The 113,389-nt window shown below is 67.9% G+C and carries 125 protein-coding genes, 6 tRNA genes, 1 other RNA gene and 1 pseudogene (2 of these 133 only partly in view); 115 read left to right on the top strand and 18 right to left on the bottom strand.

From position 1 onward, the window contains the following. Together QME70_05820 and QME70_05815 are read right to left on the bottom strand one after the other, a co-directional pair. A protein-coding gene (locus QME70_05820; protein MDI6894110.1) for an acetoin utilization protein AcuC crosses the window boundary here: on the bottom strand, nt 1–731 show its 5' portion. It extends 424 nt beyond the left edge of the window; 731 of the gene's 1,155 nt are visible here — the first part of the coding sequence; it begins with the start codon at nt 729–731; its stop codon lies beyond the left edge, outside the window. Next, nucleotides 728–1,366 carry a GNAT family N-acetyltransferase gene (locus QME70_05815; GenBank protein ID MDI6894109.1) on the bottom strand — a complete coding sequence of 213 codons (639 nt, stop codon included), beginning with the start codon at nt 1,364–1,366 and terminating at the stop codon, nt 728–730. Before QME70_05815 ends, QME70_05820 begins: the two co-directional genes overlap by 4 nt. Nucleotides 1,367–1,493: 127 nt before the next feature. Between QME70_05815 and holA the strand changes: the two genes are divergently transcribed. After that, nucleotides 1,494–2,468, top strand: coding sequence for a DNA polymerase III subunit delta (gene holA, locus QME70_05810; GenBank protein MDI6894108.1), 975 nt, complete (start codon nt 1,494–1,496; stop codon nt 2,466–2,468). A 10-nt stretch (nt 2,469–2,478) separates the two neighbouring features. Here the strand turns inward: holA and rpsT are convergent, their stop codons facing one another. Beyond that, entirely contained in the window at nt 2,479–2,766 is a 288-nt protein-coding gene (gene rpsT / locus QME70_05805) for a 30S ribosomal protein S20 (protein ID MDI6894107.1), read from the bottom strand. 161 nt (nt 2,767–2,927) lie between these two features. Between rpsT and QME70_05800 the strand changes: the two genes are divergently transcribed. From QME70_05800 to QME70_05775, 6 genes are all read left to right on the top strand, one after another. Next, on the top strand, nt 2,928–3,263 hold the full coding sequence (locus QME70_05800; GenBank protein MDI6894106.1) for a phage holin family protein: 336 nt from the start codon (nt 2,928–2,930) through the stop codon (nt 3,261–3,263). Between the two features lie 229 nt (nt 3,264–3,492). Beyond that, on the top strand, nt 3,493–4,701 hold the full coding sequence (locus QME70_05795) for a stage II sporulation protein P (GenBank protein ID MDI6894105.1): 1,209 nt from the start codon (nt 3,493–3,495) through the stop codon (nt 4,699–4,701). A gap of 96 nt (nt 4,702–4,797) precedes the next feature. Further along, nucleotides 4,798–5,496 (top strand): GntR family transcriptional regulator, encoded by a 699-nt coding sequence (locus QME70_05790; GenBank protein ID MDI6894104.1) that lies wholly within the window; start codon nt 4,798–4,800, stop codon nt 5,494–5,496. Continuing rightward, nucleotides 5,471–5,701 (top strand): hypothetical protein, encoded by a 231-nt coding sequence (locus QME70_05785; GenBank protein MDI6894103.1) that lies wholly within the window; start codon nt 5,471–5,473, stop codon nt 5,699–5,701. The genes QME70_05790 and QME70_05785 overlap by 26 nt, the downstream gene beginning before the upstream one ends. A gap of 65 nt (nt 5,702–5,766) precedes the next feature. Next, nucleotides 5,767–6,495, top strand: a complete 729-nt coding sequence (locus QME70_05780; GenBank protein MDI6894102.1) for a 4Fe-4S binding protein — start codon at nt 5,767–5,769, stop codon at nt 6,493–6,495. A gap of 18 nt (nt 6,496–6,513) precedes the next feature. Then, complete coding sequence (locus QME70_05775; GenBank protein ID MDI6894101.1) at nt 6,514–7,140, top strand: hypothetical protein; 627 nt, start codon at nt 6,514–6,516, stop codon at nt 7,138–7,140. Here the strand turns inward: QME70_05775 and QME70_05770 are convergent. Then, nucleotides 7,122–7,802 carry a GntR family transcriptional regulator gene (locus QME70_05770; GenBank protein ID MDI6894100.1) on the bottom strand — a complete coding sequence of 227 codons (681 nt, stop codon included), beginning with the start codon at nt 7,800–7,802 and terminating at the stop codon, nt 7,122–7,124. The two genes, QME70_05775 and QME70_05770, sit on opposite strands and share 19 nt — an antisense overlap. Nucleotide 7,803: 1 nt before the next feature. Further along, the gene (locus tag QME70_05765) at nt 7,804–7,971 is read right to left on the bottom strand and encodes a hypothetical protein (GenBank protein MDI6894099.1); all 168 of its coding nucleotides are present in this window, start codon (nt 7,969–7,971) and stop codon (nt 7,804–7,806) included. A gap of 252 nt (nt 7,972–8,223) precedes the next feature. Between QME70_05765 and argC the strand changes: the two genes are divergently transcribed. The 7 genes and pseudogenes from argC to QME70_05730 all read left to right on the top strand — a co-directional run bounded on the left by argC (nt 8,224) and on the right by QME70_05730 (nt 16,951). Next, complete coding sequence (gene argC / locus QME70_05760; GenBank protein MDI6894098.1) at nt 8,224–9,294, top strand: N-acetyl-gamma-glutamyl-phosphate reductase; 1,071 nt, start codon at nt 8,224–8,226, stop codon at nt 9,292–9,294. 67 nt (nt 9,295–9,361) lie between these two features. After that, on the top strand, nt 9,362–10,573 hold the full coding sequence (gene argJ, locus QME70_05755) for a bifunctional glutamate N-acetyltransferase/amino-acid acetyltransferase ArgJ (protein ID MDI6894097.1): 1,212 nt from the start codon (nt 9,362–9,364) through the stop codon (nt 10,571–10,573). 105 nt (nt 10,574–10,678) lie between these two features. After that, nucleotides 10,679–11,401, top strand: a pseudogene (gene argB, locus QME70_05750) (acetylglutamate kinase). Nucleotides 11,402–11,656: 255 nt separating this feature from the next. After that, nucleotides 11,657–12,841 carry an aspartate aminotransferase family protein gene (locus QME70_05745; protein MDI6894096.1) on the top strand — a complete coding sequence of 395 codons (1,185 nt, stop codon included), beginning with the start codon at nt 11,657–11,659 and terminating at the stop codon, nt 12,839–12,841. After that, nucleotides 12,834–14,123 (top strand): argininosuccinate synthase, encoded by a 1,290-nt coding sequence (locus QME70_05740; GenBank protein MDI6894095.1) that lies wholly within the window; start codon nt 12,834–12,836, stop codon nt 14,121–14,123. Before QME70_05745 ends, QME70_05740 begins: the two co-directional genes overlap by 8 nt. After that, nucleotides 14,120–15,511 carry an argininosuccinate lyase gene (gene argH, locus QME70_05735; protein MDI6894094.1) on the top strand — a complete coding sequence of 464 codons (1,392 nt, stop codon included), beginning with the start codon at nt 14,120–14,122 and terminating at the stop codon, nt 15,509–15,511. Before QME70_05740 ends, argH begins: the two co-directional genes overlap by 4 nt. A gap of 21 nt (nt 15,512–15,532) precedes the next feature. After that, on the top strand, nt 15,533–16,951 hold the full coding sequence (locus tag QME70_05730; protein MDI6894093.1) for a tetratricopeptide repeat protein: 1,419 nt from the start codon (nt 15,533–15,535) through the stop codon (nt 16,949–16,951). On the opposite strand, the gene QME70_05725 is transcribed toward QME70_05730, so the two are convergent. The 3 genes from QME70_05725 to speE all read right to left on the bottom strand — a co-directional run bounded on the left by QME70_05725 (nt 16,874) and on the right by speE (nt 19,173). Next, complete coding sequence (locus QME70_05725; GenBank protein ID MDI6894092.1) at nt 16,874–17,689, bottom strand: molybdenum cofactor guanylyltransferase; 816 nt, start codon at nt 17,687–17,689, stop codon at nt 16,874–16,876. The genes QME70_05730 and QME70_05725 overlap by 78 nt on opposite strands. Further along, nucleotides 17,686–18,279, bottom strand: coding sequence for a molybdopterin-guanine dinucleotide biosynthesis protein B (mobB, locus tag QME70_05720; GenBank protein ID MDI6894091.1), 594 nt, complete (start codon nt 18,277–18,279; stop codon nt 17,686–17,688). The genes QME70_05725 and mobB overlap by 4 nt, the downstream gene beginning before the upstream one ends. A 72-nt stretch (nt 18,280–18,351) precedes the next feature. Further along, complete coding sequence (gene speE / locus QME70_05715) at nt 18,352–19,173, bottom strand: polyamine aminopropyltransferase (GenBank protein ID MDI6894090.1); 822 nt, start codon at nt 19,171–19,173, stop codon at nt 18,352–18,354. 163 nt (nt 19,174–19,336) lie between these two features. Between speE and QME70_05710 the strand changes: the two genes are divergently transcribed. The 14 genes from QME70_05710 (at nt 19,337) to ssrA (ending at nt 32,479) form a co-directional block, all read left to right on the top strand. Then, nucleotides 19,337–19,519, top strand: a complete 183-nt coding sequence (locus QME70_05710; protein MDI6894089.1) for a hypothetical protein — start codon at nt 19,337–19,339, stop codon at nt 19,517–19,519. Between the two features lie 228 nt (nt 19,520–19,747). Beyond that, nucleotides 19,748–20,569: a hypothetical protein gene (locus QME70_05705; GenBank protein MDI6894088.1), complete on the top strand. Its 822-nt coding sequence runs from the start codon at nt 19,748–19,750 to the stop codon at nt 20,567–20,569. 41 nt (nt 20,570–20,610) lie between these two features. Then, nucleotides 20,611–21,810: a M20/M25/M40 family metallo-hydrolase gene (locus tag QME70_05700; GenBank protein MDI6894087.1), complete on the top strand. Its 1,200-nt coding sequence runs from the start codon at nt 20,611–20,613 to the stop codon at nt 21,808–21,810. 99 nt (nt 21,811–21,909) lie between these two features. After that, nucleotides 21,910–22,806: a Na/Pi symporter gene (locus QME70_05695; protein ID MDI6894086.1), complete on the top strand. Its 897-nt coding sequence runs from the start codon at nt 21,910–21,912 to the stop codon at nt 22,804–22,806. Nucleotides 22,807–22,901: 95 nt separating this feature from the next. Next, nucleotides 22,902–24,341, top strand: coding sequence for an RNA polymerase factor sigma-54 (gene rpoN / locus QME70_05690; GenBank protein ID MDI6894085.1), 1,440 nt, complete (start codon nt 22,902–22,904; stop codon nt 24,339–24,341). A gap of 16 nt (nt 24,342–24,357) precedes the next feature. Then, nucleotides 24,358–25,359: a type I glyceraldehyde-3-phosphate dehydrogenase gene (gap, locus tag QME70_05685; GenBank protein ID MDI6894084.1), complete on the top strand. Its 1,002-nt coding sequence runs from the start codon at nt 24,358–24,360 to the stop codon at nt 25,357–25,359. Between the two features lie 87 nt (nt 25,360–25,446). After that, entirely contained in the window at nt 25,447–26,691 is a 1,245-nt protein-coding gene (locus QME70_05680) for a phosphoglycerate kinase (protein ID MDI6894083.1), read from the top strand. Between the two features lie 28 nt (nt 26,692–26,719). Beyond that, the gene (gene tpiA / locus QME70_05675; protein MDI6894082.1) at nt 26,720–27,499 is read left to right on the top strand and encodes a triose-phosphate isomerase; all 780 of its coding nucleotides are present in this window, start codon (nt 26,720–26,722) and stop codon (nt 27,497–27,499) included. Continuing rightward, nucleotides 27,500–29,065, top strand: a complete 1,566-nt coding sequence (gpmI, locus tag QME70_05670) for a 2,3-bisphosphoglycerate-independent phosphoglycerate mutase (GenBank protein MDI6894081.1) — start codon at nt 27,500–27,502, stop codon at nt 29,063–29,065. A 31-nt stretch (nt 29,066–29,096) separates the two neighbouring features. Then, nucleotides 29,097–30,371 (top strand): phosphopyruvate hydratase, encoded by a 1,275-nt coding sequence (eno, locus tag QME70_05665; GenBank protein MDI6894080.1) that lies wholly within the window; start codon nt 29,097–29,099, stop codon nt 30,369–30,371. Between the two features lie 141 nt (nt 30,372–30,512). Further along, complete coding sequence (gene secG, locus QME70_05660) at nt 30,513–30,743, top strand: preprotein translocase subunit SecG (protein ID MDI6894079.1); 231 nt, start codon at nt 30,513–30,515, stop codon at nt 30,741–30,743. Between the two features lie 77 nt (nt 30,744–30,820). Continuing rightward, nucleotides 30,821–31,372 (top strand): HDIG domain-containing protein, encoded by a 552-nt coding sequence (locus QME70_05655; protein ID MDI6894078.1) that lies wholly within the window; start codon nt 30,821–30,823, stop codon nt 31,370–31,372. A 179-nt stretch (nt 31,373–31,551) separates the two neighbouring features. After that, entirely contained in the window at nt 31,552–32,034 is a 483-nt protein-coding gene (gene smpB, locus QME70_05650; protein ID MDI6894077.1) for an SsrA-binding protein SmpB, read from the top strand. Nucleotides 32,035–32,130: 96 nt separating this feature from the next. Beyond that, nucleotides 32,131–32,479, top strand: a transfer-messenger RNA (tmRNA) gene (gene ssrA / locus QME70_05645). 104 nt (nt 32,480–32,583) lie between these two features. On the opposite strand, the gene QME70_05640 is transcribed toward ssrA, so the two are convergent. Next, nucleotides 32,584–33,549 (bottom strand): N-acetylmuramoyl-L-alanine amidase, encoded by a 966-nt coding sequence (locus QME70_05640; protein MDI6894076.1) that lies wholly within the window; start codon nt 33,547–33,549, stop codon nt 32,584–32,586. Nucleotides 33,550–33,682: 133 nt separating this feature from the next. Here QME70_05640 and QME70_05635 point away from each other — a divergent pair, with 133 nt between their 5' ends. Next, entirely contained in the window at nt 33,683–34,840 is a 1,158-nt protein-coding gene (locus QME70_05635; protein ID MDI6894075.1) for a Vms1/Ankzf1 family peptidyl-tRNA hydrolase, read from the top strand. Here QME70_05635 and QME70_05630 read toward each other — a convergent pair. After that, nucleotides 34,830–36,491, bottom strand: a complete 1,662-nt coding sequence (locus QME70_05630) for a hypothetical protein (GenBank protein ID MDI6894074.1) — start codon at nt 36,489–36,491, stop codon at nt 34,830–34,832. The genes QME70_05635 and QME70_05630 overlap by 11 nt on opposite strands. Nucleotides 36,492–36,627: 136 nt before the next feature. Here QME70_05630 and fusA (QME70_05625) point away from each other — a divergent pair, with 136 nt between their 5' ends. The 9 genes from fusA (QME70_05625) to disA all read left to right on the top strand — a co-directional run bounded on the left by fusA (QME70_05625) (nt 36,628) and on the right by disA (nt 48,401). Further along, nucleotides 36,628–38,703, top strand: a complete 2,076-nt coding sequence (gene fusA / locus QME70_05625; GenBank protein MDI6894073.1) for an elongation factor G — start codon at nt 36,628–36,630, stop codon at nt 38,701–38,703. 2 nt (nt 38,704–38,705) lie between these two features. Beyond that, entirely contained in the window at nt 38,706–39,887 is a 1,182-nt protein-coding gene (locus tag QME70_05620) for a class I SAM-dependent rRNA methyltransferase (GenBank protein ID MDI6894072.1), read from the top strand. 205 nt (nt 39,888–40,092) lie between these two features. Then, nucleotides 40,093–40,596, top strand: a complete 504-nt coding sequence (locus QME70_05615) for a CtsR family transcriptional regulator (GenBank protein ID MDI6894071.1) — start codon at nt 40,093–40,095, stop codon at nt 40,594–40,596. A 5-nt stretch (nt 40,597–40,601) separates the two neighbouring features. Next, on the top strand, nt 40,602–41,108 hold the full coding sequence (locus QME70_05610) for a UvrB/UvrC motif-containing protein (protein MDI6894070.1): 507 nt from the start codon (nt 40,602–40,604) through the stop codon (nt 41,106–41,108). Nucleotides 41,109–41,130: 22 nt separating this feature from the next. Next, nucleotides 41,131–42,195 (top strand): protein arginine kinase, encoded by a 1,065-nt coding sequence (locus QME70_05605; protein ID MDI6894069.1) that lies wholly within the window; start codon nt 41,131–41,133, stop codon nt 42,193–42,195. Between the two features lie 17 nt (nt 42,196–42,212). Beyond that, nucleotides 42,213–44,693 carry an ATP-dependent Clp protease ATP-binding subunit gene (locus QME70_05600; protein ID MDI6894068.1) on the top strand — a complete coding sequence of 827 codons (2,481 nt, stop codon included), beginning with the start codon at nt 42,213–42,215 and terminating at the stop codon, nt 44,691–44,693. 32 nt (nt 44,694–44,725) lie between these two features. Beyond that, on the top strand, nt 44,726–45,718 hold the full coding sequence (locus QME70_05595; protein MDI6894067.1) for a 50S ribosome-binding GTPase: 993 nt from the start codon (nt 44,726–44,728) through the stop codon (nt 45,716–45,718). Between the two features lie 139 nt (nt 45,719–45,857). Next, nucleotides 45,858–47,225, top strand: coding sequence for a DNA repair protein RadA (radA, locus tag QME70_05590; GenBank protein ID MDI6894066.1), 1,368 nt, complete (start codon nt 45,858–45,860; stop codon nt 47,223–47,225). A 75-nt stretch (nt 47,226–47,300) separates the two neighbouring features. Further along, nucleotides 47,301–48,401 (top strand): DNA integrity scanning diadenylate cyclase DisA, encoded by a 1,101-nt coding sequence (gene disA, locus QME70_05585; protein ID MDI6894065.1) that lies wholly within the window; start codon nt 47,301–47,303, stop codon nt 48,399–48,401. Between the two features lie 9 nt (nt 48,402–48,410). Here disA and QME70_05580 read toward each other — a convergent pair whose 3' ends face one another. After that, nucleotides 48,411–48,809 carry a DUF1573 domain-containing protein gene (locus QME70_05580; protein MDI6894064.1) on the bottom strand — a complete coding sequence of 133 codons (399 nt, stop codon included), beginning with the start codon at nt 48,807–48,809 and terminating at the stop codon, nt 48,411–48,413. Nucleotides 48,810–48,835: 26 nt separating this feature from the next. Further along, nucleotides 48,836–48,910, bottom strand: a tRNA-Ala gene (locus tag QME70_05575). 116 nt (nt 48,911–49,026) lie between these two features. On the opposite strand from QME70_05575, the gene QME70_05570 reads away from it, so the two are divergent. The 13 genes from QME70_05570 to QME70_05510 all read left to right on the top strand — a co-directional run bounded on the left by QME70_05570 (nt 49,027) and on the right by QME70_05510 (nt 57,267). Continuing rightward, nucleotides 49,027–49,503, top strand: a complete 477-nt coding sequence (locus tag QME70_05570) for a CarD family transcriptional regulator (protein MDI6894063.1) — start codon at nt 49,027–49,029, stop codon at nt 49,501–49,503. Between the two features lie 139 nt (nt 49,504–49,642). Beyond that, nucleotides 49,643–50,701 carry a TRAM domain-containing protein gene (locus QME70_05565; protein ID MDI6894062.1) on the top strand — a complete coding sequence of 353 codons (1,059 nt, stop codon included), beginning with the start codon at nt 49,643–49,645 and terminating at the stop codon, nt 50,699–50,701. Then, nucleotides 50,698–51,876 (top strand): 2-C-methyl-D-erythritol 4-phosphate cytidylyltransferase, encoded by a 1,179-nt coding sequence (ispD, locus tag QME70_05560; protein MDI6894061.1) that lies wholly within the window; start codon nt 50,698–50,700, stop codon nt 51,874–51,876. The genes QME70_05565 and ispD overlap by 4 nt, the downstream gene beginning before the upstream one ends. After that, entirely contained in the window at nt 51,876–53,420 is a 1,545-nt protein-coding gene (gene cysS, locus QME70_05555; GenBank protein ID MDI6894060.1) for a cysteine--tRNA ligase, read from the top strand. Before ispD ends, cysS begins: the two co-directional genes overlap by 1 nt. Then, nucleotides 53,417–53,881 carry a ribonuclease III domain-containing protein gene (locus QME70_05550; GenBank protein ID MDI6894059.1) on the top strand — a complete coding sequence of 155 codons (465 nt, stop codon included), beginning with the start codon at nt 53,417–53,419 and terminating at the stop codon, nt 53,879–53,881. Before cysS ends, QME70_05550 begins: the two co-directional genes overlap by 4 nt. Then, nucleotides 53,878–54,552, top strand: a complete 675-nt coding sequence (gene thyX, locus QME70_05545) for an FAD-dependent thymidylate synthase (GenBank protein MDI6894058.1) — start codon at nt 53,878–53,880, stop codon at nt 54,550–54,552. The genes QME70_05550 and thyX overlap by 4 nt, the downstream gene beginning before the upstream one ends. Then, nucleotides 54,510–55,406, top strand: a complete 897-nt coding sequence (gene rlmB / locus QME70_05540; protein MDI6894057.1) for a 23S rRNA (guanosine(2251)-2'-O)-methyltransferase RlmB — start codon at nt 54,510–54,512, stop codon at nt 55,404–55,406. The genes thyX and rlmB overlap by 43 nt, the downstream gene beginning before the upstream one ends. An 81-nt stretch (nt 55,407–55,487) precedes the next feature. Beyond that, a complete protein-coding gene (gene sigH / locus QME70_05535; GenBank protein MDI6894056.1) occupies nt 55,488–56,153 on the top strand; it encodes an RNA polymerase sporulation sigma factor SigH in 666 nt (221 codons plus the stop codon). Nucleotides 56,154–56,302: 149 nt separating this feature from the next. Next, nucleotides 56,303–56,377, top strand: a tRNA-Thr gene (locus QME70_05530). A 6-nt stretch (nt 56,378–56,383) separates the two neighbouring features. Next, a tRNA-Tyr gene (locus QME70_05525) sits at nt 56,384–56,468 on the top strand. 16 nt (nt 56,469–56,484) lie between these two features. Then, nucleotides 56,485–56,561, top strand: a tRNA-Met gene (locus QME70_05520). Between the two features lie 13 nt (nt 56,562–56,574). Next, nucleotides 56,575–56,650 (top strand) — tRNA-Thr (locus QME70_05515). 173 nt (nt 56,651–56,823) lie between these two features. Then, complete coding sequence (locus tag QME70_05510) at nt 56,824–57,267, top strand: Rrf2 family transcriptional regulator (GenBank protein ID MDI6894055.1); 444 nt, start codon at nt 56,824–56,826, stop codon at nt 57,265–57,267. A gap of 25 nt (nt 57,268–57,292) precedes the next feature. Here the strand turns inward: QME70_05510 and cysK are convergent, their stop codons facing one another. After that, nucleotides 57,293–58,231 carry a cysteine synthase A gene (gene cysK, locus QME70_05505; GenBank protein ID MDI6894054.1) on the bottom strand — a complete coding sequence of 313 codons (939 nt, stop codon included), beginning with the start codon at nt 58,229–58,231 and terminating at the stop codon, nt 57,293–57,295. A gap of 197 nt (nt 58,232–58,428) precedes the next feature. Between cysK and moeB the strand changes: the two genes are divergently transcribed. The 9 genes from moeB to QME70_05460 all read left to right on the top strand — a co-directional run bounded on the left by moeB (nt 58,429) and on the right by QME70_05460 (nt 64,434). Continuing rightward, complete coding sequence (gene moeB / locus QME70_05500) at nt 58,429–59,676, top strand: molybdopterin-synthase adenylyltransferase MoeB (GenBank protein ID MDI6894053.1); 1,248 nt, start codon at nt 58,429–58,431, stop codon at nt 59,674–59,676. A 193-nt stretch (nt 59,677–59,869) separates the two neighbouring features. Then, nucleotides 59,870–60,019: a 50S ribosomal protein L33 gene (gene rpmG / locus QME70_05495; protein ID MDI6894052.1), complete on the top strand. Its 150-nt coding sequence runs from the start codon at nt 59,870–59,872 to the stop codon at nt 60,017–60,019. A gap of 22 nt (nt 60,020–60,041) precedes the next feature. After that, a tRNA-Trp gene (locus QME70_05490) sits at nt 60,042–60,118 on the top strand. Between the two features lie 233 nt (nt 60,119–60,351). After that, nucleotides 60,352–60,612, top strand: coding sequence for a preprotein translocase subunit SecE (gene secE / locus QME70_05485; protein MDI6894051.1), 261 nt, complete (start codon nt 60,352–60,354; stop codon nt 60,610–60,612). A 20-nt stretch (nt 60,613–60,632) separates the two neighbouring features. After that, a complete protein-coding gene (gene nusG, locus QME70_05480) occupies nt 60,633–61,160 on the top strand; it encodes a transcription termination/antitermination protein NusG (protein ID MDI6894050.1) in 528 nt (175 codons plus the stop codon). A 13-nt stretch (nt 61,161–61,173) separates the two neighbouring features. Further along, nucleotides 61,174–61,602, top strand: coding sequence for a 50S ribosomal protein L11 (gene rplK / locus QME70_05475; GenBank protein ID MDI6894049.1), 429 nt, complete (start codon nt 61,174–61,176; stop codon nt 61,600–61,602). A gap of 118 nt (nt 61,603–61,720) precedes the next feature. Next, nucleotides 61,721–62,434, top strand: a complete 714-nt coding sequence (gene rplA / locus QME70_05470; GenBank protein MDI6894048.1) for a 50S ribosomal protein L1 — start codon at nt 61,721–61,723, stop codon at nt 62,432–62,434. 47 nt (nt 62,435–62,481) lie between these two features. Continuing rightward, the gene (ggt, locus tag QME70_05465; GenBank protein ID MDI6894047.1) at nt 62,482–64,116 is read left to right on the top strand and encodes a gamma-glutamyltransferase; all 1,635 of its coding nucleotides are present in this window, start codon (nt 62,482–62,484) and stop codon (nt 64,114–64,116) included. 129 nt (nt 64,117–64,245) lie between these two features. Continuing rightward, nucleotides 64,246–64,434: a CooT family nickel-binding protein gene (locus tag QME70_05460; GenBank protein MDI6894046.1), complete on the top strand. Its 189-nt coding sequence runs from the start codon at nt 64,246–64,248 to the stop codon at nt 64,432–64,434. Here QME70_05460 and cysE read toward each other — a convergent pair. The 4 genes from cysE to QME70_05440 form a co-directional block, all read right to left on the bottom strand. After that, complete coding sequence (cysE, locus tag QME70_05455) at nt 64,407–65,075, bottom strand: serine O-acetyltransferase (protein ID MDI6894045.1); 669 nt, start codon at nt 65,073–65,075, stop codon at nt 64,407–64,409. The genes QME70_05460 and cysE overlap by 28 nt on opposite strands. A 396-nt stretch (nt 65,076–65,471) precedes the next feature. Next, nucleotides 65,472–66,146 carry an MFS transporter gene (locus QME70_05450; protein MDI6894044.1) on the bottom strand — a complete coding sequence of 225 codons (675 nt, stop codon included), beginning with the start codon at nt 66,144–66,146 and terminating at the stop codon, nt 65,472–65,474. A gap of 12 nt (nt 66,147–66,158) precedes the next feature. Then, nucleotides 66,159–68,123 carry a heavy metal translocating P-type ATPase gene (locus QME70_05445; GenBank protein ID MDI6894043.1) on the bottom strand — a complete coding sequence of 655 codons (1,965 nt, stop codon included), beginning with the start codon at nt 68,121–68,123 and terminating at the stop codon, nt 66,159–66,161. A 13-nt stretch (nt 68,124–68,136) separates the two neighbouring features. Next, on the bottom strand, nt 68,137–68,502 hold the full coding sequence (locus QME70_05440) for a metalloregulator ArsR/SmtB family transcription factor (protein ID MDI6894042.1): 366 nt from the start codon (nt 68,500–68,502) through the stop codon (nt 68,137–68,139). 476 nt (nt 68,503–68,978) lie between these two features. On the opposite strand from QME70_05440, the gene rplJ reads away from it, so the two are divergent. The 44 genes from rplJ (at nt 68,979) to truA (ending at nt 100,482) form a co-directional block, all read left to right on the top strand. After that, nucleotides 68,979–69,506 (top strand): 50S ribosomal protein L10, encoded by a 528-nt coding sequence (gene rplJ / locus QME70_05435; GenBank protein MDI6894041.1) that lies wholly within the window; start codon nt 68,979–68,981, stop codon nt 69,504–69,506. A 31-nt stretch (nt 69,507–69,537) separates the two neighbouring features. After that, on the top strand, nt 69,538–69,924 hold the full coding sequence (gene rplL / locus QME70_05430; protein MDI6894040.1) for a 50S ribosomal protein L7/L12: 387 nt from the start codon (nt 69,538–69,540) through the stop codon (nt 69,922–69,924). A 303-nt stretch (nt 69,925–70,227) separates the two neighbouring features. Continuing rightward, nucleotides 70,228–73,878, top strand: a complete 3,651-nt coding sequence (gene rpoB, locus QME70_05425) for a DNA-directed RNA polymerase subunit beta (protein ID MDI6894039.1) — start codon at nt 70,228–70,230, stop codon at nt 73,876–73,878. Between the two features lie 19 nt (nt 73,879–73,897). Continuing rightward, nucleotides 73,898–77,440, top strand: coding sequence for a DNA-directed RNA polymerase subunit beta' (rpoC, locus tag QME70_05420; protein MDI6894038.1), 3,543 nt, complete (start codon nt 73,898–73,900; stop codon nt 77,438–77,440). Between the two features lie 108 nt (nt 77,441–77,548). After that, a complete protein-coding gene (locus QME70_05415; protein ID MDI6894037.1) occupies nt 77,549–77,797 on the top strand; it encodes a ribosomal L7Ae/L30e/S12e/Gadd45 family protein in 249 nt (82 codons plus the stop codon). Nucleotides 77,798–77,813: 16 nt separating this feature from the next. Then, on the top strand, nt 77,814–78,188 hold the full coding sequence (gene rpsL / locus QME70_05410; protein ID MDI6894036.1) for a 30S ribosomal protein S12: 375 nt from the start codon (nt 77,814–77,816) through the stop codon (nt 78,186–78,188). 10 nt (nt 78,189–78,198) lie between these two features. Beyond that, entirely contained in the window at nt 78,199–78,669 is a 471-nt protein-coding gene (gene rpsG, locus QME70_05405) for a 30S ribosomal protein S7 (GenBank protein ID MDI6894035.1), read from the top strand. 116 nt (nt 78,670–78,785) lie between these two features. Then, nucleotides 78,786–80,873, top strand: a complete 2,088-nt coding sequence (fusA, locus tag QME70_05400; protein MDI6894034.1) for an elongation factor G — start codon at nt 78,786–78,788, stop codon at nt 80,871–80,873. A 15-nt stretch (nt 80,874–80,888) separates the two neighbouring features. Then, on the top strand, nt 80,889–82,091 hold the full coding sequence (gene tuf / locus QME70_05395) for an elongation factor Tu (GenBank protein MDI6894033.1): 1,203 nt from the start codon (nt 80,889–80,891) through the stop codon (nt 82,089–82,091). Between the two features lie 11 nt (nt 82,092–82,102). Further along, the gene (gene rpsJ, locus QME70_05390; GenBank protein ID MDI6894032.1) at nt 82,103–82,411 is read left to right on the top strand and encodes a 30S ribosomal protein S10; all 309 of its coding nucleotides are present in this window, start codon (nt 82,103–82,105) and stop codon (nt 82,409–82,411) included. Nucleotides 82,412–82,420: 9 nt separating this feature from the next. Further along, on the top strand, nt 82,421–83,065 hold the full coding sequence (gene rplC, locus QME70_05385) for a 50S ribosomal protein L3 (protein MDI6894031.1): 645 nt from the start codon (nt 82,421–82,423) through the stop codon (nt 83,063–83,065). A gap of 6 nt (nt 83,066–83,071) precedes the next feature. Continuing rightward, on the top strand, nt 83,072–83,695 hold the full coding sequence (gene rplD, locus QME70_05380) for a 50S ribosomal protein L4 (GenBank protein MDI6894030.1): 624 nt from the start codon (nt 83,072–83,074) through the stop codon (nt 83,693–83,695). Then, complete coding sequence (gene rplW / locus QME70_05375) at nt 83,692–83,979, top strand: 50S ribosomal protein L23 (protein ID MDI6894029.1); 288 nt, start codon at nt 83,692–83,694, stop codon at nt 83,977–83,979. The genes rplD and rplW overlap by 4 nt, the downstream gene beginning before the upstream one ends. A gap of 18 nt (nt 83,980–83,997) precedes the next feature. Then, the gene (gene rplB, locus QME70_05370) at nt 83,998–84,828 is read left to right on the top strand and encodes a 50S ribosomal protein L2 (protein ID MDI6894028.1); all 831 of its coding nucleotides are present in this window, start codon (nt 83,998–84,000) and stop codon (nt 84,826–84,828) included. Nucleotides 84,829–84,838: 10 nt separating this feature from the next. Then, nucleotides 84,839–85,123 carry a 30S ribosomal protein S19 gene (gene rpsS, locus QME70_05365; protein ID MDI6894027.1) on the top strand — a complete coding sequence of 95 codons (285 nt, stop codon included), beginning with the start codon at nt 84,839–84,841 and terminating at the stop codon, nt 85,121–85,123. A gap of 13 nt (nt 85,124–85,136) precedes the next feature. Then, complete coding sequence (gene rplV / locus QME70_05360) at nt 85,137–85,502, top strand: 50S ribosomal protein L22 (GenBank protein MDI6894026.1); 366 nt, start codon at nt 85,137–85,139, stop codon at nt 85,500–85,502. Continuing rightward, on the top strand, nt 85,502–86,161 hold the full coding sequence (gene rpsC, locus QME70_05355; GenBank protein MDI6894025.1) for a 30S ribosomal protein S3: 660 nt from the start codon (nt 85,502–85,504) through the stop codon (nt 86,159–86,161). The genes rplV and rpsC overlap by 1 nt, the downstream gene beginning before the upstream one ends. A 3-nt stretch (nt 86,162–86,164) precedes the next feature. Next, on the top strand, nt 86,165–86,605 hold the full coding sequence (rplP, locus tag QME70_05350; GenBank protein ID MDI6894024.1) for a 50S ribosomal protein L16: 441 nt from the start codon (nt 86,165–86,167) through the stop codon (nt 86,603–86,605). Then, nucleotides 86,602–86,808 carry a 50S ribosomal protein L29 gene (gene rpmC / locus QME70_05345; GenBank protein ID MDI6894023.1) on the top strand — a complete coding sequence of 69 codons (207 nt, stop codon included), beginning with the start codon at nt 86,602–86,604 and terminating at the stop codon, nt 86,806–86,808. Before rplP ends, rpmC begins: the two co-directional genes overlap by 4 nt. Further along, on the top strand, nt 86,805–87,059 hold the full coding sequence (gene rpsQ / locus QME70_05340; protein MDI6894022.1) for a 30S ribosomal protein S17: 255 nt from the start codon (nt 86,805–86,807) through the stop codon (nt 87,057–87,059). The genes rpmC and rpsQ overlap by 4 nt, the downstream gene beginning before the upstream one ends. A gap of 13 nt (nt 87,060–87,072) precedes the next feature. Beyond that, nucleotides 87,073–87,441, top strand: coding sequence for a 50S ribosomal protein L14 (gene rplN, locus QME70_05335; GenBank protein ID MDI6894021.1), 369 nt, complete (start codon nt 87,073–87,075; stop codon nt 87,439–87,441). 13 nt (nt 87,442–87,454) lie between these two features. After that, nucleotides 87,455–87,775, top strand: coding sequence for a 50S ribosomal protein L24 (gene rplX / locus QME70_05330; protein ID MDI6894020.1), 321 nt, complete (start codon nt 87,455–87,457; stop codon nt 87,773–87,775). Between the two features lie 23 nt (nt 87,776–87,798). Continuing rightward, complete coding sequence (rplE, locus tag QME70_05325; GenBank protein MDI6894019.1) at nt 87,799–88,332, top strand: 50S ribosomal protein L5; 534 nt, start codon at nt 87,799–87,801, stop codon at nt 88,330–88,332. A gap of 33 nt (nt 88,333–88,365) precedes the next feature. Continuing rightward, nucleotides 88,366–88,551 (top strand): type Z 30S ribosomal protein S14, encoded by a 186-nt coding sequence (locus QME70_05320; GenBank protein ID MDI6894018.1) that lies wholly within the window; start codon nt 88,366–88,368, stop codon nt 88,549–88,551. Between the two features lie 16 nt (nt 88,552–88,567). After that, complete coding sequence (rpsH, locus tag QME70_05315) at nt 88,568–88,966, top strand: 30S ribosomal protein S8 (protein ID MDI6894017.1); 399 nt, start codon at nt 88,568–88,570, stop codon at nt 88,964–88,966. Nucleotides 88,967–88,997: 31 nt separating this feature from the next. Continuing rightward, a complete protein-coding gene (rplF, locus tag QME70_05310; protein ID MDI6894016.1) occupies nt 88,998–89,537 on the top strand; it encodes a 50S ribosomal protein L6 in 540 nt (179 codons plus the stop codon). A 15-nt stretch (nt 89,538–89,552) separates the two neighbouring features. After that, nucleotides 89,553–89,918 (top strand): 50S ribosomal protein L18, encoded by a 366-nt coding sequence (gene rplR / locus QME70_05305; protein ID MDI6894015.1) that lies wholly within the window; start codon nt 89,553–89,555, stop codon nt 89,916–89,918. A gap of 31 nt (nt 89,919–89,949) precedes the next feature. Beyond that, nucleotides 89,950–90,468: a 30S ribosomal protein S5 gene (gene rpsE / locus QME70_05300; GenBank protein ID MDI6894014.1), complete on the top strand. Its 519-nt coding sequence runs from the start codon at nt 89,950–89,952 to the stop codon at nt 90,466–90,468. Beyond that, nucleotides 90,455–90,895, top strand: a complete 441-nt coding sequence (gene rplO, locus QME70_05295; GenBank protein MDI6894013.1) for a 50S ribosomal protein L15 — start codon at nt 90,455–90,457, stop codon at nt 90,893–90,895. Before rpsE ends, rplO begins: the two co-directional genes overlap by 14 nt. Then, on the top strand, nt 90,895–92,151 hold the full coding sequence (secY, locus tag QME70_05290; GenBank protein ID MDI6894012.1) for a preprotein translocase subunit SecY: 1,257 nt from the start codon (nt 90,895–90,897) through the stop codon (nt 92,149–92,151). Before rplO ends, secY begins: the two co-directional genes overlap by 1 nt. Before the next feature lie 10 nt (nt 92,152–92,161). Then, a complete protein-coding gene (locus tag QME70_05285; GenBank protein ID MDI6894011.1) occupies nt 92,162–92,830 on the top strand; it encodes an adenylate kinase in 669 nt (222 codons plus the stop codon). Then, nucleotides 92,827–93,606: a type I methionyl aminopeptidase gene (map, locus tag QME70_05280; GenBank protein ID MDI6894010.1), complete on the top strand. Its 780-nt coding sequence runs from the start codon at nt 92,827–92,829 to the stop codon at nt 93,604–93,606. The genes QME70_05285 and map overlap by 4 nt, the downstream gene beginning before the upstream one ends. A 1-nt stretch (nt 93,607) precedes the next feature. Continuing rightward, complete coding sequence (locus tag QME70_05275) at nt 93,608–93,910, top strand: KOW domain-containing RNA-binding protein (GenBank protein MDI6894009.1); 303 nt, start codon at nt 93,608–93,610, stop codon at nt 93,908–93,910. Between the two features lie 23 nt (nt 93,911–93,933). Beyond that, nucleotides 93,934–94,152, top strand: a complete 219-nt coding sequence (gene infA / locus QME70_05270) for a translation initiation factor IF-1 (protein MDI6894008.1) — start codon at nt 93,934–93,936, stop codon at nt 94,150–94,152. Nucleotides 94,153–94,168: 16 nt separating this feature from the next. Beyond that, entirely contained in the window at nt 94,169–94,285 is a 117-nt protein-coding gene (rpmJ, locus tag QME70_05265; GenBank protein ID MDI6894007.1) for a 50S ribosomal protein L36, read from the top strand. A 95-nt stretch (nt 94,286–94,380) separates the two neighbouring features. Further along, nucleotides 94,381–94,752: a 30S ribosomal protein S13 gene (gene rpsM, locus QME70_05260; GenBank protein ID MDI6894006.1), complete on the top strand. Its 372-nt coding sequence runs from the start codon at nt 94,381–94,383 to the stop codon at nt 94,750–94,752. A gap of 12 nt (nt 94,753–94,764) precedes the next feature. Continuing rightward, nucleotides 94,765–95,154, top strand: a complete 390-nt coding sequence (gene rpsK, locus QME70_05255) for a 30S ribosomal protein S11 (GenBank protein MDI6894005.1) — start codon at nt 94,765–94,767, stop codon at nt 95,152–95,154. Nucleotides 95,155–95,166: 12 nt separating this feature from the next. Then, nucleotides 95,167–95,802, top strand: coding sequence for a 30S ribosomal protein S4 (gene rpsD, locus QME70_05250; GenBank protein ID MDI6894004.1), 636 nt, complete (start codon nt 95,167–95,169; stop codon nt 95,800–95,802). Between the two features lie 18 nt (nt 95,803–95,820). Further along, nucleotides 95,821–96,771: a DNA-directed RNA polymerase subunit alpha gene (locus QME70_05245; protein ID MDI6894003.1), complete on the top strand. Its 951-nt coding sequence runs from the start codon at nt 95,821–95,823 to the stop codon at nt 96,769–96,771. A 13-nt stretch (nt 96,772–96,784) separates the two neighbouring features. After that, nucleotides 96,785–97,126, top strand: a complete 342-nt coding sequence (rplQ, locus tag QME70_05240; protein MDI6894002.1) for a 50S ribosomal protein L17 — start codon at nt 96,785–96,787, stop codon at nt 97,124–97,126. A gap of 34 nt (nt 97,127–97,160) precedes the next feature. Then, nucleotides 97,161–97,994 carry an energy-coupling factor transporter ATPase gene (locus QME70_05235; GenBank protein MDI6894001.1) on the top strand — a complete coding sequence of 278 codons (834 nt, stop codon included), beginning with the start codon at nt 97,161–97,163 and terminating at the stop codon, nt 97,992–97,994. A 4-nt stretch (nt 97,995–97,998) separates the two neighbouring features. Further along, nucleotides 97,999–98,883 carry an energy-coupling factor transporter ATPase gene (locus tag QME70_05230; protein MDI6894000.1) on the top strand — a complete coding sequence of 295 codons (885 nt, stop codon included), beginning with the start codon at nt 97,999–98,001 and terminating at the stop codon, nt 98,881–98,883. Then, nucleotides 98,880–99,674: an energy-coupling factor transporter transmembrane component T gene (locus QME70_05225; GenBank protein MDI6893999.1), complete on the top strand. Its 795-nt coding sequence runs from the start codon at nt 98,880–98,882 to the stop codon at nt 99,672–99,674. The genes QME70_05230 and QME70_05225 overlap by 4 nt, the downstream gene beginning before the upstream one ends. Nucleotides 99,675–99,732: 58 nt before the next feature. Continuing rightward, nucleotides 99,733–100,482, top strand: a complete 750-nt coding sequence (gene truA / locus QME70_05220; protein ID MDI6893998.1) for a tRNA pseudouridine(38-40) synthase TruA — start codon at nt 99,733–99,735, stop codon at nt 100,480–100,482. Here the strand turns inward: truA and QME70_05215 are convergent. Then, nucleotides 100,479–100,649 (bottom strand): hypothetical protein, encoded by a 171-nt coding sequence (locus QME70_05215; protein MDI6893997.1) that lies wholly within the window; start codon nt 100,647–100,649, stop codon nt 100,479–100,481. The two genes, truA and QME70_05215, sit on opposite strands and share 4 nt — an antisense overlap. A 28-nt stretch (nt 100,650–100,677) precedes the next feature. On the opposite strand from QME70_05215, the gene QME70_05210 reads away from it, so the two are divergent. From QME70_05210 to QME70_05160, 11 genes are all read left to right on the top strand, one after another. Beyond that, nucleotides 100,678–102,354 (top strand): spore germination protein, encoded by a 1,677-nt coding sequence (locus tag QME70_05210; protein ID MDI6893996.1) that lies wholly within the window; start codon nt 100,678–100,680, stop codon nt 102,352–102,354. After that, nucleotides 102,351–103,463 (top strand): GerAB/ArcD/ProY family transporter, encoded by a 1,113-nt coding sequence (locus QME70_05205; GenBank protein MDI6893995.1) that lies wholly within the window; start codon nt 102,351–102,353, stop codon nt 103,461–103,463. Before QME70_05210 ends, QME70_05205 begins: the two co-directional genes overlap by 4 nt. Nucleotides 103,464–103,513: 50 nt before the next feature. Further along, nucleotides 103,514–104,830 carry a Ger(x)C family spore germination protein gene (locus tag QME70_05200; protein ID MDI6893994.1) on the top strand — a complete coding sequence of 439 codons (1,317 nt, stop codon included), beginning with the start codon at nt 103,514–103,516 and terminating at the stop codon, nt 104,828–104,830. Nucleotides 104,831–104,935: 105 nt separating this feature from the next. Continuing rightward, nucleotides 104,936–105,367 carry a 50S ribosomal protein L13 gene (gene rplM, locus QME70_05195; GenBank protein MDI6893993.1) on the top strand — a complete coding sequence of 144 codons (432 nt, stop codon included), beginning with the start codon at nt 104,936–104,938 and terminating at the stop codon, nt 105,365–105,367. 18 nt (nt 105,368–105,385) lie between these two features. After that, on the top strand, nt 105,386–105,790 hold the full coding sequence (gene rpsI / locus QME70_05190) for a 30S ribosomal protein S9 (protein MDI6893992.1): 405 nt from the start codon (nt 105,386–105,388) through the stop codon (nt 105,788–105,790). Between the two features lie 144 nt (nt 105,791–105,934). Further along, nucleotides 105,935–106,783: an N-acetylmuramoyl-L-alanine amidase gene (locus tag QME70_05185; GenBank protein ID MDI6893991.1), complete on the top strand. Its 849-nt coding sequence runs from the start codon at nt 105,935–105,937 to the stop codon at nt 106,781–106,783. A gap of 137 nt (nt 106,784–106,920) precedes the next feature. Beyond that, nucleotides 106,921–108,252, top strand: a complete 1,332-nt coding sequence (amrA, locus tag QME70_05180; GenBank protein MDI6893990.1) for an AmmeMemoRadiSam system protein A — start codon at nt 106,921–106,923, stop codon at nt 108,250–108,252. 36 nt (nt 108,253–108,288) lie between these two features. After that, complete coding sequence (gene amrS / locus QME70_05175) at nt 108,289–109,329, top strand: AmmeMemoRadiSam system radical SAM enzyme (protein ID MDI6893989.1); 1,041 nt, start codon at nt 108,289–108,291, stop codon at nt 109,327–109,329. A gap of 135 nt (nt 109,330–109,464) precedes the next feature. Then, complete coding sequence (gene argF / locus QME70_05170) at nt 109,465–110,403, top strand: ornithine carbamoyltransferase (GenBank protein MDI6893988.1); 939 nt, start codon at nt 109,465–109,467, stop codon at nt 110,401–110,403. A gap of 91 nt (nt 110,404–110,494) precedes the next feature. Beyond that, on the top strand, nt 110,495–112,450 hold the full coding sequence (locus tag QME70_05165) for a glycosyltransferase (protein ID MDI6893987.1): 1,956 nt from the start codon (nt 110,495–110,497) through the stop codon (nt 112,448–112,450). Nucleotides 112,451–112,546: 96 nt separating this feature from the next. Continuing rightward, a protein-coding gene (locus QME70_05160) for a cyclic 2,3-diphosphoglycerate synthase (protein ID MDI6893986.1) crosses the window boundary here: on the top strand, nt 112,547–113,389 show its 5' portion. The gene runs 528 nt beyond the window's last position; the window shows 843 of its 1,371 coding nt (coding positions 1–843); its start codon is at nt 112,547–112,549; its stop codon lies beyond the right edge, outside the window.

Below are 113,389 nucleotides of genomic sequence, written 5' to 3'. Positions count from 1 at the left end.
CGCACCAGGGGTGGCACCACCGCCAGGAAGGCCTCCTGCCAGGATGGGTCTTCGGTGAAGGGTTCCAGAGGGACGTTGACGGCGTAGCCGTAACCCGGGCCGGCTCCCCGCTCGTTGACGAACCCCGTCCCCGGGAACAGGAAGCGGCCCGTCTCGTGCAGGGATACGGTGAGCACTTCCGGGTCGTAGTAGAAGGCCCACTGGACCCCGTCGCCGTGGTGGGCGTCGATGTCCACGTAGGCCACCCGCCAGCCGTGGCGCCGGCGGAGGTGGGCGATGGCCACGGCCGGATCGTTGTAAACGCAGAATCCGGAGGCGCTGGCGGCCTGGGCGTGATGCAGGCCGCCAGCCAGGTTGAGGGCGTGGTCCAGTTTCCCGGTGGCAATCAGCTCCGCCCCCAGCAGGCTGGCCCCCACCGCCAGGCTGCTCGCCTGGTGCATGTCGGCGAACAGGGGGTTGTCATCGGTGCCCAGCCCGAAGCAGAGCAGGCCAGGGTCGGGGTGATCGGGGTGGGCCGACCGGACTGCGGCCACGTACTCGGGGCTGTGCACCAGGAAGAGGTCTTCGTCACGGGCGGGGGTCGGGGTGAGGACGTCCAGAGCGGACAGCAAGTCCAGGCTGCGGATGAGGTCAAGGGTCAGGTCCAGACGGATGGGGTGGAGGGGGTGTTCGGGCCCAAAGAAGTACTGGCTGTGTTCCGGAGCCCAAACGAAGCCTGCTTTGCCACTCATGGGGGACCAGACCTCTTTTCGAACAGGAGATTCTGGAATCTCTCCCGCAGCTCGGCGCTGGCGCACCTGCCGATGCGCGCCATGAGCACGTTACTGGGGTGGGAGGCGATCTCGGGATCGTCAGTAGGACAGGGCTGCACGCCCGATACTCCCTTGAGTCTCTCCAGCATGCGGCGGTACTCGGCCCGGGTGAGCCCGGTGCGTTCCAGGTCCCAGTGCCAGCAATACTCGGTGGCCACCACTATGTAATGGTCCAGGGCGGGATCCTCCCCGATGAGGCCAAACAGCGCCGTCGCCACTCCCGACCGCCGCCAGGAGGGGGAAACCTCGACGGCGCCCAGCTCCAGGATGCCGGGGACCCGGTCCCTGCCCCACCGCTCGAAGGGGTGGGGCGGGTGGATGACCGCGTATCCCACGATGGTACTGGCGGTACGGGCTACCCACACCCGGCCCTCGTCCATGGCCGCCACTTGCTCCAGGGCCTGCTTCTGCCGCCAGGCGGGCCGGAACCAGTCCAGGCCCCGGTCCATCTCCAGGTGCCCGAGCTCTTCTCGGGAAAGGGGGCCTTCCAGCACGATCTGGCCGGCGGGGGTGGGCAGCACAGACGACAGCCGGGGTGACGGCCTCAGAGGCATACCGTCCCTCTCCTCACCAGCGCTCAGCCCGGAACTGGGGATAGCATTCCTCACGGCCGGTGGCCATCCCTGCCGCCCGCGCCCGTGGTTGACGGATGGGGGAGCGTTCAGCTAGAGTTTGGGCGGGATGACGGCGAAGGAACTGGAGCCGGTGTACCTGCTTGAAGGAGAGGCGGACACGCTGGCCGCCGGGGCGGAACGGGATCTGCGGCGGGCATGCTTCCCCGCTGGGGGCGAGGAGACGGGGTGCGCCCGCTGGGACGGGGACCGCCTGGCAGAAGCGCTGGCGTTCCTGCAGACCATCCCTTTCTCGGGCGGGAAGCGGATGGCCATCGTAACCCTGGCGTCCAGTGGGGAAGGGGATGGCGACCGGCCGGATATCGCCGTCCTGGAGCACTACCTGGATGATCCCCCTCCCTGGGCGGTGCTGGTGATACGGGTCCGTGGCCGGGCAGGAGGTCGCCTGCGCTCCCTGTGCGCAAAACACGGCACGGTGATCGCCTGCCGGGTGGGGAGAGGGGATTTCCCCTCCTGGGTGCGGGAGCGGGCGCGGGCCAGGGGGGTCAACCTGGGGCCTGCCCGGGCCTGGCTCCTGGGAGAGATGTGCGGAGGCGATCCCGACCTGGTGGAAACCGAGCTGGAAAAGCTCAGTCTTGCCCTGGAGCCGGGCCGGCCCGTGCGTGAGGAAGACCTGCGCGAGCATGTTTTCCCCGGCCCGGCGGCGCCGTTCGCTCTGGCGGATGCCTGGGCCAATCGCGATCTGCCCCGGGCGCTGGATTGCCTCTCCCGCCTGCTCGAACAGGGTGCCGATGCCCCCCGGCTGCTGGGCACGCTGGCCTGGCAGGTGAGATCGCTCTTGCTGTATTCGTATCTGCAGCGCGAGGGTATGCGGTCTCCAGCGGAGGCGGCCAAGCTGATGGAAACTAGCAGCGCGGGCGTCAGGGCAACGGCGGCCCGGGCACGGAAATTCACTGTCGCTGAGCTGGAGTCAGCGCTGGAGATGCTGGGAGAAACCGATTACCTGATGAAGACGGGCCGCGTCAGCCCCCGGCAGGCGCTGGAGGAATTCCTGTTTCGTACCGCTTCGGGCAGTTCCCCCTGAAGGGCTGCGCCTAGCCGGCCTGCCCCAGCGCCTGTTGCCGGGCGGCGTTGTAGTGTCTCTGCAGGCGTGCCTTCCGCCGGTCGGCCTGGTTGCGGTGGATGGCCCCCTTGCTGGCGGCTCTGTCGACCATGCTGATGGCCTTCTGCAACTGAACCCCGGCCTCCTCCAGGTCACCCGAGGCGAGGGCCTCCCGGAAGCGGCGGATGGCTGTGCGCATCCTGGTCCTCACGGCCACGTTGCGCAGGCGGCGCTCTTCTGCCTGGCGGGCGCGCTTGGCAGCGGTGTTTCTCTCTGGCAAGGACTTCACCCCCGGCGGGCATTGTACCATCTGAGCGGATGCGCTGCAACACGCGCCGCGTGGCGTCAGGCTGCGGCTGCGCACGCGCGGGCCGCCCAGTGGCGGGAGCAGTATACGAGGCTGTGCCCGGCGGGCAAGCTACGCCAGAGGTGGTGAGTCCTATGCGAGGATGGTTCGGCTTTGTCATCCGGCTGGTGGTCTCGGCGGTAGTCCTGCTCTTGCTCGCCGCCATACTCCCCGGATTCCGCATCGCCGGATTCTGGTTCGCGCTCCTGGCGGCAGTGGTGATTGCCGTGCTCGGGTGGGTGGTGGAAGCTCTCTTCGGGCGCCGGGTGTCCCCCCAGGGGCGTGGGGTGGTCGGCTTCATCGTGGCGGCGGTAGTCATCTACGTGGCACAGTTCCTGGTCCCCGGGATGCAGGTGAGCGTTTGGGGGGCTCTGCTGGCGTCACTCATCATCGGCATAGTGGACGCTTTCGTGCCCACCGAGCTGAGATAGGCCGCCGGAGTTAAGACAGGCTGCCGCAGTCCGGGTCGGCTGGCGGAGGCAGGACCGGCTGCCCGGGGCCCGCGAGTGAAGGGCAGCGGGTGATTGTCGCCGTGGGGGGCGGGGCGCGGGCCGATCGGCAAATGCCTGCGCCCGCCCGACCCACCTCTGATCCCCACCTCTGATCCCCGGGATTTTGTCTTGCCGGGGTGCATAGGCTTCGCTGGAGGGGTGGCTCCTTTTGGCGGGCCATTTGTTTTGGTGGGGTGCAGGTCCCTGGTGGAAGCGGTCGGTAAGGAAATGGGGATGGCTGGGGGCGGGATACCTGCTGCTGGCCGCGGTCCTGGTGACCGTACTCCTGTGGCCGTCCTCTCCCCGGGTGGTTTCCGCCCTCGCCCCGGCCTCCCTTCTGCCCGGGGAGTCTCCCGGCCTGGGCGGCATGCTGCTCACAGTGCTCTCCGGAGGTCGGGCGGGCCTGTTTTCGCTGTGGGAGTCACCGGAAGCTCCCCTGTGGAAGTGGCTGTTGCGGCAGGTTCTGCCCGCCCTGCCGGGGGACCACGTGCCCCACGACGAACCCGGCTGGGGAGAGGTATTGCTGGAGGGGATGGGCGTCCTCACCGGGCTGCGGTGGTACGATCCCCTTTCCTGGCTGGTACTCCCGGCCCCGGCTTCCGCCCGCGCCCAGGAAGCTCCCGTGCCATATCTGGCCGAGACCGGCGGTCCCTCGCAGGGCGCGGCCGGCCCCTCGAGCGGAGAACCCTCCCCCCGGCCGGGCGGGATCTCCGGCCCCGATGTCCCCGCGGCGCTCCGCGGTCGGGTCCTGGTGGGTTTGTATTGCACCCATGCCCGCGAGTCCTATCTGCCCGCCCTGGCAGGGGCCCGTGATCCCGAGGACGCCCATACCCTGGACGGGTCGCGCAACATGCTGCGCGTAGCCGAGGAGCTGGCCCGCACCTTGAGCCAGGAGCACGGCATCGGCGTGGTCATGTCGCGCCGCGTGCACGACCGCCAGGGGAAGCTGGGCGCATACGTCCGTTCCCAGGAAACGGTGCAGACTCTGCTGCGCGAGTACCCCGACGTGCGCTTCCTGTTCGACGTCCACCGGGATTCCCCGGGCAGGGAGGCGACCGTGGCCACGGTAGGCGGGCGCCCGGCCGCCCGTATCATGATCGTGCTGGGATCTCCCTACCAGGTGGGACCAAACTGGGCCCATAACCGGGCCCTGGCCGATCGCGTGTCCGGTCTTATGGAACAGCGGTATCCGGGACTGCTGCGCAAGGTGCTGGTGGCGGACGCTCGCTACAACCAGCACCTTTCCCCGGGAGGATTGCTCTTCGAAATCGGCGGCGTGGAGAACACCCTGGAGGAGGCCCTGTACTCGGCCCACCTCCTGGCCGACGTCCTGGCCACGGTGATCGCTGAAGAGGGGTCCGCGCCCTCTGCCCGGTAAGCGCGGTCCGGGTAGCAGGAGTTTGGTCGCCGATGGCGTAAATGTATCTTGCATACAAAATGCAATCTGTAATGAGTGAAAGGGGGGTATGTTGCGGTGAAGCGGCTGCCCGAGATTCTCGCCCGGCCCCTGAGAGACGTGGTCTACGAGCACCTCAAGGAGGCCATCCTGTTGGGGCGGCTCCTGCCCGGGGAGCGCCTGCTGGAGGTCGAGCTGGCGGAGCAAATGGGGGTGAGCCGCACTCCGGTGCGGGAGGCCATGCGCCGTCTGGACAGGGAGGGCCTGGTGGCCCTGCGTCCCTTCCGGGGGGCGGAAGTGGTCAGGGTGCCGCGGGAACGGGCAGAGCAGCTTTTCCAGGTACGTGACGCCCTGGAGTCGCTGGCGGCCAGGCTGGCCGCCTCCCGCACCGGACCGGCCGACCTTCTCCTGCTGCGGTCCATCGTGGAACAGGCCCAGGTGGCCGCCCAGAACGGCGACTACCCGGGAGTAAATGCCCTCAACCGGCGCTTTCATGCCGAGATGGCCCGGTTGAGCGGAAACGCCCCCCTGGCCACTTTGCTGGAGCAAATCCAGGATCACATCAACCTGTTGCGCGTCACTGCCCTTTCCCGGCCCGGTCGACCGGAAGAGGCCATATGCGAGCACGTGGGCATCGTGGAGGCACTGGCCGCCGGCGACGGCCCCCGGGCCGAGATGCTGGTGAGGGAGCACATCCAGCGCGGCCGGCAGGCGGCCCTGGCGCAGATGGAGGCATCCAAGGAGGGCAGACATGTACATCGATCCCCAGAAGTGTAACGGCTACGGTATTTGCGTTCCCTATTGCCCGGCAGGAGTGGTGGAAACCAGCCTGCGCCAGTCGCTCATCATCTCGGGCGGGAGCATGGCCATCTTCATGGCCAGGCCCATCAGTGCGGTTCTGCTCACCATCGCCGCGGTGGTGATCCTGGCGGTGGTGAGGTTCCTGCGCCAGGCCGCACGCACGCGGGCCACCCATGCGTGAGCGGTGGGCGCCGCGGGGCAGGGTCCCCCAGGCGCGTGCAGAGACGGTCACAGGAGGGTGCGCGATTGGTCATCCTAAATGATCGCTGCAACGGTTGCGGGGTATGCGTGCCGTACTGCCCGGTGGGAGCGCTGAGCCTTGACGCCGCCCGCAGGCGGGTGGTGGTCGACGGCAGCCTTTGTACTGATTGCTATGTGTGCATCCGCCACGCGTGTGCGCGGAAGGCCTTTGAGCCCGGGGCGCTGCCCGGCTTCGGCGATGTGTTTCGCCATGTCCTGTCCGACCCCACGGAGACCATGGCCGAGACCGGAGTCCCCGGCCGGGGCACGGAGGAGTCCAAGACCAACGACGTCACCGGACGGGTGCGTCGGGGCGAGTTCGGACTGTGCGTGGACATGGGGCGGCCGGGCGTGGGGGTCAGGTTGCGGGACGTGGATAGGGTGGCCCGGGCGGTGGTGGCTGCGGGCCTGAAGCTGGAGCGACCGACGGTGAGCCCCCTGGGGATGGTGGTGGAGGACCTGGAGACCGGCAGGCTGCGGGAGGACGTGCTGGACCAGCACCTGCTTTCCATCATCATCGAGGGGAAGGCCCCCCTGGACCGGCTGGGGAGCGTCCTGGAGGCGCTGCGCCGGGTGGAGGCCGAGGTGGAGACGGTGTTCTCGGTGGGCCTGGTGATGCGCGCCGACGAGGGCCTTTCCCCCAGCCTGCGGGAGGAGCTGGACCGCTTGGGGATCGAGTACCCGTTCCGCGCCAAGGTGAACGTCGGACTGGGACGTCCCCTGGCCGAGCCCTGAGGGAAGGGAGAGATGCACTTGACCCACAGCCTGCATCGCATCGGCGACCGCCGCTTCATGGACGGGGATTTCGTGTGGCTGGCGTACCAGGCCAAAGGGATCAACGACGACGATTTCCCGCGCAAGGCCCGGGAGGCGCTGGAGGCGGCTGAGGAGGCAGGCTGCACCAACTGGGGGGACGTAAAGGCCGGGTGCGTCCTGGACCTGGACCCCGCCCTGGTCAAGGCCGGGTTGGGCCAGAGTTCCCGCATCCGGGGTGTGTTCACCTCGCGGCAGCAGGTGGTGAGATTCCTCAGGACGCTGCGCGAGAAGAACCTGGGACTTTCGGTGGTGGTGAGCGGCCTCCTCGACCAGGTGCTGGCCGCACGCGACGAAGCCGGGGTGAAGCCCCACACCATCAACTTCTCGCTGGGCGTCTGGGGCAGGAAGGAACTCCTGCCTTCGCCTCAGGTGCTGGCCATCACCACCATGTGCGGGCATCACATGATTTCGGCTCAACTGGTGAAGAAGACCATTGCCGACGTCAGGCGGGGCAAAGTGAAGCCGGCCACCGCCGCGAGGCGGCTGGCGCGGATGTGCCCCTGCGGCATATTCAACCACGAGCGGGCCGCCCGCCTGCTCGAGGCTTACTCCTCCGAGGATTGACGCTGGGCCCCCAGCAGGTTGGCGCGGGCGTGCCCTATGTGGGTGGAGATGGCCTCGGCCGCGCGGTCCCCATCGCGGGCGGTCAGGGCCCGGCATATGTCCCTGTGTTCCTCCAGGGCGCGCAGCAGGCGTCCCGGAACCCTCAGGGAGGCGGCCCGGGCCTGCTGTACATAGTAGACGGCCCCGCCCAGGGCATGCTTCAGGGGGCGACTGCGGGAACCGTTGACGATCAACTGGTGAAAGCGGGTGTCCAGCCGGGTAACCTGGTCCACGTCCTCGCGGGCCGTGTAGAATTCCATCAGGTCCACTATCTCGCCCAGTTCCGCCAGTTCTTCCTCCGTCATGTTCCGGGCGGCCCAGCGGGCGGCCAGCGCCTCCAGGACCGACCTGATGGTGAAGATGTCCTCGACCTCGGCGGGGGTGATGCCTTCCACCACCACCCCCCGGTTGGGCAGGGAGCGCACCAGCCCCTCCGCTTCCAGGGCCTGCAGGGCTTCCCTGACCGGAGTGCGGCTCACGCCCAACTCCTCAGCCACCCGGGCCGCCACCAGCACTTCGCCGGGACGGTACCGGCCCTGCACGATGGCTTCCCGCAGGCGGCCCAGTACCTGGCTCTTCAGGGAGACGGGCGGAGCCTCGGGGAGATCCAGGGTTTCGCTCACTTCAGTCCTCCAGGGGCAGCGAGGCGAGAAAGTCACGCAGGATGAGGTCCCACATCATGCGGTCCTCCTCGCCCGCCGCTTCCTCATCCGGGAAGTTGCCCGGCCGGTGGGGATACCACTCCCCCGCCCGCAGGTGGTACTTCTCGCCATAAGCCACGTTATCCTCCACCTCATCGCCCCCGGTCTGACAGAATCATTGTATCCACGTATGTAACCCTACGTCAAGCCCCGGCAGGGGTGGCAGGCCAGGGGCGGAGCGTGCGACCGGGGAGCCGGGGGCGGGATGGGCGGGGTAGCGGCAACGGGCGGCCGCGCCGGGACGGCTGGCGGCCAGGGTCAGGGCGCTCAGGGCGGAGCAAGCTTGCATACTTATGCGGCCTGCAGTATAATCTGTGCAATGAGAAGGGGGGCCCGGTTCGTTTTGCTCGATCAGGCTGACGCGGTGCCGGTGAAGGTGGCCGTCCTGGGGGCCACGGGTTACACGGGGGCGGAGCTCCTGCGGCTGCTGGCCGGTCATCCCGGCGTACAGGTAACGGCGGCCACGTCGGATTCTTACGCGGGAAAGAGGCTGGACGGGATCTTCCCCCACCTGTACCCCTCGCCCCTCATCCTGCAGCCCACCTCCGCCCCGGTGGGCGAGGTAGCGGAGGAGGCCGGCGTCGTTTTCCTCTGCCTGCCCCACGGCCTGGCCATGGACATGGTGCCCGGGCTGCTGGAGGCCGGCAGGCGGGTGGTGGACTTCGGGGCCGACTTCCGCCTTCGGGACCCGGAGGCATACCGGCAGTGGTACGGTCATGCCCACCGGTGTCCGGAACTGCTGGGAGAGGCCGTTTACGGCATTCCCGAGGTCAAGCGCCGGGAGATTGCCCGCGCCCGCCTGGTGGCGAATCCGGGCTGTTACCCCACCAGCGTGATCCTGGCCCTGGCACCCCTGGCATCCTGGCCGGGGGTGGACTGGAGGGCGGTGGTGGCTGACTGCAAGTCGGGGGTGACGGGGGCGGGGCGGGGGCCGTCCCTGGGGACCCACTACCCCGAGGTGAACGATTCCCTGCGACCCTACAATGTGGCCGGTGTCCACCGGCACGTCCCCGAAATCGAGCAGGAACTGGCGGGCCTGGCCGGGCGCGAGGTGCGGGTGGCTTTCACGCCGCACCTGGTGCCCATGTCACGGGGGATGCTTTCGGTGATATACCTGCGGGTTGAGCCGGTGCCGTCGCTGGATGACCTGTACCAGGCCTACCGGGAGCATTACCGGGATGAGCCCTTCGTGCACGTCCTCGAGCCCGGGGAGCTACCGGCCACCGTCCACGTACGAGGAACCAACCGGTGCCACCTGGCGGTGGGCGTGGACGGGCGCACCGGCGGAGTGCTGGTGTTCTCGGCCATCGACAACCTGGGCAAGGGTGCGGCCGGCGAGGCCGTGCAGAACCTGAACGTGATGATGGGATGGCCGGAGGAGACGGGGCTGGGGGCCCCGGCCCTCTTCCCATGAAGGTCGGGAGGAACTCATGGACGAGAAGGCATCAGTGTTCCTGGAGACGGGCGGGGAGCGGCTGGCCATGGTCGTGACGGAGCCTGCCGAGGGGCGGGTCAGATGGCCGTCAGGTTTCCTGGCCGCCGGGGCGAATGCCGGGCTCAAGAAGAACGGCAGGCTGGACCTCGCCCTGGTGGCCAGCCTGTGCCCGGCCCGGGCGGCCGGAGTGTTCACTCGTAACCGGGTCCAGGCCGCTCCCGTGGCGGTCACTCGGGAGCACCTGCAGGGCGGTGTACTGCGGGGCCTGGTGTGCAACAGCGGGCGGGCCAATGCCTGCGTGGGGGAGCAGGGCCTTGCCGATGCACGGGCCATGGCCGAAGAGGCGGCGGCTGTGTTGTCGCAGTCGCTGGGCGAGGAAGTACCGGCCCGACAGGTGGCGGTGGCGTCTACCGGGGTGATCGGCGTCCCCCTGCCCATGGACAGGGTGAGGGAGGGTATTCGCCGGGCGGGGACCGGCCTGTCCCGGCAAGGCTTCGCGGAGGCGGCCCGCGCCATCATGACCACCGATACCCGACCCAAGACGGCGGGGGTGACGGTGAACCTTCCCGACGGAGAAGTGACAGTGGCGGGCATGGCCAAGGGGTCGGGCATGATCCACCCCGACATGGCCACCATGCTGGCCTTCATCTTCACCGACGCCCGCGCTGGGGAGGCCGCCCTGGGGGGAATCCTGCGCCGGGCGGTCGACGACACCTTCAATATGCTCACCGTGGATGGGGACACCTCAACCAACGATATGGTGGTGCTCATGGCCAACGGGGCGAGCGGCATCGATCCCGGGGAGGATGTCCTGGAACAGACGGTGACCCGCGTGTGCCTGGACCTGGCCCGGCAGATCGCCCGCGACGGTGAAGGGGCGTCCCGCTATCTGGAGGTGGAGGTGCGGGGGGCGGCCACGCGGGAGGATGCCCGGCGGGCGGCCCGGGCGGTAGCCTCTTCTTCTCTGGTGAAGACGGCGGTGGCGGGAGCCGACCCCAACTGGGGTCGCATCCTGGCTGCCGTGGGCCATTCGGGGGCCTCCTTCGACCCCGGCCGCGTGGCCGTGTCGTTGGGACCGGTCGAAGTGGCCCGGCACGGGGTGGAGGTTCCCTTCGATGAGGCACGGGCGCGGCTGGCCCTGAGCGCACCGGAGGTGCACATCGGCGTTCACCTGGGAGCGGGTCCTCATGGCGCCCGGGCCTTCGGCTGTGACCTTACGGAGGAGTACGTGCGCATCAACGCTAGCTACCGCAGCTAGATCATGCCGGATCGGGTCCCAACCCCGGGGCTGGCGCGCGTCAGGAAGGTGGGCATGAGGGTGGGCATGAGGGCGGAAGAGAAGGCGGCGGTGCTCCTGGAAGCCATGCCCTACGTGCGGGCTTTCTGGGGCAAGACGGTGGTCGTCAAGTATGGAGGACACCTGGACCAGGACCTGAAGTCCTTCGCGGAGGACGTGGTCTTCCTGCATCTGGTGGGCATCCGGCCCGTGGTGGTGCACGGGGGTGGGCGGGAGATATCCGCGCTCATGGAGCGCCTGGGTAAAAAGCCTGTGTTCGTGGAGGGGCTGCGTGTCACCGACCGCGAGACCGTGGAGATCGCGGAGATGGTCCTGTCGGGCAAGGTGAACCAGGAGATCGTGGCCGCCATCGCAGCCCGCGGCGGGCGGGCGGTGGGGGTGAGCGGTAAGGACGGCGCCCTCATGCGGGCCCGCAAGAAGGAGGGCCCCATCGACCTGGGCTTCGTGGGGGAAGTGCAGGAGGTCGATCCCCGCCTGGTGGCCACCCTCCTGGACAGCGGTTACGTACCGGTGTGTGCCCCCATTGCCCTGGGCCCCGACGGGGAGGCATACAACCTCAACGCCGACACCGCGGCGGCCGAACTGGCCGTGGCGCTGGGGGCGGAAAAGCTGGTCCTGCTCACCGACGTGGCGGGCGTGCTCAGAGATCGCCACGATCCTTCTTCCCTGGTCTCCCTGCTGGGACCGGATGAAGCCGAGGCGCTGATCAATGAGGGCGGAGTAGAGGGGGGCATGATCCCCAAGCTCAGGGCCTGCCTGCGGGCGGTGCGGGGAGGGGTGAAATCGGCCCACATCGTCGACGGCCGGCGTCCCCACCTCCTGCTGGTGGAGATATTCACCCGCGCAGGCGCGGGGACCATGGTCCTCTCCAGCCCCGACGCCTCCGCACAAGCGGCGGCAGAGGCGGTGGCACCGGGTGAGGCCGGGGCGGCGACGCCCGCTACGACCGAGGAGGCAGGGGCGGCCACGCCCGACGTCACAGAGGGGGCCGGAGCGGCTTCCGAGGATGCGGCGGTGGAGTCCGGGGAGGCCACGGGGGAGGAGATAGTTGAGCTGGAGAGCCGCCACTTCTGGCCGGTGTTCCGGCGACAGCCCCTGGTGCTGGTGCGCGGGCAGGGATCGCGGGTGTGGGACATCCAGGGCCGCTGCTATCTGGATTTCGTCACCGGGCTGGCCGTCTGCGGGCTCGGCCACTGTCACCCCCGGGTCACGCAGGCCATCGCCGAGCAGGCGGGGCAGTTGGTGCACACTTCGTCGCTGTACTACACCGTGCCTCAGGTGCTCCTGGCGCGGGAACTGGCGCGGCTCAGCGGCCTGGAGAGGGCCTTCTTCGCCAATTCGGGGGCCGAGGCCAACGAAGGGGCCATCAAGCTGGCCCGTAAGTTCGGGTCCGGGGACGGGCGCCACCGCATAGTTACCGCCTACCGCTCTTTCCACGGGCGTACTCTGGCCACCCTGGCCGCCACCGGCCAGGAGAAGTACCAGCGGGGGTTTGCTCCCCTGCCGCCGGGGTTCGGCTACGTTCCCTTTGGCGACGTGCCTGCCCTCGAGCGGGCGGTCACCCCCGAGACGGTGGCGGTTATGGTGGAGCCCGTGCAGGGAGAGGGCGGCATCTATCCGGCCTCGCCGGACTTCATGGCCGCCCTGGCCCGCCTGCAGGAGGACGGGATTCTCCTCATCTGCGACGAGATCCAGTGCGGCCTGGGCCGGACGGGCAGATGGTTTGCCTTCCAGCGCTACGACGTCCGGCCCGATATCGTCACCCTGGCCAAGTCCCTGGGCGGCGGCGTGCCCATCGGGGCGGTGCTGGCGCGGGAGGAGGTGGCATCCTGCCTGGGTCCCGGCGACCACGGTTCCACCTTCGGCGGCAATCCCCTGGCCTGCCGGGCCGCCCTGGCTTACCTGGAGGCATTGCAGGAGGAAGGCGCGGTCGAGAACGCCGCCCGCACGGGCGAGCACCTGGCCACCCGCCTGGCCCGGCTGGCCGGGCGCCACCCTGTGGTGGCCGAAGTACGGGCGCTGGGCCTGATGGCGGGGATGGAGTTGCGGGTTCCGGGCGCACCGGTGGTGGCGGCCTGCCGGGAGCGGGGGCTGCTGGTCAACTGCACGGAGGAGGTGGTCATCCGCCTGCTGCCCCCTCTGAACGTCACCCGGCGGGAAGTGGACGAGGCGGTCGATATTCTGGATCAGGCCCTGGCAGTGGCCGGGGAGGAGGGATACCGTGGATAAGGTGGTGCTGGCCTACTCGGGTGGCCTGGATACGTCGGTGGCCATCCACTGGTTGAAGGAAAAGTACGGCATGGAAGTGGTGGCACTCATCGCCGACCTGGGAGAGGGGCGGGACGTGGAGGCGCTGGCCAGCAAGGCGGTGAACATAGGGGCGGTGTCCTGCCGGGTGGTGGACGCCCGGGAGCAGTTCGCGAGCGAGTACGTGTTCCCGGCCCTGCAGGCCCACGCCCTGTACGAGGGCGTGTATCCCCTCTCGGCCGGATTGTCCCGGCCTCTCATCGCCCGTCTCCTGGTGGAGACGGCCCGGACCGAGGGCGCCAAGGCGGTGGCTCACGGATGCACGGGCAAGGGGAACGATCAGGTCAGGTTCGACGTGTCGGTGGCTGCCCTGGACCCCACCCTCAGGGTGATTGCCCCCGTGCGGGAGTGGAGCTGGTCCCGGGAGGAGGAGATCGACTATGCGCGCGCCCACGGCATTCCCGTCCCCGTGGAGAAGCGGAATCCGTTCTCCATCGACCAGAACCTGTGGGGGCGCAGCATCGAGTGCGGGGTCCTGGAGGACCCCTGGGTAGAGCCACCGTCGGAGGCTTTCGCCTGGACGCGCGACGTTGCCGACACCCCTGCCGAGCCCTGTTACCTCGAGATCGAGTTTGCTCATGGGACACCGGTGGCGGTGGATGGAGAGCCTCTCGGGCCGGTGGAGCTGCTGGGGCGGCTCAACCGCCTGGCGGGCGAGCACGGGGTGGGACGCATCGATCACGTGGAGAACCGGCTGGTCGGTATCAAGTCCCGGGAGGTGTACGAGGCCCCGGCGGCTACCATTCTCCTGGCCGCTCACCGGGCCCTGGAAACCCTCTGCCTGCCCCGGGAGACCGCTCACTTCAAGATGCTGGTGGAGCAGAAGTACGCGGAGCTGGTGTACTGCGGACTCTGGTACTCGCCCCTGAGGGCTGCCCTGGACGCTTTCGTGGCCGCCACCCAGGAGTATGTCACCGGCACGGTGCGGGTGAAGCTGCACCGGGCTACCTGCCAGGTGGCGGGCCGGCGGTCCCCCTATTCCCTCTACGATTACGGCCTGGCCACCTACGCTGCCGCCGACACCTTCCGGCACGATTCCGCGGTGGGATTCATCGACATCTGGGGCCTGCCCACCCGGGTGGCCGCCCGGGTGCAGGCGCTCTCCGGCACCGGGGCCGCCGGCGTGGCCACCGGGAGCGGCGGGGCGCCCGGGCAGGTGCTGGCAGCCGTGCCGGCAGCGGCCAGTGGAGGGTCGCCGTCGTGAGGCTGTGGGGGGGGCGCTTCCAGAGGCAGCCCCGGGAGGAGGTGCTGGAGTACACCTCCTCCCTTCCTTACGACCGCCGTCTGGCCCGCCACGACGTGGAGGGCAGCCGGGCCCACGTGCGTATGCTGGGGGCCCGGGGCATCCTGACCGCCGGCGAGGTCAGGCGCCTGCTGGAGGGGCTGGACACGGTCGCCGGGGAGATCGAGGGGGGTACTTTCCCGTTCCGCCCAGAGCTGGAAGACATCCACACCTGCGTGGAGGCGCGCCTGGCCGAACTGGTGGGAGAAGTGGCCGGGAAGCTGCACACCGCCCGCAGCCGCAACGACCAGGTGGCTCTGGACATGCACCTCTACCTGCGGGAACAGGTGGCGGCCCTGGACGAAGCGGTACGCGGCCTGCAGGAGAGCATCCTTAGCCTGGCCGAGAGCCATCAGGGCCTCATCATGCCGGGGTACACCCACCTGCAGCGGGCCCAGCCCGTGCTCTTTGCCCATCACCTCCTGGCCTATTTCTTCATGCTCCAGCGGGACCGGGAGCGCCTGGCCTTCTGCTCCCGCCAGCTTGACCGCATGCCCCTGGGGGCGGCCGCCCTGGCCGGCACCGGGTTTCCCGTAGACCCGGTGCAGGTTGCCCGGGATCTCGGCTTTTCCCGGCTCTACGAGAACTCCATCGATGCGGTGTCCGACCGCGACTACGTGGTCGAAGTCCTGGCGGTCTGCGCCCTCATCATGGTGCATCTGGGCCGCCTGGCGGAAGAGATCGTCCTCTGGACCAGCCGCGAATTCGGCTTCCTGGAACTGGACGACGCCTATGCCACCGGGTCCAGCATCATGCCCCAGAAGAAGAATCCCGATGTGGCGGAGCTGGCACGGGGCCGGGTGGGCAGGGTGGCGGGGCACCTGGCCGGCTTCCTGACCGTGCTCAAGGGCCTTCCTCTCACCTACTGCCGGGACATGCAGGAGGATAAGGAGGCTGCATTCGACGCCCTGGACACCACCGTCTCTTCGCTGCGGGTGATGGCGGGGATGCTGGCCACTGCCCGTCCGCAGCCGGAGGCCATGGCCCGGGCCTGCCGGAGCGGGTTGCTCACCGCCACCGACCTGGCCGACTACCTGGTCCGCAAGGGGATGCCTTTCCGGCAGGCTCACCGGCTGGTGGGCGAGATCGTCCTCCACAGCCTGGAGCGGGGAAAGGAGCTGTGGGAACTGAGCACCGAAGAGTACCGGGGCTTTTCTTCCCTCTTTGACGACGACGTGCCCGGTGTGGTGACGCCCGAGGCCAGCGTGCACGCCCGCCGGTCCCCCGGCGGCACTGCCCCCGAGAGCGTGACGGCCCAGCTAAAAAAGGCGCGGGCCCTGGCAGGAAGTTCCCATCCCGAGGTGGTATAATGGCCCCGTGGTGATGCTCGCGTGTCTCCCCTCGAACCGACCCAGCCACCTGTGCCGCCCGGGGCCGGCGCGGGCCCTTCCGGATTAGCATCCGACCGGCCGGCGGGGGACCAGGATGCCGCTTCCCGGCAGGCTCTGGAGCAGATTGTGCGGCAGTGCCGCGAGGCCCTGGCCCGGGATCCCCGCAATCTGACGGCCCGCCGCGACCTGGGCTCGGCCCTTTACCAGCTGGGCCAGGTGGACACGGCGGCGGGAGAGTTGCAGCACGTGGTGACCAGGGATGCGCGCGATGCGGGGGCCAGATACCTGCTGGCCCTGTGCCTGGCCGAGCAGGGCAAGCTGGATGAGTCGGCCTCCCATCTGCGCCAGGTGATCAGGGCCCGACCCCGCCATGCCCTGGCCCATTATTTCCTGGGGAGGATCCTGGGAATCCAGGGGAAGTTTCAGGAAGCGGAGCCCGAGGTGCGGCGGGCCGTAGAGATCGAGCCTCATCCCCGCATGATCGCGTATCTGGGGGAAATCTACCTGGCCCTGGGCGACATGGGCCGGGCCAGCGCCTGCTGGCGCAAGGTGGTTGAGCTCGACCCCAGCAATGATTACGCCCGGCGCAACCTGGTGGGGACCTACGTGGACCGGGGCATGCTGGACCTGGCCATTGAGGAGGGCAACCGGGCCCTGCTGGCGGGAGGTTCCCACCCCGCCCTCTTTTACAACCTGGGCCTGGCCTACCTGCGCCGCGGAGACGTCGAGCAGGCCGTCGACCACCTGGAGAAGGCCCATTCCCTCGACCCCGCCCACCTCTCCTCGCTGATCGCCCTGGGGGAGGCGTATGCCGCCGCCGCCCGGCCGGACGAGGCCGAGCAGGCGTGGCAGAAGGCTCTGGACAGGGAACAGGGCAACCCCCTGGCCCTCTACGATCTGGGGGTGGCGGCCCTGCGCAAGGGGCGCGAGGAGGAAGCTGCCTCTTACTGGCGCCGGGCGTTGCAGAGCAGGGAGGGGTTTGTCCCCGCGCGGCGGGCCCTGGCGACCCTGCTGGTGAACCAGGGACGGGCGGCGGAGGCCATCGCCCTGTGGGAAGAAGCCGTCCGGATCGACCCCCGCGACGGGCAGGCGCGCGGCTATCTGGCCCAGGTGCTGCTCCAGGCGGGGGAGTTCGTCCGCGCCCGGCAGGTGTGCAGGGAGGCAGCCGAGATCGATCCTGACGATGCGCGGGTCGTGGTGGTGGAGTTCCTGGCTGCAGCCCGGCAGGGCGACGAACTGGGCGTGGTGCGCTCCCTCCGCCGGGCCACCCGCATCCGGGGGTTCGTGGCCCGGGCCGTTCAGACCTGTCCCGACCTGCTGGACCGGGAGGAGTTGCAGGGGTTAGCCCAACGGCTCCGCGACACCACCGCCAGCCGGGTGCTGTCCCTCCTGGTCGAGGAGCTCTTGGAGACGCCTTGAGCCCCCGGTTTCGACCCACTCCAGGTCCGCGGGACTGTTGACGTTGAAGAATGCCACCCGGGGCGGGGCGAAGCGGCGAATTTCCTCTTCTTCCACGGGACGTACCGTCACCTGCCCGTAGAAGGATGCCACCCGTCTTTCTCCCCGGGCCAGGGTGCTTTCGATGGCGGGTAGGCAGGAACGGGCGTACACCGCCGCCAGCGGCTCCCAGAACCCGTTCCAGCGCGGCACCACCGCCTGCCACTCACCTGCTCCGGTTTCGGGTGCATCAGGGGGGCCGCATTCATTCCTGTCCCCCGCGGATGCCCTGCTGCAGGCGGTCTCAGGAGAGCCGGCGGTGGCCACCGCCAGCATATACGCGCCCAGGCCGGCAGGGAAGAGGGGGAGGTCGCAGGCCAGCACCAGAACCCAGGGGGTGGTGCACTCCCGCAGCCCGGCGGCCAGGGCGGCCAGGGGTCCTATCCCGGGCGTCTCGCTGTCCACCACGCGGTAAGGCAGGCCGCTGCCGGCCGAGCGGTCCCGGCTGACAATCAGCACGGTGCCGGTCAGCTCCTCAAGGAGCCGGGCGGTTCGCTCCACCAGGGTCATTCCCCCCACCGCGGTCAGGGCCTTGTTGACTCCCATGCGGGAGGAAGTGCCTCCGGCGAGCAGCAACCCCGTCACCCCCTGGGCGGGGAGGTCGGCGCGGCTCCGGTGCCGTTCCCCGTCACCCGCCCGCTGAAGGCCACCCCCGCTCACCGGTCCGAAGCCCCCTCCGGTGCCGGCCCGCAGGCACCATCGGGACCGTCTGTCGGGGTCCTGCTGCCGGTGCCGGGCGGATTGTCGGCAAACCTCCTCCTGTTGGGGCTATCGAGACCAAGGGTTTGCTCTATGAGGTCGGCCAGGTGCTCCGCCTCCTCGGGGCCGTGCACCCTGGCCAGGCAACGGGGACCCGGGTCGCGGTGCAGGTCTGGGGTCTGGACGTGGACGCTGGGGATGTCCAGGCCATGGTGGCCTTCCACCAGGATGACGTCGGGGGGAGGGAGCCCGAGGGAGCGGTAGAAGGCGGCCAGGGCTACCCCCAGGCGCGATGGGTCGAGGGGATGACCCGGCTGTCCCAGCAGGGCCCAATTCTGGGGTGAATGCAGCAGCACTGCTTCCGCGCCAGCGCGGGCGAAGCGCCAGCTGTCTTTCCCCGGCCGGTCGAGGGAAAACCCGCCCGGGGTGTGCTTCAAAGCTACCACCCGCCACCCCCGGTCTCGCATGACCCGTATCAGGGCTTCCAGCAGGGTGGTCTTGCCGCTCCCGGAAGTGCCGGTCACGCCGAACATGGGGATGTCGTCAGGCAATGGCCTCACCCCCTACCGTTCCTGTACCCAGGTGCAGTGCTGCCAGGATGGTTGGGAAGCCGGGCGAACAGCTCACAGCTGCTGCCTGATGACGGGGGGAAGGGCGAAGGCGGCCCGGTGGATTTCCGGGCAGTAGTAGCCTGTCCCGGGCGGAGCAGCGGAGCGGGTCTCCGAGGGGTCCAGTCCCCCCTTGCTGCCCACGGTGAAGGTCCAGAACCATACGGAATACACCGGCACCATGCTCAGGTAGAGCCGGGTGAGGGGAAACACGCTGGCCACCGCTCGGTAGGCCTGGCGCATGGCGTCCGTCCTGAAGAAGGGCTCCTCGGTCTGGCAGGCCAGAAAACCCTGGGGGGTGAGAAGGCGGAAGCAGTCGGCGCAGAAAGCCGGCGTAAACAACCCCAGGGATGGCCCCGATGGGTCGGTGGAATCTACCAGGATCACGTCGAACGACCCGGAGCACTGCCGTACGTACCGGACCCCATCCTGGAAGTCGACCCGCACGCGGGGATCCGCCAGCCCCCTGCTCAGGGTGGGGAGATAACGGCGGCACGCCTCCACCACTCCCCGATCTATCTCCACCATGGTTACGTGTTCCACGCCGGGATGCCTCAGCACCTCTCGCACCACGCCCCCATCGCCCCCTCCGATCACCAGCACCCTGCGGGGCGATGGGTGGGCGCACAGGGGAACATGGGCGAGCATCTCGTGGTAGAAGACCTCGTCGCGCTCCGTGGTCTGGAGCACGCCGTCGAGCACCAGCGCCCGGCCGAAATCCTCGGTATCGATGATGGCCAGATCCTGCAGGCCCGTGTGCTCTTGAAAGAGGACCTCGCGCACCTTGAGCCTCAGATAGGTACCGTCCGCGTGCTTTTCGTCGAACCACACGGGCACCGCTCACCACCCCGTTCCATCTGCCTGCAGTTTCCCGGCGCAACAAGAATCGTATTCCACAGCCGCCGTCCCATCCCTCCCGCGCCCATCCCGCGCCATCGCGTGTCGGGCTTGAGGGATGGGGGCTCGGGAGGTGGGAGATGATAGGGGTGGAGGTGGTAATTTGGGTCGCCAGCAGGATAGGTCCGGGAACAGGACCCGCCTCCCTGACCTGGATCAGGAGCGCCTGGAATACGAGGTGGCGGAGGAGATCGGGGTAGATCCCAACCGGGCCCGCCAGCCCCGGGAGCGGGGCCGGAAAGGCCGCCGCGACAACCGGGCAAACCCGCCCGCCAACCCCCCCTGATCGAGCAACCGGTTGGGTTCCGCAGGAAAGGACAGGAGTGGTCCCGCTGGGGCGGGGCCCTCTTTGTTGGCACCGGGTCGGGGTGGGCGGCTCGAGGGAGCAGGAGGCGGCCGCGGTGGCGTCGAACCCGGCAGGTACGAACCGGCCGCCGAGCGCGGCGTCTGTCCGCCGCCGGGTGCGGAGGCGCCGGCGCGGGGGCGGGCGGGTGGCGGAGGGACGGGTTCTGGCGTGGAAGTGCTGGCCTTTGTGGGACCGAGCGGAACGGGCAAGAGCCACCACGCTTCCCTGGTGGCATACGAGACCCGGGCAGACCTGATCGTGGACGACGGTCTGGTCGTCTGCGACGGCCGCATAGTCGCGGGCAGGTCGGCCAAACGGGAGGGTACCCGGGTGGGTGCTCTGCGTGCCGCCTTCTTCGTGGATCCTGCCCATGCCCGCCAGGCCTCCGAGAAGATCCGGGAGCTGGCCCCATCCCGGGTGCTGGTGCTGGCCACCTCGGTGGGGATGGCCGACCGCATTTGCCGCACCCTGGACCTGCCCCTGCCCGCCGAGTACATATCCATCGACCAGGTGGCGTCCGCCGAGGAGATCCGCCTGGCCCTCAGGGCCAGGCGGCAGGAGGGCAAGCATGTGATCCCGGCGCCCACCTTCGAGGTTAAGAAGGGATTCTCCGGGTACCTGGTGGATCCCCTCCGGTTCCTGTTCCGGCCCCGGCAGGCTCCCGAGCCCACCCGGCTGGTGGTGGAGAAGTCCGTGGTGCGCCCCACATACAGTTCCCTGGGCAGGTTTCTCATCTCCCAGGCGGTGGTGGTGGCCATTTCTGCCCGCGCCTGCCGGGAAGTGGAAGGGATAGCGCGGGTGCTGCGGGCCCGCGTGGACCTCAAACCCGACGGGGTGGTGGTTAACCTGGATGTTGCCCTCCGGCGGGTTCCCGGGCTGGCCCACACCATGCCCGGCGTCCAGGACAGGGTGGCCGGGACCCTGGAACACATGACAGCCTTGAACGTTCTGGGGATCAACGTTATTGCCCGCAAGCTCGTCCTGGATTAAGGCGACGGGTCCGCCACCGGCAGGAAGAGGGGGCGGGGGAAGTGCAGGGAGATTACGCGCGCCATGTGGATCAGGATCTGGTCATCGAGGTCCTCTGTGAACTGGTGGCCATCGATTCCCGCAACCCCGACCTGGTGCCGGGTGCTCCGGGTGAGGAGGCCATCGCGCGCTACCTGGGCGATCGCCTGGGGCGGATAGGGCTGGAAGTCCGCTTCCAGGAAGTTGCCCCGGGTCGCCCCAACGTGGTAGGCATCCTGCGGGGCGGTGATCCCCGGGCCCCGGTCCTGATGTGGAACGGCCATCTGGACACGGTGGGAGTGGAGGGTATGGCCGATCCCTTCCGCGCGCGGCGGGAAGGGGGAATGGTGTACGGCCGGGGCGCTTACGACATGAAGGCCGGCCTGGCGGCGGCGGTAGGGGCCCTGGATGCCATCCGGCGGGCCGGGGGCGTGCCCGGCGATGTCATCCTGGCCGGGGTGTGCGACGAGGAGTATGCCAGCCTGGGCACTTCTGCCCTGGTGCGGGAGTATGGCGCGGCCGGGGCGCTGGTACTGGAACCCACTGCCCTGGGGATCGGGCTGGGTCACAAGGGGTTCGTCTGGGTGGAGGTGGAGGCGGCCGGCCGGGCGGCCCACGGCAGTAACTACCGGGAGGGGGTGGACGCCATCCTGCGCGCGGGGCGCTTGCTGGGGGCCCTGGATCGCCACCAGCGCAGTCACCTGATGGCCCGTCTCCACCCCTACCTGGGTGCTCCTTCCCTGCATGCCTCGTGGATAGAGGGGGGTGGCGAACTGAGTACCTATCCCGCCCGGTGCACCCTGCGGCTGGAGCGCCGCACCCTGCCCGGCGAGAGCGAGGAGCATGTGCGGGCAGAGGTGGAGGAGTTGATACGGCAGGTTAGCGAAGAGGAGGCACGCGCAGGGATGGAAACCTCGCCCGCGGACTGGCGGGTGAGGCTTCTCCTGTCGCGGCGCCCCTACGAGGTGGATGTCCGGGAGCGCGTGGTGGGAGCCCTGGTGGAGGGGTACCGGCGCGCCCTGGGGGCAGAGCCTTCGTACACCGGGTCCTACCCCTGGACGGATGCCGTGCTGCTGGGACAGGCCGGGATTCCCTGCGCCATCTTGGGGCCGGGCGGGGGAGGAGCCCACGCCCGGGTGGAATACGTGAGCGAGGAACAGACGGTGGCAGCGGCGCGGGTGCTGGCCGAAACCGCTGCCGCCTTTGCCACGTTCCCCGGATGATCCCCCGGTACCGGCCGGCGTTATGGCCGCCGGGGACTTTGCATACATGGAGGCAGGGGGATAGCCCTGCCTTTTCTGTGGCTGGCAGGCGGGCTGGGCATCTTCTGGTACGGCCTGGAATCGCTCCGCGAGGGCGCCCGAGGTGCGCTGGGCCACCTGCAGGACAGGCTCTGGCGGCAAACCGCCCGTCCCCTGACCGGCTTTCTGGCCGGGGCGCTGTGTGCAGCCCTCCTCAACTCGTCCGGAGCCACGGCCCTGCTCACGGTGGGCCTGGTGGAAGCGCAGCTGGTAGGCCTGCGGGGAGCCATCGCCATGATCCTGGGTGCCAACGTGGGCACCACCGTCGTCCCCCAGATCCTGGCCTCTCCCCTGGGAGACTGGGGTTTGCCCCTTGCGGGTGTGGGAGCCCTGATGAAGCTCGGGTCCCCCTGGCGGCGCGTTCGGGCTGCCGGCCAGGGATTGATGGGGTTCGGCCTCGTCCTGCTGGGCCTGGGCACGGCCGCCTCGTCCCTGCAACCCGTCGCCCGCGGGGTAGACTGGGCGGGGTTGCTGGCGGGGCTGCGGGGACCGGTGCGGGGCCTGGGACTGGGGGTGGTGATGGCCCTGGCCCTGCAATCGGGTAACGCGGCGGTGGCCATCCTGCAGGGGGTGGCCGGAGAGAGCCGCCTTCCCGTGCTCCTGGCAGCGCCGGTGGTGATGGGGATCAACCTGGGTTCCTCCCTGCCCACCCTGCTGGCCGCCCTGGTCTCGGGCGGTGCCGCGGGCAGGCGGGTGGCCGTCTTTCACGTCCTCTGCAACGCGGTGGGGATCGCCGTGTTCTTTCCCGCCTCCGCCGCCCTGGCCCGTCTGGCGGTGGTGTCTGCCGTATATCCGCCTTCCCAGGTGGCCCTGGTGCACACGCTGTTCAACCTGGGTACCAGCCTGGCCGAGCTCCCCTTCGTGGCCGCCTGGGAGAAGCTGTGCCGGTGGCTCGTGCCGGGAAAAGGGGATCGGTGAAGGCGGCATGCGGCAGGCGGTGAAAGGAACCGGGCAGCGTGGGCTAGAATACCATGTGCAGACGGAGCCGCGCTACCCGGGGCGGGGGTGGAGTATTGCACGGCCAGTACCTTAACCTGGAACAGCGGCAGAAGCTGGTCCTGAGTCCTCAGCTCCGCCAGGCGTTGACGGTTCTGCAGTTGCCTCTGGCCGGGCTGGCTCAGATGGTGCAGCAGGAGCTATGCGAGAACCCGGTGCTGGAGGTGCAGGAGGAGCTCGACTGGCGGGCCGAGGACGCGCAAGCCGAGGAGCCCGACTGGCGGGCCGAGGACGCGCAGGCCGAGGAGCCCGACTGGCTTGAGTTTTTTGGCGATTGCAGCGACCTGGGAGTGGTGCCCGGCGAGCAATCGCGCCCGGAACCGCGGGGGTTCGACCTCCTGGCGAATGCGCCCTCCGGATTGACCGGAGGCCTGGGGGACTACCTGCTCTTTCAGCTGCACGTCAGCGGGGCCCCGGCCGACCTGCAGGTGATAGGTGAGTATCTGGTAGGGTGCCTGGATTCCCGGGGATACCTGGCTTTCTCCACTGACGAGGTGGCCGGGGCCCTGGGTTGCGACTGCAGGCTGGCAGAGGAGGCCCTGGCCCTGGTACAGAGCCTGGACCCGCCGGGCGTGGGTGCCCGTTCCCTGCAGGAGTGCCTCTTGCTTCAGCTCCATCGCTCCGTCGTCGCGGCGGAGGACGGCGAAGTCCTGGCCCTGGCTGAGTGCCTGGTGCGCGAGCACCTGGAGGATCTGGCCGCCGGACGTCTTGACCGCCTCGCGCTTCACCTCTGCGCCGATGTGGAAAAGATACGCCTGGCGGCCCGGGTGGTGCGGGGCCTCGATCCCAAGCCGGGTCTTGCCTTCGGAGGGCAGCCGGACGTTCGCTACGTGCAGCCGGATGTGGTGGTCGAGCGGGTGGGTTCCGATTACGTGGTACTGGTGAGCGACTGGGGGATGCCCAGGCTGGGCGTGAGCAGGTACTACCGGCGCCTCCTGCTGGAGGGGATGGCGGATGAGCCCACCCGGCAATTCCTGCAGGAACGGATGCGGCGCGCCGTCTGGTTCCTGCGCAGCATTGAACAGCGCCGCTACACGCTGCACCGGGTGGCGGAAACCATGTTCCGCTACCAGCGGGACTTCCTGGACCGGGGCTGGCCCGGCCTGCGACCGCTCACCTTGCGTCAGGTGGCCGAGGGGGCGGGCTGCCACGAATCCACCGTCTCCAGGGCGGTGGCGGGCAAGTATGCCCAGACCCCGCGGGGGATGTTTCCCCTGCGTTTCTTCTTCCCCGGCGCCCTGGCGGGGCGGGCGGGAGAGGCGGTGGCGAACGCGGCGGTGAAGCGGCTGGTGCAGGAGATGGTGACCGGGGAAGACCCGGCGTCACCGTACAGTGACGAGGTGCTGGTGGCCCTGCTGCGGGAGCGGGGGATTGACATCTCCCGGCGCACGGTGGCCAAATACCGGGCCGAACTGGGCATCGCCTCGTCGGCCCGGCGCCGGCGGTACGGAAGGTAAGCGGAGGAGGTATACGATGAAGATCGGCATCAACGGGTTCGGACGCATCGGGCGCATATTCTTCCGGGCGGCCTGGGAGGAGGGCCTGCAGGTGGTGGCGGTCAACGACCTGGCCGATGCTCCCACCCTGGCCCACCTGTTGAAGTACGACTCCAACTACGGCAGCTTCGGCCCCGACGTGCGGGCCGACGGCGATACCATTGTGGTGGGAGACAGGCGGGTACATATGACCCGGGAGAAGGACCCCGCGGCCCTCCGCTGGGCTGACCTGGGTGTGGATCTGGTGGTGGAGTCCACGGGGCGCTTCACCTCCGGCGAGCAGGCGGTCCTACACATCGACCGGGGCGGGGCGAAGCGGGTGATCATCTCTGCTCCGGCCAGGGGCGAGGACATCACCGTGGTGATGGGGGTGAACCACCAGGCGTATGATCCCGCCGGGCACCGGGTGATTTCCATGGCCTCCTGCACCACTAACTGCCTGGCGCCCGTGGCCAAAGTGCTGGACGAGCGCTTCGGCCTGGTGAAGGGTCTCATGACCACCTGCCATGCCTACACCAACGACCAGGTAATCCTGGACTTCCCCCACCGCGACCTGCGGCGGGCGCGGGCGGGGGCGCTGAGCATCATCCCCACCACCACGGGGGCGGCGCGGGCGGTGGGCCTGGTCATCCCCCACCTGAAAGGCAAGCTCACCGGCCTGGCCTTCCGGGTCCCGGTGGCCACGGTTTCGGTGGTGGACCTGGTGGCGGAGCTGGGCCGGCCGGCCACGGAAGAGGAGATCAACCAGGCCATGCGGGAGGCGGCGGCAGGATCGCTCCACGGCATCCTGGGCGTGAGCGACGTGCCGCTGGTATCCGCGGATTTCAAGGGCATCACCGAGTCGGCCATCGTGGACAGTCCCCTTACCATGGTGGTGGGGGAAAGGCTGGCCAAGGTGGTGGCCTGGTACGACAACGAGTGGGGGTACTGCCGGCGCCTGGTGGACCTGGCCCGCTACCTGGACCGCCTGGGGCTGTGACCGCAGCCCGGGTGCGGGACGAAAGGCCGCCGGGGGCTGCTGCGGCGGACGGGCGGGCAGCAGGGGACGTGAGGAGGAGAAGATCCCTTGCGGTTGACGAAGATGGCCGACCTGGAGGTGGAGGGCCGCCGGGTGCTGGTACGGGTGGACTTCAACGTACCCCTGTCCGGGGGCAGGGTGGCCGACGATACCCGCATCCGGGCAGCCCTGTCCACCATACGGGAGTTGCTGCAGCGGGGCGCGGCAGTGGTCCTTTGCAGTCACCTGGGACGTCCCAAAGGTCGCCGGAACCAGGAGTTCAGCCTGGCCCCGGTGCGGGAGCACCTGGAGCAACTGCTCGGGCAACCAGTGGGGTGGGCACCCGACTGTGTGGGGCCGGAGGCCGAGCGAGCGGCGGAAGAACTCGAGCCGGGGCAGGTCCTCTTGCTGGAGAACCTGCGCTTCCATCCGGGTGAAGAGAAGAACGACCCCGAGTTCGCGCGAGCGCTGGCCCGGCTGGCGGATGCCTACGTGGACGATGCCTTCGGTGCGGCCCACCGTGCCCATGCTTCCGTGACGGGAGTGGCGGAATACCTTCCCTCGGCGGCCGGCCTGCTCATGGAAAAGGAGGTGGCCCACCTGGGTGGCCTGCTGGAGGATCCCCGGCGTCCCTTCCTGTGCGTGCTGGGCGGGGCCAAGGTTTCCGACAAGATAGGGGTGATCAGGAACCTGCTGCCCCGTATCGATGCCCTCGCCCTGGGGGGCGGGATGGCCAACACCTTTCTCCGGGCCCTGGGGTGGGAGATGGGTGATTCCCTGGTGGAAGAGGCTGGCCTGGATCTCGCCCGGGCGCTGGCAGAGGAGGCGGAGAGGGCGGGCGTCCGCCTGCTCCTGCCCCGCGATCTGGTGGTGGCCGAGCGACCCGCTGCGGAGGTTCCTACCCGGGTGCTGGCAGTGCCGGGTGGGGGAGACAGGCAGCCTGCGGGCCCGCTGCGGGCGGAGGCCGGGGCGGGGCGCCGGCCTCTGGTGCCGGCGGGGTGGAAGGCCCTGGACGTGGGACCGGCCACGGTCAGCGTCATCCTGGAAGAGGCGGAACGCGCCGGCACGGTGTTCTGGAACGGACCCCTGGGGGTATTTGAGGTGGAACCCTTCGATCGGGGGACGATGGCACTGGCGCGGGGCATGGCCACGGTACCCGGGACGGTAGTGGTGGGAGGCGGCGATTCCGCCGCCGCCGTGGCCAGGGCCGGGGTGGCCGACCGGCTGGCCCATGTCTCCACCGGAGGCGGGGCGGCGCTGGAACTGCTGGAGGGGCGCCTTCTGCCCGGGGTGGCCGTCCTCCGGGCCGGATAGAGAAGGGGCATCATTGCGGGGGTGTGAGATGAGGTCGCGCAGGCCGCTGGTGGCGGCAAACTGGAAGATGTACAAGACGCGGGCCCAGGCCCGCGCTTTCGTGGAGGAGTTCCTTCCTCAGTTCGAGTCCGAAGGTGTCGATGTGGTTATTTGCCCGCCCTTCACCGCCATCGACGCCGTGGCCGCGATGGTCGTAGGCCGGCCCATGGCGGTGGGGGGACAGGACGTCCACTGGGAGGAGGAAGGGGCGTTCACCGGGGAGGTTTCCCCGGGCATGCTGGTGGAGGCGGGCTGCCGCTACGTCATCGTGGGACATTCCGAGCGCCGGCACCTGTTCGGCGAGACGGACGGGCAGGTGGGGCGCAAGCTGAGGGCGGCTCTCGGCCACGGTCTCGTGCCCATCCTGTGCGTGGGAGAGACCCTCGCCCAGCGGGAGGCCGGCGCCACGGAAGAGGTGGTCGCACGCCAGCTGGTGGGGGCCCTGCGGGCACAGGGGTTTCACCCCGCCCAGGGGATGGAACTGGTGGTGGCGTACGAGCCGGTGTGGGCGATCGGGACCGGGCACAACGCCCGGCCCGAGGATGCGGCCGGGGTGGCCGGCTTCATCCGCGCCCGCCTGGAGGAATACCTGGGGCGGGAACGGGCCGTCCGGGTACGCATCCTTTACGGTGGCAGCGTCAAGCCGGGTAACATCGCCGGGTTCGCGGACCGTCCCGAACTGGACGGCGCCCTGGTGGGAGGGGCCAGCCTGGATGCGACCTCCCTCGCGCAAATCGTGACGGCGTTCGCCCACCCGGGGGGACGCTGAATGCCCCTCGACCGGCGTCCCTGGATGCTGCTGGTGCTGGACGGCTGGGGGTGGAGTCCTCGCCGGGAGGGGAATGCGGTGGCCCTGGCCCGCCTGCCGTATTTCCGCCACCTGGAGGCCCGGTATCCCCACACCCTCCTGCGGGCGGACGGCGAGTGGGTGGGGCTCATGCAGGGGCAGATGGGCAACTCCAACGTGGGCCACCTTAACCTGGGGGCCGGGCGGGTGGTGTATCAGGACCTGGTGCGGGTGTTCCGTTCCATCCGGGACGGTTCCTTCTTCCGTCACCCACTGCTCCTGGAGGTGGTAAGACAGGCGCGCCGGCCGGGTCAGGCCCTCCACCTCATGGGGCTGCTCTCCGATGGGGGTGTACACAGCCACCAGGAGCACCTGTACGCCCTGCTGGAGATGGCCGGCCGGGAAGGGATAGAACGGGTCTTCGTGCACGCCTTCACGGACGGGCGGGACACCCCGCCCACCAGCGGGGCCGGGTACATGGCGGCCCTGGAAGCGAGGATGGCCTCCCTGGGGGTGGGCCGGGTGGCCACCGTGAGCGGTCGCTACTGGGCCATGGATCGGGACCGTCGCTGGGAGCGGACGGAGAGGGCATACCGTGCCCTGGTCGTGGGGGAAGGTGAAGTGGCGTCGTCCGGCCGGGATGCGGTGGCGCGCGCCTATGCCCGCGGCGAGGCAGACGAGTTCATCACGCCCACCGTCGTCCGGGGCTGGCGCGGACCGGGTGACGGGCCGACGGGGGATCCGATAGGGCGGATTTCCCCCGGCGACGGGGTGATATTCTTCAACTTCCGGGCCGACCGTGCCCGCCAGCTTTCCTGGGCCCTGGCGGGGGAGAGCTTCGATGGCTTCGCCCGGCCAGCAGGAAAGCTGCCCCTGGCTTTCTGCACCTTCACGCGCTATGACGAGAGGCTTCCTGTCCCCTGCGTGTTCCCTCCCCAGGACGTGCGCAACACCCTGGGGGAGGTCTGGTCGCGGCACGGGCTGCGGCAGCTGCGCATAGCGGAGACGGAGAAGTACGCCCACGTGACCTACTTCTTCAACGGCGGCCGCGAGGAACCGTTCCCGGGCGAGTCCAGGCGCCTCATCCCCTCGCCCAGAGTGAGCACCTACGACAGGAAGCCGGAGATGAGCGCGCCCGAGGTGACGTCAGCCGTCCTGGAGGAGATCGGCAAGGACGTGTACGACTGCATGGTGCTGAACTACGCCAACCCGGACATGGTGGGCCACACCGGGGTGACGGAGGCTGCCACCCGGGCACTGGAGGTTGTGGACGGGTCCCTGGCCCGGGTGATCCCGGCCGTCCTGGCCCGCGGGGGCGTGGTGATGGTGCTGGGAGACCACGGCAACGTGGAGCAGATGCTGGATGAAGACGGCGGCCCCCATACCGCCCACACTTCCAACCCCGTGCCCTTCATCCTGGTGGACGAGGAGCAGCGGGACGTCCGCCTGCGCGAGGGCGGGCTCGCCGATGTGGCCCCCACCCTGCTCACCATGCAGGGCCTTCCCATCCCCCCCGAGATGGACGGCCACTGCCTGCTGGCCGGCTAACTTAATCCCGTGGAGAGGTGAGGTGAGCGGTTTGTCGCAGATAGTGGAGATACTGGCGCGGGAGATTCTGGACTCCCGGGGTAATCCCACCGTGGAGGCGGATGTGGTCCTGGCCGACGGCACGGTGGGGCGGGCGGCCGTGCCGTCGGGGGCCTCCAAAGGGAAGAACGAGGCTCTGGAGCTGCGGGATGGCGACGCCCGGTACGGCGGCAAGGGGGTCTTGAAGGCGGTGCGGGCCATCCGGGAGGAGATCACGCCCGCCCTGCGGGGGAGCGACGCCCTCGACCAGGCGGCGGTGGATGGCAGGCTCCTGGAACTCGACGGTACCCCCGGCAAGACCCGCCTTGGTGCTAATGCCGTGTTGGCCGTTTCCCTCGCCTGTGCCCGGGCGGCTGCCGAGTACTGCGGCCTTCCCCTCTACCGCTATCTCGGCGGCCCGGCGGCCAGGACGCTGCCCGTTCCTTGCCTGAACGTCATCAACGGCGGTCGCCACGCGGACAACCCCCTGGAGATCCAGGAGTTCATGCTGGTACCGGACGGCCTGCCCTCGTTCCGGGAGGCCGTGCGGGCGGGAGTCGAGGTATACGCGGCCCTGCGCCGTCTGCTGGCGGAGCGCGGCCTGTCCATATCGGTGGGAGACGAGGGCGGGTTCGCGCCCCACCTGAGCACGGCTCGGGAAGCCCTCGACCTGCTCGTGGAGGCCATCGCAAAAGCAGGTTGCCGCCCCGGTGAAGACGTTCATCTGGCCGTGGACGTGGCGGCCAGTGAGCTGGAGACCGAGGGTGGCTACCGCCTGGAGGGCGGCCTGCGTCGCCCCGTCGACATGATCTCCTTCTACCGGGATCTGGCCGGCAGCTATCCCCTGGTGACCATCGAAGACGGGCTGGGCGAAGACGACTGGGAGGGCTGGCGGTCCCTCACCGCCGAGCTGGGCGGCAGCCTGCAGCTGGTGGGCGACGACCTTTTCGTCACCAACCTGGCCCGGCTGGAGCGTGGCATCAGGGAAGGGGTGGCCAACGCCATCCTGATCAAGCCCAACCAGGTGGGCACCCTCACCGAGACCCTGGCCACGGTGGAAAGGGCGCGCCGGGCCGGTTACGGGGTGATGATCTCCCACCGTTCCGGCGAGACGGAGGACACCTTCATCGCCGATCTGGCCGTCGCCACCGGCTGCGGCCAGATCAAGAGCGGTGCCCCCTGCCGGTCAGAGCGCACAGCCAAGTACAACCGCCTGCTCCGCATCGAAGAAGAGCTCGGTGCCACCGCCCTCTTCCCCCGCCTCCTCTATATGTCGCGTCATAATTAGGGTTTAAGTTGCTATCAGGCGGTGCACCTTTAGGGCGACTCCCCCAGGTCCGTGGAGTATTGGGTTTTACTGGTTGTTGGCCGCGACGACTGGTGGGAGGGGACAGCCTGTGGTAGAATTGTGGCATCGGGGGGTGATAGGGTGCTGGCCAGCGTGGTGCTGGGTTTGCACATCGTGTTCTGCGTGGGGCTGATCGCCACGGTGCTGCTGCAGTCGGGGCGCAGCGCCGGCCTGTCGGGAGCCATCGCGGGCGGAGCCGAGCAGCTCTTCGGCAAGAAGAAGGGCCTCGACGATCTGCTGGCCAAGGTCTCGACGTTCTTCGCGGCTGCGTTCATGATCACGTCTCTCATCCTTACCGTGTTCCACGGGTGAGTGCAGGCCCGTTAAGTTTTCCGGCCGGGGGCGGCGGGGCATACGCCGCCTGCGGATTGGTAAGGAGGCGTTCTGGTTTGGAGAGGGCAGAAGCGGTGGCCCTGATGCGGCGGCATCTCACCGACCGCAACATGCGCAAACACAGCCTGGCGGTGGAGGCCGTCATGCGGGGTCTGGCGCGCCGGCTGGGTGAAGACGAGGAGAAGTGGGGCCTGGCCGGTATCCTGCATGACATCGATTACGAGCAGACCAGGGATGATCCCGACCGGCACAGCATGGTGGGGGCCGACATGCTGGCCGGGATGGGCCTGGGTGCCGATGTGGTGGAGGCGGTGCGGGCCCACAACGAGGCCCACGGCCTCCCCCGGGACGGCCTCATGAGCAAGGCCCTGTACTCATGCGACCCCCTCACCGGGTTGATCGTTGCCGCTGCCCTCATCCATCCCGAGAAAAGGCTGGCTGCCATCGATACCGCCTTTGTCCTGCACCGTTTCGGAGAGAAATCCTTCGCCCGCGGTGCCAGGAGGGAGCCCATCAAGGCGTGCTCCGAGCTGGGGCTGGGGCTGGAGGAGTTCGTCTCCATCGGGTTGCAAGCCATGCAGGCCATCGCGCCCGAGCTGGGTCTCTGACCGCTCGTCGGCGTCTGCCTCGGCCGACCGGCAAGGGAGCGACACCAGCAGGTAGCCGACGTCATGCCGGCGTGACCTGCCCGAAGAGGCGGCCGGGCGTCACGCCTGGGGAACCGGCAGCAAGAGGGCAGACCGGGCGGTATGCCCCGGTAACTGGCGGGAGGAGGCGGGTGGGCGGCATGCCGGCTGGGCCGGAAGCCACGAAGACGGTGACCGAGAACAGGCGGGCCCGGCACGACTACCACATCGAAGACACCATCGAGGCCGGGATTTGCCTGCTGGGCTCGGAGGTGAAGTCCCTCCGGGAGGGGGCCGCCAACCTGCAGGACAGCTATGCCGAGATTAGGGACGGTGAGGTCTTCCTCGTCAACGCCCACATTGCTCCCTACCGGGCGGCTTCCCATTTCGGTCACCACGATCCCCGCCGTCCCCGCAAGCTTCTCCTCCACCGGGCCGAGATCCGTCGTCTGGAGGCCCGGGTCAAGCAGCGGGGCTACACCCTGGTCCCCCTGCGCCTCTACTTCCGGGGGGGAAGGGCCAAGGTGGAACTGGCGCTGGCCCGGGGTAAGCGGCTTTACGACCACCGGCGCGACATCGCCGAGCGCGACGCCCGCCGGGAAACGCAGCGCTACGGATGCGGTGGAATTCTACACCGATCGTAAGGTACTGACCGCCCGCTGGTGGTGATGTGCTGTGGTGGTGATGTGCTTGCGGCGCGCGGTCGGGTCATGATAGAATCGTGACAGGCAATGAGATTTGGGGGTGAGCTAGGTTCGACGCGGGTAGTGCGGGTGAGAGCAGCGAGCCGAGGTCCCGTGGCCTCGTTAAACTGCGGGAAAAGCAAAACGCCAACGAGAATCTCGCTCTAGCGGCCTAGACGGCCACTACGCCCGACGGGTTAGGCCTGCGGAACCCGCCGGGTGCCGACCAGCAGGATAGCTCCGCAGCCTTCCTCCTGCAGGCTGCGGGTGCGAAAGCAACCAGGATAGCCGGGACGGATCCCGCCCGCGGGAGCCGACTGCGGCGAAAGCAAAACGCGGGCTACGCTCGTAGAGACTGGCACCTGTTCACCTGCGGACCCGGGTGCGACTCCCGGCACCTCCACCAGGTTTGTCAGTGCTATGAAAACGATGTGGCCGGAAGACCGGCCCCGGGCAACCTCGCGCAGGCGGGACGCGCGGGTCCTGTGCGGAGGTGAAGCGCCGTTGCCTTCACATGCGTGCGGGGGCGGGCGGCCCGGGGGACGTGACCACGGCCGCCGTGCGGGAGGGAGGGTACCACAGTACCGTCTGCCCCATGGCCGCGGCGAGGGGTTGCAGAGGGGCCATGGATGCGTTGTCCTCGACGCGGGCGGGCGGGTCGAGGGGGAGGACGGTATGTTCCACCACCACGCGCACCTGGGGGACCGGGGGCGGGCGCAGGCTGAGCAGGGGCCGTTTCTGCAGGAATACGTACACGGTGCGGCTGTGATCCTCCCACACCACCTGGCGGCCGAGAGAGGTGGCCAGGGGGCGCACGGCGGCCCAGGCGATGCCGTCGTGCCATTTGCCCGGGATGATGCCGGAAGCGGCAGGGGCGACGATGCGCACCTGATCGCCCGGCAGGGGGGAGGCGGGGGCCTCGCCGCTTAGGCCGTGCAGCCACCAGGTGACCTGCCAGCGTAACCAGGGGACGGCGGCGGCCAGGTGCCTGCCCGGGCAGGCCGTGGGATTGAGGTCGGAATGAGGTACGATATGGGCGGGGTCGATGTCCCAGGCGAAGCACAGCCAGGCCAGGAGGGCAGCCAGGCTTGCCAGCTGCTGGGGCGAGGCCTGGTCGACCTCGTAGTTTCCCAGGACGGCCACCCCGATATTGGCCTGGTTGTGGTCGCGGGCATGGGCTCCCAGGCTGAGAGAGCCGTCCGGCTGGGTCTGCCGGCCCCAGTAGGCGTCCTGACCACTTACATGGGAGGGGCGGTCTACCAGGAAATGGTAGCCGATGTCCATGAACCCCCGGCGCAGGTGGTAATCCTGGATGCCATGGATTTCCCGGTAGGGGGAGGCCGGTGCGGACACGGTGTGGTGCAGGGTTATCGTGCGGGGACTTCCCAGAGGAACGAGCTTCCCCGCAGGTGGCCGGGCCGACCAGGATTCCCGGCTCCAGACGTACGGCAGTCGCTGGGGGTAGAAGCGGGCCATGCGGCTCACCTCGACGGTGCGAAGGCCGACAGGGCCTTCCGTCCCATAATATGCCGTTGGGACTGCTTGCGTGGGCGTGTCGACGAATACAGTGGTAGGGGCCCGGGCGGCCTCGTGAGAGGAGGGGTCGATGTTGCTGAGCCGCCGGCAGGTGGAGGTGCTGCGGCAGTTTCAGGCGGGTCCGGACGCGGTGGTGGTGAGTCTTTACCTGGACGTTTCCGCCGAGAAGTATCCCCGCAGGGAGTATCAGGTTACCGCCCGCAAGCTCTTGCGGGAAGCGCGCGAGTCCCTTGACCCTACCCTGCCCCGTGAGGTGCGGCGGGCTGCCGAAGCCGACCTGGAGCGGATGGAGCAATACGTGGGCCTGGGATTTCAGCGGGAAGGCGGCGTGAGAGGGTTGTCCGTGTTCGCCTGCGAACCCAGGGGGCTGTGGCAGGTTTACGGACTGCCGGGGCCGGTCCCCGACCTGGTGGTGCCGGCGGGGGCGCCCTACCTGCGTCCCCTCTGGCTTCAGCTCCACGACTACCCCCGTTTCGGGGTGGTCATGGTGGAACGGGCCGGCTCTCGCTTCCTGACGGCGGGAGGCGGCCAGGCCCGCGAAGTGGAGACCCTTGCTTCGGATGTCCCCTCCCGGGTGCGCAGGTCCGGCTGGGCCGGCCTCAAGGGGCGGCGCATTGAACGGCACATCGACGATCACGTGCAGCGGCACCTCAAGGAGGTGGCCGGGCGCGCTCAGGCCCTGGCGGAGGAACACGATTGCGATTATGTGGTGGTGGGGGGCAACCCGGCCCTCTCCCAGCAGCTCCTGCATGGGCTTGCTTCGCCCTGGCGGGAACGGGTACTGGGAACTCTGCCCCTGGCGGCCGCGGCCCGCCCGGCCCAGGTGCTGGAAGCGGTGACCGGACTCCACGAGGAGGTGTCCCGCAGCCGGGGGAGGAAGGCGCTGGAGGACGTCCTGGCCGAAGTCAGGGCGGGGGGAAACGTGGTGACGGGGCTGCCCGGGGTCCTGCGGGCGGTGCAGGAGGGTGCCGCCACCACGGTGGTGGTCGACAGCGCCTTCAACACGTCCGGATGCCGCTGCCCCTCCTGCGGCTACCTGGATCTGCAGGCAGGAGCGTGCCCCCGCTGCGCGCGTACCCTGGTGGCGGTGGCCGACCTGGTCACGGAACTGATGGAACTGGCCCTGGAACGGGGCTGCCAGGTGGAAAGGGTGGGGGGCGCTCCCCGGCGCGATCAACTGCGGGGTGTGGGTGCTCTCCTTCGCTACCTGCCGACCCCGTTCACGGGGTGATCCAGAGCAACTGGTCGCCCGCCCAGCCCAGAGGGATTCCCTGGGCGGCGGAAGCCAGGTTCCCCTGCTTCCGGTCCCAGAGCAGGAAGCCACCTTCGGTTCGGGCGAAACAGGCCTGCTCGCCCGTCCTGGACCAGAAAACGCGCTGGTAACCTTCCCTGGCCGGCAGCAGGGACGTGCGCGACCCGTCGCCCACACCCACCAGATCCCAGCTGCCGTCGGGGTTGCGCACGACCAGTTCCGCGCCGGAGGGCGGGAAGGCCAGCGCGTCCGCCGGGCCCCCGAGCAGGCGCGTTCCCCCCTTGTCGGGGTCGATGAGAGTCAGTATGGTCTCCGAGGTAGAACGGAGGTCCGGAAAGGCTATCCAGGCCTCGTCCGGGGACCACGCACCCGGTACGGGCATCCAGAAACCCTCGCGGGAATGAAGGTGGGTGACGGCCGGATAGGTGGCGGTGCCCTCCTTCCCCGCTATCACCAGGTCCACGGCGGCGCCTTTTTCCGGGGCAGAGGAGACGAAGCATGCCACCCGGCCCGAGGCAGGGGCCACCGCTATACCCAGGATGACCCGCTCGGCCGGTTCCAGGAGACTCCGGGACTTGCCCCCCGAGGTGTCCAGCTCCACCAGGTTCGAGCCGGCGTTTACCACCAGGTGACGGGAATCGGGCATCCAGCCCATGGCGAACTGGCCCGTGTCCGTGAAGGAAGCCAGTCGTTCCAGGGCGTGGGTGGTGAGGTTCAGCACCCAGACCACGACCTCCTCCGCCTCCTCCACCGGGAACCGCTCCAGGAGGGCTACGCGACGCCCGTCCGGGGCCACCGTGCCCTCGGAGAACTGATCCAGGAGTGTACCCACCGTGGTGGGGCGGTCCGGGCTCGCTCCCGTGACCAGGCGTACGGTGCCCACCCCTTCGAGAACGAACGGCCTGGGCTCCAGGCTGGGGACCCCCCGGTTGTCAGGCCATGCCAGGAAGGAAATGGCGACCCGCGTCCCCTCGAGCAGATCCAGGTCCAGGTAGGCGAGCTGGTCGTTTTCCCACCTCAGGCTGGGCTGGCACCGGGGGTCGATCTGGGGCAGCAGCAGCTTCTCCACGGCGGGACGGTCCATGGGGCGGGTGAAGTCCAGGCGCACGGTCTTCTTGCCCGCCAGGAGCCGGTACATGCCGGGTCCGGTTACGCCGGGTTGCCCCTCCACAGTGGCCACCACCGCCGGTGCTTCGACCCGCACCAGGGAGAACTCCACGGGCAGGGCGGTGGCACCCGAGGCGGCCCGTGCTCCCTCACCCAGGCCGACCCGTACCGGTTGGTCCAGAGGGAGGTCTGCCATCCGTAGCTGCAGGATGTCGTCTGCGGACCAGTGGATTTCGTGGGTGAGGGCGGGCTTCACCAGGATGGCTGCGCCCGTTGCCCCCCTGTCCATGGCCTGCGGGAACTGGAAAGTGATCACCGCGGCCGGTGCGCCGATCAGGTACCGCTTTCCCGGGGTTACCTGAGTCTCTCCAGGCAGCAGGTGGGACTCAGTGACCTGGGCCAGGATGACCTGCACGGTGAACGAGGGTAGCGGGGGCGGGGTGCGGCGGCAGGCAGACAGGGTACCCAACAGGAGTGGGATCAGCACCAGCGGGATTACCATGAATGGGCCGAGCTTTCTCACTTGCCATCTCTCCCCGCCTTATGGACGAAACAGAAGCCCCGATGGTTTCGCACCGGATCTTTGACCGCCCGGCACGGCCTCCAGTATAATACCGGATGGGCTTTTCGCCGGCCAGCAGAAAGTAGGTGGGGAGCAGGTGACGAAACCGGAAGGGATCCGCAATCTGGCCCTGGTATCCCATGGCGGGGCGGGAAAGACCACGCTGTCCGAGGCCATGCTTTATGTGGCGGGCGCCGTTGATCGCCTGGGCCGGGTGGACGAGGGTTCGGCCACCACGGACTACGACCCCGAGGAAGTACGACGGAAGGTTTCCATCAGCACTTCAATTGCTCCCATACGGTGGAGCGACCGCAAGGTGAACGTGATCGACACCCCGGGCTACTTCGACTTCGTGGGCGAGGTCAAGGCGGGCATGCGGGTGGTGGAAGCCGCCTGCGTGCTGTGTGACGCGGTGGCCGGAGTGGAGGTGGGTACGGAACTCGTCTGGGGATACGCTGCCGAGCGGGACCTCCCCTGCCTGGTCTTCGTGAACAAGATGGACCGCGAGAACGCCAGCTTCCGCCGCACCCTGGAGGGTCTGCAGCGGAACATGGGCCGGGGGATCGTCCCCCTGACCGTTCCCATCGGGGCCGAGGCGGCTCTGCGTGGGGTGGTGGACCTGGTAGCCAGGTGCGCCCTGGTTTGGGACGGCGCCGGCCAGCCCCGCGAGATGGAGGTCCCGGGGGATATGGTGGATGAGGTGAACACCTACCGGGCGCAACTGGTGGAGGCGGCGGCCGAGGGCTCCGACGACCTTCTCATGAAGTACCTGGAGGGGGAGGAACTGGCTCCCGATGAGATCTGGCAGGGCCTGGCCGCCGGCGTGCGGCAGCGCAGGGTGTTCCCCGTGCTGGCGGGGTCGGCCTTGCGCACCCTGGGGGTGGGCTCCCTTCTGGACGCGGTGGCGAGGCTGGTCCCCTCGCCGGCCGATGCCCCGGCCCGAGCGGAGACGCCCGCGGGCGAGACCGTGGAGTGCCGACCCGACCCCGACGCTCCCTTCGCCGCCCTGGTGTTCAAGACCACTGCCGACCCGTATGTCGGCCGCATGACCCTGTTCCGGGTGTACGCGGGGAAGGTGCAATCGGATTCTCAGGTGTACAATGCCACCCGGGCCAGGACGGAGCGGGTGGGGCAACTGTTTTTCCTCAAGGGCAAGCACCAGGAACCCACCGAAGCGGTGGGGCCGGGTGACATCGGCACGGTGGCCAAGCTGCAGGAGACGGCCACGGGAGATACCCTCTGCGACCAGGGCCATCCGGTGCGGCTGCCGGGTATCGCCTTCCCTTCGCCCGTGTACGCGGTGGCCGTTTCTCCCAAGGCCCGCGGGGACGAGGAGAAGATCTCGGCCAGCCTGGCCCGCCTGGCCGAGGAAGATCCCACCTTCCGGGTGGAGAAGAGCACGGCTACCGGGCAGATGCTCATCTACGGCATGGGGGAACTGCACCTGGACGTGATCGTGGAACGGTTGCGGCGCAAGTTCGGGGTGGAGGTGAACCTGGAGGCGCCTCGCGTTCCCTACCGGGAAACGGTGCGGCAGTCCGTGAAGTCCGAGTACAAGCACAAGAAACAGACCGGCGGTCGCGGCCAGTACGGCCACGTGTTCCTGGAGATCGAGCCGGGCGAGCCGGACCGGGAGTTTGAGTTCGGCGAACGCATCTTCGGAGGGGCGGTGCCCAGGCAGTACGTTCCCGCGGTGGAGAAGGGCGTGCGGGAGGCCCTGCAGGAGGGGGTCCTGGCCGGCTACCCCGTCACCGCAGTCAAGGTCACTCTCTACGACGGTTCCTACCACACCGTGGACTCCTCGGAGCTGGCCTTCAAGATCGCCGCCTCCATGGCCTTCAAGAAGGGGATGGCGGAGGCTAAGCCTGTGTTGCTGGAGCCCATCGACCGGGTCGAGGTCATGGTGCCGGAAGCCTTCATGGGAGACGTGATGGGCGACCTCAACAAGAAGCGGGGCCGTATCCTGGGCATGGAGCCCCGCGGTTCCTTCCAGGTGATCCGGGCCATGGTGCCCCTGGCGGAGATGTTCCGCTACGCCATCGACCTGCGTTCCATCACCCAGGGGCGGGGCACCTTCACCATGGAGTTCGACCACTACGAGGAAGTGCCGGCCCACCTGGCCCAGGAGATCATCGCCCAGGCCAAGGCGGCCAGAGAGGCCGCGGAGAAGTAAGCATGGCCATCGTCCACCTCACCCGGGGACCGCATCGAGCTCGCGAAGGACACCCCTGGGTGTTCGCCAGCGAAATCGAGAACATCGGAGGCGATTTCGCTCCCGGCGACCTGGTCACCGTGGTGGATCACCGCGGGCGGTTTGTGGGGCGGGGTTTCATCAACCCCGCCTCTCTGATCAGGGTGAGGTTGCTCACCCACCGGGACGAGCAGGTGGACGACGACTTCTGGCTGGCTCGCCTGCGCGCCGCGTGGGAGCAGCGACAGCCGTTCTGGGGGGATGCCGCCTGCCGGGTGGTGTTCGCCGAGTCGGACGGCCTTCCCGGCCTGGTGGCAGACAGGTTTGGCCCCTGGCTGGTGGTGCAGACCCTGGCCCTGGGGGTGGACGTGCGCCGGGACTTCCTGGTGGAGGCCCTGCGCTCCCTTACCGCGTGCCCGGCCGTCTTTCTGCGCAACGACGCCCCCGTGCGGGAGCTGGAGGGCCTGCCCCTGGAAAGCGGCCCCGCGCCCGGTACCCCCGCGGACCTGCCCCCGCGCGTGGAGGTGGCGGAGGGGGACGTCCGCCTGTGGGTGGACGTGGCCGCAGGGCACAAGACCGGTCATTTTCTCGACCAGCGGCTCAACCGGGGGGCGGCGGCCCGCCTGGCCCCGGGTGCCCGTGTGCTGGATGCCTTCTCGTACACGGGCGGCTTTGCCGTCCACGCCGCCCGCGCCGGCGCTCGCGAGGTACTGGCGGTGGAATCTTCCGCCTGGGCGGTGGGGTTGGCGCGGGAAAACGCCGAACTGAACGGGGTGGCCGAGGGGTGCCGCTTCCGGGAGGGGAACGCCTTCGACCTGTTGCGTACCCTGGAACAGGAGCACGAGCGGTTTGATCTGGTCATCCTGGACCCGCCCGCCTTTGCCCGCTCCCGCGACGCCCTCGCGGGCGCCCTGCGCGGCTACAAGGAGATCAACCTGCGCGCACTGCGCCTGCTCAACCCGGGCGGGTACCTGGTCACCAGTTCCTGCTCTTCCCATCTGGACCCGGACACCTTCCTGACGGTGGTGGCAAAGGCCGCTCGCGACGCCGGTCGCCGGGTGCTGGTGCTGGAGATGCGGGGCCAGCCTCCCGATCACCCCGTCCTGCTCGGATACCCGGAGAGCCGCTATCTCAAGTGCTTCATCTGCCGCTCGTTTCCCGCTTAGCACGGCCGCTCCGCCCCGCGCCTCTGCAGCTCCTGCTGACCGGGCCGCGGGCTGGTGGTCCCTGACGGCAGGCCGCTGCACCAGCCCTGGATTTTTCGGGATGGTTCCCGTATAATGGGTAGCGGAAGGTCAAAACAGGTCAGACCCTCGGGTGCAGGAGGTGCCCCCTGGTGGGCGCTCCGGTGACCCGGTTGGGAGGGACGAGATGGCCCGCAATCTGGCCGACCTGATCGAGGAATATCTGGAATCCCTCCTGGTCGACGCCCCGGAAGGATCGGTGGAGGTCCAGAGGGGCGAACTGGCGGAGAGGTTCGGGTGTGCCCCCTCCCAGATCAACTACGTGCTCGACACCCGGTTCACCTATGCCCAGGGCTTCCTGGTGGAGAGCCGGCGGGGGTCGGGCGGCTACCTGCGCATAGTCAAGCTACCCGCCCACGCCCGCGAGGTCATCCGGCGCGCCCTGGAACACGGTCCCGAGACCATGAGTCAGGTTCAGGCAGAACGCTGCATCCTGCGCCTGCATGGAGAGGGGATAATAACCGCGCGGGAGGCCCGTCTCATGGCGGCTGCCCTGAGACGGGAGACCCTTGCCCTCGGTCTCCCGTGGCGGGACGAGGTGCGCGCGCGGGTGTTTCGAGCCATGTTGCTGGAACTGGCCAGGGACACGGCGGAGGCCCTGGCGGGGGAGCGGGCCGAGAGGAAGGAGTGACACCGGTGGTGTGCCAGGAATGTGGTAAGCGGCCGGCCACCGTTCATCTTACCCAGATCATCAACGGGCAAAAGCGGGAGCTTCACCTGTGCGAGCAATGTGCCCGCGCTCGCGGCGAACTGGGCATCATGGGGGAGCCGTTCACCATACCCACCCTGCTTTCCAGCATCATCACCGACGGCGGTCACACCTTCCCGGGGGCCGGTCAGGCCGCAGGGCTCAGGTGTGACCGGTGTGGCCTCACGTACGCCGAGTTTGCCCGCACGGGAATGCTGGGCTGCCGGCACTGCTACCAGGCCTTCGAGAACCAGCTGGACTCGGTGCTGCGGCGACTGCACGGCACCATCGTCCACGGCGGGAAGGTGCCCAGCCGTACCGGTGAGGAGGCCCGGGTCAAGCGCGAGCTCAACCGGTTGCAGGAGGAACTGGCCCAGGTGGTGATCAGGGAAGAGTACGAGAAGGCCGCCCAGATCCGGGACCGGATCCGAGAGCTGGAGAAGAAGCTGCAGTGAGGCGGGCGAGAGGTGGCGGGCAGTGAACCTGGATGAAGTCCTGTACAACTCCCATACCTCGTGGATGGATCCTTCCGGACCGGACAGCGACGTGGTCCTTTCCGCTCGGGTCCGGCTGGCGCGCAACCTGGAGGATGTGGTCTTTCCCTCCCGGATGGAGGAGGAGGGGGCCCAGCGGGTGCTGCGCATGGTGGAACGCGCCGCCGAGGATCTGGACCGCGACCCCGAACTCGGGCCGGTGGGGCTGTTCCGGCTGGACGACCTGAGCAACCTGGATCGCCAGGTGCTGGTGGAGAAGCACCTTATTTCCCCCCACCATGCCCAGCAGCCCCGCGGGCGGGCGGTCATCCTGCGCCAGGACGAGAGCCTGTGCATCATGGTCAACGAGGAAGACCACCTGCGCATCCAGAGTCTCACCCCCGGCATGCAGCTCGACGGGGCCTGGCGGACGGCCCAGGCTGCCGACGATGTGCTGGAAGGCCGGCTCAACTATGCTTTCTGTCAGAGGCGCGGGTACCTGACCACCTGCCCCACCAACGTGGGGACGGGCATGCGCGGTTCGGTGATGATGCACCTCCCCGGCCTGGCCATGGTGGGGCAGGCCCGCCAGGTGTTCTCTGCCCTGGGCAAGCTGGGGCTGGCCGTACGCGGTCTTTACGGTGAGGGCAGCGAAGCCCACGGCAACATCTTTCAGGTATCGAACCAGACCTCTCTGGGACCTTCGGAAGAGGAGATCCTGCGCAACCTGAAGGCGGTTTCCACCCAGGTGATCGCCCACGAGCGCAACGCCCGCCGGGCGTTGCTTTCCCAGACCCGCCTCCAGCTCGAGGACCGGGTCTGGCGGGCGTACGGCATCCTCCTCAACGCCCGCGTCATGTCCTCGGAGGAAGCCATCAAGCTGTGGTCGGACGTGCGTCTGGGAGTGGATCTGGGGATCATAACCGAGGGAGTCCCGGTGGAGGCCCTGAATGAGCTACTGGTGGCCACCCGGCCGGGTTATATCCAGAAGGTGGTGGGTAGGGATCTGGAGCCGGCTCAGCGGGATGCGGAGCGGGCTGCCCTCATCCGTCACCGCCTGCGCCGGTGAGGCGAGGGGGGAAAGCCATGTTCGGACGTTTCACGGAAAGGGCACAGAGGGTGATAGTGCTGGCCCAGGAGGAGGCGCGGCGGCTCAACCACGACTTCGTGGGCACCGAGCACCTCCTGCTCGGTCTCATCCGGGAAGGCCAGGGGATTGCCGCCAAGGCCCTCATCAGCCTGGGGGTCGACCTGGAGCGGGTGCGCCAGGAGGTGGAGAAGATGATCCCGCGGGGCCAGGGTGCTCCCCAGGGTGAGATCGGCTTCACGCCCCGGGCCAAGAAGGTGGTGCTGGAGCTGGCGGCGGAAGAAGCCCGCATGCTGGGCCACAACTACATCGGCACCGAGCACATCCTCTTGGGGCTGCTTCGGGAAGGGGAAGGTGTGGCCGCCCGGGTGCTGGATAACCTGGGCGCGGACCTGGACCGGGTGCGCAGCCAGGTGATCCACCTGCTGGGCGGTCCCATGCCCGCGGCACCGGCGGGAAAGCCGGCCGGACGGCAGCGCAGCACCACCCCCACCCTGGACACCTATGGCCGTGACCTCACTGCGCTGGCCCGGGAGGGCAAGCTCGACCCCGTCATCGGGCGGGAGCAGGAGATCGAGCGGGTGATCCAGATCCTTTCCCGCCGCACCAAGAACAACCCGGTGCTCATCGGGGAGCCCGGGGTGGGCAAGACCGCCATCGTGGAGGGGCTGGCCCAGCGCATCGTGGATGCCAAGGTTCCCGAAATCCTGCGCGACCGCCGGGTGGTGACCCTGGACCTGGCCGCCATGGTGGCCGGCTCCAAGTACCGGGGTGAGTTCGAAGAGCGCCTGAAGAAGGTCATGGAGGAGATCCGCCAGTCGGGCAACATCATCCTCTTCGTAGACGAGATGCACACCATCATCGGGGCGGGGGCAGCCGAAGGGGCGATCGATGCTTCCAATATCCTGAAGCCCGCCCTGGCCCGCGGGGAGCTGCAGTGCGTGGGGGCCACCACTCTGGACGAGTATCGCAAGCACGTGGAGAAGGACCCCGCCCTGGAGAGGCGCTTCCAGCCCATCATGGTGAACGAGCCCACCGCGGACGAGGCCCTGGCCATCTTGCGCGGCCTGCGCGACCGCTACGAGGCCCACCATCGGGTGGAGATCACCGATCAGGCCCTGGAGACGGCGGTGAGGCTGTCCGACCGGTACGTGGCCGACCGCTTCCTGCCCGACAAGGCCATCGACGTGATGGACGAGGCGGCTTCCCGGGTGCGGTTGCGTTCCTTCGTGGCGCCCCCTGACCTGAAGGCCCTGGAGCAGCGGCTGGAGGAGCTCCGTAAGGAGAAGGAAGCCTCCATCCAGTGCCAGGAGTTCGAGAAGGCGGCCCGGCTGCGCGACCAGGAGCAGAAGCTGAAGGCTGACCTGGACCGGCAGCGCGAGGAGTGGGAGAAGCAGAAGTCATCGGCGAAGGCCACCGTCACGGAAGAAGACATCGCCCAGGTGGTATCGGCCTGGACGGGCATCCCGGTCTCCAAGATGAAGGTGGAAGAGCAGGAGCGCCTGCTCCACCTGGAGGCGGAGCTCCACCGCCGCGTCATCGGTCAGGACGAGGCCGTGCAGGCGGTGGCGCGGGCCATCCGCCGGGCCCGGGCCGGGCTGAAGGACCCCAGGCGGCCCATCGGCTCCTTCATTTTCCTCGGCCCCACCGGGGTGGGCAAGACCGAGCTGGCGCGGGCCCTGGCGGAGGCCCTGTTCGGCGATGAAGACGCCATGGTTCACCTGGATATGTCCGAGTACATGGAGCGCCACACCGTGTCCCGGCTGGTGGGTGCCCCGCCCGGCTACGTGGGTTACGAGGAGGGCGGCCAGCTCACCGAGGCCGTGCGTCGGCGCCCCTACTCGGTGATCCTGCTGGACGAGATCGAGAAGGCCCACCAGGAGGTGTTCAACATCCTGCTCCAGGTGCTGGAGGACGGTCGCCTCACCGAGGCCAAGGGGCGCACGGTGGACTTCCGCAACACGGTGGTGATCATGACCTCCAACGCGGGGTCGCACTACCTGCGCGGGCAGACCGCTATGGGATTCCGGGCGGCCCACGACGACCAGCGCACCTATCAGGACCTGAAGGACCGGGTCATGGAGGAGGTAAAGCGCACCTTCCGGCCCGAGTTCCTCAACCGCATCGACGAGATCATTGTCTTCCACCCGCTCACCGAGGAGCACCTCAAGAAGATCGTGGAGCTCATGCTGGGGCGGGTGGTGGCCCGCCTGAAGGAGAACGGGCTGGAGCTGGAGTTCACGGAAGGAGCCAGGGAGGTCCTCATCCGGGAGGGTTCGGACCTCATGTTCGGTGCCCGGCCCCTGCGGCGGACCATCCAGCGCATGGTAGAGGATCGCCTGGCTGACCTTATGCTGGAGGGGCGGTTCGCGTACGGTGACACCCTGGTGGTGGACGCGGGCCCTGACGGCCGGAGCCTGGCCTTCCACAAGAAGGAGGAATTCGCGCAGGCTCAGCCCGAGCGGGCGGGTGTGAAGTAGCGATCAGCACTCTCGTAGCGGGGGGATACGAGGTGCCGGCCAACCTGACTCCCGACTACCTGGCAGCAGAGCAGCGCTTTCGGGAAGCCGTCACGCCGGAGGACAGGCTGGAGGCGCTGGAGGAGATGCTGGCCACCATCCCCAAGCACAAGGGGACGGAGAAGATGCAGGCCGACATCAAGCGCCGCATGGCCCGCATCCGTGCCGAGCTCCAGTCCCGGCCCCAGGCGGCCCGGCGCCGCTCCGTGTACCGGGTGGAGAAACACGGGGCCGGTCAGGTGGTGCTGGCGGGCCCTCCCAACTCGGGAAAGTCCCGGCTCCTGGCGTGCCTGAGCAATGCCAACCCCGAGGTGGCGCCCTATCCCTTCACCACCAGATTGCCGCTGGCGGGCATGATGCCCTTCGAAAACGTGCAGGTGCAGCTGGTCGACCTGCCTCCCCTGGCCCGGGACATGACCCCGGGTGAGGTGCTGGGACTGGTGCGGGCGGCGGATGCCGTCCTGCTGGTGTTCGATCTGGCCGACGATGACCTCCTGGCTCAGACCGAAGAGGTTTTCGTTCTGCTCGGTGAGGCGCGCCTCACCCTCGTGAGCGAGGGGCGGTCGGATCGCTCCCGCAAGCGGACCCTGGTGGCGGGGAACAAGGCAGACCTTCCCGGCGCCCTGGACAATCTGGAACTGCTGGAGGGCATGTGCAGGCGACCGCCTGGAGGACACGATCCCCTGCCGGTGCTGCCCGTCTCGGCCGCCTCCGGGCTGAACCTGGAGGAGCTGCGCGGTCGCGTGTTCTGGCTGCTGGACAGGATCCGGGTGTACCCCAAGGCACCCGGGCGCAAGGTGGAGCATGACTCCCCCCTGGTGCTGCCGCGGGGGTCGACGGTGCGGGAGGGAGCGGAGGGCCTGCACAAGGACATTGCCCGGGGGCTTAAGTACGCGCGCATATGGAGCTCCCGCACCTTCGACGGGCAGATGGTGCCCCGCGACTTCGTGCTGGAAGAAGGGGACGTGGTGGAGTTTCACGCTTAGGCAGGCAGGTGGCTCCGGCGGGAAAGCGACACTCGTGGGCGGGCGGCTCCGGTGGCAGGCGGCTGCGGTCCTCGCGCGCGGCCGGAGGCAGACGGGCCCGGAAGGCCTGGATGACGGCGGGTGGTCAGGAGGGATGGCATTGCCGGAAGCGCGCAGCCGCTATGTGTGCCAGAGTTGTGGGTACGAGGCGCCCCGCTGGCTGGGGCGCTGCCCCCAGTGCGGGCAGTGGAACAGCCTGGTGGAGGAACCCCTTCCCGTGCGCTCCCCTCCAGGGCGGGCCTGGGTGGCGGAGTCTGCGCCTCCTCTGGCCATCACCGCCGTGGAAGCACAGCCCCGGCCCCGCTTCCCCACCGGCAGTGCGGAGATGGACCGCGTATTGGGGGGCGGCGTGGTGCCGGGTTCGGTGGTCCTCATCGGGGGCGATCCGGGCATAGGTAAGTCCACCCTGCTCCTGCAGGTGAGCTGCGCCGTGAGCCGGGAGGCTCCCGCCCTGTACATATCGGGGGAGGAATCGGTACAGCAGATCAGGATGCGGGCGGAGCGCCTGGGAGCCCTTTCCCCCCAGCTCCTGGTGATGGCCGACACCGACCTGGAAGGCATCGTTCGCCGTCTGGGGGAAGTCGAGCCCCGGCTGGCGGTGGTGGATTCCATCCAGACCGTGTACCGGGCCGAACTGGCCTCTGCCCCGGGCTCGGTGAGCCAGGTGCGGGAGTGCACGGCCGAGCTCCTGCGAGTGGCCAAGTCGTCCGGAGTGGCCATCTTCGTGGTGGGCCATGTTACCAAGGGGGGCGAGATTGCCGGACCCCGGGTGCTCGAGCACATGGTCGACACCGTCCTCTACCTCGACGGGGACAGGCACCACGCCTACCGTGTTCTCCGGTCCCAGAAAAACCGGTTCGGCTCCGCCAGCGAGATGGGCGTCTTCGAGATGGTGGAGTCCGGTTTGATGGATGTGCCCAATCCTTCGGGGTTCTTCCTGGCCGAGCGGCCGGAGCGGGTGCCGGGGTCGGTGGTCACCGCCTGCCTGGAAGGGATGCGTCCTCTCCTGGTGGAAGTCCAGGCCCTGGTCAGCCCCACCCCCTTTGCCGTGCCCAGGCGTATGGTGGCAGGGGTGGACGCCGGGCGGGCCGTGCTCATGGCGGCCGTGCTCGAGAAGAGGCTGGGGATGCACCTGGGCAACCAGGATGCCTACGTGAAGGTGGCGGGCGGCGTCAAGATCGAGGAGCCGGCGGTGGACCTGGCGGTGGCGGTGGCCCTGGCCTCCAGCTTCCGCGATCTGCCCGTGCGGCCCGGGGTGGCGGTGGCGGGGGAAGTGGGCCTCGCGGGCGAGGTGCGAGGCATCCCGCGGGTGGGGGAACGCCTGCGGGAGGCGCAGAGGGTGGGCTTCACCGCCTTCGTCCTGCCCGTCTCCAGTGTGAGGAGCCTCGATAGGATGGGATGGCAGGGCAAGATACGGGTGGAGGGTGTGTCCGGCGTGGGCGAGGCCCTCGAGCTGGTACTCGGCTGAGGATATCGCCCGCAGCCGGCGCCCCGGATGGCTGCGGGCGGCGCCCGGGCGCAGACAGGGGCGGAGCGCACCGGGGTGGAACGGGGCAGAGTGCGCGTGGGGGAAGGTGCGGAAGTCTGGAGCAGGACGGTACGGATGGTGGCTCCCGGCACGGTGCTGCGGGAGGCGCTGGACAACATCGTGCGCGCCCGCACCGGGGCCCTGATCGTGGTGGGTGACAGCCCCGAGGTGATGAAGCTGGTCACGGGGGGATTTTCCCTGGACGTTCCTGTGGTGCCCGCCCTGCTGTACGAGCTGGCCAAGATGGATGGTGCCATCGTGCTCAACCGGGACGCCGGTCGGGTGCTGTGGGCCAACACTCAGCTGGTACCTGACCCGACCATCCCCTCGGATGAAGCGGGTATCCGGCACCGCACTGCCGAACGGGTGGCCCGCCAGACGGGCGAGCTGGTCATTGCCGTATCTCAGCGCCGGAATACGATCACGCTTTACCGGGGCAATTTGCGCTACGTGCTGCCGGATACCCCGGTGGTGCTGGCCAAGGCCAACCAGGCCCTGCAGACCCTGGAGAAGTACCGCAGCGTGTTCGAGGATGACCTGCAGCGGCTCACCATGCTGGAGCTGGAGGACAGCGTCAGCCTGGGGGAAGTTCTCACGGTGGTGCACCGGGCGGAGATGGCCAACCGGATCGTGGCCGAAGTGGACGGCTACGTGGGCGAACTGGGCACGGAAGGATGGCTGGTCAGCCTGGAGCTCCGGGAACTGCAGGTGGGCATCGGGGAACAGGAAGGGCTGGTGGTGGCGGACTACGCAGCGGGCGGGCGGGATCCCGATGAGGCTCTGGACGAACTGGCCGCCCTGAGCCGGGAGACGCTGCGGGACACGGCTACCCTGGCCCGCATCCTGGGCTACCCTTCGCCTCCGGGGTTCGCGGACACGCGGGTTTCCCCGCGGGGAGTACGTGTCCTGCGTGCCATCCCCCACCTCCCCTCGGCGGTGGTGGACAACCTGGTGTCCCGGTTCGACCGGCTACCTGCCGTCATGCGCGCCAGTCTGGAAGAACTCGACGAAGTGGAGGGGATCGGGGAGGTGAGGGCCCGGGCCGTTTGCGAAGGCCTCAAGCGCATGCGCGAGGATCTCTCCCGCCGCCTCTCCGGCTCCCCTGCCACCCGCTGACGGCGTTTCTCAGGTCAGGGAATAGGGGCCGAGGGTGGATATGTGTTGATGCTCTTTCACGAAGATATCGTAAAGGTTGAGGTCCAGTAGATTGCAGAGCGCAGCCAGGTAGAAGAGGTGGTTGCCCACTTCCTGCTCCATTACTTCCTGGCAATGCTCGCACAGCTTGCCTTCCAGGTGGGTCTCCATGTAATGCCGTAGCTGCTGCAGCGAGGAGACGTCGGACGGGATCTGTTGCCTGTGAGCGTGCACGTTAAGACACCCGCAGGCGGTGACGGTCTTGCTTACGGCCCGGTTGATCCGTGCGCCGGATTCCTGCAGCTTGGAGAGAACATCCAGGATGCTGCGATGCCTGACCAGGCACTCCTCCACCGCCTGCTGAAACCCGTCACACAGGAGGTCCTTCAACCGGCACCACCTTCCGGAGAAAGCACTGGTGGACGTGGCGGGACTCGAACCCGCGACCTCTCGGATGCGAACCGAACGCTCTCCCACTGAGCTACACGCCCACCGCCGATCTTCTCGCACGGCCATTTTACAACTGCCCTGGCATACCGTCAAGTTGACCCCCCGTGGACGTTGTGCTACCCTAGTGTTAGAGGGGATGTTTCGGGAGGCCGCCGGTATGTTCAAGGTCGGCGATAAGGTCGTTTATCCCATGCACGGGGCGGGAGTGATAGAGGCCGTAGAGGAGCACGAAGTCCTGGGTCAGAAGCAGCAGTATTACATAATGCGGCTGCCTCTGGGAGAGATGAAGGTCATGATCCCCACCAGCAGTGTGGAGCAGGTGGGGTTACGGGCTGTGGAACCGGCCGAGCGCATGGATGCCGTCGTGGCCACCCTCCGACAGACGGCGCCCGCAGTCCCCGGAAACTGGAATCACCGCTACCGCGCCAACCTGGAAAAGATCAAGAGCGGCAACGCCTTTGAGGTGGCGGAGGTCGTGCTGAGCCTCACTCATCGCGATCGGGAAAAGGGGCTCTCTACCGGGGAGCGTCGCATGCTGGAGATAGCCCGGCAGATCCTGGTCTCTGAGCTGGTGCTCTCCAAGGGGCTTCCCCTGCACGAAGCTTCTTCTCTTCTGGATCGAGCTCTGGCCTGACAGGGGCTCGGCGGCGTGAGGAGCGGGGGCGGGAATGTTTCCTTGCCCCTGCGTGCTTCTCTCGCCTATAATTGCTTCCAGAGACAAGAGGTGCGGGGCGGAGAGGGGGTGTAGTACGCTGAATAGCAGGCTGAGAAGAGTGGTGGCGTATGCGGGCCTGGCATCGGGCCTGGCGGGCGGTGGGTGGGGTGCGGATTCCCTGCTCGCGTACCTGGGGAGTTCCCTGCCGCCCATCCAGCGCATCAGCGCGCTGGTGTTGGGAGCGGCGCTGGGCGGCCTTATCGGATTCATCTTACTCCCCCAGGTGGTGAGGGCGATCCTCAGCGGTACCGGAAGGCTGGAGGGGCGCCTGTCCCGGGTTCCCATCCCGGACATGCTGGCGGGGACTCTGGGGTTGATATGCGGCCTGCTCATCGCCAACCTGCTGACCTACCCGTTTTCCCGGCTGCCGAGCATCGGTCCCTTCCTGCCCCCGGTGGCCAGTGTCATCGTGGGGTATCTGGGGGCCAGCCTGGCTGTCCACCGGCGGGACGAGCTGGCGGCACTGATCCCCTTCCTGGGCCGGTGGGGGGGCAGGGAGCGCGCCCCGCGGGATGGTGCGGCCAAGATCCTGGACACCAGCGCCATCATCGACGGGCGCATCGTGGACGTGTGCCAGAGCGGTTTCCTGGAGGGGCCGGTGGTGATCCCGTCCTTCGTGCTGGAGGAGTTGCGTCACATCGCCGACTCCAGCGACGGGGCGCGCAGGACCCGGGGCCGGCGGGGGCTGGAGGTCCTCGCCCAGCTGCAGCAGACGGCCGGGGTACCCGTGCAGGTGTGGGAGAAGGACGTGCCCGGCCGCGACGTGGACACCAAGCTGCTGCGACTGGCCAAACAGATGCGGGGCAAGGTGGTTACCAACGACTTCAATCTGAACCGGGTATGTACCGTTCAGGGGATACCCGTGCTGAACCTCAACGAGCTCGCCAATGCCCTCAAGCCCAGAGTGCTGCCCGGTGAGGAGATGTCCGTCCACATCCTGCGGGATGGCAAGGAAGCGGGGCAGGGAGTCGGTTACCTGGACGACGGCACCATGATCGTGGTCGAAGGTGGCAAGAGACACATCGGCGAGACCATCGAGGTGGCGGTCACCAGCGTGCTGCAGACCGCGGCCGGGCGCATGATCTTCGCCCGGCCCAAGCTGGACAGGGCGGGATGAGCGAGCGGGTGGGAGCGATCCTGGCTGCGGCCGGCCAGGGGGAGAGGCTGGGCCTGGGTCCCAAAGCCCTCGTACCCCTGGCCGGGCTGCCTTTGCTGGCGTGGGCCCTGCAATCCCTCCGGGGCAGCGGCCTGGTGGAAGAGGTGGCGGTGGTGGTCCCTCCCGGGGCCGAGGAGGAAGTCGGGCACCGGGTGCGCGATTTGCCCGGGGAGGCCGGGGCCGTGTGCACGGTGGTACCGGGAGGTGCCCACCGCCAGGAGTCCGTGTCCCGGGGGCTGGCCGCCCTCAGCCCGGCGGTGAGATGGGTGGTGGTCCACGACGTGGCCAGGCCCCTTGCCACCGCCGACCTGGTGGTGCGGGTGGTGGAGGCAGCGCGGGAAGCGGGCGCGGCCCTGGCGGCCGTGCCGGTGGTGGACACCCTCAAGGAGGGCGGTGCCACGGTGAGGCGCACCGTGCCCCGGGAGGGGATGTGGCAGGCTCAGACCCCGCAGGCATTCCGGAGAGACCTGCTCGAGGAAGCCCACCGCCGGGCCCGGGTCGAGGGTTACCTGGGGACGGACGACAGCGTGCTGGTGGAGAGGCTGGGGCACCCGGTGCGGCTGGTGTCCTCCTCCCGCGACAACCTGAAGGTCACGGTAGCCGAGGACCTGGAACTCGCGGAAAGCGTGGTGCGGGGAAGATGGGGAATGCGGGTAGGGATGGGATTTGACATTCATCCTCTGGCGCCGGGCAGGCCCCTGGTGCTGGCCGGGGTGGAGGTCCCTTCGCCGGTGGGACTGGCGGGACACTCGGACGGAGACGTGATTTGCCACGCCCTCATGGATGCCCTTCTGGGGGCCGCAGGAGAACGGGACATCGGCTTCTGGTTTCCCCCTTCCGACCCCCGCTTTCGGGGGGCCCACAGCCGCGATTTGCTCGGGCAGGTGGTGGCCGGGCTGGCCGGGCGGGGCCTGGTGCCTGTGAACGCGGACGTCACCGTGGTGGCGGAGGAGCCTCGGCTGGCTCCCTTCATTCCCGCCATGAAAGCCAGCCTGGCGGCGGCCCTGGGAGTGGACGAAGGAATGGTGGCAGTGAAGGCAACCACGGCCGAGGGCCTGGGTGCCCTGGGGCGCAGGGAAGGGATGGCGGCCTGGGCCGTGTGCGCGATGGTGGCCGCGGGGAGGCGGGGGACTTGATCGCCGTCTACGATACCATGAGCCGCAGCAAGCGGGAGCTGCAGGTGCGGGAACCCGGCACGGTGAGCATCTACGTGTGCGGGGTGACCCCATACGACGAGGCCCACATCGGTCACGCCCGCCCCAGCGTGGTCTGGGACGCCATCCGCCGCTATCTGGAGTACCGCGGGTACCGCGTGCATCTGGTGCAGAACTTCACCGACATAGATGACAAGGTGATCGCCCGTGCCCGCGAGCTGGGCAGGGACCCGCTGGAGCTTTCCGGCCACTATGTGGGCCGCTACCTGGAAGACATGGCCGCCCTGGGTGTGAAGCCGGCGGACCACTACCCCCGGGTATCGCAGCACATGTCCGAGATCCTGGAGATGGTGAAGGCACTGGTGGAAAAGGGGTATGCCTACGAGTCGGCGGGCGACGTGTACTTCCGGGTGATCAGCTTCCCCGGCTACGGCAAGCTCTCCGGCCGGAGCGTGGAGGAGTTGCGGGCGGGCGCCCGGGTGGAGCCGGGGGAAGCAAAGGAAAGCCCCGAGGATTTCGCCCTCTGGAAAGCAGCCCGGCCGGGGGAGCCGGCATGGCCCAGCCCCTGGGGGCCGGGTCGCCCCGGCTGGCACATCGAGTGCTCGGCCATGGCCCTGCGCTATCTGGGCAACGGGTTCGACATGCACGGTGGAGGCAACGAGCTCATCTTCCCCCACCACGAGAACGAGATCGCCCAGAGCGAGGCGTTCACCGGGGAGGCTCCCTTCGTACGTTACTGGCTGCACAACGGCCTGGTGACCATGCGGGAAGAGAAGATGTCCAAGTCCCTCAAGAACTTTGTCACCATCCGCGACCTGCTGCGGGAGTTCCCGGCCGGGGCGATCAGAGTCTACCTCCTCTCGGCCCACTACCGGGCACCCCTGGAGTTTGACCCCGCCCGCCTGCAGGAGGCCCGGCGGGCATGGGAGCGTCTCCAGAACGCGGTGCGGTCCCTGGATGAGGTGCTCACCCACGACGTCGCCACCGATCAGGAAGGCCTGGAAGTAGCCGCCGGCATGGGTGCCGGGTCCGACCGGGTCCGGGACCGTTTCCACGCCGCCATGGACGACGACTTCAACACCCCGCAGGCGCTGGCGGCCCTGTTCGACCTGGCCCGGGCCGGTAACTCGGCGGTATCCCTGCTACTGCGGGGAGGGCCTCTCGGGCTGAGCGGAGAGGCCCGAGAAGGGTTGACCCGCGCCCACAGGACTTTCGAGCAACTGGGCGGGGTACTGGGGGTGGTGGCACCGGTGGTAGCGCCGGCGCCGGCGGAGGTGGGCCCCAGGCCGGCAGCGGTGCGTCCCGGCGACCAGGTTCCGGGTGAGCGGGTCGCGGGTGAGCAGGGAGTGTGGTTTGAGGAGCTCCTGGACATCCTGGTGGAGGTCAGAACGCGGGCGCGGCAAGAGAAGAGCTGGGCCCTGGCCGATCTGATCCGGGAAAGGCTGGGCGCGATGGGGATTGCCCTCGAGGACACCCCCCTGGGTACCAGGTGGCGCCTGCGCAGCAGGGAAGGGGGTCCCGTGTGAAGCAGCGGTCGGGAGAGCAGGATTCCCAATCCCTCCTGGCCCCCCGGTTCCGTCCGGTGGGGTCTGGCAGTGCGGACCTGAGCGCCGGGGTGTCGGAACTCTCCCCCCGGGACCTGGCATATGTGGGGGACGCCGTCTTCGAGCTGGCGGTCAGGCAGCACCTGGTGGGGCGTTGCTCTTCCCCGGGAGAGCGGCACCGCGATGCCGTGCGTCGCGTACGGGCGGGGGCCCAGGCCGCCTTCCTCCGCGGCATCGAACCCTATCTCGCCCCCGCTGAGGAGGACCTGGTGCGGCGGGCGCGCAACTTCAAGGGTGCAGCCGTGCCCCGCGGGTCCACTCCCGCTGAGTACCGGGCTAGCACTGCCTTCGAGGCCCTCCTGGGCTACCTGTACCTGAGGGGAGAGAGCGGGCGCCTGCAGGGAATCCTGGCTATGGTGCTGGAAAGGACAGATGCACCGTGATTGTCAAGCTGCTGCGCCACACCCCCGATCCCGAGAGGACGGTGGCGGCTGCCGCCCGTCTCTGCTACTCGGCTTCCGGGGTGGAGACCCTCCTGGACATGGAGACCGGCGAAGTCCGTCGACTCATCGACCTCCTGCGGGAACGGGGACACGAGTCTCCCTTCGAGCACGCCTCCTTCACCTTCGCCGTGGAGGGCATTTCCCGCGCCTGCAGCCATCAGCTGGTGCGTCACCGGCTGGCCTCATACAGCCAGCAATCCCAGAGGTGGGTGAGGAGCGATGCCGCCTGGCACGTGGTGCCTCCTTCCGTGGCCCGGGTACCCGAGGCGGCCCGCCTCTTCGAGGAATTCCTGGACCGGGCGGGCCAGGTGTACCGGGCCCTGACCGCCATGGGCATCCCCAGGGAAGATGCCCGGTACGTGCTTCCCAATGCCGTTGCCACCCGCCTGGTGGTAACCATGAACGCCAGGGAACTCTTCCACGTCTTCCGCCTGCGGTGCTGCCAGCGGGCCCAGTGGGAGATCCGGGCGGTGGCATACCTCATGCTCAGGGAGTGCCGCAAGGTGGCTCCCCTGCTGTTCGAGAAGGCGGGAGCGCCCTGCCAGGTGGACGGTACCTGTCCGGAGGAATGGACGGAGTGCCCGCGCTACCCGGACCGGAGGCGGTCATGACCGGGCGTTTGCCGGGGGATGCCCGGGGCGATACCGCGGCGGGGACGGGCGGGGACGGGGGGCAGATCATCCCGGGGCGGCAGGCCGTGCTGGCAGCTCTGGAAGCAGGGAGGTCCATCCACCGTATCATGGTAGGGGAGGGGGTGGCGGGCCCGCCGGTGACCCGTATCCTGGTCCTGGCCCGGCAGAGGGGTGTGCCGGTGCAGGTGGTGGGCCGCGAGGTGCTGGACGTGCGTGCCGGGGGATTGCCCCATCAGGGCGTGCTGGCGGTGGCGGCCGTGGAGCAGTACCGCACCCTCGAGGAAGTGCTGGCGGGGATCCCGGCCGGGTGCCCTCCTTTGCTGGTAGCCGTGGCTGGGGTGCAGGATCCCGGTAACCTGGGGGCCGTCTGCCGCTCGGCCGAATGTCTGGGAGCCCACGGTGTGGTGATCCCGGTCCGTCGCAGCGCCGGCCTGACGGGCGGAGCGGCAAGGGCGGCAGCGGGTGCCCTGGAGTGGCTCCCGGTAGCCAGGGTGACTAACCTGGCACGGACCCTGAGCGACGTGAAGGGGCGGGGTTTCTGGGTGGTGGGGGCGGAGGCCGATGGCGACACTTTACCCTGGGAGGCGGATTTCACCGTCCCCCTGGTGGTGGTGCTGGGAGGTGAGGAAAAGGGGCTGGGGCATGCGGTGCGCCAGGCGTGCGACCTGGTGGTGCGCATCCCCATCGCGGGGCATGTGCCATCTCTGAACGTGGCCGCCGCTGCGGCCATCCTCCTTTATGAGGTCCGCAGACAGCGGATGTGCGAGACTCCCAGGGGCAGCCCGGAGGTGGGTGGCAGGAGTACTTGCTATGCTGCAGGGCCACATATATAATGGGTAACGGCGGTTTGTCCAATTTTCTACCGTCGGCGTCGCTTCGTGTCCGAAAGGGTGTAATACCTGGGGGGCGATAAGGTGAGCGTTTCTGCCCACAAGGGGACCTTTAGAGAGTACGAGGTGATGCTGGACGAGGAAGTTGTGGAGTACGCACGGGATGGCTGCAGTGCCGCCCTCGAGTACCTGATCAACAAATACAAGAATTTTGTGCGCAGTAAGGCGCGCTCTTATTTCTTGATCGGTGCGGATCGGGAAGACATCATCCAGGAAGGCATGATTGGCCTTTACAAGGCCATCAGAGACTTCCGGGCCGACAAGCTTTCGTCTTTCCGGGCGTTCGCCGAGCTGTGTGTGACCCGGCAGATCATCACGGCCATCAAGACGGCCACCCGGCAAAAACACCTGCCCCTCAACTCCTATGTTTCCCTCAACAAACCCATCTACGATGAGGACTCGGACCGCACGCTCCTCGACGTGATCTCCGGTTCGCGGGTGAGTGACCCCGAGGAGCTGGTGATCAACCGCGAGGAGTTCGGCGACATCGAGGAGAAGATCGGCGAGATCCTGAGCGACCTGGAATGGAAGGTCTTGATGTCCTACCTGGACGGTAAGTCTTATCAGGAGATAGCCGGGGATCTGAACCGGCACGTGAAGTCCATCGACAACGCCCTGCAGAGGGTCAAGCGCAAGCTGGAGCGGTACCTTGACCGGCGCGCCGAGGAGTCCGAGCAGGTCCGGGTCTGACGGCGCGCCGGCAGCCCGCCGGCGCGCCGGGCGCGGTGGCGGGGCCCGATGTACGCAGGCGCGGCACCGGCGGGCGCCGCGGGGCGCCGCCCGTTGCACTTGACCCGAGCAGGCAAAGAAGCTATAATGAGCGTTGGCTGTCGGGCCGGGCTGGCGTGGCTCAACGGAAGAGCGGCTGATTTGTAATCAGCAGGTTGTCGGTTCGAGTCCGACCGCCAGCTCCAGAGGGCGGAGAGGTACCCAAGCGGCCAAAGGGGGCGGTCTGTAAAACCGCTGGCGCAGCCTTCGCTGGTTCGAATCCAGCCCTCTCCACCATCCAATTGAATCGCGTCGCGGGGTAGAGCAGCCAGGTAGCTCGTCGGGCTCATAACCCGGAGGTCGGAGGTTCAAATCCTCCCCCCGCAACCAAGCACATAAGTGGGCTCACATAGCTCAGTCGGCAGAGCGTCGCCTTGGTAAGGCGGAGGTCCCCGGTTCGATCCCGGGTGTGAGCTCCATAAACTTCGGAGAAGCGGCCCCGCGAACGCCAGGCGTGTGCAGGGCCGCTTCCCTTCAATGACCCACGTTGTCCCGTGTGGCTGAGCGTTGCCGGGCTGCCTATTGGCTAGTTGACCTAATCGATACACTAACTTAATATGTGGACAGTCGGTGCGATAGAAGAGGTGGCAGATTGAGGCTCTCGACCCGCAGTCGCTACGCCTGCCGGGCGCTGGTCAGTATCGCCCGGGCTCATGCCCGCGGTCGCCAGGTGCAACTGAAAGGGGTGGCGGCCGAACAGGAGATCTCTGCCGACTACCTGGCCCAGCTGGTAGGCATGCTGAGGTCGGCGGGGCTGGTGACGACCCACCGCGGTACAGGCGGGGGCATTGCGCTGGCCCGCCCGCCACGAGAGGTTACCCTGGCCGATGTGGTGCGGGCAGCCGAGGGATCACTGGCTCCGGTGGAATGCGTGGACCGGCCTGATGTGTGTCCACGGGCCCCCCGCTGTGCCATGCGAGAGGTGTGGGTCCGGCTCACCGATATTGTAGAGAACACACTACGCCAGTACACCCTGGCCGGCCTGGCCGGGCGGCAGGAGGAACTGTCAGGCGAAGCCCCCATGTACTACATCTAGCAGGTTCTGAGGGGCCTGGCCGTCGCTAGCCCTCCTGGAAGAGGGGTGTGGACAGGTAACGCTCGCCGGTGTCGGGCAGTATCACGACGACGAGTTTCCCCTGGTTCTCGGGACGACGGGCTACCGCGACGGCGGCGTGGGTCGCGGCACCGGAGGAGATGCCGGCAAGCAATCCCTCCTCCCGGGCCAGACGCCGGGCCATGTCGAAGGCCTGCTCGTTGGTCACCTGGACGATTTCGTCGACGATGGCCAGGTTGAGCACTGCCGGGACGAAGCCCGCTCCAATCCCCTGGATCTTGTGGGGGCCAGGGCTGCCCCCGGAGAGCACCGGGGAGCCGGCCGGTTCCACGGCTATGGCCTTGAAGGAAGGTTTGCGGGACTTGATTACTTCGGCCACCCCGGTGATGGTACCCCCCGTGCCCACGCCCGCCACCAGTGTATCCACCCGCCCCCCCGTATCCCGCCAGATCTCTTCGGCCGTGGTGCGCCGGTGGATCTCGGGATTGGCCGGGTTGGCAAACTGGTTGGGCATGAAGTACCCGGGCCGCCCGGCAACCAGTTCCTCGGCCCTACGCACTGCCCCCGCCATCCCCTCCGGGCCGGGGGTGAGGATCAGTTCGGCCCCCAGAGCTTTGAGGAGTGCCCGGCGTTCGAGGCTCATGGTCTCGGGCATGGTCAGGATGAGACGGTAGCCTTTGGCCGCGCACACGAAAGCCAGGGCAATCCCGGTATTGCCGCTCGTGGGTTCCACGATCACGGTATCCTCTCCGATCAGGCCTGCCCGTTCTGCCGCTTCTATCATGTTAACTCCGATGCGGTCTTTGACGCTGCCACATGGGTTATAGAACTCGAGCTTCGCCAGCACCGTGGCCACGCATCCCCGGGTCACCCGGTTCAGGCGCACCAGGGGTGTGTTTCCTACGAGCCTGGTGACGTCCTCGTTAATCCGCGTTCCGTCCGCCATCCCCGTAGCCTCCTGAGTTTGTGGAGCTACCCAATTGGTTCGCTCAACTATATAATGTGATCGTGGCGCTGTCAACGGGGCGGCTGCATCGCGGGGGCATCGCATCGCGGGGCGACTTGCCGGGGTTCAGCGCCCGTGGGCACCGCACCAGCTTGGTTTGATCGCGAGCGAGTCTCTGCCGGGAAGGAGGACATACAATGCAGAGTACGTGGGGTGTCCCCTTCCTCACGCCCGACCAGATGGAGCGTTACTCGCGCCACACCCGCCTGGCCGAAGTAGGTGTGGAAGGCCAGAAGCGTCTCCTGGACGCCAGGGTGCTGATCGTAGGTGCGGGGGGCCTGGGTTCGCCTGCTGCCCTGTACCTGGCCGCAGCGGGTGTGGGCACCATCGGCATCGTGGATGGGGATGTGGTGGACCGCTCGAATCTCCAGCGGCAGGTGATCCACGACGATGCCAGCGTGGGCATGCCCAAGACCGAATCCGCCCGGCGACACATCGAAGCGTTGAACTCCGACGTCCGGGTAATTGCCTACCAAACGGTGCTCGACTCGCAAAACGCATTGGAAATCCTCGCCGACTACGACGTGGTGGTAAACGGGTGCGACAACTTCCCCACCAGGTACCTGCTGAGCGATGCCTGCGTGCTCTTGAGGAAGCCTCTGGTTGACGCTGCTATCCTGCGCTTTGAGGGGCAGGCCACCGTGTATGAGCCTGGTAAGGGATGCTACCGCTGCCTGTTCCCGACGCCGCCTCCTCCCGGCAGTGTGCCCAGTTGCGCCGAGGTGGGGATCATCGGTGCGCTGGCGGGCCAGATGGGGACGCTGCAGGCCATGGAGACCATCAAGCTCATCCTCGGGATCGGCAGGACGCTGTCGAACCGGCTGTACATTTACGACGCCCTCGCCGTTGAGCACCACGTCGTCCGGTGGGAGCGCCGGCCCGACTGTCCGGCCTGCGGTGACAACCCGACCATCACGGCCCTCGTCGACTACAAGGAATTCTGCGGCGTACCCGTACCGCACGCTATCCCTGCTCCACCCGCCCCCGGCGGCGGCCTCCCGCAGGCCGCGTCCGGCGTTGCCGCTCCGCGGACTCCCGCGACCGGGGCCGGGGGAGAGACAGCAGACGTTACCCCCCTGCAGGCCGTCGAGCTCCTGGGGCGAGGTGCCCAGCTCATCGACGTACGGGAAGCTCATGAATACGAGCGCGAGCATATTGACCGTTCGCGTCTGATCCCGCTGGGTGAACTGGCGTGGCGCTCGGAAGAGATCGACCCGGAGAGGCCGGCGATCCTGGTGTGTGAGGTCGGGGAGCGGAGCGGCAGAGCGGTACGTGCACTTCGCGACGCGGGGTTTGAGCACGTCTACAATCTGGCCGGCGGTATCATCGCCTGGGTAAACTGGCGCCTGCCCGTGGTGAGGCGCCAGCGCCAGCACGCAACATAGCAGAGCATTGGTCAGCAAGAGGGGCAACAGTTGACCGGACCCCGTTTCGGGGAACTGGCGATCAGAGGCGGTGCTTTTTTGCCGCTGCCCCGTGGCCTGCCGGGAGTTGGCGTTTGGCAGTGGATTGGCAGCTTGGCTTGACAGTGTGTTCACGGCTGTGCTAGAGTTAGGCTTGCGATCGGAGGTGCAGTGCTTGCGGGTTATCGTTACCATGGCCTGTACGGAGTGCAAGGAACGCAACTACACCAGTACCAAGAACAAGAAGAACGATCCCAACCGGCTGGAGTTCAAGAAGTACTGTCGCACCTGCAGGCGCCACACCCTCCACCGCGAGACCAGGTAGTCCCGCTCCCGTCTAGCAGTGCAGGCCCGTAGCTCTAACAGGCAGAGCAGCGGACTCCAAATCCGCGGGTTGGGGGTTCGAATCCCTCCGGGCCTGCCAGTTCATGATTGCGGCAGATTGCCGCTTTAACTTTGTCCTGGGGGGAAGGTAGAGTGGGGGGTAAGGCGGCGATCAAGGAAAAGGTGGGCACCGGGAAAGGAAGACACGCCTCATCATCCGTCCCGACAGCTGCCCGGCGGTCCGCCGCACCCGGGCCCGGGCGGACGTCCCCTGCCCGGACAGTACACTCCCCGGTCGGTAGGGAAGGCGGCAAGCCCGGTGCTCCGGCTCGGGTGCGGGCCCGGCCGCGGGTGGCCCGGGTACGCCTTCTTTCCCCCGAGCAGAGGCTGGTCGCCGCAATCCGCCGCACTTACCGGAACGCCGTAGCCTATTTCCGCGAAACCAGGTTGGAGATGCGGAAGGTGGTGTGGCCGTCCCGGCGGGAGACCATGGTATATACTCTGGTGGTGGTGGCGTCCACCGCCATCGTGGGCCTGGTGATCTGGGTGTTCGATATCGGGCTGAGCGGCCTGCTGAGGCTGATCATCCGGTGACGGGGGTCGAAGTACCAGTCATGAACGAAAAGCGCTGGTACGTCGTGCACACGTACTCGGGATACGAGAACAAGGTGAAGGCCAACCTGGAGAAGCGGGTCAGGTCCATGGGGATGGAGGATCGCATCTTCCGGGTGGTGGTCCCCACCGAGGACGAGATCGAGATCAAGGACGGCAAGCGCAAGATCACCAAGAAGAAGATCTATCCCGGTTACGTCCTGGTGGAAATGATCATGAGCGATGAATCCTGGTACGTGGTGCGCCACACCCCTGGAGTGACGGGTTTCGTGGGCACAGGCCCGCGTCCGCTGCCCCTTTTGGCCGACGAAGTACGCGAACTGCTCCGCCAGATGGGTGACGAGGAACCCAAGCCCAAGGTTCACTACGAGGTGGGGCAGAGCGTGCGGGTCAAGTCAGGGCCCTTTGCGGGCGTCGTGGGTACGGTGCAGGAACTGGTCCCCGAGAAGGGCAAGCTCAGGGTGCTGGTGTCCATATTCGGCCGGGAGACCCCCCTGGAGCTGGATTACGGTCAGGTACAGGAGCTGTAGGAGGTTCGCGTCGATGGCGAAGAAAGTGGTGGCAGTGGTCAAGCTGCAGCTACCGGCGGGCAGGGCGACACCGGCTCCCCCCGTGGGTCCGGCCCTGGCCCAGCACGGCATCAACATCAAGGCCTTCTGCGACGAGTACAACAAGCGCACGGCCGCCCAGGCCGGCACCATCGTCCCGGTGGAGATCACCATCTACCAGGACCGCAGTTTCACCTTCGTCACCAAGGCTCCTCCGGCCTCGGTGCTGTTGCGGGAGGCGGCCCGGGTGGAAAAGGGGTCCGGTGAGCCCAACCGCAACAAGGTGGGGCGCATCAGCCGGCAGCAGTTGCGGGAAATCGCCCAGCGCAAGCTGGCCGAGCTGAATACCCAGGATGTGGAGGCAGCGGAGCGCATCCTGGCCGGTACCGCGCGCAGCATGGGCATCGAGATCGGGGGAGAATGAGCCGGGGCCCGGTCGGGCACAGGTGTGGTAGCGCCGTGGCGGGCGCCCGGCGGCATGCGGCATTCGGGTAGTGGGAGGTCGCGGCGGCGACCGATCATCACCACAGGAGGTTCAGGAGATGGCAAAGCACGGCAAGAGATTCCTCGAGGCCGACAGACAGGTGAGTCGCGCCACCCTGTACGACCCGGCCGAGGCCATGGATGTGGTCAAGAAGACCGCGACGGCCAGGTTCGACGAAACCGTGGAGGTGGCCGTGCGTTTGGGTGTCGACCCGCGCCACGCCGACCAGATGGTGCGGGGGGCGGTGGTCCTGCCCCACGGTACCGGGAAGACCCGGCGGGTGCTGGTCTTCGCCAAGGGGGATAAGGCCAAGGAGGCCGAGGCGGCGGGGGCCGACCACGTGGGCGCCGAAGAGTTGGTCCAGAAGATCCAGGGTGGCTGGCTCGACTTCGATGCCACGGTGGCCACACCGGACATGATGGGCATGGTGGGCCGGCTGGGCCGCATCCTGGGGCCCAAAGGCCTCATGCCCAACCCCAAGACGGGGACGGTTACCTTCGACGTGGCCGCTGCCGTGCGGGAGATCAAGCAGGGCAAGGTCGAGTTCCGGGTGGATAAGACGGGTATCGTACATGTGCCCATCGGGAAGGTCTCGTTCGAGTCCGACCGGCTGCTGGAAAACTTTCACGCCCTCATGGAGGCCATCCTGCGCGCCCGCCCCGCCGCGGCGAAGGGGACTTACGTGCGCACCGTGACAGTATCTTCCACCATGGGCCCTGGCATCCGCATCAACCCGCTGCGGGCCCAGCGGGCCGCCGAGCGACCCGCCTGATTCGCCAGACGGTGGGGAGGCGGGATTTGTCAGTGGGGGTCAAGTCTATGGTCGATCATGAGCAGGCCGCCTGGACGGGGCGGCCCTGCCGTCCTGTGGTGGGCTCCAGGGGGGTGGTGGCCACGGCGCACCCTCTGGCCACCCTGGCGGGGGTGGAGGTGCTGCGGGCAGGAGGGAATGCGGTCGATGCCGCCATCGCCGCCGCCGGCGTGGCGTGCGTGGTGCTACCCCAGATGTGCGGCCCCGGGGGCGACGCCTTCCTCCTGACCTACGAGGCGGAGCGCGGGCGCGTCACCGCCATCTCTGGTTCCGGTCCCGCCCCGCGGGCTGCCTCCCCCGAGGTCTACCGGCAACGGGGGTACCACACCATGCCCCGGGAAGGCATCCTGTCGGTTTCGGTGCCCGGGGCGGTGGACGCCTGGGTCCGCGCCCTGGCCCTGGCGGGAACCCGACCGCTCGCAGAGTTGCTGGAGCCGGCCATTTCATACGCCGAAGAGGGCTTTGTGGTTACTCCTTCCCTGGCGGCGGACATCTGGTCCCAGCGAGTCAAGCTGCAGGCGGACCCCGTCGCCCGCGAGGTGTTCCTGCCGGGGGGCGAACCACCCCGGGCGGGGGAAGTCCTCCGTCAGCCCGACCTGGGCCAATCGCTCCGCCGACTGGCCCGCGATCCCGCCGACCTCTACCGGGGAGAGCTGGCCCGGCGCCTGCTGGCCTGCTCGCAGGCGGGGGGTGGCCTTTTCGCACCGGAGGACCTGGCCTCCTACGCGAGCGAGGTGGGGGAGCCCCTGGCCACCACCTACCGCGGGATGACGGTTTTCCAGACCACCTTTCCTTCCCAGGGTTTTATCCTGCTCGAGGGACTGAACATCCTGGAAGGTTTCGACCTGGGCGTCCCCGACACGGCGACTGCTGTTCACCTGATGGTGGAGGCGCAGAAGCTGGCCTTCGAGGACCGCCTGCGCTTCGCCGGCGACCCCCGCCGCATTCCCTTTCCCCTGGGGCGGCTGCTGAGCAAGGAGTACGCGGCGCGTAGACGCCGGGAAATCGATCCCGACCGGGCGCGTCCGGGCTGGTATCCCGGGGCGGACCGAAGCGACGGTGACACCACCTACCTGGCTGTGGCGGACGGGCGTGGCAACGCGGTATCGCTCATCCAGAGCCTCTCCCTTGCTTTTGGGTCGGGGGTGATGGTGCCCGGGACCGGCATCCTGCTCAACAATCGGGCCGGGCGCGGCTTCACCCTTATGGAGGGGCACCCTAACTGTCTGGGACCGGGTAAGCGCACCGTACATACCCTCAACTGCTACATGGTCTTCCGGGGTGGGGAACTCTGGCTGGTCGGGGGTACTCCGGGAGGAGACGGCCAGCCCCAGTGGAACCTCCAGATCCTGGTCGGCCTCGTGGACCGGGGGTTCGATCCGGCGACGGCGGTGGAGTTCCCGCGGTGGACTTCTTACCCGGCAACCGACCCGGCCCACTGGGGCGAACCCGAGGAGTTGCGGGTGGAGGCGCGCATGCCAGCGGATGTGGTGGCCGAGCTGGAGCGCCGGGGCCACCCCGTGCGCCTGGTGGGGCCGTGGGCAGGTGGGGGCGCCGTGCAACTCGTCTTGCGCGACCCTACCACCGGGGTCCTTACCGGGGTTTCCGACCCCCGGGCCGAGGGCGTGGCCCTCGCCCTGTAATAGCGCCCGCCCTGGCCGGCAACCGCGGGGCTGTGATGCCGTGCGGCGCCGGTTCGGCAGGCTGTCGTCACGCCCTGCGGTGTGCTATCATATGAATAGTCGTGTTACCTAACGGGGAGGGAAGCAGGGATGTGCCAGTCGCGCGTGGTCACTCTTCGTGAGGGACGGGAAGAAGTGGTGATGGACGACGTGGTGACGGTCCGCCCGCAGGATGACCGTCTCTTGCTGCAGGACCTGTACGGACAGGAGAAGGTGATCCGGGCCCGCATCAAAGAATTGCAGTTGATGGATCACCGCATTGTGATCGAAGAGGACTGAGCCTGCAACTCCGCCACCTGGGCCTCCAGGTGTTCCAGCCGGTGGAGGAGGGCGGCCAGAGCCTCTGCCACTGGATCGGGAAGGTCGCCGTGCTCCAGGTCGGGACGGGGGACGGCCTGGCCCTCCCGTCTGACTACCCGCCCGGGCACCCCCACTACGGTGCACCCGGGCGGCACCGGCCTGATCACCACCGCTCCGGCGCCGATCTTGCTGCCCGTGCCCACCCTGATATTGCCCAGCACCTTTGCGCCCGCCGCAATCATGACCCCGTCCTCCACCGTGGGGTGCCGCTTCCCCTTTTCCTTGCCGGTGCCGCCCAGGGTGACCCCCTGGTACAGGGTGACGTCGTCCCCCACCTCGGCCGTCTCTCCGATTACGGTGCCCATGCCGTGGTCGATGAAGACCCGCCGCCCAAACCGGGCCCCGGGGTGGATTTCGATGCCGGTGGCGAAGCGGCCAAGGTGGGAGATGAGCCGGGCCACCACGTACATGCGGCGGCGGTAGAGCCAGTGGGCGATGCGGTGGAGCCAGATGGCGTGGAGCCCGGGATAACACAGGAGCACCTCCAGCAGGTTCTTGGCAGCGGGGTCGCGCTCGAACACGGTCTTCACGTCTTCGCGCAGCCTTTCCCACGCACCCATGGACGACTCTCTGCCCCCTTCCTTTGCGCTGGCATGAGCCCCCGTCCTGCCGGCCCGGCCTGCGGGCGGGGCGGGGGATGAAGCAGAAACCCTTCCGCCCAGGGGCGGAAGGGTTTCTCCGTGGTCCCACCCTGATTGGATCGCGTCTCACGATCCCGCTCAGGGGTCCGTCCGGGTAATCCCGCCGAAGGACGCCCCGTCCGAACCCATCCCTCTAACGGGGGTGGCCGGCAGCACCTACTCTGGTTCGGTGCCGCAGCTCGCGGGGGCACTTTGCCCGTTCCCTCCCGGGCCGCTCACACCTGGCCGGCCCTCTCTGGGGGCGGGGAAGCGGGCTACTCTTCCCGTTCATGGCTTTGTGCCCATTGTACGCACGTGGAGCCCGCCATGTCAACCTCACCTCGTATCCCGGGCATCGTATTCGCGAAACCGCCGGTAGTAGAGCAGGGAGGCTGCCAGGTAAAGGGCGGCCGTAAACACGTAGGGCAGATCGTACCCCCAGCGGGCCATGATCCAGCCCGCGCACAGACTGCTTGCGGCCCGGGCCAGGCTGTCGGCGATGCGCATCAGGCTGGACGTGGTGCCGCGCAGCTGGGGTTCCATGATCTCCATGGAGAAGCTGGCCGCCACCGGGCTGGACATGTTCATGAGGGCGTTGCGGAAGAACATGGCCGTCCCCACCAGCCACAGCCAGGGCGGCACCGCTATCATGAGCAGGAACGGGATGGATGCCACCTGGGTGAAGACCACGGTACGCACCCGGCCCAGTCGGGGGACCAGGGCGGGGGCGAGCAGCCCGGCCACGGCGGTGGCCCCGTTGCTCAGAGACAGGATCAACCCCACCACGGTGGGTGACGCCCCCAGCTTCTTTCTCCCGTAGCGGTCCGAGATCATGCCGGCGGGCAGGGCGCCCACGGCGCCTGCTACCATGCGTCCGGACAGGATGAGCCCCAGGAGCTCCTCTCCGTAACCCAGGCACATGATGTAAAGTCCCTGGGTGGTCATGAAGGCGCCCATGGCCACACTGGACATGGCCCCGGAGACCAGGAACAGGATCGCGTTCCGCTTCACGGGGCCGGGATTCTACGGCGGGCTAAGGGTTTCCTGCCCCGGGGAAGGCAGCCCGCGCCCGGCGCGGGCGGGGCCGCGCAGCAGGCGCATGCTGTTGAGGGTGACCAGCACGGCGGTGCCGCTGTCGCTCAGCACCGCCATCCACAGGTCCAGCCGGCCCAGGGCAAGCAGGACCAGGGCCAGGAGCTTGACGCCCACCGCCAGGGCAACGTTCTGCCCGATGACGTGGAGGGTGCGGCGGCCCAGGGCGACGGCGTCGGGGAGGGTGCCCAGGTCGTCACCCATGAGGGCGACGTCGGCCGTCTCCAGGGCGGCTTCCGTGCCCGCCGCCCCCATGGCCACCCCGAGGGAGGCGGCCGCCAGGGCGGCGGTGTCGTTCACACCGTCCCCCACCATCCCCACTTCGCCGTACCGGGTGCGCAGGTCCCTCACCGCCTGCACCTTTTGCTCGGGAAGCAACTCGTGGCGGACCGAGTCCAGGTCGAGGTCTCGGGCCACCGCCCGCGCAGGCGCCAGGTGGTCCCCGGTGAGCATGGCCAGGTGGCCGATGCCCATCTTCTTCAGGCGCGCCACCGCTTCCCGTGCCCCGGGGCGCACGGTGTCGGCCACGGCCAGGGCTCCCCACACCTCCCCCGCGCATCCCGCCAGCACTGCCGTGGGGCCCGAGGCCTGCAGGGCGGCCGCCCCGCGTGCCACCCCGTCGGGGACCTGCCAGCCTGCGAAGAGGCGGGCGTTGCCGACCAGGCATTCCCGTCCATCAACTCGGGCCCGTGCTCCCAGCCCCGGGATGGCGCGGAAATCCTTCGCTGGGGAGGGTCTGATGCCCCGTTCTCCTGCCTCTCTCACCAGCGCCCGGGCGATGGGGTGCTCGGACGCCGCCTCCACCGCCGCTGCCAGGGCCAGGATTTCTCCCTCGCTGTGACCCGGGCCGGCGATGACCTCCACCAGGCGGGGCGACCCCAGGGTGAGGGTACCGGTCTTGTCGAAAGCCAGCACCCGCAGCCGTCCCATGGCTTCCAGGTGGGTGCCCCCCTTGATCAGGATGCCGCGTCGGGCGGCGGCGGAGATGGCGGCCACGATGGCGGTGGGGGTGGAGATGACCAGGGCACAGGGGCACGATACCAGCAACAGGGCCAGGGCCCGGTACATCCAGGCGTGCCACGGTGCCCCGGTGAGGAGGGGTACCAGGGCCATGGTGGCGGCAGCCGCGATCACCGCGGGAGTGTAATAGCGGGCGAACCTGTCCACCAGGCGCTGGGAGGGGGCTCTGACCTCCTGCGCCTCCTCTACCAGCCGGATCATGCGGGAGAAAGTGCTCTCCGCGGCCCGGTGGGTGACCTCCACCTCCAGGAACCCCTCCCGGTTGATGCTGCCTGCGTACACGCCGTCACCCACGGCCTTGGGCACGGGGAACGCTTCCCCCGTAATGGCCGCCTCGTCCAGGGCGGAACTGCCCGCCACCACGCGGCCGTCCGCGGGAGCCCGGTCCCCGGGGCGCAACAGGAAGACGTCGCCCGGCACCAGGTGTTCGGCGGGCACCTCCACCTCGTCGGTGCCCCGCCGTACCCGCGCGAAACGGGGTGCGGAATCGAGCAGGGCCTCCAGGGACCGCCGGTTGCGTTCGGACACCAGTTCCTCCAGGCCCTCGCCCACGGCGAAGAGCAGCATTACCAGGGCGGCCTCCACCCACTCACCGATGAAGGGTGCGGCAGCCGCGGCCACGGTGACGAGGCCATCGATGTCGAACGACCCCCGCGCCATCCCCCGTATCCCGCGCCCGATGACGGGCCACCCCGACAGGAGGAGCGAGGCGACCAGGGTAACGCGGCCGGGCAGCGCCAGTCCCCGCGCTTCCAGCAGCCAGCCGGCGAGGAGCAGGGCGGCGGCCAGGCCGATGCGGCCCGGGACAGGTGGTCCCTCCCTTTCCCGGGAGGGCGTGTCTGAGGCGCAATGATGACAGGAGTGGGCGTGTTCCACGGTGGTCCCTCCGTCAGTCGTGCTCCACATGGGCCATGCCCTGACTGACCAGGGCCGCCACGTGCTCGTCATCCAGGGAGTAGAAGACCCTCCTGCCCTGGCGGCGGTACCTGACCAGGCGCAGGGCCCGCAGCAGGCGCAGGTGGTAGGAGACCGCCTGCAGGCTCAACCCCACCAGGGCGGCCAGGTCGCAGACGCACATCTCCTCCTGTGACAGGGCGTAGACGACCTTCACCCGGGTGGGATCACCCAGGGCAGAAAACAGCTCCGCCAGCTCGTCCATGCGCCGCAGCTGTTTGCGCAACCGCCGCACCCGCGCCAGGTCGTAAGTGAATACGTCGCACGTATCCCTCTCCGCGGCGGGTGCCCTCTTCTTCACCGGTATCCCGCTCCCTCCGATGGGCCCCCTGGTTCACGCTACCTGGTAGCACCGGCAGTGATGGCGGCCTCCATACTTCCACAACTGTTTAACTCAACCGCTATGATTATAGGCCCTGCCCGGGCCCCCGTCAACCGCTCGTTCTGGGCGCAGGATCTGGGCGCAGGAAGTTGACGGGCGGGGCGAGTTGTGGTAGGGTAGGGGATGTCAGCTTAAGACAGCAGGTGGCCGGTGCGAACGGCCTCAAGGTCCCCGCAGGACGCCTGCCGAGGCTGAGGGTGCATGAGAGATGGGTCCGCTATCGGTGATAGCGGGATCTTTCGCGGGCCCTCGCGCGGCGGCGGGGGCCCGCCTGATTTGACGGTGCATGAGTCGCCGATCTGACGGCGCGTGATTCGCGGGTGCGTCCCCCGGCGGCCTGTGGGTGCGCATCGGGTGCCGGAAGAATCTGCGAAACGGAAAGGGGGGGGAGATGATTGCCCAAACCCGAGAAGGTGGAGACGGTGGTCAACCTCAGGGAGAAGCTCGCCCGGTGCCGGGGCGTGGTGCTGGCCGACTACCGGGGGCTGAACGTGGCGAGCACGACCGAACTGCGCCGGCGCTTCCGGGAGGCGGGGGTGGAATACCGGGTGGTGCGGAACAACCTGTTCCGCCTGGCGGCCCGCGAGGTGGGGGCGACGGGGCTGGACCCTTATCTCGAAGGGCCCACGGCAGTGGCGTTTTCTTACCAGGATCCCGTGGTGGCCGCCCGCGTGCTGCAGGGATTCATCCGCGAGTTCAGGATGCCGCTTGTCAAGGGCGCCTGGGTGGAAGGGCAGGTTGTGGATGCGGAGGGTGTGGCCCGGCTGGCCGAGCTGCCCGCCCGCGAGGTGCTCCTGGCCCGGGTGCTGGGCGGCGTGCAGGCACCCCTGGCGGGCATGGCCGGATGCCTGGCCGGGCTGCTGCGCGGGATGGTAACCGTGCTGGATGCGGTGCGCCGGCAGAGGGAAGATGCGGTCGCGTGATGGGTCTAAGACCATGTGGGGAGGGAATGAGATGTCTAAGATCGAGCAGGTCCTCGAGATTGTCAAGGGCATGACGGTTCTGGAGCTGGCGGAACTGGTGAAGGCGTTCGAGAAGGAGTTCGGGGTGAGCGCAGCCGCGCCGGTGGCGGTGGCGGCCCCTGCGGTCGGGCCGGCGGCGCCGGCGGCAGCCCCTGAGGAGGAAGAGAAGACCGAGTTCGACGTCATCCTGAAGTCATACGGCGACAACAAGCTCCAGGTCATCAAGGTGGTGCGCGAACTCACCGGTCTGGGCCTCAAGGAGGCCAAGGATCTGGTGGACGCCGTCCCCAAGCCCATCAAGGAGAAGGTCAGCAAGGAAGAAGCCGAGTCGGTCAAGAAGAAGATCACCGACGTGGGCGGCGAAGTGGAGATCAAGTGAGGGGGGCCCCGGGGGGACGCCGGGCGGGAGGCGTTCCCCCGGGCCATCGCTTCTGCGCTGCGGGAACGAGGGGAACGAGCTCTCCCTATTGACGGAGCCAGCGCGGTGTGATAAAGTAGCAGGGTGCCGCCCACGGGGGGGCCGGAATAATCCGTACGGTTTGGAGCTACAATAACTTGGCGATGGTTATCGCTTGTGAGCGCAACTAGTGTTCGCCCAGGGGCGAAGCCCGGGAGGGCTTTGCTTTTGGCGTTTTTGGTCGGGATGGAGTGGGAAAAACCGAGGACGGGAGCGTGAAAGCGCATGGCCCTGGCCCTGCAGGCCGGTCGCCGGCAAAGGCGCAACTTCGGGCGCATTTCCGAAGTGCTGGAGATCCCCAACCTCATCGAGATCCAGCAGAACTCCTACGATTGGTTTGTTCGCGAAGGGTTGCGGGAACTCCTGCGTGACATCTCCCCCATCCAGGATTTCACCGGCAACCTGGTGCTGGAGTTCCTGGATCCCGAGCTGGGCAAACCCAAGTACAACGTGGAGGAGTGCAAGGAGAGGGACGTCACCTATGCGGCGCCCCTCAAGGTGAAAGTCAGGCTCATCAACAAGGAGACGGGCGAGGTCAAGGAGCAGCAGGTGTTCATGGGGGATTTTCCCCTCATGACCGACCAGGGTACGTTCGTCATCAACGGGGCGGAACGGGTTGTGGTGAGCCAGCTCGTCCGGTCCCCCGGAGCCTACTTTTCCTCTCAACCGGACCCGGTCTCGGGAGTCACTCTGTACTACGCCACCATCATTCCCAATCGGGGAGCCTGGCTGGAGTTCGAGACCGACTCCTCTGAGGTGGCATGGGTGCGGGTGGATCGCACTCGCAAGTTGCCGGCCACCGTGCTCCTGCGGGCGCTGGGCTATTCGAGCGACAACGACATCCTGGAGCTTTTCGGCGACGACCCCCGGGTCAAGAACACCCTGGAGCGGGACAGCACCAGGTCGACCGATGAAGCCCTGATCGAGATCTACAAGCGCCTGCGGCCGGGGGAACCGCCCACGGTGGAGTCGGCCCGGACGCTGCTCGACTCCCTGTTCTTCGAGTCGCGCCGGTACGACCTGGCCTCCGTGGGCCGGTATAAGCTCAACAAGAAGCTGTCCCTGCGGCGCCGTCTGGTGGGCACCCTGGCCGCCGGCCGGGTGATTGACCCCCGCACCGGCGAGGTGCTCGCCGACCCGGGCAGCGTCATCGACCGCCGTCTGGCGGAGAGGATCGACGCGGCAGGCATCGCCCGGCTGAAGGTGCGGCTTCCCGACGGGGAAGTCATACCGGTGCTGGCCAACGGTGCTCCCGCCCTTGCCGTCAAAACGGTCACCAAAGAGGACATCGTGGCGGTGATATCGTACTTGCTCAACCTGTTCCGGGGGCTGGGCTCGGTGGACGACATCGACCACCTGGGCAACCGCCGGCTCAGGTGCGTGGGCGAGCTTCTGCAGAACCAGTTCCGCATCGGGCTGGCGCGCATGGAGCGCGTGGTCAAGGAGCGCATGACCATCCAGGACGTGGAGTCGGTCACCCCCCAGGTGCTCATCAACATCCGCCCGGTTACTGCGGCGGTGCGGGAGTTCTTCGGGTCCAGCCAGCTCTCCCAGTTCATGGACCAGACCAACCCGCTGGCGGAGCTCACCCACAAGCGGCGGCTGTCCGCCCTCGGCCCCGGTGGCCTCTCCCGCGAGCGGGCCGGGTTCGAGGTGCGGGACGTGCACCACTCCCACTACGGGCGCATGTGCCCCATCGAGACCCCCGAGGGTCCCAACATCGGCCTGATCAGCTCCCTGGCCACCTATGCCCGGGTGAACCCTTACGGGTTCATCGAGGCGCCTTACCGCAGGGTAGACAAGGACCTGGGACGGGTTACGGACGAGGTGGTGTACCTGAGCGCCGATGAGGAGGACGAATGCGTCATCGCCCAGGCCAACGCCGCCGTGAATGCCGACGGCTGCCTGGTGGGGCCCCGGGTGATCGCCCGTTACCGGGGGGACATCGTGTACGTACCGCCCACCGACGTGGATTACATGGACGTCTCCCCGAAGCAGATCGTCTCCGTGGCCACCGCGCTCATCCCCTTCCTGGAGCACGACGACGCCAACCGTGCCCTCATGGGATCCAACATGCAGCGGCAGGCGGTTCCCCTTCTGCGCACGGAAGCCGCCCTGGTGGGGACCGGCCTGGAGTTTCGGGCGGCGTACGACTCGGGCGTGGTGCTGCTGGCCCCCGAGGATGGGGTGGTGGAATCGGTTGCCGCCACCGAGATCAGGGTCAGGTACGACTCCGGCAGGACGGTCACGCACCGGCTCTTGAAGTTTGCCCGCTCCAACCAGGGTACCTGCATGAACCAGCGCCCGGTGGTGGGCAAGGGTGAGCGGGTGAACAAAGGGGACGTCCTGGCCGACGGGGCCTCCACCGATGCGGGCGAACTGGCCCTGGGCCGGAACGTGCTGGTGGCGTTCATGCCCTGGGAGGGTTACAACTACGAGGACGCCATCCTCATCTCCGATGATCTGGTGCAGGAGGACGTGTTCACCTCCATTCACATCGAGGAGTACGAGTGCGACGCCCGCGACACCAAGCTGGGACCGGAGGAGATCACCAGGGAAATCCCCAACGTGGGTGAGGATGTACTGAAGGACCTGGACGAGAGGGGTGTCATCCGCATCGGGGCGGAGGTGCGGCCGGGCGATATCCTGGTGGGCAAGGTGACGCCCAAAGGCGAGACCGAGCTCACCGCCGAAGAGCGCCTGCTGCGGGCCATATTCGGCGAAAAGGCCCGGGAAGTGCGGGACACCTCACTGCGTGTCCCCCACGGGGAGTCCGGTGTGGTGGTGGACGTGAAGGTGTTCTCCCGGGAGCGGGGAGACGAGCTGCCGCCCGGCGTGAACCAGCTGGTGCGGGTGTATGTGGCGCAGAAGCGTAAGATCTCCGTGGGCGACAAGATGGCAGGGCGCCACGGCAACAAGGGTGTCATCGCCCGCATCCTCCCCCAGGAGGACATGCCGTTTTTACCTGACGGTACTCCGGTGCAGGTTGTGCTGAACCCCCTGGGGGTGCCGTCGCGCATGAATCTGGGGCAGATTCTGGAGGCCCACCTGGGCTGGGCGGCCCGGGTGCTGGGGCTTGATGTGGCCTCCCCGGTGTTCGATGGCGCCCGCCAGGATGAGATCCTGGATCTGCTTGAGCAGGCGGGGCTACCCCGCTCGGGGAAGATCACCCTGCGTGACGGTCGCACCGGCCAGTCCTTCGACCAGGATGTATGCGTGGGATACCTCTACATGATGAAGCTGGCCCACCTGGTGGACGACAAGATCCATGCCCGCTCCACGGGTCCCTACTCCCTGGTTACCCAGCAGCCCCTGGGCGGGAAGGCGCAGTTCGGGGGCCAGCGGTTCGGGGAAATGGAGGTATGGGCGCTGGAGGCGTACGGTGCCGCCTACACCTTGCAGGAGCTGCTCACCGTCAAGTCGGACGATGTTCTGGGGCGGGTGCGCACGTACGAGGCCATCGTCAAGGGCGAGAACGTACCCGAGCCCGGCGTGCCCGAGTCCTTCAAGGTCCTCATCAAAGAACTGCAGAGCCTGGCCCTGGACGTGCGTGTCCTGGACGAGGAGGGGCGTGACATCGAGCTCAAGGAAGTCGAGGATGAGATGGAGGCCCGCCCGAGCGCGCGCCGCCTGGAGCGCGAGGTGGCGGGACCGGTTGAAGATGCGGGCGAGATAGGCGAAGAAACGATATACGCCGACGCAGATGAGGAGCTGGAAGAAGCCGAAAGCCTGGAAGAAGTGGAGACCTACGAAGCGGCGCCGGCCGCCCTCGCCTCCGGCGGGCGCATGGGGGCCTCGGACGGTGACGACGACCTTTCCGAGAGCCTGGAGGAGCTGCGGGAGGCCGAGGCCCGCGACGAAGAGGACGAGGAGTAAGGCGAAGGGAGCGAGCGCGTTGCTGGACGTGAACTTCTTCGATTCCATCCGCATCGGGCTGGCCTCTCCCGACCAGATCCGCGCCTGGTCCCGGGGCGAGGTGAAGAAACCGGAGACCATCAACTACCGCACCCTTAAGCCGGAGCGTGATGGCCTGTTCTGCGAGCGCATCTTCGGACCCACCCGGGACTGGGAGTGCCACTGCGGCAAGTACAAGCGGGTCCGGTACAAGGGAGTCATCTGCGACCGCTGCGGCGTGGAAGTGACCCGGGCCAAGGTGCGGCGGGAACGCATGGGCCACATCGAACTGGCGGCCCCGGTCTCGCACATCTGGTACTTCAAGGGTATCCCCAGCCGGATGGGACTCCTGCTGGACATCTCCCCGCGGGCACTGGAGAAGGTGCTTTACTTCGCCGCCTATATCGTGACCGACCCTGGTACCACGCCGCTTCTGGAGAGGCAGCTCCTCACCGAAGCCGAGTACCGGGAGTCAAGGGAGAAGTACGGCCACAACTTCGAGGCCCGCATGGGAGCGGAGGCCATCAAGAAGCTGCTGGAGCAGATTGACCTGGACGAGCTGGCGACGGAGCTGCGTCACGAGGCGACTACCGCCACCGGCCAGCGCAAGGTGCGCGCCATCCGCCGCCTGGAGGTGGTGGAGGCGTTCCGCAAGTCAGGGAACCGTCCCGAGTGGATGGTCCTCGAGGCCATCCCCGTCATCCCGCCCGAGTTGCGCCCCATGGTGCAGCTGGACGGCGGGCGTTTCGCCACCTCGGATCTCAACGATCTCTACCGGAGGGTCATCAACCGCAACAATCGCCTCAAGAGACTTCTCGACCTGGGAGCCCCGGACATCATCGTGCGCAACGAGAAGCGCATGTTGCAGGAGGCGGTGGACGCCCTGATCGACAACGGCCGCCGGGGTCGGCCGGTGACGGGGCCGGGTAACCGTGCCCTCAAGTCCCTCTCGGACATGCTCAAGGGCAAGCAGGGGCGGTTCCGGCAGAACCTCCTGGGCAAGCGGGTGGACTACTCGGGCCGCTCCGTGATCGTGGTAGGGCCGCGCCTGAGGCTCTACCAGTGCGGTCTACCCAAGGAGATGGCTCTGGAGCTGTTCAAGCCCTTCGTGATGAAGAGGCTGGTGAAGGACGGCCAGGCTCACAACATCAAGAGCGCCAAGCGCATGGTGGAGCGGGCCCGACCGGAAGTGTGGGACGTCCTGGAGGACATCATCAAGGAACACCCGGTGCTCCTCAACCGGGCCCCCACTCTGCACCGGCTGGGCATCCAGGCTTTCGAGCCGGTGCTGGTGGAAGGGCGGGCCATCCAGATCCACCCCCTGGTGTGTACGGCTTATAATGCCGACTTCGACGGCGACCAGATGGCGGTGCACGTGCCCCTTTCCGCGGAAGGCCAGTCCGAGGCGCGCATCCTCATGCTTTCTGTGAACAACCTGCTCAACCCCAAGGACGGGTCGCCCGTGGTCACCCCCACCCAGGACATGGTGCTGGGGTCTTACTGGCTCACCGTGGACCGGGAGGGGGACAGGGGCGAGGGTGGAGTGTTCGCCTCTGTGGAGGAGGCCATCATGGCCCACGAGCACGGATACCTGGGGCTGCACGCGCGCATCCAGGTGCGCATGGGCGGTCGGCGGGTTTCCACCACTCTGGGGCGCCTGCTTTTCTGCGAGAGGCTGCCCGAGGAGATGCGACCCCGGTATTACGAGCGGGTGGTCGACCGCAAGGCGCTGGGCGAGATTGTGACCCGGTGCTATCACCAGTTCGGGAACACGCGCACCGCCGAGGTGCTGGACGGGATCAAGGAGCTGGCTTTCTCCGCTGCCACCCGGGCGGGCATAACCATCGCCGTGGGCGATGTCACCATGCCCCCGGATAAGGCGGAGTTGCTGGACAGGGGCCAGCGCGATGTGGACATGGTGGAGGAGCAGTATCGCCGCGGTCTCATCTCGGACGAGGAACGGTACCGCAAGGTCATCGACATCTGGGAGCGGACCAAGGAGGATGTCACCCAGTCACAGCTGGCCCACATGGATAAGTTCAACCCGGTCTTCATGATGGCGCACTCGGGTGCGCGGGGCAATGTGCAGCAGATGTCCCAGCTCGGGGGTATGCGCGGGGTCATGGTGGACCCCACCGGGCGGGTCATCGAGGTCCCCGTACGGTCGTCCTTCCGCGAGGGTCTCAGCGTGCTGGAGTACTTCACCTCCACCCACGGCGCCCGCAAGGGGCTGGCCGACACCGCCCTGCGCACGGCGGACTCCGGGTACCTCACCCGACGCCTGGTGGACGTCGCTCAGGACGTCATCGTGCGCGAAGAGGATTGCGGCACCGAGGAAGGTATAGTGATCCAGGCCCCGGCCGGGGAGACCCTGGAGAGCGTGCGTTCCCGCATCGTCGGCCGCTGCGCCCTCGAGGACATCGCCCACCCCGAAACCGGGGAGGTGCTGGTGGGGGCCAATCAGGAGATCCGGGAACCGGACTTCGCCCGCCTGATGGAGGCCGGTGTCCCATCCGTCAAGATCCGGTCGGTGTTCACCTGCAAGACCCGCCACGGGGTATGCGTGCGCTGTTACGGGCGCAACCTGGCCACCGGCTACCTGGTGGAACCGGGTGAATCGGTGGGGATCATAGCGGCCCAGTCCATCGGCGAACCCGGTACCCAGTTGACCATGCGCACCTTCCACATCGGAGGTGTGGCGGCCGAGGATATCACCCAGGGTCTGCCCAGGGTGGAGGAGCTGTTCGAGGCCCGTCGCCCCAAGGGCCAGGCCCTCATCGCCGAGGTGGGCGGCACCGTGCGCATCAGCGAAGGCAAGAACAGGCGGGAGCTGGAAATAGTCGGCGACGACGGCGAGGGGCTGGCGACCTACGGCGTCCCGTACGGTAGCCGCCTCAAGGTGCAGGAGGGCGACCAGGTGGAGCCGGGCGACGAGCTCACCGAGGGCTCCATCAACCCTCACGACCTGCTCCGGGTGAAGGGCCTGCGGGCGGTGGAGCAGTACCTCCTGTCGGAAGTGCAGCGGGTGTACCGCATGCAGGGTGTGGACATCAACGACAAACACATCGAGATCATTATCCGCCAGATGCTGCGGCGGGTGCGGGTGGACGACCCGGGTGACACCGACCTTCTGAACGGCCAGTTCGCCGACATGTGGGAGTTCGAAGCGGAGAATGCCCGCGTGCTGGAAGAGGGCGGTCAGCCCGCCGTGGCGCGGCCGATGCTGATGGGGATCACCAAGGCTTCCCTGGCGACGGACTCCTTCCTGGCGGCGGCGTCCTTCCAGGAGACCACCAGGGTGCTCACCGAGGCCGCCATCAAGGGGAAGCAGGACGCTCTCATCGGGCTGAAGGAGAATGTGATCATAGGCAAGCTGATCCCGGCGGGTACGGGGATGAGCCGCTACCGTCGCCTGGAGGTGGTAAAGCTGGCGCAGCCTCCCGTTCTGCCTCAGGAAGAAGCTACCGAGGCCTGGGCGCCGGAGGAAATGGAGGCGGACTGGACGCAAGAGCTGGAAGCGGAGGGCGAAGCAGGTTCGGACTGAGACGGGCGCAGGTAGGGTGGTGCCGGAGAACCGGTGCGCCGGCTCTCACATTGACAGCGATGCCGGCGGATGCTACAATCACAAAGTGTGCTCCGGGAGGGTTATGGCTTGACCCTGGACGATCTCAAGGCGGCCCGGAGGCGCACGGTGGGTACCAAGCAGACCTTGCGGGCCGTAGAAAAAGGGAACGTCCTGTGCGTATTCTTGGCCAGGGACGCGGAAGAGCGCGTGGTATCGGATCTGGTCAGGATGTGCCAGGAGAAAGGAACCCCCGTGGAATGGGTCGATTTCATGGCCCTCCTGGGGAAGGCATGCGGAATACAGGTGGGGGCGGCGTCGGCCGCCATCCTGAAGTAGGAAGTGAGGTGATGGAGTGCCCACCTTCAATCAGCTGGTGAGGCTGGGGAGGGAGACTCCCCGGCGCAAGTCCAAGTCGCCCGCCCTGCAGGGGAACCCCCAGAAGCGGGGCGTGTGCACGCGTGTGGGTACGGTTACTCCCAAGAAGCCCAACTCCGCCCTGCGTAAGATCGCCCGGGTGCGGCTATCCAACGGGGTGGAGGTAACCGCCTATATCCCCGGCATCGGTCACAACCTGCAGGAGCACTCCGTGGTGCTGGTGCGGGGCGGCCGCGTCAAGGACCTGCCGGGCGTGCGCTACCACATCATCCGCGGTACCCTGGATGCCGGCGGGGTGCAGAAGCGCATGCGCGGTCGCTCCAAGTACGGGGCCAAGCGGCCCAAGAAGTAGGTGAAGGCGGATGCCGAGGCGAGGAAGGGTCCCCCGGCGGAGCATGGCTGGTGATCCCATGTACGGCAGCGAGATGGTTGCCCGCCTGATCAACAACATGATGTGGGACGGCAAGAAGTCCGTGGCGGAGAACATCGTGTACCGGGCCTTCGACATCGTGGGCAAGAAATCGGGCCGTGATCCTCTGGAGGTGTTCGAGCAGGCGCTCAAGAACGCCATGCCGTCCCTGGAGGTACGGCCGCGCCGGGTCGGGGGTGCCACTTACCAGGTCCCCATCGAGGTCAGGCCCGAGCGCCGGGTGTCGCTGGGCATGCGCTGGCTGGTGCAGTTTGCCCGCGGGCGGAACGAGCGCACCATGATAGAGCGCCTGGCGGGGGAAATCCTGGATGCTTCCGCCGGCCAGGGAGGCACCGTCAAGAAGAAGGAAGACACCCACCGCATGGCGGAAGCCAACCGGGCGTTTGCCCACTACCGCTGGTGACCACAGTCCGACGGGGGCGGGGCTCCACCGGCGGCGGCGCCTGAGGCGGCCGGACCTGAAGGGCAGAGGACGTATCGAGTACCCACAGCAGGAAGCGCTAGAAAGGAGGGATGGAGATGCCCAGGGAATACCCGCTGGAGAAGACGCGCAACATTGGAATAGCAGCTCACATCGACGCCGGCAAAACCACCACCACCGAGCGCATCCTGTTCTACACCGGCAGGGTGCACCGCATGGGTGAGGTGGACGAAGGCTCCGCTACCATGGACTGGATGGTGCAGGAGCAAGAGAGGGGCATCACCATCACCTCCGCGGCCACTACCTGCTACTGGAAGGGCCACCGGGTCAACATCATAGACACGCCCGGCCACGTGGATTTCACGGTGGAGGTCGAGCGCTCCCTCCGGGTCCTGGACGGTGTGATCGCCATTTTCTGCGCCAAGGGTGGCGTGGAACCCCAATCGGAGACCGTCTGGCGGCAGGCGGACCGCTACGCGGTCCCGCGTATTGCTTACGTAAACAAGATGGACACCGTGGGGGCCGACTTCTTCCGGGTGGTGGAGGAGATGCGGACCCGCCTGGGAGCTCGCCCCGTGCCGGTGCAGGTGCCCATCGGGGTGGAAGACTGCTTCCAGGGTGTGGTCGACCTCGTCTCCCAGGAAGCCATCATCTACGTAGACGAGCTGGGTACCCGGAGCGAAGTCACCGCCATCCCGGCCGAGCTGGCCGACCACGTCAATACCTGGCGGGATAAACTGGTTGAGGCTTGCTGCGATTTCGATGAGGAGATCATGGCGCGTTATCTGGAAGGGGAGCCCGTGGAACCCGACCGCATCAGGCAGGCACTGCGGCGGGGGACACTGGCCAACCGGGTCGTGCCCGTGCTCTGCGGGGCGTCTTACCGCAACAAGGGCGTGCAACCCCTGCTGGATGCCGTCGTGTACTACCTGCCTTCCCCCTTCGACGTCCCCGCGGTGTGGGGCGTCAACCCGCGCACCGGCGAAGAGGAGGAGCGGGCGGTGAGCGACGATGCTCCTCTGTGCGCCCTCGCCTTCAAGGTGATGGCTGATCCCCACGTGGGCAAGCTTACCTTCCTGCGGGTGTATTCCGGCACGCTGAGCGCCGGCTCCTATGTGTACAACGCCACCCGCGGCATCAAGGAGCGGGTGGGCAGGGTGCTCTACATGCACGCCAACCACCGGGAGGACACCCGCCAGGCCTACGCGGGCGACATCGCCGCCGCGGTGGGACTGAAGGATACCAGCACCGGAGATACCCTGGGCCCGGAGGAGTATCCCCTGGTGCTGGAGCCCATGACTTTCCCCGAGCCGGTCATCTCGGTGGCCATCGAGCCACGCACCCGGGCCGACCAGGACCGCCTGGGCGTTTCGCTGGCCCGGCTGTCGGAAGAGGACCCCACCTTCCGGGTGCGGGTGGATCCCGAGACGGGGCAGACCCTGATCTCAGGTATGGGAGAGTTGCACCTGGAGATCATAGCGGATCGCCTGCTGCGGGAGTTCAGGGTGGAGGCCAATGTGGGCCGCCCCCAGGTCGCATACAAGGAAACCATCACCGCTTCCGCGGAGGCGGAGGGGAAGTGGATCAAGCAGACCGGCGGCCGCGGGCAGTACGGTCACGTCTGGCTGCGGGCGGAACCTTTGCCTCGCGGGGCGGGGTTCGTGTTCGAGGACCGCATCGTGGGCGGTGCGGTACCCAGGGAATTCATCCCGGCGGTGGAGGCGGGTGTACGGGAAGCCCTGGCCGGCGGGGTGCTGGCCGGCTACCCGGTTATCGACGTGCGGGTGACCCTGTTCGACGGGTCTTACCACGAGGTGGATTCATCGGAAGTGGCGTTCAAGCTCGCGGCGGCGCAGGCCTTCCGCTCGGCGGCGGAAAGGGGCGCCCCCGTGCTGCTGGAGCCGGTGATGAGGGTGGAGGTGGTGGTCCCGGAGGCGTACATGGGGGATGTGATGGGAGACGTGTCGGCCCGCAGGGGCCACATTGAGGGCCTGGAAGCCCGCGGTAACGCCCAGGTGATCCGGGGGACGGTCCCGCTGGCGGAGATGTTCGGTTACGCTACGGACCTGAGATCCCTCACCCAGGGGAGGGGGACGTACACCATGCAGTTCGATTCCTACCAGCCCGTCCCACCCCAGGTACTGGAGGGTATACTGGCGCGGTCGGGATACCGCAGCCGAGTCTAGAAGGGGGAAGGAATCTTGGGTAAGAAGAAGTTCGAGCGCACCAAGCCCCACGTGAACGTGGGCACCATCGGGCACATCGACCACGGCAAGACCACGCTGACGGCAGCGATCACCAAGGCGCTGGCCCAGCACGGCATGGCGGAGTACGTGCCCTTCGAGCAGATCGACAAGGCACCGGAGGAGAAGGCGCGCGGCATCACCATCAACACCGCCCACGTGGAATACGAGACACCCAAGCGGCACTATGCCCACGTGGACTGCCCGGGCCACGCTGACTACATCAAGAACATGATCACCGGCGCGGCGCAGATGGACGGGGCCATCCTGGTGGTTTCCGCCCCCGACGGGCCCATGCCCCAGACCCGGGAGCACGTGCTGCTGGCCCGCCAGGTGGAGGTTCCCTCCATGGTGGTGTTCCTCAACAAGGTGGACATGGTCGACGACGCCGAGATCCTGGAGCTGTCGGAGCTGGAAGTCCGGGAGGTGCTGACCAAGTACAACTTCCCGGGCGACGACACTCCCGTCATCAAGGGCTCGGCCCTGAAGGCCCTCGAGTGTGGGTGTGGCAAGCGGGAGTGCCAGTGGTGCGGGAAGATCTGGGAGCTCCTGGACGCCGTTGACGACTTCATCCCCACCCCCGTACGCGAGGTCGACAAGCCCTTCCTGATGCCGGTGGAAGACGTCTTCTCCATCACCGGCCGCGGTACCGTGGCCACCGGCCGGGTGGAGCGGGGCCGGGTGAAGGTGGGCGACGAGGTAGAGATCGTGGGGTTTGCCGACCGGCCGCGCAAGACGGTGGCCACCGGTGTGGAGATGTTCCGCAAGACCCTGGACGAAGCCGTGGCGGGCGACAACATCGGGGTGCTGCTGCGGGGCATCGATAAGGATGAGGTGGAGCGGGGTCACGTCCTGGCCAAGCCCGGTTCCATCAAGCCGCACACCCGCTTCGCGGCGGAGGTGTACGTGCTCACCAAGGAGGAAGGCGGCCGTCACACCCCCTTCTTCCCCGGATATCGGCCCCAGTTCTACTTTCGTACCACCGACGTCACCGGCACCATCAAGCTCCCCGAGGGCGTGGAGATGGTCATGCCCGGCGACAACATCAACATGGAAGTGGAGCTAATCACCCCCATCGCCATTGAGGGCGGGTTGCGCTTCGCCATCCGCGAGGGTGGACGCACGGTGGGGGCCGGGGTAGTGACGGGCGTCCACGAGTGAGGAGGGGCGGCATGCCCGGTCAGAAGATACGCATCAAGCTACGGGCCTTCGACCATAAGATACTGGACCAGTCGGCGGAACGCATCGTGGACACGGCGCGGCGGACGGGGGCCAGGGTGTCTGGCCCCATCCCCCTGCCCACCGAACGCAAGGTTTTCACCGTGCTGGTGGCTCCCAACGGGGAAAAGGACCACCGGGAGCAGTTCGAGATGCGTACCCACAGGCGTCTCATCGACATCCTGGAGCCCAACCAGCGTACGGTGGACGCCCTCATGCGCCTGGATCTCCCCGCCGGCGTAGACATCGAGATCAGGCAGTAGCCGGGGGTGATGACGGTGAAGGGGATCCTGGGTAGAAAGCTGGGTATGACCCAGGTGTTCGACGATGCCGGCCGGGCAATACCGGTGACCGTGGTCAGGGCCGGGCCGTGCGTGGTGGTGCAGAAGCGCACCGCAGCCCGGGACGGCTACAAGGCCGTCCAGTTGGGGTTCGAAGAGGTGAAGGAGAGCCGCCTGAACCGGCCTCTGCGGGGGCACCTGGCCCGGGCAGGTGTGCGGCCGCTGCGGGTGCTCCGGGAGATGCGGGTGGAAGAGCCCGAGGCGTATCAGGTGGGTCAGGAGATCAAGGCGGACCTGTTCAAGCCTGGCGAACGGGTGGATGTAACGGGGATCAGCAAGGGCAAGGGGTTCGCCGGCGGTGTCCGGCGCTGGGGCTTCGGCCGCGGTCCCATGGCCCACGGTTCCAAGTACCACCGCGGCACGGGCAGCCTGGCCACCGGCGGGCGCATGTCGGGCGGTGGCGGGCGGGTGTTCCCGGGGCGGAAGATGCCCGGCCACCTGGGTGCCGAGAAAGTGACGGTACAGAACCTGCGCGTGGAACGCGTCGATCCCGAGCACGGCCTGCTCCTCGTGCGGGGAGCGGTGCCGGGGCCCCGCGGAGGTCTGGTGTTCGTAAGAAGTGCCGTCAAGGGGTAGTTGGCCATGTTACAGGTACCGGTTGTCAATCGAGATGGCGTACAGGTAGGAGAAATCGAGGTGGCCGGGCGGGTCTTCGGTCAGGAGCCCAACGAGCACCTCATGCACGCCGCGGTGGTGGCCCACCTGGCCCGCAGGCGGGTGGGGACGGCGTCCACCCTCACCCGGGCCGAGGTCTCCGGGGGCGGGCGCAAGCCCTGGCGCCAGAAGGGCACCGGACGGGCCCGCCACGGCAGCATCCGGTCTCCCCTGTGGCGAAAGGGCGGGGTGGCGTTCGGGCCCAAGCCCCGCGACTACGGGTTCTCCATCCCCGTGAAGGCGCGGCGACAGGCCCTGCGCAGCGCCCTTTCCGCGCGGGTACGGGAGGGGGCTGTCAGGGTGGTGCAGGATCTGTCGCTGGAAGAACCGAAGACGCGCACCCTGGCCGGGATGCTGAAGAGGCTGGGGGCCACCGGCTCCACCCTGATCGTGACCGCCGCCCGGGACCGCAACCTGGAGCTTTCCGCGCGCAACATCCCGGGCGTGGATACGGCTGTGGCCCACCAGCTCCACACCTATCAGGTGCTGGACCACGACCTCTTGCTCTTCAGCCCGGAGGCGGTGGCGCGGGTGGAGGAGGTCCTGTCGTGAAGGACATCCACGACGTCATCATCCGTCCCATAGTATCGGAGAAATCCAACGCCCTCATGGGTCAGGGGAAGTACACCTTCGTGGTGCATCCCCGCGCCACCAAGGTACAGGTCCGCCAGGCGGTGGAGGAGCTGTTCCGGGTGAAGGTGCGGTCCGTGAACACCTCCCGCTACCGGGGAAAGCCCCGGCGCTTGGGGGTGCATCGGGGACGGACTCCCGCCTGGAAGAAGGCTGTGGTGACTCTGGCTCCCGGAGAGAAGATCCAGCTCTTCGAGGGCATGTAGGAATGGAGGTCTGGGTCTATGCCCGTGAGGGGCTTTAAGCCGACCACGCCCGGGCGCCGGCAGATGACAGTGCTGGCGTTCGACGAGATCACCGGCAAGGAACCCGAGAAGTCGCTGCTCGTGCGGCTGCACCGGCATGCGGGTCGCAACTTCCAGGGACGCGTTACCGTGCGCCACCGGGGAGGAGGCCGCCGGCGCTTCTACCGGCTGGTTGACTTCCGCCGCGACAAGGAAGGTGTCCCGGCCCGGGTGGCTGCCATCCAATACGATCCCAACCGGTCCGCTCACATCGCCCTGCTCCACTACGCCGACGGTGAAAAGCGGTACGTGCTGGCGCCCCTGGGGCTCAGGGCGGGCGATCGAGTGGAGGCAGGGCCGGCTGCCGACATCAGGCCCGGTAATACCCTGCCCCTGGCCAACATCCCGGTGGGCACGGTGGTGCACAACATCGAGCTCACCCCCGGTAAGGGCGGCCAGGTGGCGCGGGCGGCGGGGGCCGCTGCCCAGGTGATGGCCAAGGAAGGGGGATTTGCCCTCCTCCGCCTCCCCTCGGGGGAGCAGCGCCTCTTCCCCCTGGGGTGCCGGGCCACCGTGGGCCAGGTGGGCAACCTGGACCACGAGAACGTATCCCTGGGTAAGGCCGGCCGGAAGCGCTGGCTGGGCATTCGCCCCACCACGCGCGGCGCGGTGATGAACCCGGTGGATCACCCCCACGGCGGCGGGGAGGGCAAGGCGCCCGTCGGGCACCCCGGTCCCCTGACCCCCTGGGGCAAGCCCACCTTGGGGCACAAGACCCGGAAGAAGAACAAGCCGTCCGACCGGTTGATCGTGAAGCGGCGCCGCGGTTAGGAGGAAGAAGATGGGCCGTTCCAGCAAGAAGGGTCCCTACGTGGACGGGAAGCTCCTGGAAAAGATAGTGGCGCTGAACAGGAGGGCGGAGAAGCGGGTGATCAAGACCTGGGCCCGCGCCTGCACCATCGTCCCCGAGATGGTGGGCCACACCGTTGCCGTGTACGACGGGCGCAAGCACGTCCCCGTGTACGTTACCGAGGAAATGGTGGGACACAAGCTGGGCGAGTTTGCTCCCACCCGCATGTTCCGCGGCCATGGCGCCCATACCGAGCGCTCCACGGCCCTGAAGTGAGGGAGGAAGAGGGATGGCGAAGAAGACAGCCAGGGCGGAATCGGCGCGGGCTGCGGCGCGCTTCGTGCGGCTCTCTCCTACCAAGGTGAACCTGGTGCTCAGGCTGGTGCGGGGCAAGCCGGTGGACGAGGCGCTCTCCATCCTGCGCTTCTCCCCGCGCCGGGCGGCGCGCGCCGTGGCGAAGGTCCTGCGCTCGGCCGCGGCCAACGCAGAGAACAACTTCGACATGGAACGCAAGAGCCTGTACGTGGCGGAGGCTCTGGTGGGGCCCGGTCCCGTCCTCAAACGCTGGCATCCCCGCATGCGGGGGCAGGCGTTCCCCATCCTGCGGCGCACCTGTCACATCACCATGGTGGTGCGGGAACGGGAGGGCGACTGATGGGCCAGAAGGTGCATCCCAAGGTGTTCCGCATAGGGATCAACAAGGACTGGGACTCCCGCTGGATCGTCCCCAAGAAGCAGTTCGCGGACGTCCTGCACGAGGATCACAGGATCCGCCGGTTCATCAAGGAAAGGCTGTACGCGGCCGGCATCTCCCGGGTGGAGATCGAACGGGCCGCCAACCGGCTGCGCATCACCATTCACACAGGTAAGCCCGGCCTGGTGATCGGCCAGGGCGGCACCCGGGTGGAGGAGTTGCGCAAGCAACTGGAAGCCCTGACAGGGAAGCACGTCTCCATCAACATCGCGGAAGTGAAGGTGGGGGACCTGGACGCCCAGCTGGTGGCGGAGAGCATTGCCTCCCAGCTGGAGAAGCGCATCTCCCACCGGCGGGCCATGAAGTCCGCCGTCGGCCGGGCCATGCGGGCGGGAGCCAAAGGGGTCAGGATCATCGTCTCCGGTCGCATCGCCGGCGCTGAAATCGCCCGGCGGGAGCGGGCCAGCGAGGGCAAGGTCCCGCTGGGGACACTGCGGGCGGACGTCGACTACGGGTTCGCGGAGGCCCGCACCACGTACGGCCAGATCGGGGTCAAGGTGTGGATCTACAAGGGCGAGATCCTGCCCGACCGCCGGCGGACCGTGGAGAGGGGGGCCTGACCCGTGCTTAGCCCCAAGCGCGTGAAGTGGCGCAGGCAGCACCGGGGCCGCAGGAAGGGTGCCGCGTACTCCGGGAACGAGGTGCTCTACGGTGAGTTCGGGCTGCAGGCCCTGGAGCCGGCCTGGATCACCGACCGCCAGATCGAGGCGGCGCGCGTGGCCATCACCAGGTTCATGCGGCGCGGCGGCAAGGTGTGGATCAAGATCTTCCCCGACAAGCCGGTGACGGCCAAGCCGGCGGAGACCCGCATGGGGAGCGGCAAGGGGAACCCGGAATACTGGGTGGCAGTGGTGAAGCCGGGACGCATCCTCTTCGAGGTGGCGGGGGTGGATGAGGCCGTCGCCCGAGAGGCCATGCGCCTGGCCGGCCACAAGCTGCCCATCAGAACCCGCTTCGTGAAGCGGGAGGAAGTGGTGCCCGCATCGGGCGGTGAGGCTCAATGAAGGCCAGGGATATCCGAGAAATGACGGCCGAGGAACTGGAGGCCAGGCTGAAGGACCTGAAGGGTGAGCTGTTCAACCTGCGCTTTCAGATGGCCACCGGGCAACTGGATAACATCATGCGCATCCGCCAGGTACGCAAGGACATCGCCCGCGTGAAGACGGTGATGCGGGAGATGGAGCTGGCCAGGGAGGGACGGGTATGACCGAGCGCGGCCGGCGCCAGGAAGTGGTAGGGACCGTGGTCTCCGACAAGATGCAGAAGACGGTGGTGGTGGCGGTGGAGCGGGTGGTGGCCCACCCCCTCTATGGGCGGCGCATGCGGCGGACTTCCCGATTCAAGGCGCACGACGAGATAGGGTGCCACGTGGGGGATCGGGTGCTGATCATGGAGACCAGACCCCTGAGCAAGGAGAAGAGATGGCGGGTCGTGCGCGTCCTCGAACGAGCCAGGTAGGGAGGGAGGGGCCATGATCCAGCCCCAGACCAGGTTACAGGTAGCGGACAATACGGGTGCCCGGGAGATCATGTGCATCCGGGTGCTGGGCGGCCCCAATCGCCGCTACGGCAATGTGGGCGACGTGATAGTGGCTGCCGTCAAAGAAGCCACCCCGGGCGGGGCGGTGAAGAGGGGTGACGTGGTGCGCGCGGTGATAGTGCGCAGCCGCCACGGCGTGCACCGGGAAGACGGTTCCTGGATCAGGTTCGATAACAATGCGGCGGTGATCCTGAAGGACGGCCGGGAGCCGCGCGGCACCCGCATCTTCGGGCCCGTGGCCCGGGAGCTGCGGGAGAAGGAATTCACCAAGATCATCTCCCTGGCCCCCGAGGTGTTGTAGGCAGGTGGAAGAGATGAAGTTGCACGTGCGCACCGGTGATACCGTGGTGGTCATCTCCGGCAAACACAAGGACGCGCGGGGAAAGATCCTCCGCACCGACCCGGACAAGGGGCGCGTGGTGGTGGAGCAGGTGAACCTGGTCAAGCGCCACCAGCGTCCCACCGCAAAGGTGATGCAGGGGGGCATCATCCAGAAGGAAGCCCCCCTCCACGCCAGCAATGTGATGCTGGTGTGTACCCGTTGCCACAAGCCCACCCGGGTGGGACACACCTTCCTGGAAGACGGGCGCAAGGTCAGGGTGTGCAAACGGTGCGGTGAGGTCATCGACCGCTAGGAGGGCAAGCGGTGGAAGCGGCAATGAAGAAAAGGTACCGGGAACACGTGGTTCCCGCCATGATGGAAAAGTTCGGATACCGCAGCCCCCTGGAGGTCCCCCGGGTGGAAAAGGTGGTCGTCAACATGGGGGTGGGGGACGCCATCGGGAACCCCAAGCTGCTGGACGCGGCGGTGGCGGATCTGGCCGCCATCACGGGGCAGCACCCCGTCGTCACCCAGGCGCGCAAATCGGTGGCCGCCTTCAAGGTGCGCAAGGGGATGAAGATCGGGTGCAAGGTTACCCTGCGCGGGGATCGCATGTGGTCTTTCCTGGAACGGCTCTTTCACATCGCCCTGCCCCGGGTGCGGGACTTCCGGGGGATATCGCCCCACAGCTTCGACGGGCGGGGTAATTACTCCCTGGGTATCCGGGAGCAGCTGGTGTTCCCGGAGATCGACTACGACAAGGTGGAGAAAGTGCGGGGGATGGACGTCACCATCGCCACCACGGCCCGCAGCGACGAAGAGGCCCGCGAGTTGCTGGGCCTGCTGGGCATGCCGTTTCGGCCGGAGTGAGGGGCGTCCCTTTCCGGTGAGGAGGTGAAGATCCTGGCAACCAGGGCCAAGATCGAGAAGGCGAAGAAGACCCCCAGGTACCGGGTGAGGGCGGTGCGCCGCTGCCGCATCTGCGGGCGGGCCCGGGGATATATGCGGCTGTTTGACATGTGCCGGATGTGCTTCCGGGAGGCTGCTCACCGGGGGGAGATCCCCGGCATCCGGAAGGCGAGCTGGTAGTAAGGAGGTCGGGCCCATGCCCCCAAGTGACCCCATAGCAGACATGCTCACCCGCATCCGTAACGCGGTGAAGGCCCGGCACGATCGGGTGGATGTCCCCGGGTCCAGGGTCCTGCGCGGGATCGCGGAAATCCTCAAGCAGGAAGGCTACATCCGCGACTACGAGTGGATCGAGCAGGGGCCCCAGGGTCTCCTGCGCATCCACCTGAAGTACGGGCCCCAGAAGACGCGGGTGATCACCGGTTCCAGGCGTATCAGCCGCCCCGGCCTGCGGGTGTACGCCGGCAAGGATGAGCTCCCCCGGGTGCTGGGAGGATTGGGCGTCGCCATCATATCCACGCCCAAGGGGTTGATGACGGATAGCAAGGCGCGCCAGTTGGGCCTGGGGGGCGAGGTGCTGTGCTACATCTGGTAGGCAGCACCGCCAAGGGAAAGAGGGATGCAGCTTGTCTCGGGTAGGCAGAAAACCGGTCCCCATCCCCGCAGGGGTGGAGGTAACCCTGGAAGGACCGCTGGTCAGGGTGAAGGGGCCCAAGGGCACCCTGGAACGGGAGTTCCACCCCGACATGCGCATCAGCCTGGGGGATCGCTCCCTCAAGGTGGAGCGGCCTTCCGATGAACCGTTTCACCGGGCCCTGCACGGTCTGACCCGGGTGCTCCTGGCCAACATGGTAACCGGGGTGACACAGGGATTCGAGAAGTCCCTCCAGCTGGAGGGTGTGGGCTACCGGGCCGCCAGGTCGGGGAAGAAGTTGGTGCTGACGGTCGGGTACTCCCATCCCGTGGAGATGGAACCCCCCGCGGGCATCGAGTTCGATGTGCCCGCCCCCAACCGCGTCGTGGTGCGGGGCGCCGACAAAGAGCTGGTGGGCCAGGTGGCGGCCCGGGTGCGGGAGGTGCGCCCGCCCGAGCCATACAAGGGCAAGGGGATCATGTATGCAGGCGAGCGCATCCGCCGCAAGGCCGGCAAGGCCGGGAAGAAGTAGGTGGAGGTGGCCGCAGTGCGGGCGGAAGAACGCGCGTGGAGGAGAGAGAGGAGACACCTGCGGGTGCGCCGGGACGTGAGAGGCACCGCCGGGCGGCCCCGGCTCTCCGTGTTTCGCTCCGGCAGGCACATTTACGCCCAGGTGATCGACGACACCTCCGGGCGAACCCTGGCGGCTGCCTCCTCCCTGGATCCCGAGTTGCGGAAGGAATTGTCCCACGGGGGCAATGTGGCGGCTGCTCGCCGGGTGGGCGAACTCGTCGGGAAGCGCACCCTGGAGAAGGGCATCAGCAGGGTCGCCTTCGACCGGGGAGGATACCGTTATCACGGTCGGGTGGCCGCCCTGGCGGAGGGAGCTCGCTCCGCCGGGCTCCAGTTCTAAGGGAGGGAAGGCTTTGCCGCGTCAGCAGCAGATGCAGGAGGGGACGCAGTCCCCGGAGTTCAAAGAGAAGGTGGTCTCCCTCAACCGGGTGGCCAAGGTGGTGAAGGGGGGTCGGCGGTTCTCCTTCAGTGCCCTGGTGGTGGTGGGCGACGGGGAGGGACGGGTGGGAGCCGGCCTGGGCAAGGCGGCCGAGATCCCCGAAGCCATCCGCAAGGGCATCGAGGACGCCAAGAAGAGTATGGTCGAGGTGCCGCGCCGGGGCACCACCATCACGCACGAGGTGCGGGGGCACTTCGGGGCAGGTCTGGTGCTGCTCCGTCCGGCCGCTCCCGGTACCGGCGTGATCGCAGGCGGTCCGGTGCGGGCGGTCATGGAGGCGGCCGGCATCAGGGACGTGCTTTCCAAGTCCCTGGGTTCTGCCAACGCTATCAATGTGGTCTACGCCACCATGGATGCTCTGCGGCAGCTCAGGTCGCCCGAGCAGGTGGCGGGCCTGCGGGGCAAGCGGGTGGACGAGATGGCGGGAGGTGGTCGCGGTGCGGGTAGGTGACCTGCGTCCGGCACCGGGGAGCCGCAAGTCCCCAAAGAGGGTGGGCCGCGGCATCGGTTCCGGTCACGGCAAGACAGCCGGCCGCGGGCACAAGGGGCAGAAAGCGCGGGCCGGCGGCGGTGTCCGCCCCGGCTTCGAAGGCGGGCAGATGCCCCTGCAGAGGCGCATGCCCAAGCGCGGCTTCACCAATCCCTTCCGGCGGGAGTACGCCGTCGTGAATCTGGACCAGCTCAACCGTTTCCCCGACGGTACCGTGGTGACTGAGGACCTGCTCAGAAAAGAAGGATTGGTGAAGAAGAACCTCCCCGTCAAGGTGCTGGCACGGGGGAGCCTGGAACGGCAACTGGAAGTGCGAGTACATGCCGTCTCCGAAAAGGCCGGAGAAGTGATCGCAGCCCGGGGCGGCAGGGTTGAGGTGGTAAGCTGATGCTGGAGAGCCTGCGCCGGGCCTGGCGCCTGCCCGACCTGAGGCGGCGCATCCTGTTCACCCTGGCCATGTTCTTCGTATTGCGAGTGGGTACCCACGTGCCGGTCCCGGGGATCGACGCCAGCGTGATCCAGAAGCTGTTCAAGGAGGGCACCCTGTTCGGGTTGCTGGATCTCTTCTCCGGTGGCGCTCTGCGCACCTTCTCCGTGTTCGCCATGAGCGTCACCCCCTATATCAACGCCTCCATCATCTTCCAACTGCTCACCCTGGTCATCCCCCGGCTGGAGGAGCTGGCCAAAGAGGGAGAGGAAGGGCGCAAGAAGATCACCCAGTATACCCGGTATCTGACCGTGGTGCTGGCCCTCATCCAGGCCTATGGCATGACCGTGGGGTTGCGCAGCGCGGTCATCAACCCCACCTGGGGTTCCTTCACCGTCATCGCCCTCTCCCTCACCGCCGGTACGGCCTTCCTGATGTGGCTGGGTGAACAGATCACCGAGAAGGGAATCGGCAACGGCATTTCCCTGCTCATCTTCGCCGGCATCGTGGCCCGCCTGCCCGCGGGCGCCGGCTCCATCGGCACCTATCTGAGGGGCGGGCGCATCAACTGGTTCAACCTGGCCCTTCTGGCGGCGGTGGGGGCCCTGGCCATCGCTGCCGTGGTCTGGGTGAACGAGGGTCAGCGCCGCCTGCCGGTGCAGTATCCCAAGCGGGTGGTGGGCCGGCGCATGTACGGCGGCCAGTCCGCTCACATCCCCCTGCGGGTCAACCATGCCGGGGTCATCCCCATCATCTTCGCCTCCTCGCTCCTCACTTTCCCCCTCACCCTGTCCACCTTCATCAACCGGCCCTGGGCGGTCAACTTCGCCAACTGGTTCCGCATGGACCGGCCCCTGTACCTCAGCACCTACGCCATCCTGGTGGTGTTCTTCACTTACTTCTACACCGCCATCGTGTTCAATCCCAACGACGTGGCCAATAACATCAAGAAGTACGGCGGCTTCATCCCCGGCCTGCGGCCGGGGAAGCCCACCGCCGATTACCTGACCCGGGTGATGAACCGGGTGACCCTGGCCGGTTCCCTGTTCCTGGCCGTGATAGCCGTCATGCCTTACATGATGGGTGCGTTTACCAACATCCCGGGTCTTTACTTCGGGGGCACGGCCCTCCTGATCGTGGTGGGTGTGGCCCTGGAAACCATGAAGCAGATCGAAGCCCACCTGGTCATGCGCCAGTATCAGGGCTTCCTGCGCTAGGAGGAAGGGCATGCGCGTGGTCCTGCTGGGCCCCCCGGGGTCGGGCAAGGGCACCCAGGCGGCCCGCCTGGGCGTGAGTTGGGGCGTGCCCCATGTTTCTACGGGGGATGCCTTCCGCCAGGCGGTGGCCGAGGGGACCCCCCTGGGGAAGCTGGCCCAGGAGTACATGCAGCGGGGGGAACTGGTCCCCGATCAGGTGGTGAACGGGGCGGTGGCGGCCCGGCTGGGTCGGGACGATTGCGCCCGCGGGTTCGTGCTGGACGGATATCCCCGAACTCTGCCGCAGGCGGAAGCGCTGGAGGAGATGCTGCGCGAGCGGGGCCCCGGTCTGGATGCGGTGGTGGACCTGGTGGTGAGCGAAGAGGAGCTGGTGCGCCGGGCGTCGGGGCGGCGGGTGTGCTCGCAGTGCGGAGCCAGCTACCACCTGGAGTTTCGTGCCCCCCGGCAGGCCGGACGTTGCGACACCTGCGGCGGCGAGCTGATCCAGCGGGAGGACGACCGCCCCCAGACGGTGGCCCGCCGGCTGGCCGTGTACCGGCGGCAGACCGCCCCGCTGGTGGAGTTCTACCGGGATCGGGGACTTCTGGTAGAGGTGGACGGCGTGGGGACGGTGGAGGAGGTGACCCGGGCCATCCTGGAGGCGGTGGACGGGCGCGTGGGAAGGAAGGACGGCTCTTGATCGTCCTCAAGTCGGAGAGAGAACTGGAGGTCATGCGCGGGGCGGGCAGGCTGGTGGCGAGATTGCTGGAGGCGCTGGGTGAGAGGGTGGCCCCCGGGGTGAGACTGCGGGAACTGGACCGTTTCGCCGAGGATTTCATCCTCCGGCACGGGGCGGTGCCTGCCTTCAAGGGCTATGGTGAGATCCCCGGACAGCGTCCCCCCTTCCCGGCCACCATCTGCGCTTCCGTGAACGACCAGGTCGTGCACGGGGTGCCGGGCAGCCGTCGCCTGCGGGAGGGTGACATCGTCAGCGTAGACGTGGGGTTGCTCCTGGAGGGATACTATGGAGATGCCGCCGCCACCTTTCCGGTAGGGGAGGTGTCGGAAGAGGCCTCCCACCTGCTGGAGGTCACCAGGGGGGCATTGCTGGAGGGTATCGCCCGGGCGCGGGCGGGCAATCACCTCTCCGATATCTCCCACAGCGTGCAGTCGTACGCGGAGGCGCGGGGCTTTTCTGTGGTGCGCGAGTTCGTGGGGCACGGCATCGGCCGCCACATGCACGAAGATCCCCAGGTCCCCAACTTCGGCCCCCCCGGCCTGGGGCCGGTGCTTCGGCCCGGGATGACCCTGGCCATCGAACCCATGGTGAACGCGGGCGGGCCGGAAGTGGTGGTGCTTTCCGACGGTTGGACGGCGGTGACGGCAGACGGGAAGCTGTCGGCCCACTTCGAGCACACCGTGGCCATAACGGCGAACGGGCCCCTGATCTTGACCGACCCCCGGGAGGGAGGTTAAGATGCCTGAGCGGGACTTGCGCCTGGGAGAGGTGGTTTGCTCCCTGGCCGGGCGGGACCGCGGGCAGTATTATGTGGTAGTCGGAATCATCGACGACCGCTTCGTGCAGGTGGCCGACGGGTATCGCCGCAAGGTGGCGAGCCCTAAGAAGAAGAATGCGCGCCACCTGCGTCCCCAGGGAATCGCGATGGAAGAGCTGGCCCGGCGACTGGCGGGCGGAGGGATCGTCAGCGACGGCGAGGTCCGTGGATTCCTGCGCCGCGTGCAGCAGGAAGCCGGGGAACCCGAAGAAAAGGGAGGTTGACCGGTGGCTGGGGAGGTTGAGGCATGGCCCGGGATGACGTGATCGAGGTGGAGGGGCGGGTGATCGAGAACCTGCCCAACGCCATGTTCCGGGTGGAGCTGGAAAACGGGCATCGCATCCTGGCCCACGTGTCGGGCAAGATCCGGCTGAACTTCATCCGCATCATCCCGGGTGACCGGGTGGTGATCCAGCTCTCCCCTTACGACCTGACCCGGGGAAGAATCGTGTACCGCCACCGTTGAAGGGGAGGTGGGGGCCGTGAAGGTAAGGCCCTCTGTGAAGAAAATGTGTGAGAAGTGTAAGGTGATCAGGCGGAAGGGACGGGTGATGATCATCTGTCCCAACCCCAAGCACAAGCAACGTCAGGGCAGCTGAGGCCGGGGCGTCGCGGCCCGCGCAACGGTTGCGGCCGGTGCTCCTCCGGCCACGCAGTCGGACCGCCGCGGCCCCCATGTTAAGGAGGGAAAGTAATGGCAAGAATAGCAGGTGTTGACCTGCCCCGGGAGCGGCGGATCGAAGCCGCCCTTCCGGTAATCTACGGCATCGGCTTCTCTCGGGCCCGGCAGATCCTGCAGGCCACGGGGGTCAACCCGGACACCCGGGTGAAGGATCTCACCGAAGAGGAGATCTCCCGCATCCGCGAGTACATCGACAGCAACTTCAAGGTGGAAGGCGACCTGCAGCGGGAGGTCCAGCTCAACGTCAAGCGACTCATAGACATCGGGTGCTACCGCGGGATCAGGCACCGCCGGGGCCTGCCCGTGCGGGGTCAGCGCACCCGCACCAACGCCCGTACGCGCAAGGGTCCCCGGAAGACCGTGGGCGTGCGGCGCAAGAAGTGAGGAGGTGGCGGTTTGCCGCGCAGAGGTCCCCGTGCCAGAAAGAAAGAGCGGATCATTGTTCCCAAGGGTGTGGCTCACATCAAGTCCACCTTCAACAACACCGTTGTCACCATCGCGGATCCTGCCGGCAAGGTGCTGACCTGGGCGTCGGCAGGGACCCAGGGGTTCAAGGGGTCTCGCAAGGGCACGCCGTATGCCGCCCAGATGGCGGCGGAGGCGGCGGCGCGCACCGCCCTGGACCTGGGGATGCGGGAGGTGGAGGTGTACGTCAAGGGACCCGGTTCCGGCCGGGAGGCGGCCATCCGGGCCCTGCAGGCTACCGGTCTGGAGGTGAGCCTCATCAAGGACGTTACCCCTATCCCTCACAACGGCTGCCGGCCGCCCAAGCGCCGGCGTGTGTAGGAGGTGATCCGGTTGGCCCGTTACACCGGACCTGTGTGTCGCCTGTGTCGTCGCGAGGGGGTTAAGCTCTTCCTGAAGGGAGAGCGCTGCTACACCCCCCACTGCCCTCTGGAAGGGCGTAAGGTGCGCGCCAGCCCGCCCGGAGAGCGGGGCAGAGGGCGGACCAAGCCCACCGAGTATTCCCTGCAACTGCGGGAGAAGCAGAAGGCGCGCCGCATTTACGGCATCCTGGAACGGCAGTTCCGGCGTTACTTCGAGATGGCCTCCCGGGCCCGGGGTGTCACCGGTGAGGCCCTGCTCCAGATCCTGGAGCGCCGGCTGGACAACGTGGTGTACCGGATGGGGCTGGCGGCTTCTCGCTCCGAGGCCCGCCTGATGGTGCGCCACGGGCACTTCACCGTCAACGGCAGGCGGGTGTCCATCCCGTCTTACCTGGTGCGCGAGGGGGACGTGGTGTCGGTTCACCCGCGTTCCCGGGACAGGGTCCGCTTCCAGGAGATGCAGGAGCGGGCCCGTGCCCGTACGCCGGTGGCCTGGCTGGATGTGGACGTGGACAGGATGGAGGCGCGGGTGCTTCGCTACCCGCGGCGGGACGAGATCGACACTCCCGTCCAGGAGCACCTGATCGTGGAACTGTATTCCAAGTAGCCCAAGGAGGCTAGCCTGATGTGGGATGGCGTTGAGCCCAAGATCCAGTGCGTGGAGCTCGCCCCGGACGAGACGTATGGCAAGTTCGTGGTGGAGCCGCTGCAGCGGGGTTTCGGGGTCACCCTGGGCAACTCCCTGCGCCGGGTGCTGCTGTCATCCCTGCAGGGAGCGGCCGTGACCCAGGTACGCATCGACGGGGTGCTGCACGAGTTCTCCACCGTACCCCAGGTGCTCGAGGATGTGACGGAGATCATCCTCAACGTGAAGAGCCTCAACCTGAAGATGCACGGGGATGGCTCGCGCACCCTTCGTCTGGAGGTGCAGGGAGAAGCAGAGGTGAGGGCGGGAGACATCCAGGCCGACCCTGAAGTGGAGATCCTCAATCCCGACCTGCGCATTGCCACCGTGGAACAGGGTGGCCGGCTGGCGATGGAAATGCGGGTGGAGCGGGGCGTGGGGTTCGTGCCGGCGGAGCGCAACAAGCGGCCGGACGACCCCATCGGGGTCGTCGCCGTGGATGCCATCTTCAGCCCCGTGCGGCGGGTGAACTTCACGGTAGAGGACACCCGCGTCGGTCACATCACCAACCTGGACCGGCTCATCCTGGAGGTGTGGACCAACGGGGGCATCGCTCCCGATGAGGCAGTGGCGGCGGCGGCGAAGATCCTCACCGACCACCTGGCCCTCTTCGCTTCGGTGCAGCGGCCGGTGCGGGAGGAGACGCCTGTCCCCCCCGTGGCGGGAGATCGCGACCGCCTGCTCACCTTGCCCATCGAGGAGCTCGAGCTGTCGGTGCGGTCATATAACTGTCTGAAGCGGGCCGGCATCAACACGGTGGCAGAGCTGGTGGATAAGACCGGCGAAGAGATGATCAAGGTCCGCAACCTGGGCAGGAAATCCCTGGACGAGGTGCGGGAGAAGCTGGCCTCCCTGGGCCTCTCCTTCCGCCCCTCGCCCGACGAAGAGTAAAGGAGTGTCGGAGGTGGCCCGTTATGCCAAACTGGGCCGTTCCTCGGCCCAGCGCCGGGCTCTGCTGCGGTCCCTGGTGACCGCCCTGTTCCGGGAAGAGAAGATCCGGACTACGGAAGCGCGCGCCCGCGAAGTGAGCTCCGTCGCGGAGAAGCTCATCACCCGCGCCCGGGGAGGGGGCCTGGCCGCCCGGCGGGACGTGTATGCATACCTGCTGGACCGGGACGTGGCCCGGAAGGTTTTCGACACCATATCGGCCCGGTATGCCCACCAGGAGGGCGGCTACACCCGTATGGTGAAGATCGGTCCCCGCCAGGGGGACGGGGCCCCCATGGTCATTCTGGAGCTGGTCTAGAGGGTCCGGAGATGGATGGCCGGTGAAGGAAGCTCTGATCCGGGTGGTGGGGCTGACTCACCGTTACAACCCCGGGGGAAGCCGGGAAGTGGTGGCCCTGCACGGCATCAACCTGGAGGTGGGTCGGGGGGAGTTCCTGGCCATCATCGGGGAAAACGGCAGCGGTAAGTCCACCCTGGCCAAGCATTTCAACGCCCTGCTCCTGCCCGGCGAGGGGGAAGTCCGGGTAGACGGCATGGACACGCGAGATCCCGGCTGCCTGTGGGAGATCAGGCGGCGGGTAGGTATGGTATTTCAGAACCCCGACAACCAGCTGGTGGCCACCACCGTGGAAGAGGACGTGGCCTTCGGTCCGGAGAACCTGGGGCTGCCCCCGGCGGAGATCAGGGCGCGGGTGGATGAGGCCCTGGCCCTGGTGGGCATGAGGGGGTTCGCCCGCCATGCTCCCCACCTGCTTTCGGGGGGTCAGAAGCAACGGGTGGCCATCGCCGGGGTGCTGGCCATGCGCCCCGCCTGCCTGGTGCTGGACGAGCCTACCGCCATGCTGGATCCCGCCGGACGGCGGGACGTGATGGCCACCGTCCTGCGCCTGAACCGGGAAGAGGGAATCACCGTCGTCTACGTGACCCACTTCATGGAAGAGGCCGCCCGCGCCGGTCGGGTGGCCGTCCTCTTCCGGGGGGAGTTGGTGGCCCTGGAGGAGCCGGCAACCCTGTTTTCCCGGGTTCCCGACCTGCGCCGGTGGGGTCTGGATATCCCCGCGGTGGCAGAGCTGGCCTGGCGGCTGAGGCGCCGGGGCTGGAGCCTGGACGGGTCCGTGCTCACACCCGAAGATCTGGCGACCGCCCTGGGGTCCGCACGGGGGTAGGCGGGTGCCCATAGTTGTGGAGAGACTGACCCACATATACCTGCCTGGCACCTCCGTGGAAGTGGTGGCGCTGGAGGACGTGGACCTGGAGGTGCAGGACGGGGAGTTCCTGGCCATCATCGGCCCCACGGGCTCCGGCAAGTCCACCCTCATTCAGCACTTCAACGGTCTCCTGCGTGCCACCCGGGGCCGGGTGGTGGTGGAAGGGGTCGACCTGGGCGACCGCCGGGTGGATCTGCGCCGGGTGCGCCGGCAGGTGGGCCTGGTGTTCCAGTATCCGGAGCAGCAGCTTTTCGAAGAGACCGTGCGGGCAGATGTGGCCTTCGGTCCCCGCAACCTGGGTTTTCCCCCGGACGAGGTGGAGCGGCGGGTGGAGCAGGCCCTGGAGATGGTGGGGCTGGACACCGACATCCTGGATCGGTCCCCTTTCGAGCTGTCGGGGGGACAGATGCGGCGGGTGGCCATCGCCGGCGTCCTGGCCATGGGTCCCCGGGTCCTGGTGCTGGACGAGCCCACTGCGGGGCTCGACCCCCGGGGCAGGGAAGAGATCCTGGCCCGGGTACGCCGCCTGCACGGGGACTACGGTCTGACCGTGGTCCTGGTCTCCCACCAGATGGAGGACGTGGCCCGCCTGGCCACCCGGGTGGTGGTGCTGCACCGGGGCCGCCTGCTCACCGCGGGGTCGCCCCGGCAGGTGTTTGCCCAGGCGGAAATGCTGGAGGAAGTGGGCCTGGGTGTCCCGGCCGTGACCCGGGTGATGCGCCTCCTGCGAGAGCGCGGGTGGCCCGTGCGCACCGACGTTCTGAGCGCCGAAGAGGCCGAAGGTGAGGTCCTGCGGGTCCTGGGTGCGGCCTCCGCCCGCGACGGAAAGGGGGCCGGGGAGCCATGATGTTCAGCGGGGCTCCCATCGGCCAGTACTATCCGGGCGAATCGCTCCTGCACCGGCTGGATCCCCGCACCAAGATCGCGGTGACGGGAACCCTGGTGGTGGTGCTGTTTTTCCTCCACCGGTGGCCGGCTTTCCTCATCCTGGGGACCGTCCTCCTGGCAGCCCAGGTGGTGGCCGGCATCCCCCCGCGCCTGCTCTGGCGCAGCATGAGGTCCATCCTGGCCATCATCGTCTTCACCTTCATCCTGCAGCTTTTCATGACCCCGGGACAGGTTTGGTTCCGCCTCGGTCCTCTGACCGCCACCTATGCGGGACTGGGCATGGGGCTGGTCACCGCCAGTCGCCTGATCCTGCTCATCCTCTCCACGTCTCTGCTCACCTTCACCACCTCCCCCATCGCCCTCACCGACGGGCTGGAGTACCTGCTCCGACCCCTGCGTCGGGTGAGGGTACCTGCCCACGAGATCGCCATGATGATGTCCATTGCCCTGCGCTTCATCCCCACCCTGCTCGAGGAAGCGGACAAGATAATGAAGGCCCAGATGGCCCGGGGCGCCGACTTCCATAGCGGCAACGTGTTGCGCCGGGCCCGGAGCATGGTGCCCATTCTGGTGCCCCTGTTCGTGGGTTCCTTCCGGCGGGCCGACGATCTGGCTATGGCCATGGAGGCCCGCTGCTATCGGGGCGGCGAGGGGCGCACCCGCCTGCGGGTCCTGCGCATGGAGGCAGCGGATTTCGCCACCCTGGCGGGAGCCGCCCTCCTCATGGGCCTGGCCCTGGTCTGGCGGTGAAACGGGGGTGTCCGTGCAGGGAGGGGCAGCTCGGCTTGGAAAGGTGGTGCCCAGGGACATGTTGCAGGCTCGCAACGTGAAGCTGGTGGTCCAGTATGACGGCACCGCCTACGCCGGTTTCCAGCGCCAGAAGGATCTGCCCACCATTCAGGAGGAGCTGGAGAAGGCGCTCACCGTCTGTTGCCAGGAGCCCGTGCGGGTGATAGGAGCGGGGCGCACTGATGCCGGGGCCCATGCCCGCGGCATGGTGGTGAACTTCTTCACCCGGGGAACCATCCCCACCGACCGCATTCCCCCGGCCCTGGCCGCCATGCTTCCCCCTGATATCGTGGTCACCGGGGCCCAGGAGGTCGACCCCTCCTTTCACGCCCGTTTTTCCGCCCGGGGCAAGGTATACAGCTACAGCTTCTTGGTGGCCCCTTTTCCCTCCCCGTTCTGGCGCCGCTACGCTTTGCACGTGCGGGGCCCCCTCGACCGCCCGGCCATGGAGGAAGCGGCCCGCATCCTCCTGGGCCGGCATGACTTCCGCGCTTTCCGGGGCGAGGGGTCAGCGGTGCGCTCGCCGGTACGCACCCTCCGGTGCCTGGCGATGGAGGACGTGCCCGGCAGCCCGCTCCTGCGCCTGGTGGCGGAGGCGGATGGCTTCCTGTATCACATGGTGCGCACCCTGGCCGGCACCCTGCTGGAGGTGGGCCGGGGCCGCATCCCGCCCGAGCAGGTGGAGCGGGCATTGCGCGCCCGGGACCGTACCCTGGCCGGCCCCACCCTGCCTGCCCACGGGCTCTGCCTGGAACAGGTCCTCTACTAGCGCTTGGGGCGCTGGCGCGCCGGCACCGGGTGGGGCGGCGCCAGCCCGCGGATGTTCAGGCCGATGATGCCTCCGGCCAGGGCGGACAGGAACAGCCGCAACAGGGCCACGGTGGGATCCAGGCTGGCCGAAGGGGATTTGTATGGGGAGGGGCGACCCGGCGGCATAATAGCAGGTGATCTCAGGGGGTGGGTTATGCCCTTCGGCGCCATGGAGGGTTTGCGGCGGCTGGTGAGGCGGCAGCTGGCGGCCCCCAGCCCGCCCGACGCGGGGGAGGGGCCTCCCCCGGTCGACCACCTGCGGGTGGAGGCCGAGGGCGAGTGCCTGCCCTCCCGTATCTACCGCCGGTTGGACGACAACGAAAAGTGGCTCCGGATGGCGTTGGGGGATCCTGCCGACCTGGTCGTCAGGCGGTGTGAAGTGCGAAAGGGAAGGGGTGAGACCCAGGAGGCGCTGGTATGCTACCTGCAGGCCATGGCGGACCCGGGGGCCGTGTCCGACGTGATCATCCGGGCGGTCACCTACGAGGCCGGTGTCCTGGGGACGCCTGACCGGGCCTTCCCGGGCCGCCCTGTGCTGGTGCACGCGGGTGAACTGAGGCGGGTCGGGGAGTGGAGGGAGGTGCTGTACGGCCTCCTCTCCGGCGATACCGTTCTCTTCCTGGAAGGGGAGGAGCGAGCACTCCTCTGCGGGACGCGCGGGTTTGAGACCCGCAAGCTGGAAGAGCCCACGCTGGAGTCTACCATGAAGGGTCCCCGGGAAGGATTCGTGGAGAGCATCTCCGTCAACGCCACCCTGCTGCGCAGGTGGGTGAAGACGCCCAGGCTGCGCCTGCGCAGGCTCATCCTGGGCGACCTGGCCAACCTGGCGGTGGAAGTGGCTTACATAGAGGGAGTGGCGGGCCGGGAGCTGGTGTCCGAGCTGCTGTCGCGCCTCGAGCGCATCAAGATCGAAGATCCCATGGGGTCCAACGCGGTGAGTGAGTTCATCTCCGATGCTCCCGCCTCTCCCCTCCCGCTGGTGCTGGCCACGGAGCGGCCCGACCGGGCTGCTGCCGCCCTGGTGCAGGGGCGGGCGATCGTCCTGGTGGATAACACCCCCTTTGCCCTCATCGTCCCCTGCGACCTGGGTAGCCTCCTCACTTCCTCGGAGGACTACTACGTCAACCCCTACTTCGCCTTCCTCAACCGCACGCTGCGTTTGCTCGGCCTCGCGATCACCGTGCTTGCCCCGGGGGCCTACGTGGCGCTCACCACCTACCATGCGGAGATGCTCCCCACCGCCTTCTTCCTGCGCCTGCAGGCGGCCCGGGAAGGGGTGCCTCTGCCCTCGCTGGCGGAAGCCGTCATCATGGGGGCCACTTTCGAACTGTTGCGGGAAGCAGGCCTGCGCATGCCGCGCCAGGTGGGCCAGGCCGTCAGCGTGGTGGGGGCACTGGTGATCGGCGATGCCGCCGTGCGGGCGGCCCTCATCAGTCCCATCATGCTGGTGGTGCTGGGGATTACCGCCATCACCTCCTTTGCCATCCCCGGCTACGTGGCTTTACTGGCCCTCTGGTTCCCCCGGCTTCTCTTCACCCTGGCGGCCGGGTCCCTGGGAATATTCGGTCTGGCCGCCGCCCTCATGGTCGCCCTGTATTACGTGCTCTCTCTGCGTTCCTTCGGCGTTCCTTTCGCCTTCCCATACATCCCCACCACCCTGGCGGACTTCAAGGATGTGATCTTGCGGGTTCCCTGGTGGGCCATGGTCAGGCGTCCCTCCCAGCTGGGTCGGGGCGAACCCATGCGCATGCCCTACCCCCAGCCCCCCGGTCCGCCGCCTCCCCCCGGTCGTCCCGCGAAGGGGAAGCGGCGGGGGGGCGGAGAGCGATGAGGCCCCGTCCCCAGATCTCCGTCACCGAGGGCATCGCCCTGGGCACCTGCGTGGTCTGGCCCACCTCCGAGCTCTACCTGCCTTCGGTGATCGCCACTGCCGGCAGGGAGGACGGCTGGCTGGGCCTGCTGGCCGGGGCTCTGGTGGTGATACCCGTAGCCCTGGTCGTGGCCGCCCTGGCGGGCCGGCTGCCTCATATGGGCCTGCCAGATCAGGCCCAGGTGGTCCTGGGCCGCTGGTTGGGCAAGATACCGGCCGGTATCTTCGTGCTGGGGACTGCGTTCCTGGCTGCGTATGCGGTGCGGGCCGGGACGGACATGGTGGGGTTGCTCATGCTGCCCCGCACCCCTCCCTGGGTGGTGGCCGCGGTCATAGTGGGGCAGGCCGCGGTGGGGGCGTATTACGGCCTGGAGGTGGTGGCGCGGGCGGCGGTGATCGCCTTCCTGGCCGTGGCGGCGGTATCGGTGATCCTGATCGCGGGGTTCCTGCCTCTGTTCGACGCCCGTTACCTCCTCCCCGTGCTGAGCCGGGGGCCTGGTCCCCCGCTGGTGAGCGCTGCCATCGCAGCCGGGTTCTGGGGGCAGCAGGTGCTCGGGGCCATGGGGGCGCATGCCTTTCGCGGCGCCCGCGAGTTGCGCGCGGCCGTCCTCGGTGCGGCTGCCGCTTCCGTTCTGGCGGGCTGGCTCCTCTTCACCCTGGGTCAGGGCACGGCAGGCTGGTACGGGATGTCCCGCCTCACCCTGCCCACCATCGAGCTGGTGCGCTCGGTGCGCATGTTCCTCCCCCTGCTCGAGCGGGTCGACGTGCTGGTGGTGATCGGGTGGACGGCCATGGGTTTCGCCCAGGTGGCCTGGCTGCTCTGGGCGTGCGCCTGGGGCAGCGCCCGCGTGGCGGGCCTGGTGGACGCCCGCCCCCTGCTTCCCCTGTGGACGGCGGCGATCTACGCCGGCGCGGTGTCTCTTCCCGAGGATCTGGCGGTCCTCATTCAGGTCTGGACCCGGGTGTTCGTGCCCGTGACCGTAGCAGGGCTGATTGCGGTGGTGCTACTCTTGTGGCTGGTGGCTGCCCTGCGCGGGCTCAGACCGGAGAGGGGCCGGGGTGGAACATGAGCTCGCGCGCATCCCCTCGCCTGTCCGGGGGGCGACAGAGCCGGGGGGTCTTGCCCTGGTTGCTGCTGTTCGTCCTCCTCACGACGGGATGCTGGGACCGCGTAGAACCCGATCGGGCGGCCGCCATAATCGCCCTGGGCCTGGACCGGGGGAAAGAGCAACCGTTCCGGCTTACCGCCCAGATTGCCATCCCCCGTTTCCTGGCGGGCGGCGTGGGTGGGGGAGGCGGCGGGGGGGGTGGAGGTGGAGGTGCTCCCCAACCACCTTTCCTCAACCAGGTGGTGGAGGCCCGGGGGGTCTCGGAGGCCGTGCGCATGCTGGGGGAGTATTCTCCCCGCGTTGTGCACCTGGGCCACCTGCAGGTGGTGGTGGTTTCTGAAGAGGAAGCGCGGGCGGGGCTGGCTCCCCTGCTGGACTACCTCACTTCGGACCGGGAGACCCGGCGGGTGATCCAGCTGGCCGTGTCATCGTGTCCCCCCCGGGACGTCCTGGAAGTGCGCACCCGGCTGGAGATCCTTCCGGGTGTCTCCCTGGCGGAAGTGCTGCGCCGCCTGCCAGAGACGTTGGGTTTGCCGGAGAGCACTATTATCCGCTTCCTGAGGGCCGTGCACACCGAGGGGCGGGATCCCATACTCCCCGTGGTCCACCGGACCAGCGCGGAGGGAAAGATTAGCGAACGACCGCCCGGTGCCCCCGAGGAAGCGGAAAGCCGCCCCGGTCCCGGTGGCGAGGGACCGCGCCAGGCACCGGGCCGGTCGCAGGAGGGGGGACACGGGGGGCAGGCTACCTCGGGCGGCGAAGGCGAAGACCCGGTCGCCGTGCGGGTGGCGGGGGTGGCGGTGTTCAAGGGCGACCGCATGGTGGGTACTCTGAACGAGCTGGAGGCCCGCGGGCTGGCCTGGCTCATGGGAAAGGTGCAGCAGGGGCTGGTGGTGGTACCCGCTCCTCTGGCCGGCCCCGGTCCCGCGGTGCTGCACGTGGCAGGCGCGCAGGCTCGCGTCGAGCCCCAGCTCACCGGCGGTTCTCCTTCCGTGAAGGTGAGGGTCCGGGTCCGGGCGGGGGTGCTGGAGATGCTCTCGCCCACCTACGACATGACCCCCGAGGAGATCGATCGCCTGGAGGGGGCGGCGTCCCGCACCATCGCCGACGAGATCACGGCCACCATGCGCCGGCTGCAGAAGGAATTCCATTCGGATGTGTATGGCTTCGGTTGGGCATTTTACCGCCGCTACCCGCGCCTGTGGCGGGAGGATCTGGGCAAGAGGTGGGAGCGGATCTTCCCCGATCTCCCCGTGGACCTTCAGGTGAAGGTCCGCATCGTCACCAGCTTCTTCACGTGGCGGTCGCCCCTGGGCCCGTCGCGCTAGCCCTGATCGTGCCGCTGCCCGAGTGCCACTTTTGCCGTGTGCCACTGCTTGACAGGCGGGGGGGTCGATATTACAATTGCCGTGTGGTCGAGGAGGCAAAGATCCGTGCAGAAGTCCTACCTGCCCCATAAAGAAGACGTCAAACGCCGCTGGTACGTGATCGACGCAGCTGGAAAGCCCCTCGGCAGGGTGGCCGTGCTGGCGGCGCAGGTGCTGAGGGGAAAGCACCGGCCGGACTTCACACCGTACCTGGACACGGGGGATCACGTGATCATAGTGAATGCGGAGAAGGTCGCCCTCACCGGGAAAAAGCTGCAGCAGAAGACATACTTCCGCCACTCCGGGTATCCTGGGGGGGTGCGCCTGGTGAGTGCCCGGGACATGCGGGCCGGCAACCCCGAGCGGATGATGAAGCTGGCGGTATGGGGGATGCTACCCCACCACCGGTTGGGCAGGCAGATCATCCGCAAGCTCAAGGTTTACCGGGGGCCGGAGCATCCCCATGCCGCCCAGCGACCGGAACCCCTGTCTGTGTAGGGAGTTGATAGAAGAAACATGGCAGTCGAGGTCAGACCCGTATACTTCTACGGTACCGGCCGCCGCAAGGAGTCGGTGGCGCGGGTGCGATTGACGCCGGGAGCGGGGAAGATCCTGGTGAACGGTCGCGCCCTGGACGAGCACTTCCCCGTGTATCGGCATCGGGTGATCGTGCTCAGGCCCCTCAACGTGAGCGGGACCCTGAACCAGGTGGACGTGGTGGTGAGGGTGCACGGGGGCGGCATTTCCGGCCAGGCGGGTGCGGTGAGCCTGGGCATTGCCCGGGCTCTGTGCGAGCTGGATCCCTCCCTGCGTCCGGCTCTGAAGAAGGCCGGGTTGCTTACGCGCGATCCTCGCATCAAGGAACGTCGCAAGTACGGTTTGAAGAAAGCCCGGAAGGCGCCCCAGTTCTCCAAGCGGTAGGCCCGGTCGCTCGACATGGGGTATGGCGCCGCCCGCGCCGGGATGGGCCGGGCGGCGCAGCCATCTTCTTGTGATGCTCCCGGGCTCCCCGGGCCCGCCATACCGGACCGGGGGGCTGAATATCAGTGATGCGGGGGGCGGAGCGTGCCCGGCGACATCGCGGGACGTTTTCTTCGTCTGCGCGACGTCTCCGCATCTCGGGGTTCTGGGGAGCACACTCGGGCGGGCCGCCGCCGGGGGGTGGCCGGACGGGGGCGCCGCCTGCTGCCCGGGGTGGTGTGGTGGCTCCCCCGGGGCACCAAGCTCCTGTGGGCGGCGGGAGTGGCGGCAGCCGGGTTGTGCTGGCTGGTGGCCGCCGCCTGGGTGCTGGGGGGAACTCCTTCCCTGGGAGGAGTGTTGCTGAACCGGGTGGTGGTGATCGACCCCGGCCACGGAGGGCCGGACCCGGGGGCGGTCGGTCCGCGGGGGGAGCTTGAGAAGGACGTGGTGCTCGAGATCTCGCGCCACCTGGCCCGGTATCTCACCGCTGCGGGGGTCCGCGCCCTCCTGACCAGGGACCGGGACGAGGACCTGTCCGGCCTCCCCCCTGAGGTGCCCGACGTCAAGGCCATAGACCTCAGGCGCCGGGCGGAGATCGCCCGGGGAGCCCGGGCTGACCTGTTCCTGTGCATCCATGCCAATGCCACGCCGTCCCCTCACTGGCGGGGGGCGCAGACGTTCTATCGCCCCAACCACCCCGACAGTGCCCGCCTCGCTCGCTGCATTCAGCGGGAGCTGGTGCGGGTCACCAGGCGCACCGACCGGCTGGCCCTGCCCGGTCCCAAGCAATACGTGCTGGATAACGTGACCATGCCCGCCGTAACCGTCGAGGTGGGATTCATGTCCAACCCTGACGAGGCCCGCCTGCTCACCGACCCTGACTACCAGAAGCTGGTAGCCTGGGCCATATTCCTGGGCACCGCCCGTTACTTCGCCGAGGGAGAGCGCCCCTGATCGGCGTCCCCCGGCACGCGCCGGTCTGGGACCGACCTGCCTCGCCGGGAAACACTAGGCCCGGAGCCGGCAGGAGACCGCCGGCCGTAGGAGAACTTTACCATGAGACGAGGGTGCGGGACGGGGGAGGGACGCACATGGAGGGGCAAATCCTGGTGGGGGCTCTGGCTCCTCACCCCCCCATCGTCGTTCCCGAGGTGGGGGGACGGGAGATCAGGAGGGTGGTGGCTACCCGGGAAGCCCTACGGGTTCTGGGGCGCACGGTGGCGGAGGCCGAACCCGGGGTACTGGTTATGTTCAGTCCCCATGCTCCTCCCGGCCGGGAGGGGGTTCCCCTGCTGGAAGCCCCCTTGCTGCACGGCGATCTCGGCATGTTCGGTGCTCCCCAGGTGAGCATGGAGTGGAGGGTGGACGGCGATCTGCTGGCCGCCATCGCAGAGGAGGCAGAAGCCCGGGAAGTGCCCACCGTGCGGCTCGCCCGGGACAGGATGCTGCGCTATTCCGGTACGCTCCTCGACCACGGGCTGGCGGTTCCCCTTTACTACTTACGCGCAGCAGGGATGAACTGCCCGCTGGTCGCCACCGGTATCTCTCCCCTCCCGCGGGAACAACTGGTCCGTTTCGGCGAGGCGGTGGCCCGGGCCATCGCGTCCACCGGTCGCCGGGCGGTGGTGATCGCCAGCGGGGACCTATCCCACCGTCTGACCCCGGGAGCGCCGGCCGGCTTCGACCCCGCCGGCCGGGAGTTCGACGACCGGGTGGTCGCGGCCCTGCGGGAGGGCGACCTGGGGGCCCTGCTGGCTCTGGACGAAGATCTGGTAGAGCGAGCGGGGGAGTGCGGCCTGCGCCCCCTCTTCATGCTCATGGGCGCCCTGCGGGATACGGGACTGCGCCCGCGGGTGGTTTCCTACGAGGGACCGTTCGGGGTGGGCTACGCGGTGGCCACCTGGACCTCGCCCCCTTCCTGGCCCGTGGAACTGGCCTTCCGCTCTCTGGAGCACTACCTGCGCCATGGCTCGGTGATAGAGCCTCCCGCCCAGGTCCCCGAGGAGTTCGGGCGCCGGGCGGGAGCTTTCGTTTCCCTCAAGAAAGCAGGCGACCTGCGCGGGTGCATAGGCACCATCGAACCCGTGCGGGTCACCCTGGCCGAAGAGATCATGTACAATGCCATATCCGCGGGGACCAGGGACCCCCGCTTTCCGCCCGTCACCCTGGATGAGTTGCCCTACCTGGACTGCTCGGTGGACATCCTGGAGGAACCTGAGCCGGTGGAAGGGTTCGGCCAGCTTGATCCTTCCCGCTACGGCGTGATCGTCCGCAAGGGACGGCGGACCGGGTTGTTGCTGCCCGATCTGGAGGGTGTGGACACGGCGGAGCAGCAGGTGGCCATAGCGAAGCAGAAGGCCGGCATCCACCCGGACGAGCGGGACGTGGAGTTGCTCCGCTTCCGGGTCACCCGCTACCACTAGGTGGAACGTGGGTCGGCTTGGCGGGGCGGTGATGCGGTGAAGGAGGCACGGTTCTGGGAGAGGGCAGACGGAGGGCGGGTCAGGTGCCACCTGTGCCCGCACCGCTGCTTCTTGCGCCCGGGTCAGCGGGGCATCTGCCGCGTGCGCAAGAACGTGGACGGCGTCCTGTACAGCCTGAACTACGCGCAGGTTTCTTCGTACGCCCTCGATCCCACCGAGAAGAAACCCCTCTACCATTTCTTCCCGGGTTCCTACCTGTTTTCGCTGGGCTCGGTGGGCTGCAACCTGTCCTGCGGCTTCTGCCAGAACTGGACGATTTCCCAGGAGGAGTCGCCCACGGTGGAGGTGTTGCCGGGCCGGGCGGTGGAGCTGACGTTGTCGGCCCGCCGGCAGGAGCCCCGCGTGATTGGGCTGGCCTATACCTACAACGAGCCCTCCATCTGGTACGAGTATGTGGCCGAGACGGCCGAGTTGGCGAAACGGGAGGGACTGCTGAACTGCCTGGTGACCAACGGATTCATTGAGGAAGCACCCCTGCGGGGGCTGCTGCCCCTGGTGGACGCCATGAACGTGGACGTGAAGGCTTTCCGGCCCGAGTTCTATCGCAAAGTGTGCAAGGGCGGGCGCGATCCCGTGCTGCGCACGGTTGAGGCGGCCCACCGGGCCGGTTGCCATGTGGAAGTGACGAACCTGCTGATCCCGGGGTACAACGATTCCGACGCCGAGATCGGCCAGCTGGTGGACTGGCTGGCGGGGTTGTCTCCCGACATCCCCCTCCACTTCTCCCGGTACTTTCCCAACTACCGCTTCGCCGAGCCGCCCACCCCGTTCCCCACGCTGGACAGGGCCGCCGGGATAGCCCGGCGCAAGCTCTCCTACGTCTACATGGGGAACGTGTGGGGCCGGGGGAACGACACCGCCTGCCCCCAGTGCGGCCATATGGTGCTGGAGCGGCGGGGCCTGGAACTCACCAGGGCATCCCTGCGTGACCAGCACTGCCCCCGCTGCGGTTACCGGTTAGCCCTCCGCGGTGAGGTTTTCGTGCCCGCTGCACCGCGCCCGCCTTCAGAGCGGTAGTTTTCCTCGAGGGCGGAGGCCCGTTCTGCCAGCTGGTCCACCGCTTGTGTGAAGTGTCGCGCTGCGGTCTGTCGCGCTGCGCCCTGGCAGCCGGGTCAGTGTTGTGGTAGACTGCTGGCTTGAGAGGTGATGAAGTTGGCCGTTTCCATGAAGGGTCGTGACGTGGTATCCCTCGCTGACCTGAGCCGCGAGGAAATAATGCAGGTGGTGGCCACCGCCGAGCACTTCAAGATGATGGCTGAAGCCGGCATGGATGCCCGTCCACTGGTGGGGAAGACGTTGGGGATGATATTCCACAAGCCTTCCACCCGGACCCGCGTCTCCTTCGAGGTGGCTATGGTGCAGCTGGGCGGCCACGCCCTGAACCTGACCGCAGCGGAGCTGCAGCTGCGCAGGGGAGAAACCGTCGCCGATACCGGGAGAGTGCTGTCCCGGTACCTGGATGCCATCATGATCCGTACATACTCCCATGCGGACGTGGTGGAACTGGCCGCCGCAGCCTCTATCCCGGTGATCAACGGGCTCACCGACTACTCTCACCCCTGCCAGATACTGGGCGACCTGCTCACCGTCAAGGAGAAGAAGGGCCGACTGGAAGGCGTCAAGCTGGCCTACGTCGGAGATGGGAACAACGTGGCTCATTCCCTGCTCTTCGGCGGCTCCAGGGTGGGGATGCACGTGGTGGTGGCTACCCCTCAGGGCTATGAGCCTGACCCCGGGGTGGTAGATCGTGCCCGCCAGTTCGCCCGGGAGTCAGGCGGGCGGGTGGAGGTGGTGTCTGACCCGCTGCAGGCCGTGACGGGTGCCGATGTCGTGTATACGGACGTCTGGGCCAGTATGGGTCAGGAAGCTGAGGAAGAACAGCGGCGGCGGGTGTTCGGCCCCTACCAGGTGAACGCAGATCTGATGGCCCGCGCCGGCTCAGGAGCCGTCTTCATGCACTGTCTCCCCGCCCACCGGGGGCAGGAGGTGACCGACGAGGTCATCGACGGCCCGCAGTCGGTGGTTTGGGATCAGGCCGAAAACCGTCTCCACATCCAGAAGGCCATCCTGGCTCTGGTCATCGAGGGGTAGGCTGCGCGCCTTCCCCGAGGCAAAGGCATAAAACGAGAAGCTCATACGAAAGATTAACCAGGGGCGCTAGAAACAGAGGGGGTCAACAGAGTTGCCCGGGTGGTTGTACCTGGTGGCTGTCGCCATGTACCTGGTGTTCTTTGGTCTTTTTGTTAGGTTCTTTATCTGGAAAAGACACGCCGATCGCACGTACTGGCACCGCCGGCCCGCGCTCAGCCTGGAGATGCTATCACGGGAGGCATCCCGCCTCGGGAAGGAGTTGCCCTTTGTCAGCGTGCTCATTCCCGCCCGCAACGAGGCAGATGTCATCGGCCGCACCATAGAGCACATGGGGCGCCTCGTCTACCCTCCTTCCCGGTACGAAGTGGTGGTCATCACCGACCAAAAGGAAAGGACGGCTCGGGATGCCATGCGGACCCCCGCCGTGGCGGCCGCCCTGGCCAGCCTGAAGCGGGAACCCGAGCCCGCGCGCGGGGGCGGTCAGGGATGCTTGCTGGTGCTGGGACTGCTGGTGCGTCTGGGCCAGGAGTACTGGCAGCCGGGGACGCGCCTGGGCCGGGCTCTGGGCTGGCACCCTTCCCTGCGCCTGGGCCCCCGGGAGGAACGCGGCCTGGTACGGGAGATCGCGTGGGGTATCCTCCAGCACGGGGGTGCCGCTCGCCCCGGGCAGTTGATGTTCCTGGTGCGCCGGGCATTCAACGGTGCCGGTCCCGAGGTGGCGCGGCGGGCATACCCTCTCTACCTGGCGGCGGCCCTGCCGGTGGTCCTGGCCTACCTTCATCTGACCGGGCGCGCCGTCCGTCCCGTCTGGCTGCGGATTTCTCACACCCTGCTTCCTCTTGAGGGTCCCGTCTCCCGCGACGTGGTTCTGTCCCTGGCCGGGGGTGTGGCCCGGGGACTGGTGAGGCAGATGGCGAAGCGCCGGCATGGGGGAGCTTTGCCGGCGATGCTGGAAGAACTCGTTCCCGAGTGTTTCCCCACCACCGGGGACGTGGTGCGCGCCTGCGTGGCCGCCCTGGACTGTCGCGGGGGTCCCCGGGTGAGGCAGGTGGAGGTCCCCTACGACTTCGACGGCGCCCTGGGAGGCAGCTGCACGGGACACCTGGTACCTTCCACCAAAGGAAGGGCCCTCAACTACGCCCTTTCTCAACTGGACCCGTCCACCACTCTGTGTGCGTTTTACGACGCCGAGAGCCGCCCCGATCACCGGGTGCTGATGTACGTGGCATATCGTTGGCTCACCGACGCGCACCCGCCTGCCATATTCCAGGGCCCCGTGTTTCAGGTGCGGAACTTCTACCAGATGGGCCCCGTGTGCAAGGTCGCTGCCCTGTACCAGGCCGTGGCTCACGACTGGTACCTGCCCGTGCTCTTCAGGCGCCTTCCCTTCGTGGGCGGGACCAACCTGGTGGTGAATCATGCCCTGTTGCGTTCCATCGGGGGCTTCGACCCCGCCTGCCTGACGGAGGACCTGGAGCTGGGGGTGCGTGCTTACCTCGAGGCGGACGTATGGCCGGAGTACCTGCCATACGCCTCCAGCGAGCAGACCCCGCCCACGGTGCGGGCCTTCTTCCGCCAGCGCCTGCGCTGGGGCACCGGCCACCTGCTGGTGATGGACAAGGTGAGGTCGGAGCAGCATTACGACCGCGAAAAGAAGGAAAGGCTGCTGCGTACCCTCTTCCTCAAGGGGCAGGTGGAGTGGACCCTTTACCAGGCAGCCACCTTCGTGCCCCCTCTTTTCCTGATGCTTTTCCTCACCGGGTACCTGGACGTGAACGTGGTTCCGGCGGCGGTACGTCACGTGCTCAACGTCATGAGCCTGGTGTATGTGGGATTCACGTTCTACACGTACCGCCGCTACTCGCCGTACCTGGACACCTGGTGTCGCCCCGGCCACTGGCTGGGGCAGGTATGGGTGTGGTTGCAGTTGCTCATCCTACCCCTGGCGGCCTTCCTGTTCCCCACCCCGTATGCTACGGCCCTCGTGCTCAAGAAGCTGGGGAAGCACCCCCGCACCTGGACCAAGACGCCGCGCACCCGGGAGTGAGCGGCGCGGGGCAGGGGGTCGGTAGCCGGGAGACAGCTTCGGGGAGGGATTACCTTGGTCAATCAGGGAGAAGAGCGCCCGGTGCGGGTTCTCATCATGGGGGCGGCGGGACGGGATTTCCATAACTTCAACGTCTTTTTCCGGGAAAACCCCCGCTTCCGGGTGGTGGCCTTCACGGCCACCCAGATCCCGGATATCGCCGGCCGGCGCTACCCACCGGAGCTGGCCGGACCCGGTTACCCCGACGGCATCCCCATCTATCCCGAGGAGGAACTGGGCCATCTCATCAAGTTGCGCCAGGCGGAACGGGTGGTGTTTGCTTACAGTGACGTGTCCCACGAGTACGTGATGCACCGGGCTTCGGAAGCGCTGGCCCTGGGTACCGACTTCTGGATCATGGGCCCGGATACCACCATGATCAGGTCCTCGCGCCCGGTGATCTCGGTTTGCGCGGTGCGCACAGGGGCGGGCAAGTCTCAGACCTCCCGGCGGGTGGCCGACATCTTGCGGTCCATGGGCAAGAAGGCGGTCGTTGTCCGCCACCCCATGCCCTATGGGCAACTCGACCAGCAGGTCGTGCAGCGTTTCGCCACCCGGGAGGACCTGGACCGTCACCGGTGCACCATCGAAGAGCGGGAAGAGTACGAGGCCCACATAGAGCGGGGGAACGTGGTCTTCGCGGGGGTGGACTACGCGGCGATCCTGCGCGAGGCGGAAAAGGAAGGCGACGTCATCCTGTGGGAAGGGGGGAACAACGACCTCCCCTTCTACCGCCCGGATCTGCACATCGTGGTGGCAGACCCGCACCGGGCTGGCCACGAGGTGACGTACCATCCCGGAGAAGCTAACCTGCGCATGGCGGACGCGGTGGTGATCAACAAGGTGGACACGGCCGTGCCCGAGGCGGTGGACACCATACGCCGCCACCTGAACCAGGTC

This window comes from Bacillota bacterium (assembly GCA_030019365.1).
Classification (GTDB): domain Bacteria; phylum Bacillota; class Sulfobacillia; order JACIYH01; family JACIYH01; genus JACIYH01.
Note: the sequence above shows the minus strand (reverse complement) of the source record. Positions and strands in the feature narration are given on the sequence as shown.

Excerpts from the sequence above, each read along its gene's own strand:
- QME70_05815 (MDI6894109.1), bottom strand. The coding sequence starts at position 1,366 with ATGCCTCTGAGGCCGTCACCCCGGCTGTCGTCTGTGCTGCCCACCCCC.
- holA (MDI6894108.1), top strand. The coding sequence starts at position 1,494 with ATGACGGCGAAGGAACTGGAGCCGGTGTACCTGCTTGAAGGAGAGGCG.
- QME70_05800 (MDI6894106.1), top strand. The coding sequence starts at position 2,928 with ATGCGAGGATGGTTCGGCTTTGTCATCCGGCTGGTGGTCTCGGCGGTA.
- QME70_05785 (MDI6894103.1), top strand. The coding sequence starts at position 5,471 with ATGTACATCGATCCCCAGAAGTGTAACGGCTACGGTATTTGCGTTCCC.
- argJ (MDI6894097.1), top strand. The coding sequence starts at position 9,362 with ATGGTCGTGACGGAGCCTGCCGAGGGGCGGGTCAGATGGCCGTCAGGT.
- gap (MDI6894084.1), top strand. The coding sequence starts at position 24,358 with ATGAAGATCGGCATCAACGGGTTCGGACGCATCGGGCGCATATTCTTC.
- tpiA (MDI6894082.1), top strand. The coding sequence starts at position 26,720 with ATGAGGTCGCGCAGGCCGCTGGTGGCGGCAAACTGGAAGATGTACAAG.
- gpmI (MDI6894081.1), top strand. The coding sequence starts at position 27,500 with ATGCCCCTCGACCGGCGTCCCTGGATGCTGCTGGTGCTGGACGGCTGG.
- smpB (MDI6894077.1), top strand. The coding sequence starts at position 31,552 with ATGCCGGCTGGGCCGGAAGCCACGAAGACGGTGACCGAGAACAGGCGG.
- QME70_05640 (MDI6894076.1), bottom strand. The coding sequence starts at position 33,549 with ATGGCCCGCTTCTACCCCCAGCGACTGCCGTACGTCTGGAGCCGGGAA.
- QME70_05620 (MDI6894072.1), top strand. The coding sequence starts at position 38,706 with ATGGCCATCGTCCACCTCACCCGGGGACCGCATCGAGCTCGCGAAGGA.
- QME70_05615 (MDI6894071.1), top strand. The coding sequence starts at position 40,093 with ATGGCCCGCAATCTGGCCGACCTGATCGAGGAATATCTGGAATCCCTC.
- QME70_05600 (MDI6894068.1), top strand. The coding sequence starts at position 42,213 with ATGTTCGGACGTTTCACGGAAAGGGCACAGAGGGTGATAGTGCTGGCC.
- QME70_05570 (MDI6894063.1), top strand. The coding sequence starts at position 49,027 with ATGTTCAAGGTCGGCGATAAGGTCGTTTATCCCATGCACGGGGCGGGA.
- ispD (MDI6894061.1), top strand. The coding sequence starts at position 50,698 with ATGAGCGAGCGGGTGGGAGCGATCCTGGCTGCGGCCGGCCAGGGGGAG.
- rlmB (MDI6894057.1), top strand. The coding sequence starts at position 54,510 with ATGGACGGAGTGCCCGCGCTACCCGGACCGGAGGCGGTCATGACCGGG.
- cysK (MDI6894054.1), bottom strand. The coding sequence starts at position 58,231 with ATGGCGGACGGAACGCGGATTAACGAGGACGTCACCAGGCTCGTAGGA.
- moeB (MDI6894053.1), top strand. The coding sequence starts at position 58,429 with ATGCAGAGTACGTGGGGTGTCCCCTTCCTCACGCCCGACCAGATGGAG.
- nusG (MDI6894050.1), top strand. The coding sequence starts at position 60,633 with ATGAACGAAAAGCGCTGGTACGTCGTGCACACGTACTCGGGATACGAG.
- rplK (MDI6894049.1), top strand. The coding sequence starts at position 61,174 with ATGGCGAAGAAAGTGGTGGCAGTGGTCAAGCTGCAGCTACCGGCGGGC.
- rplA (MDI6894048.1), top strand. The coding sequence starts at position 61,721 with ATGGCAAAGCACGGCAAGAGATTCCTCGAGGCCGACAGACAGGTGAGT.
- ggt (MDI6894047.1), top strand. The coding sequence starts at position 62,482 with ATGGTCGATCATGAGCAGGCCGCCTGGACGGGGCGGCCCTGCCGTCCT.
- QME70_05460 (MDI6894046.1), top strand. The coding sequence starts at position 64,246 with ATGTGCCAGTCGCGCGTGGTCACTCTTCGTGAGGGACGGGAAGAAGTG.
- cysE (MDI6894045.1), bottom strand. The coding sequence starts at position 65,075 with ATGGGTGCGTGGGAAAGGCTGCGCGAAGACGTGAAGACCGTGTTCGAG.
- rplL (MDI6894040.1), top strand. The coding sequence starts at position 69,538 with ATGTCTAAGATCGAGCAGGTCCTCGAGATTGTCAAGGGCATGACGGTT.
- rpoB (MDI6894039.1), top strand. The coding sequence starts at position 70,228 with ATGGCCCTGGCCCTGCAGGCCGGTCGCCGGCAAAGGCGCAACTTCGGG.
- rpsG (MDI6894035.1), top strand. The coding sequence starts at position 78,199 with ATGCCGAGGCGAGGAAGGGTCCCCCGGCGGAGCATGGCTGGTGATCCC.
- fusA (MDI6894034.1), top strand. The coding sequence starts at position 78,786 with ATGCCCAGGGAATACCCGCTGGAGAAGACGCGCAACATTGGAATAGCA.
- rpsJ (MDI6894032.1), top strand. The coding sequence starts at position 82,103 with ATGCCCGGTCAGAAGATACGCATCAAGCTACGGGCCTTCGACCATAAG.
- rplC (MDI6894031.1), top strand. The coding sequence starts at position 82,421 with ATGACGGTGAAGGGGATCCTGGGTAGAAAGCTGGGTATGACCCAGGTG.
- rplD (MDI6894030.1), top strand. The coding sequence starts at position 83,072 with ATGTTACAGGTACCGGTTGTCAATCGAGATGGCGTACAGGTAGGAGAA.
- rplB (MDI6894028.1), top strand. The coding sequence starts at position 83,998 with ATGCCCGTGAGGGGCTTTAAGCCGACCACGCCCGGGCGCCGGCAGATG.
- rpsS (MDI6894027.1), top strand. The coding sequence starts at position 84,839 with ATGGGCCGTTCCAGCAAGAAGGGTCCCTACGTGGACGGGAAGCTCCTG.
- rplV (MDI6894026.1), top strand. The coding sequence starts at position 85,137 with ATGGCGAAGAAGACAGCCAGGGCGGAATCGGCGCGGGCTGCGGCGCGC.
- rpsC (MDI6894025.1), top strand. The coding sequence starts at position 85,502 with ATGGGCCAGAAGGTGCATCCCAAGGTGTTCCGCATAGGGATCAACAAG.
- rpmC (MDI6894023.1), top strand. The coding sequence starts at position 86,602 with ATGAAGGCCAGGGATATCCGAGAAATGACGGCCGAGGAACTGGAGGCC.
- rpsQ (MDI6894022.1), top strand. The coding sequence starts at position 86,805 with ATGACCGAGCGCGGCCGGCGCCAGGAAGTGGTAGGGACCGTGGTCTCC.
- rplN (MDI6894021.1), top strand. The coding sequence starts at position 87,073 with ATGATCCAGCCCCAGACCAGGTTACAGGTAGCGGACAATACGGGTGCC.
- rplX (MDI6894020.1), top strand. The coding sequence starts at position 87,455 with ATGAAGTTGCACGTGCGCACCGGTGATACCGTGGTGGTCATCTCCGGC.
- rplE (MDI6894019.1), top strand. The coding sequence starts at position 87,799 with ATGAAGAAAAGGTACCGGGAACACGTGGTTCCCGCCATGATGGAAAAG.
- rpsH (MDI6894017.1), top strand. The coding sequence starts at position 88,568 with ATGCCCCCAAGTGACCCCATAGCAGACATGCTCACCCGCATCCGTAAC.
- rpsE (MDI6894014.1), top strand. The coding sequence starts at position 89,950 with ATGCAGGAGGGGACGCAGTCCCCGGAGTTCAAAGAGAAGGTGGTCTCC.
- secY (MDI6894012.1), top strand. The coding sequence starts at position 90,895 with ATGCTGGAGAGCCTGCGCCGGGCCTGGCGCCTGCCCGACCTGAGGCGG.
- QME70_05285 (MDI6894011.1), top strand. The coding sequence starts at position 92,162 with ATGCGCGTGGTCCTGCTGGGCCCCCCGGGGTCGGGCAAGGGCACCCAG.
- QME70_05275 (MDI6894009.1), top strand. The coding sequence starts at position 93,608 with ATGCCTGAGCGGGACTTGCGCCTGGGAGAGGTGGTTTGCTCCCTGGCC.
- infA (MDI6894008.1), top strand. The coding sequence starts at position 93,934 with ATGGCCCGGGATGACGTGATCGAGGTGGAGGGGCGGGTGATCGAGAAC.
- rpsM (MDI6894006.1), top strand. The coding sequence starts at position 94,381 with ATGGCAAGAATAGCAGGTGTTGACCTGCCCCGGGAGCGGCGGATCGAA.
- QME70_05245 (MDI6894003.1), top strand. The coding sequence starts at position 95,821 with ATGTGGGATGGCGTTGAGCCCAAGATCCAGTGCGTGGAGCTCGCCCCG.
- QME70_05225 (MDI6893999.1), top strand. The coding sequence starts at position 98,880 with ATGATGTTCAGCGGGGCTCCCATCGGCCAGTACTATCCGGGCGAATCG.
- truA (MDI6893998.1), top strand. The coding sequence starts at position 99,733 with ATGTTGCAGGCTCGCAACGTGAAGCTGGTGGTCCAGTATGACGGCACC.
- QME70_05215 (MDI6893997.1), bottom strand. The coding sequence starts at position 100,649 with ATGCCGCCGGGTCGCCCCTCCCCATACAAATCCCCTTCGGCCAGCCTG.
- QME70_05210 (MDI6893996.1), top strand. The coding sequence starts at position 100,678 with ATGCCCTTCGGCGCCATGGAGGGTTTGCGGCGGCTGGTGAGGCGGCAG.
- QME70_05205 (MDI6893995.1), top strand. The coding sequence starts at position 102,351 with ATGAGGCCCCGTCCCCAGATCTCCGTCACCGAGGGCATCGCCCTGGGC.
- rpsI (MDI6893992.1), top strand. The coding sequence starts at position 105,386 with ATGGCAGTCGAGGTCAGACCCGTATACTTCTACGGTACCGGCCGCCGC.
- amrA (MDI6893990.1), top strand. The coding sequence starts at position 106,921 with ATGGAGGGGCAAATCCTGGTGGGGGCTCTGGCTCCTCACCCCCCCATC.